This is a genomic window from Mycobacteriales bacterium, assembly GCA_035995165.1.
In the GTDB taxonomy this organism is placed as follows: Bacteria; Actinomycetota; Actinomycetes; order Mycobacteriales; family CADCTP01; genus CADCTP01.
Genome location: DASYKU010000122.1, coordinates 1 through 88,393, shown reverse-complemented (window position 1 = coordinate 88,393; position 88,393 = coordinate 1). Strand labels below are relative to the sequence as shown.

Here is an 88,393-nt window from a genome sequence, read left to right as displayed (position 1 = left end):
GGCTCGGGCTGGTCCGGGCACTGGTGCATGACCCGGCCGTGCTGCTGCTGGACGAGCCCGCGTCCGGGCTGGACCCGCGCAGCCGGGTCGAGCTGCGTGACCTGCTGCGCCGGCTGGCCGGCGAGGGCCGGGCGGTGCTGGTCTCCAGCCACATCCTGTCCGACCTGGAGGAGGTGGCGGACCGGGTGGTGTTCGTCAGCGCCGGCCGTACGGTCGGGCAGCACGCGATCGGGGACCTGCCGGCCGCGCGGGCGGCCCGGACGTACCGGCTGCGGGCGCTGGACCCGGCCGCGCTGGAACGGGCGCTGGAGGGGATCGGCGTGGGCTGGAGCGGGGCCGGGCACGCGGGTCTGGACGTCCAGGTGGTCGGCGGCGAGGAGGCCGCGGCCCGGTTCCTCGGCGAGCTGGTCGCGGCCGGGGTCCAGCTCACCGCCTTCGCGCCGCTCGGCGGATCGCTCGAAGCCACCTACCTCGACCTCGTGGAGGGTCAGCGGTGAACGGGATCCTCACGGTTGCCCGGCTGGAGTTCCGGCTGCGGATCCGGGCCGGGCGCTGGCGCTGGCTGGTCGGTGCCTGGTTCGTGGTGCTGGCGGTGGTCACCTGGCTGGTCCGCAACGCCGCCGCGCAGCCCAACGTCTTCGGCACCGACGTGCAGGCGGAGCGCACGCTCGGCGCCGTCATGTTCGGCGTCGTCGTGCTGGTCGTCCTGGCGCTGGCGCTGCTGGTCGCGCCGGCCCTGGCGGCGCAGTCCGTCAACGGCGACCGGGAGCGCGGGACGCTGGCGACCCTGCAGGTCACCCGGCTGCGGGCGAGCGAGATCGCGCTCGGCAAGCTCGTCGCCTCCTGGGGCACCGCGCTGGTGTTCCTGGCCGTGACGCTGCCGCTGGCGCTGTGGTGCTACGTCGAGGGCGGCCTGTCCGTGATCCGCGTCGCCGGCGTCTACCTGGTCACCGCGTTGCTGCTCGGGGTGGTCTGCGCGATCTCGCTCGGCCTGTCCGCGTTGCTGGCCCGCTCGACCACGTCCGGGGTGCTGGCGTACCTGACGGTGTTCGCGTTGTCGGCCGGCACCGCGATCGCCTTCGGACTGGTCACGGCCAGCACCCAGCAGGAGGTCACGGCGATCAGCCGGTCCTGCGACCCGTCCGGCCGCAACTGCATCGACGACCCGTACCGGACCACGATCGCGCGGCCGGACCGGACCTGGTGGCTGGTCGCGCCCAACCCGTTCGCGGTGCTGGCCGACTCGGCCCCGGCCGGTCCCGTGCGCCAGATCCGGCTGCCGAACGGGGACGTGATCAAGGAGCCGGCCGACGTCGACGTCCTCGGCTCCCTGTCGCGCTCGCTGCACCGGATCCGGGCGACGCCGGCCGCGCTGCAGGACGAGAACGGCACCTCGTACGGCGTGCCGCCGGGCGTCACCGGCGGGCCGGTCTGGCCGCTCGGGCTCGGGATCGACCTGGCCCTGGCCGCGGGCGCGCTCTGGATCGCCACCATCCGGCTCCGAACGCCGACCACGCGGCTGGCCCGCGGCCAGCGGATCGCCTGAGGACGCCGTTGCGGTGACCGGGTAGTCTGGCGCCGTGGCGTACGAGAGGACCCTGCTCCTTCTCTGCCGCGGCGGGGCCTTCTAGAGGCCGGCTTCCCCGTCGCGGGGTCCTCGGCTGGTCGGCCGCCGCCCGCCCCGCATCGAGGGAGCCCCAGAGCCGTGTCTTTCCGCTACGAGCCGCCCGTCCAGAACCCGTCGGGCATGCCGTTCGCGCGCTACCAACCCTTCACCCCGATCGAGCTGCCCGACCGCCGCTGGCCGGCTGCGCGGATCGAGACCGCCCCGCTGTGGTGCTCGGTCGACCTCCGCGACGGCAACCAGGCGCTGATCGACCCGATGACGCCGGCCCGCAAGCGGCGCATGTTCGAGCTGCTCGTACGGATGGGCTACAAGGAGATCGAGGTCGGCTTCCCGTCGGCCTCGCAGACCGACTTCGACTTCGTCCGCGAGATCATCGAGCAGGACCTCATCCCCGACGACGTGACGATCCAGGTGCTGACGCAGGCCCGCGAGCCGCTGATCGAGCGGACGTACGAGTCCATCGCCGGGGCTCCGCGGGCGATCGTGCACCTCTACAACTCGACCTCCGCACTGCAGCGCCGGGTGGTCTTCGGCCTGGACAAGGCCGGCATCACCGCGATCGCGACCGACGCGGCCCGGCTCTGCCTCAAGCTGGCCGAGTCCAGCGGCGACACCGAGGTCCGATTCGAGTACTCGCCCGAGTCGTACACCGGGACCGAGCTGGACTACGCGCTGGACGTCTGCGGCGCGGTCCTGGAGGTCTGGCAGCCGACCCCGTCCTGGCCGGCGATCATCAACCTGCCGGCCACCGTCGAGATGGCCACCCCGAACGTGTACGCGGACTCCATCGAGTGGATGTCGCGCAACCTGCCCCGCCGGGACGCGGTCGTGCTCTCGCTGCACCCGCACAACGACCGCGGCACCGCGGTCGCGGCGGCCGAGCTGGGCGTGCTGGCCGGCGCCGACCGGGTCGAGGGGACGCTGTTCGGCAACGGCGAGCGGACCGGCAACGTCGACCTGGTGACGCTGGGCCTGAACCTGTTCTCCCAGGGCGTCGACCCGATGATCGACTTCTCCGACATCGACGAGATCCGCCGCACCGTCGAGTACTGCAACCAGCTGCCCGTGCACGAGCGCCACCCGTACGGCGGCGACCTCGTCTACACCGCGTTCTCCGGCTCGCACCAGGACGCGATCAAGAAGGGCTTCGACGCGCTCTCCCGGGACGCCGAGGCGGCCGGTGTCCCGGTGTCCTCGTACGAGTGGGGCGTGCCCTACCTGCCGATCGACCCGAAGGACGTCGGGCGCTCGTACGAGGCGGTCATCCGGGTCAACTCGCAGTCCGGCAAGGGCGGCGTGGCGTACCTGATGAAGACCGAGCACGCGCTCGACCTGCCGCGCCGGCTGCAGATCGAGTTCTCCCAGGTGGTGCAGCGGGTCACCGACTCCGAGGGCGGCGAGGTCGACGCGGCCCAGCTGTGGTCGGTGTTCTCGGCCGAGTACCTCGCCGAGGGGCCGGTCCGGCTCGTCCGGCAGTCGTCGTCCACTGTGGACGGTGTGGTCGAGGTGACGGCGACCGTGACCGTCGACGGGGCCTCGCAGTCGATCACCGGGCGGGGGAACGGGCCGATCGCGGCGTTCACGGCCGGGCTGGCGCCGCTCGGATGGGACGTCCGGGTGCTCGACTACGCCGAGCACGCGCTCTCGGCCGGCGGGGACGCGCGGGCGGCGGCGTACCTCGAGGTCCAGATCGGCGAGCGGGTGCTCTGGGGGGTCGCGGTCGACGAGAACATCGTCACCGCCTCGCTGCACGCGGTCCTCAACGCGATCGCCCGGGTCGCCCGCAGCTGAACCGTGGCCGGGGCGGCTTCCGGCTGCGACCATGAGGAGGTGACCGGGCCGGACCTGCTCGAGTCCGGGTCCGCCCGGCCGTCCTCCCGGCCGCCCCGGCACCGGCTGGCCGGCGTCCTGGTCGTGCTCGCGCTGGTCGCGACCGGCATCGTGCTGGCCGTCCGGTCCACCCCCGGCGCGCCGGCCGCGCCGAAGCCGGTCCCGGCCGCCGCCCCGGTCACCCCGCTGCAGCCGCACTACTACGTCTACGACGTCGCGGTCGCCGCCGGGAAGGTCTACGCGCTGACCGGCTTCTGCGTGGCCCACTGCGGCTACCGGCTGCTGACCTGGGACGGCACCAGCTGGACGACCACCGGGCTGACCGTCCCGCACGAGGCCACCTCCCCCGGCCGGCTGCTGGTCACCGGCGCGCACGACCGCTACCTGGCCGTGCTCGACGGCACCGCGCCGGGCACGTACGTCAGCGTCGACGGCGGCAAGGAGTTCGGGCTGCGGCCGGGCGGGGACGGCGCCGCGGTCGCGACCGTGCCGGCCGGCCTGGTAGCGGAGCTCGGCACCGGCGGGATCGGTGTCTTCGACCCGGTCGGCGGTAGCTGGCACCCGCTGCGGCAGCAGCCGATGGCCGGTCTGCTCGCGGTCACCGGCAGCGGCGGCACGCTCTACGCGGCCGCCCGCAGCGGCACCGCGCTGGTCGTCGCGACCAGCCGGGACGCCGGCCGCAGCTGGACCCGGACGACGGTGACCAAGGCCGCGTACAAGACCCCGGAGCTGGGGTTGGTCCCGGGCGACGACGGCTCGGCGTACCTGGTCGTGACCCGGCCGCTGCCCGCGGGCGAGCCCGGCGTGGCCACGGTCTGGCACAGCGGGAAGTCCTGGACCCAGGTGATCGACTACTCCGATGCCGGCGGCGGCACCCCGAAGTACACGACCGCGGTCTCGCTGTCGGCCGGCGGCGTCCTGTTCGCCGACGGCAGCAGCGGCGGTCAGCTCGCCTACGACACCGGCCGGACGGTGAACTTCTACCTGCCGGCCGGCCGGGTCGGCGACCCGCCGCTGATCCCGACGACCCTGCGCCGGGCCGCGGACGGCACGGTCGCCGCGATCACCGCCGACGGCTGGCACCTGCTGCTGCGCCGGGACCGCGACGTCGGCTGGTCCGTGCTCCCGCTGCCGGCATGAACCCCGGGGACGTGCTCACCGGTGGCGACGACCGGCCGCCGTCCCGGTCCCGGCGCGGGCTCGTCGCCCTGGTCGTCCTCGCCCTGGCCCTCGGCGTCCCGGCACTCGTCCACTCGAACCGGGACCGCCCGGCGCCGATCACCGTGGTCGCGCCGCCGACCCGCTCGACCGTGGTCTCGGTCGCCGTCGGCACCCGCTGGGCGTACGCGCTGGTGTCCACCTGCGACGGCCGGATCGTGCACGAGTGCGACTACCGGCTGCACCGGCGCTCGTTCAGCACGCCGGGTTGGCAGGCGCTGCCGATGCACGTCACCGGCCGCACCACCACCAGCCTGGACATCTCCCTGCGGGTCACCCCGGACGACCGGGTGATCCTGGTCGACGACAGCACCGTGTACGCCTCGGCCGACGGCGGCGCCACGGTCACCACCGCGCACCTGCGGCCCGGCCGGCCGGTGGCCGTGCTGCCGCCGGGCGCCGTGCTGGCCACCGGGCTCTGCGCGAGCTGCGGCAGCACGGTGACCGTGCTGGACCCGGTCAGCGGCGAGTTGTCGGCGCTGCGGTCACAGCCGCGATTCACCGCCTTCGGCCTGCAACTGGCCGAGGCCGACGGGCCGGTGCTCTGGGCCGCACAGGTCGGCCCGCGCGGCGGCAGCACGGCCGTGAGCCCGGACGGCGGCCGGACCTGGCGGACGATCCCGCTGGCCGGCGGCATGGTGACCACCGGCGCGGTGCTGCTGACCACGGTCCCGGGCGGCGGCGCGTACCTGATCGGGCGCCGGGCGGGCACCGACCTGCCCGACGTCCGGCGGATCGACTCGCCCGCCGGGACCTGGCGCCGGCTCACCCCGCCGACCGGCCCGGTCGCCGCGTACTCGGCCGTGGCCGACGAGCGCGGGCTGCTGATCGGGGACGGCGACGGGCACGCCTGGCGGCTGATGGCGGACGGCTCGTTCCTGCAGCTGACCGCGACGCCCGGCTTCCTGGCCGGCGGTCCGGGCCGCCTCCTGCTGGGCCTGCCCACGACCCCCGGCACCGTCCTCGTCTCGTACGACGGGGGCGTGAGCTGGCGGGACGAGCGGGTCGGCTGACCGACCGCGGTGCCCCGGCGGCCTGGGGGAAGGCCTGAGGGAGCACCGCGGCCGGTGGCCCGCGGGTGGTGTGGTGGGTGTGCGGGCGCCCAGCCGGCAGAGGCACGCCGGCGTACCGGGGGCCTAGGTGGCCCGATCGGGGGCGATCGGTCCCGGTGTCCAGGGTCCCCGCCGGGAACACGGCTGAGACGGACGGGCAGTTCACGCACCTACCATCGGATCGTGGCCGACGTGCTGAGCAGTGGCGGGCCACCGCGTCCGGCGCGGCAGCGGCGCCGGTTCTCGATCGCCGCGGCCGCGGTGGTCGCGGGCGTCGCCGTGCTGCTCGCGGCCCGGTCCGCGCCCGGCCACCCGGAAACCGCGCCGACGCCCACCCCGGTACCGATCTCCCGGACGCCCGGGCCGGGCGTGGTCTCGGTCGCCGTCGGCACCCGCTGGGCGTACGCGCTGGTGGCCGAGTGCGACCCGGCCACGGTCCGGGCCTGCGGCTACCGGCTGCACCGGCGCCCGGTCGACGGGAGCGCCGGCTGGACCGCGCTGCCGCTGGTGACCGAGACCCGGACCACCGTCGGCGTCGTCCCCACCCTCGCGGTCAGCGGCGACGACGTGGTGACCGTGCTGGAGCAGTCGACCAGCGGGCGGGTCTACTCCTCGACCGACGGCGTCGGCGCCAGCCAGCACCAGCTCGCCCGCGGCCGGCCGATCGACGTCGTCCCACCGGCCGGGCTGCTGGACTCGGACGTGTGCGCGAGCTGCCACGAACGGCTGGTGGCACTGGAACCGGGGACCGGGTTGCTGCGGCCGCTGCGAAACCAGCCGTTCCCCGGGGCCGGCGTCCGCGCGTACACGATGCGCGGGAGCACGGCCTGGGCCGTCTCGACCACCCGTACGGACGTGACCAGCGCGGTCAGTCTGGACCGCGGCCGGACCTGGACGACGGTCCCGGTCCGCGGGCTGGCCCCGGACTTCGACGTGCTGCGCCTGGTCACCGGTCCGGACGGGGCCGCGTACCTGCTCTGCAGCACCACCCGCACCGACGGGAACAGCCGGCTGATCGGGGTCTGGGCGATCCGCGGGCCGACCGGCAGCTGGGCGCGGATGCCCGGGCCGGTGCCGCGCAGCGTCCGGTCCGCGCTGGTCGGCGAGCGCGGCCTCATCGTCGCCGACCCCGGCGGGACGGTCTGGCTGCTGCAGGAGGACGGGTCGTTCGCCGCGCTGCCGGACCCGGGCCCGACCCGGCCGGACCAGGTCAGCACCGGTCCCGGCGGGATCCTGGCGGCGGTGCCGCGGGGGCGGATCCCGGACCCGCTCGTGCTCACCTCGTCCGACGGCGGCGAGACCTGGCGGACCGAGCGGATCACCTGAGGGACGGGCCGACGCGCCCATCGGTCCTGCCCCGGCCGCGTCGGCCCTGCCGGCGCCTCAGCCGGGTCGGCCCTGCCCGGTCGGCCCTGCCTGGTCGGCCCTGCCCGGTCGGCCCTGTCGGCGGCCCGGATCGGGTCGGGTCGGCCCCTGCCGGCGGCCCGGATCGGGTCGGCCCTGCGGGCGGCCCGGGTCGGCTCCTGTCGGCGGCCCGGATCGGGTCAGACGTCCAGGAGCCGGCGGCCGGAGAACGCGCGGCCGAGCGTGACCTCGTCCGCATACTCCAGGTCGCCGCCGACGGGCAGGCCGCTGGCCAGCCGGGTCACCTTCAGGCCTATCGGCTTGATCAGCCGGGCCAGGTACGTCGCGGTCGCCTCGCCCTCCAGGTTGGGGTCGGTGGCCAGGATCAGCTCGGTCACCACCCCGTCCTGCAGCCGCAGCAGCAGCTCCCGCACCTTCAGATCGTCCGGGCCGATGCCCTCGATCGGGCTGATCGCGCCGCCGAGCACGTGGTAGCGACCGCGGAACTCGCGGGTCCGCTCGATCGCGACGACGTCCTTGGGCTCCTCGACAACGCAGATCACCGTGAGGTCGCGGCGGACATCCCGGCAGATCCGGCACTCCTCGGCCTCGGACACGTTGCCGCAGATCTTGCAGAACTTGACCTCGTCCTTCACCCGCTGCAGCACGGCCGCGAGCCGGCTCACGTCGGCCGGCTCGGCCGCGAGCAGGTGGAAGGCGATCCGCTGCGCGCTCTTGGGACCGATGCCCGGCAGCCGGCCGAGCTCGTCGATCAGGTCCTGGATCGCGCCCTCGTACACGAGGCCCTACATCCCCAGGCCGAGGCCACCCATGCCCTGGGTGAGCGGGCCCATCCGCTGGCCGGCGAGCTCCGCGGCGGCGCGGTTGGCATCCCGGATCGCGGCGACGACGAGGTCCTGCAGCGTCTCCACGTCCTCCGGGTCGACCACGCTCGGGTCGATGACCACGGACTTCAGCTCGTTGGAGCCGGTGACGGTCGCGGTCACCAGGCCACCGCCCGCGGTGCCGGTCACCTCCGTCTGGGCCAGCTCCTCCTGCGCGGCGAGCAGCTCCTGCTGCATCTTCTGCGCCTGCTTCATCAGCTGCTGCATGTTGGGCTGGCCACCGGGTCGCACCGCGGGTCTCCTGTGCTCGGCTGTTGGTCCTGCGAGCCTATCCGGCGGGTACGACGATCCGGGAACTGGCAGGCTGGGTCCGTGCCCGCCGTTCCGCGCCTGGTCGCTGCGGCCGGCCTCGTCCTGCTGCTGGCCGGATGCGGCTCGGCTGCGCCGCCGCTCGCGCTGTCCCCGTCGACGCCGCTCGCGGCGCCGCCACCGACGGCGTCCCTCTCTCCGGCGCCGTCCTCGGCGACGCCCACCCCCTCCGCCTTGGCGACCCGGCCGATGCCGTCGCCCGCGGCCTCCCCGTCGCCCTCGCCCTCGGCGGTGCCGCGGCCGGTCGTCGTGCTCGACCCCGGGCACAACGGCGGCAACGCGACCCACACCGCCGAGGTGACGAAGCTGGTCGACGCCGGCCGCGGGCTGCGCAAGCCCTGCAACGAGGTGGGCGCCGAGAACAACGCCGGCTACGCGGAGCACTCGTTCAACTGGGACGTCGTGGTCCGGTTGCGCGGGCTGCTCGCCGCCCACGGCATCGACGTACGCCTGACCAGGCCGAACGACACCGGTGTCGGTCCCTGCGTGGACGTCCGGGGCCGGTTCGGCAACGGACAGGAGGCGGCCGCGGTGGTGTCCGTGCACGCCGACGGCGGGCCGGCGAGCGGGTCCGGGTTCCACGTCATCGAGGAGACCGGGGCGTCAGCGGCGACCCAGCGGCTGGCCCTGGCCGTACGCGCTGCGATGCGAGCGGGCAGCGGGATGGACTACGCGACGTACATCGCCGGCGGTGATGGCCTGGACGTCCGCGGCGACCTGGGCGGGCTGAACCTCTCCACCCGGCCGTCGGTGCTGGTCGAGGCCGGCAACATGCACAACCGAGCGGACTCGGGGCTGCAGACGTCAGCGGCCGGGCGGCAGCGGATCGCGGTCGCCCTGGAACGCGGGATCCTCGCCTACCTCGGGATCTAGCTCTCCATCCGTTTCGCTCCCAGCGTCGACTGGAGGAGCGAGATCGCGGCCTCCTCGGGGTCGACCCGCTGGGCGCCGGCGCTGGGCTCGGAGGTCGGTGGGCTCGGCTCGCCGTCGCGCGGGTCCTCGTCCGGCGGCGGCGGTCCGCCCGGCTCGCCGCCCCCGGCCGCGCCACCGCCGTCGACGGTGACCGCGATCCGCCAGTCGACCCCGAGCACGTCCTTGACCGCGGCCCGTACGACCTCGGTGTTCGCCTCCTGCGCCAGCAGCCGGGACAGCGGTACCGAGGAGATCGTCAGCGTCAGCACACCGTGATCGACGGAGTGCACGGAGACGTTCATCAGCAACGCGTGAGCCGTACGGCGGCGGCGTTTGACGGAGTCGAGCACCTCGGGCCAGATCCGCCGTACGGCGGCGGCGTCGAGTTCGCCGACCGGGGTGTGTGGACGGGGTTCGGCCGCACGCTGGGCCGGAACCGCGGGCTCGCTCGGCGCGCGGCTCGCGGGTTCGCCCCAGCTGTCGGCCGCACCGGCCCGGGAATCCGTCGGCGCGCTGTGCGCGGTCTCGTCGCCGGGCCGGTCACCCGTGTCCGGCTGTCCGTCCCGCGCGCCCTGCGTGGGCCCCGCGCTCGTCCGATCGCCTCGACCAGCCGCCTGCCCGGCGCGACCGCCCGCCTGCTCGGCGCCGCCGGCCGCCTGCTCGCCGCCGCCGGCCGCCTGCTCGGCGCGGCCGGCCGCCTGCTCGGCGCGGCCGGCCGTCTGCCCGGACCGGCCGCCTGCCTGGCCAGCCGCACGGCCAGCTTGCCCGGCTCGGCCGGCCGCCTGCTCGGACCGGCCGCCGGCCTGCTCGGCTCGCCCGGCCGCCTGCTCGGACCGGCCGCCCGGCTGCTCGGCCCGGCCGCCCGCCTGCTCGGCCGAGCCGTTCGCGGCACCCGACCGCCCGGCCGCAGCGCCGGACCGCCCCGTAGCGCCGCCCGCCTGCTCGCTCGAACCGCCCCGCCCGCTCGGGCGAGGAGCGTCAGCGACCCGCGCCGGTCGCTCGTCGACCTCCGCGGACTCTCCGCTCGCCGCGAGCCGGCGCTCCATCCGCTCCATCCGCTGCAGCAACGCGGCCCCGTCACTGCTGGCCGAGGGCAGCAGCATCCGGGCCGAGACCAGCTCCAGCAGCAGCCGCGGCGACGTCGTCCCGCGCATCTCGATCAGCCCGGTGTGCACGATGTCGGCCAGCCGGGACAACGTCGCGGTGCCGAGCCGCGCGGCCTGGTCGGTCATCCGCTCGACCTGGTCGGGCGGGCAGTCGATGATCCCCTTGGTGTTCGCGTCCGGTACGGCGTCGAGCAGGACCAGGTCGCGCAGCCGCTCCAGCAGGTCGGTCGCGAACCGGCGCGGGTCGTGTCCGGCCTCGACCACCCGGTCGACGGTCTCGTACACCGCGGCCGAGTCGCCGGCCGCCAGCGCGTCGACCATCTCGTCCAGCAGCGCACCGTCGGTGACGCCGAGCAGCCCGACGGCCCGCGCGTACTGCACGCCGTCGGGTCCGGAGCCGGCGATCAGCTGGTCCAGCACGGACAACGCGTCCCGGGCCGATCCGCCGCCGGCCCGGACGACCAGCGGAAGCACGGTCGGCTCGACCGCGATCCCCTCGGCCGTGCAGATCGAGGACAGCAGCCCGCGCATCGTGCCCGGCGGGATCAACCGGAACGGGTAGTGGTGCGTCCGCGACCGGATCGTGGTCAGCACCTTGTCCGGCTCGGTCGTGGCGAAGACGAAGACCAGGAACTCCGGCGGCTCCTCGACCAGCTTGAGCAGGGCGTTGAAGCCCTGCGTGCTGACCATGTGGGCCTCGTCGACGATGTAGACCTTGTAGCGCGAGCTGACCGGCGCGAAGAACGCCCGCTCGCGCAGATCCCGGGCGTCGTCCACGCCACCGTGCGATGCCGCGTCGATCTCGATCACGTCGAGGCTGCCGGGCCCGTCCGGCGCGAGCGCGACGCACGAGTCGCAGGTCCCGCACGGATCGGGCGTCGGCCCGCGGGTCTGGCAGTTCAGCGAACGGGCCAGGATCCGGGCGCTGGAGGTCTTGCCGCAGCCGCGCGGCCCCGAGAAGAGGTAGGCGTGGTTCACCCGGCCGCTGGACAGCGCCTGCATGAGCGGCTCGGTGACGTGCTCCTGACCGACCACCTCGGCGAAGGTCGCCGGTCGGTATTTCCGGTAGAGCGCGAGAGCCACGCCGCGACTCTAGTGCTCCGGTACGACAGCCTCCGCGCCTGAGCCGAACACCCGTTCTAGCGCCCGGACTGACCGATCTGCGACGCTGGTGTGGTGATCGTCGGTGCGCTCGTCGGGCTGGGCGCTCTGCTGCTCGCCGCCGCGGTCGTGGGCGCGGCGGGGTCCTCCCGTGCGCACGCGGCGTACCGGGAGGCGTTGCGGGAGCTGCGCGACGGCGACCGGCGGCTGGAGCCGGGCGCCGGTCCGGGTCGCCGCCTCGAGGACGAGCTGCGCTGGTACGCCGACGTCGCCGCCTCCGGCCGCGACTCCGGCTGGCGTACGTCCGCCGTCGTCGTCCTCGCGCTCGGCGTCGGCTCGCTCCTGCTCGGCAGCTGGGCCCTCGCGCTCGCCCCGCCGCCGCTGAGCGTGGTCGCGGTCGCCGTCCTCGTCGCCGCAACCCTGCTGATCCTCGCGTTGGCGCTGCTGGACGGCCGGCGCTTCGAGCAGGCGCTGCGGACCGCCGCCCGTCGCTCCGCGCTCGGCAACGTCCGCCGGCTGGAGGACGCGCTGGTCGCCGTCGACGGCGAGACGGACCGGGTCCGGCGCGCGCACAAGAATTGGCTGCGTACGCGGGCCGCGTCCTATCCGCTCGCCTCCCAGCTCGCGTCCCAGCGCCGCCGGACCTTCGACCGCGCGCTGGACCGCCGGGCCCGCGCCCAGGCCGCGGTGACGCGCGCGGTGCCGGTCGAGCTGACCGGGATCGCCGTCCGCCCGCCGGACGGGTACGCCGACGGCCTGCGCGGGCTGTCCCTCCTCGTCGCCGGCGGTCCGCTCGACGACGACGCCTGGGCCGCCGCGGTCGCCGACCTGAGCCGCGCCGCGGAACGCGACGGCCCTCGCCGTACCCGCTGGCTGTCGGCTCTGGCCGCCTGCGCCGAGCTCCGCGACGACCCGCCGGCCCGCGAGTCCGCCGCCCGCTGGGCCCTGGACGCAGCCGCCCTGCCACCGCGTCCCCTGGGTGACCCGCGCACGGACCCGCTGCCGGACGCCGTCGCCGTCGAACCGGTCCGCCCGGACACCTGGGAAGGCGCCCTCCGCCGCGCCCGCGCGAACGCCGCCGGTCCGCTGTTGCTGAGCGAACTCACCCTCCGCTGGGCGTACGCGCTGGTCACGATCGACCCCGCCGCCCTCGACCCGGCCGTCCTGGCCGCCGCCGAGATCATGACCGAGACCGCGGACCCCGACGAGTACCTCCGCCGGGTCCGCCCCGGCTTCGAGTCCCTCGGCGCCACCAGCCCCCAGCTCTCCCGCCTGGTCCCGCAATGGACCGCCCCCGAGCCCTCCCCGGCTCGGGACGACGAGCCTCTCCCCGCTGCCTCGCCCACCGACCGCACCGTCGAACTCCCCGACCGCCACTGACCACCGGCGCCCGGCTGCCCGCTGTCCGCCGGCGGACCGCTGACCTGGTGGCGCGGGACCTCTGCCGATGGAATCCGTCGCAGGGGAACCGGTGGGTCACCTCGCGTCCGGCGAGACCGCTGCCGTAGCGGGCTCAGGGACCTCCACACCCGGCATGGCCCCGGCGCCGCGGGAACCGCCGACCCTGCCGGCCTCCGCGTCATTGACGCGGCCTCCGCACCACGGAGAAACCCGCTGACCTGCGGGTTCCGTACATGAAGGGACCCCCCGCACACCCGTCAGAGCTCGCTTATCCTTGCTGCCTTCCGGCCCTGGGGAGGTTCACGAGGTGGACGCCGCACGAGGGGTCTCGGGACACAGTACCCGCCCCAGCGCCCCCGTCGCCGCCCGGTAGACTGCCCGGCGGAGGATTCGCCTAGTGGCCTAGGGCGCACGCTTGGAAAGCGTGTTGGGGGAGACCCCTCAAGGGTTCGAATCCCTTATCCTCCGCCCTTTCCGACAAGGCGACAGTCGCGAACTCTCGACCGAGAATGGGTGCGGCCGACTGAGTGAGCCCATTACCTGCCGGCCACGAGCGGCGGGCGCACGCGCACGGACAGGCACGTGACGCAGCCCTCCAGCTTCTCGAATTCGGTGATCGGCACCGGCAGCACGTCGAGGTCGCGCTCGCGCAGCAGCGCGGCCGTGCGGGGAGCGGCCGCGGACATGACCACGGCGCCGTCCCCGAGGTCGACCACAGCGGTGCCATGTTCCTCGGGCACGTCCAGCAGCCGCGGGTACGGATGCGGGGTGTCGAGGGTCGGGGCGAAGGCGAGCACCGTGCCGTCGGGCAGCGCCGTGACCGCCGACTTGAGGTGCAGCACTCTCGTCACGGGCACCGGCACGACCGTCCAGCCACGCGGCTCGAGCAGGGCGGCGAGCCCGCGGATGCCCTCGGCGTTCGTCCTCGTTCCCCGACCGACGTAGACGGTACGGCCGATCTTCAGCACGTCCCCGCCGTCGAGGGTGCCGGCGGCGATGCGGGCGACCGACAAGCCCGAGCCGTCGAGGGCGCGGGCCGTGGACGCGACCTCGCCGCGCCGAGACGCTGCCCCGGGCCGGGTCAGCACGACCAGGTCGTCGAACACCACGGCGGTGTCCTCGACGAAGACGCCGTCGGGGTGCTCGTCGGCCGGCTCGATCTCGGTGACCGCCCAGCCGCGCGCAGCGAACACCGCGACGTACCCCTCCCACTGCCGCCGGGCCAGGTCGGTGTCGACCGGCGAGTGGGTGAGGTTGGTCAGCTCACCGGCAGCCAGACGTGGCGACGGCCGGCGGACCAGGACGCGAGGGCTGACGGGCACGGGCGTCACCGTATCCACGGCGCCGGACCCCGGAGCCGCGACGCCCAGGAGCGACGCGCAGGGTGGACGCATGACACGCGTCCTCATCACCGGATCCACCGCCGGCCTCGGCCTCATGGCCGGGCGCCTCCTCGCCGCGGACGGGCACGCGGTCACGGTGCACGCGCGCTCCCCCGAACGAGCCGCCGCGCTGACCACGGACGTCGTCGTCGGCGACCTCTCGACGATCGCGGGCATGCGAGCCGTCGCCGCGCAGGCCAACGAGAAGGGCCGCTACGACGCGGTCATCCACAATGCCGGCGTCGGTTACCGGGAGCCGCGGACCACGACCGCCGACGGGCTCGAGCACGTGTTCGCGATCAACGTGCTCGCGCCGTACCTGCTGACCGCGCTGATGCAACGGCCCGACCGGCTCGTCTACCTCAGCTCCGGGATGGCCCGCGGCGGCGACCCCGGCCTCGACGATCCACAGTGGACGGACCGGCGGTGGAACGGCGCCCAGGCCTACTCCGACAGCAAGCTGTACGACCTCCTGCTCGCCTTCGGCATCGCCCGCCGCTGGCCCGGCGTGCGCTCCAACGCCGTCGAGCCGGGCTGGGTCGCCACCAGGATGGGCGGCCCCGGCGCGCCCGACGACCTGGCTCAGGGCCCGGTCACCCAGGCCTGGCTCGCGGCCGGCGACGACCCGGCGACGCGGGTGACCGGCGAGCTCTTCTACCACCGACGACCGCAGCCGGCGCCGGCGGAAGCGCACGACGCCAGGTATCAGGACGCGCTCCTGGACTACTGCGCCGACCTCACCGGCACGCCGTTTCCCAGCTGACAAGGAGAGTCGTGGACGTCGGCGCAGGCGGGAAACGCGGACGGCGGGGTCACGGCCGTCAGAGTGCCCCGGACTCCACCACCGAGGACTGGGGGAAGGCCCGCTCGGCCAGTTCCCCGTCGAGGCGGCGGTAGCGGGCCAGGACGTGCCCGGCCTCGACCGTGCCCACTACCACCGCCGGCTGCCAGGTGCCGAGTACGAAGACCCACACCGGCTCTCCGGGCTGGTACGCCGACAGCGCGCCAGCATCGTCACCATCGGTCATCGGCAATCCTCGTCCAGAGGGCTCGACAGCAGTCTCGGATCAGGCACCGATGTCGTTGAGGGATACACAGAGAGTAAGAACTTCTTCCCCTCACCGTCAAGACCCCTAAACTGTGAACGTGTCGTACGCCGACGACGAGTTCGATTCGGTACGCCGGGACGGAGATCCCCGTCGCCAGGGTCGGCGTGCGACCGAGCTGTTGTCGATCTACCAGCAGCGCATGACGGAACTCGCCCGGCTGCGCCGCGAATGCATGCGGCAGCTGCAGGACGAGGGCCTCAGCTACTCGGCCGTGGCGGCGGAGTTCGGGCTGTCCAAAGGGCGGATCGGGCAGATCACGCAGTCCGCTCCGCCGGCCGAACGGGCACTCTTCGGAGTCGGTCCGGTGACCGTCGCGCTGCCGCTGCGGCCCGGCGGAAGTCGATCACTGCCCGTGATCGCGTCCGAGGACGTGCTCGCGTTCGACGGCCTGGTGCGGTACCTGCGGGAGCTGCTGCTGACCGTCGAGCAGGAGCGGATCCCGATCGACGGGGTCTGGACGCCGCGCGGCGACGTGGTCGCGATCTGCGGGCCCAAGTCCTCCCCGGTCAGCGCGACCGCGCTGGCCTACGACCCGCTGCTGGACTTCCGGCCCGAGCCCGACGGGCGCTGGGTGATCACCGACCGGACCGACGGCACCCGCTACGTCTCGCCGCTGGACGACGGCCAGCGGGACCGCGACATCGCCTACGTGGGCCGGGTTCCGGTGGCCGGCGGGACGATGCTGCTGATCGCCGGCGTGCACGCGCTCGGCTCCGTCGGCGCCGTCGACTACCTCGTCGGCCACGCGGCCGAGCTCTATCGCACGGTCGGCGACGGGATGTTCTCGATGGTCACCGCGAGCCGGCACGACGGCGAGCGGGTGCTGGAGAGCCAGGCGCTGTGTCCGGCCCGCAGGCACGACTAGCGCAGGTCCGCGTCGCCGAACGGGCGGCGGGACAGGCGTCGACCCAGGACCGCACGGTGCTGCTGGAGGACGCGGTGGCCGTGCTGGACGGTGCGTCGGCGCCGGATCCGGGGCAGCGCGACGGCGGCTGGTACGCCGACCAGCTCGCGCGGGAGCTCACCGACCGCCTGCCGGACCGGCGGCTCGACCTCACCACCGTGCTCGCGGACGCGATCGCCGCGGTCGCCAGCGCGTACCGGCTGGAGCCCGGCAGCTCGCCGTCCAGCACGGTCACGCTGCTGCGCTGGGACGAGTCGCATGTGGACGGTCTGGTGCTGGGCGACAGCCCGCTGGTGCTGTACCCGGGGCCGGAGGTGGTGGTCGACGAACGGCTCGCGACGGTGGCGCCGCGGCAGCGGGTCGCCTATCACGACCGTCTCGCGGCCGGTGGTGGGTACGACGACGGGCACAAGGACCTGCTCCGCCGACTGGTCGGCGAGCAGCGGCGGCACCGCAACCGGCCCGACGGGTACTGGATCGCCGAGGCGACGCCCGCCGCGGCCGGGCAGGCGCTGACCCGGCGCTGGCCCCGGGCCGAGGTGCACACCGCGGTCCTCGCCAGCGACGGCGTCTCCCGCGGCATCGGCCGCGCGGTCCCGGACTGGACGGCCGCGCTCGCCCTGGTCGACACGTACGGCCCGGAGGCGTTGCTCGACGCCGTCCGCGAGCCGGAGCGGGCGGACCCGGACGGGCGGACCTGGCCGCGCTCCAAGCCGTACGACGACCAGGCCCTGGTCGTCGTACGCTGGCCGGCCTGACACCCACGGAGGCGCCGGTGGACACGACCGAACTGCGTAAGGCGTACGAGAGCGTCGCGGTGGAGGCGGCGGCGGGCGGGTTCGGACCGCCACCGCCGGGCGAGTGGGACGCCGGACGGATCGTCGCCCACCTCACGCTCAACGACGGGCTGCTGGCGTCGACGACCGAGGCCGTCCTGGCCGGGCGGCCGGCGAGCTTCGACAACCGGCCGTCGCTGGACCCCGAGCCGGGGACGGTCGAGGCGTTGCGGGCCAGCGGGGCGCGGCTCTGCGACCTGATGGATCGGCTGACCGAGGAGCAGGCCGCGACCGTCGTCCCGATCCTCATCCAGGACGGGACCGAGATCGCCGTCGATCGGCCGATGCCGTGGGGCGTGCTGCTCGGGATTCAGGCGTCGTTCCACCTGCCGGCGCACGCTGACCAGCTCAGGGCGTTGCGGTAGCGGACAGGTAGTGCGGGATCAGGCCGGCCCAGCCGCCCTGGTTGCGCGCCCGCCAGTCCGGTCCGGCGGCGCCGAGACTGTCCCAGCCGCGGTGCTCGATCTCCACCAGCGTGCCGCCCGCGCGGGGCCGGAACGCGATCTCGACCTCGGTCGCGTCGGCGCGATCCCGGCGCAGGTGCCACCAGTAGACCAGCCGGTCCGGCGGCTCCCAGGCGCTGACCTCGCCCCAGTCGACCTCCTCGCCGGCCGGGGTGCGCTCGAAGATCCGCCCGCCGGGACGGCCCTCGAGCACGACCCGGGAGCCCGGTACGCCGGTCGCGGTGTGGTCGGCCGGCCACCAGCGCGAGATCTGCCGGGTCCAGACGTCGAACGCGTGCGCCGGCGCGCAGTCCACCTCGAACGCGAGCCGCAGCGGCTCGATCACCGGTCCTCCTCCGGCCGCAGGTTCTCGGCCGCCAGGGTGAATCGCGCCGCCGCATCACCCCAGACCTGGACCAGGTACGCCTGCACCGCCGCGACACCTTCGTCGTGCAGCCGGTAGATGCGCCGGGTCCCCCGAGCCTCCTCGGTGACCAGACCGGCGTCCTTGAGCAGCTTCAGGTGCCGGGAGACCGCGGGCCGGCTGATCGGCAACTCGTCGGCGATCTCCCGGACCGAGCGCTCGCCGGCGCGCAACAGCTCGACGATCGCGCGCCGCTGCGGATCGCCCAGCGACCCGAACGCCTCCCCGGCCAGCCCACCCACGTCTCAGCCCTTCTCCACCCGCTGCTTCAGCCCGGTCGCGAACTGCTCGAAGGACGGCGCGAGATTCGGCATCGAGCGCCAGATCAGCGGCAGCAACGGCCCGGTGTACTCCTCGCGCACCCGGAACTCGGTCGCGTCCCCGCGCGGCGTCAGCGTGAACGTCCGTACGCCTCGGAACAGGCCGAGCGGCATCCCGCCGGTCCACGTCATCCCGCTGTCGGACCGGAAGTCCGTGACCTTCACCGGGAACGCGCGACCGGGGCTGACGGCGGCGTGCACCGTGATCTTCTCCCCCGGCGCGATCCGCCCGTCGACCTTGTCGACGCCGGAATCCCAGGTCGGGTAGGCACCGGCGTCGACCAGCACGGCCCAGACCCGCTCCGGCGGGGCGTCGATCACGGACGTCGCCTCGTACGACTTCATCGGTCCCCCAGGTGCGGTAACAGGACGGCTACCGTAACACTCACGTTACCGACTCCTCCAGGACCCGGTGTCGTTCCGCGTCCAGCGCCGAGTGGGAGAACAGCCGCCAGGCCGCGGCCGTGAAGACGACCATCACCCCGAGCGCCAGCCAGAACGGTGCTGTGATCCCGAACGCCCGGGCCACGAACCCGCCCTGCAGCGCGCCGAGCGCGGACCCGCCGACGCTGAAGAGGTAGTTGACGCTGTTGACCCGGCCACGGAGATGATCCGGCACCACCCGCTGCCGGATCGCGATCGTCACGGCGCCCCAGATCACCGCGTGCACGCCGAAGATGCCGATCATCAGGCAGCCGACCCAGGGCGTCCGGGTCAGGGCCAGCACGAGATGCATGGTGGTCTCGATGAGCAGCCCGATCCGCAGCAGCGTGGACGCGCCGAACCGGCGTTCCAGCCGGCCGGCGGTCGCCGAGCCGATCAGCCCGCCGACCGCGCTGCAGGTCAGCAGCAGCCCGTAGCCGAGCTCGCCGAAGCCGAGCCGCTCCCGCGACCAGAGCACCAGGATCGAGAACGCGCCGAAGAACGTGATGTTCATCAGGGCCAGCGACAGCGCCAGCATCCGCAGCACGCGGTGCCGGAACAGCCAGCGGACGCCCTCGGCGATCTCGACCCGCAGGTTCTTCGGGTCCCGCTCCGGCGGCCGGCCCGCGGCCAGCGGCAGCGTCGCGATCAGCGCGCCGGCCAGCACGAAGCTCACCGCGTTCAGCCCGAACGGGATCGCCGCCGCGACCACGAACAGCCAGGCGCCCAGCGGCGGCCCGAGCAGCTGGTTGCCGACGATCTGGCTGCCGAGCAGGCGGGCGTTCGCGCCGGGCAGCCGCGCGGCCGGCACGATCGCCGGCACCAGCGCGACCGCGGCGTTGTCGGCCAGCGTCTCACCGGTGCCGAGCAGGAAGAACGCGACGTAGATGAGGCCGACGGTGATCATGCCGGTGCCGACCGCGAGCGCCAGCCCGCCGAGCACCACCGCGCGGACGACGTTCACGACAGCGATCAGGACGCGCCGGTCGAGCCGGTCGACGTACGCGCCGGAGATCAGGGAGAACAGCAGCCACGGCAGCTGCTGGGCGAACACCGCGCCCGAGATCAGCGCCGGGTTGTCCGTCAGCGAGGCGACCAGCAGCGGTCCGGCGGCGAGGGTGACGCCGTCGCCGACGTTCGAGACGGCGTTCGCGGCCCAGAGCCGGCGAAAGCCCGTCCCGTACACCCGTGTCCCTCTCAGACTGACTGAATGACCTCGAACTGCCAGACCTCGCCCGAGCTCGACGCCGGTCGGTCGGAGTTGCGGTCCTGCGCGGCCTGCGCGTGGCCCTTGCCGAAGTCGCGGGAGTTCTGCCAGGCCTCGAAGTCGGCCGCGCTGCGCCAGCGCGTGTAGACCAGGTACTTGTCGGTGCCCTCGATCGGCCGCAGCAGCTGGAACGCCTCGAATCCCTCGGCCTGGTCCACCAGCCCGGCCCGTCCGGCGAAGCGCTGCTCCAGCAGCTCGCCGTTCCCGCCCGGCACGGTCAGCGCGTTGATGACGACGTAGCTCATGCCGCCATTCTGGCCTCGACCGCGGCGGCGACCGGAGCCACGTCCTGCGTGGTGACCACCGAGTCCGTACGGAACGGGACACGGGCGAGCTTCGGCACCCCCAGCGCCCAGATCGTGCGGTCCTCCGGGCCCGGCGTGTGCAGTGGGCTGGGCTCGCCACAGTGCGGGCAGACCACGTACGCCATGTTCTCCACGCCGCCGAGCAGCGGCACCTTCGCCTGCCGGAGCACGGCGACCGCGCGGCTCGTGTCCAGGTGCGACACCTCGGACGGGGTGACGACGAGGACCGCGGAGACGTCGCCGGAGAGCGCGAGCAGGCCCTGCTGCACCTCTCCGGTGCCCGGTGGGAGATCGGCGACCAGCACGTCCAGCTCACCCCAGACGGTCTGCTTGATGAGCCGGCCGAGCATCAGCTCCGCGAACGGACCGGCCATCGTCAGGCCCTGGTTGCTGCCGAGCAGGAACCCGACCGAGGCGACCTTGAGCCCGTCCACGTCGACGGCCTCGAGCTCGGCGTTCCGCTCGCCCTTCGTCGCGGTCAACGTCACGCTGCGGGCCTTCTGATCGCGGCGAATGCCCAGCATGCGCGGCACATCCGGACCGTGCAGGTCGGCGTCGAGCAGCCCGGTCCGATGTCCGCGCCGGACCAGTTCCCGCGCCAGCGCGACCGCGACGCTCGTCTTCCCGACGCCACCCTTCCCACTCGCCACCGCGAAGACCGGAGTCATCGAGTCAGCCTAGCCACGCGCCCTCACCGCCCAGGCCTGTGCCCGGATGTCGAACGGGGCGGTGGGGAGTCGCTCCTCGCACCGCTGCCTCAGCTGCGCTCTCTCCTTCTCCCCCAGTCCCGTCACGTAGTCGCCGGCCGGCCCGACGCCGAGCGTGTACGGGTGCCACCACTGCTCGAAGGTCGCGTACCGCACGGCGACCGTGATCGCTCCCGACTCCACGTCCGTCAGCCCTGCTGCGCGGGCCAGCTCGGCCAGGTGCCCCTCCCGCGTGCCGGCGCGATCGGCCTCGCCGTCCACGGTCGGGTCGAGCTCGTGCGCCGCCGCCCAGAACGCGCTCAGCGGACCGGTCCCGCCCCCGAAGTCCCACACGGTCGCCGCGACCACGCCTCCTGGTCTGGTCACCCGTCCCATCTCGGCCAGCCCCCGCACGGGATCCGCCATGAAGTGCACGACGAGCTGGGCCAGGGCGACATCCCGCTCGCCGTCCCCGAACGGCAGCTCCTCCGCGACTCCCTGCCGGACGTCCGCCCCCGGACACCGGTTCCGGGTCGCCACGACGAACGACGCGGACGGATCCACAGCGGCCACGTCGGCCGCGCCCACCCGCTCCACGAGCCTGGCCGTCAGTGCCCCCGGCCCACACCCGACGTCGAGCGCTCGCTGCCCCGCCTGCACCCCGGCGAACTCCACGAACTGACCCGCGAGCGGCTCCGCGAACCGCCCCATGAACGCCCCGTACGCATCCCCGCCGACGTCGAACGCCACGGGCGAACCCTACGGCCGAGTCAGTGGTGCAGGTGATGCACCACGGCGTGCCCGCGACCGCGGGCGATCAGCCAGCGGTTGACCGGCACCGTGACGACGAAGGCGACCACCAGCGACGCGGCCAGGCTGGCCCAGAACAGGACGCTGCTCAGGCCGGCGTCGAGCGCGCCCGGGACCGCGACGACGAACCCGTTGTCGACGATCTCCATCGTCAGGATCGAGATCGTGTCGGCCGCCAGCGCGGTTCGGACGGCTTGCTTGACCGGCAGCCCGGCCCGCAGCAGCGGGCTCATCGTGATCGAGTAGCCGAAGACGAACGCCAGCACGATCGACAGCGCCACCGTCGCCCAGTTGCCGAGGCCGGTCGCGGTGCCGATCACCATGCCGAGCACCTCACCGATCGCACAGCCGGTCAGGCAGTGCACCGTGGCGGAGATCGCGAGCCGGGTCAGGGTCGCCATACGCGTCCGAACCCGAAGCGCCGCTCCGCTATGCCCGGCCAGGCCGGTCGGCTGCCCCGGGCCGGCTGCGTCCGACCGGTCGGCTGACCGCCATCCGTACCGCTCCGGAGCAGTTGAACCGGGCGCTGACGGCCCCCTGCCGGCTACACCCGACGGCAACGTCAGTCGTCCGACGGCGGTCACCGCTTCAGCGAGCTTGAACTCAATTTCGAGCGCCGTTGGACTGGTGCGCGTCATGGTTCGCAGCACCCGGCGCGCACCCGTCGCGCCTCGTCCGGAAGGAACTGACCATGCAGAAGAAGGAATGCGCCATGAATCAGGCCGCACCCAGCAGGCGCACGCGGCGTCGTGTGGCCCGGTCACTGGTCGCAGGATCTGCCATCGCGCTCGGTCTCGTCGCCGCAAACACCTCCATCGCACAGGCGAGCACGACCGCAGGTGACGGCGCCCAGACCTACACCGCCCAGAGCTCGATCCAGCCGCACGACGGCATCTGCCACTTTCCCCTCTGCCAGCCCTTTCAAATCACGGTATAGCGGAACCCTGATACGGCGGAGGCCCGCATCGGACACCCCGGCGGGCTCCGTCATCGGGGGATCACATCGCGGGCAGGCCCCAGAACTGAGCCCAGCGGCGGCGGAGACGACGGACACCGGGTCGCGATGCAGCGCGCGGCCCGGCGTTCGTGCTGGTCAGCCTGGCGGTGGAGGTGGGATTTGAACCCACGGAAGCTTTCACTTCACACGCTTTCGAGGCGTGCGCCCTCGGCCACTAGGCGACTCCACCGCGGGAGAGTGTACGCGACGACCGGACGCGCGCCCGCCGCGGGCGCCGCCGCCGATCCCGAGCCGCGACGGCTCAGCCAGTGCGGCCGCGCCCGCCGCGGGCGCCGCCGCCGGCCCCGGGCAGCGACGGCTCAGCGGGGTCGGTGGGCGGCGAAGAACGTGCGCAGGAGGGCGGCCGACTCGTCGGCCAGGATGCCGCGGACGACCTCGGGGCGGGAGTTGAGGCGGCGGTCGCGGACGACGTCCCAGAGGGACCCGACGGCGCCGGCCTTGGGGTCGTCGGCGCCGTAGACGAGGCGGGCGACCCGGGCCAGGACCAGGGCCCCGGCGCACATCGTGCAGGGCTCCAGCGTGACCACCAGCGTGCAGCCCGACAGGCGCCAGCTCCCGACGGAAGCCGCGGCGGCCCGCAGGGCCAGGACCTCGGCGTGCGCGGTCGGATCCGTAGAACGCTCGCGGGCGTTGGCGGCCTCGCCGAGCACGCCGCCGTCCGGGGACAGCACGACCGCCCCGACCGGCACGTCGCCGGTCTCGACGGCCGCGGCGGCGAGCCCGAGGGCCCGCCGCATCACCGGGTCGTACGGGCTCACGCGCCGCGCAGCATCTCGAGCTCGTCCAGGCACCCGGCCCGCTCGCAGACCTCGCTGATGACGTCGGCCGGCAGCGTCCGCTCGTGGGTGACCAGGGCGATCAGGTCGCGCCGGGACGTACCGAGGTCGGCGAGCAGGTCCGCGTCCCCGACCGGCTCGGAGTCCGGCGGCGGCGAGTCCTCGTCCTCGGACGAGGACGGCAGCTCGTCCTCGACGGCGCCGGCGAAGATCCCGGCCACCGGGTACGACTCGGCCGCCTGCCCGTCGGAGACGAACACCCGCGGCTCGTCGGCGCCGGCGTCGATGCGCAGGATCGCGACGTACTCGTCATCCTCCTCCACGAACAACAGCGCGGTCTCGGCCTCGCCGTCGACGTCACGGACGCGGTCCGCGACCTCGTCCACATCGGACACCCCGTCGAGGTCGAGTTCCTCGGCGGTCCAGCCGGCCGGCGTGCGGGCCAGGGCGGCAGCGAAGTACGACACGTACGGTTCCTCCGGAAATGATCAGTCAGCCGGCTGAAGCGCATCCAGGACGCGGGCGAACTCGGCACCCACCCCGATCCGGTCCGCGACCGCGGAGAGCATCTCGTCCGCCCACAGGTCGACATCATCCAGGATGAGGCCGAGCTCCCGCTCGTCCAGTCCCAGGTCGCGAAAGATGCCCAGGTCTCCGGCCGGCCACACCTCTTCCGGGTCGGCCGGTGTCTCGGCGTCGCCGTCGAGCAGGTCCAGCGCCTGCCGGGCCAGGTCCCACTCCTCGGCCGCGGTCACGTCGGACAGCAGCACCCGCAGGTCGCCCGAGGGCGCCAGCCGCAGGGCCACGAAGAACTCGTCCGCGACGTCGACCAGCGCGACCGGACCGCCCTCGTGCGGCTGCTGCCTCAGCACCGCCACGCAGTGGTCCAGATCATCCAGCACGGCGGGCGGGAGCAGGGCGCAGTCCCAGCGCCCGCCGTCGCGGTAGACCGCCACCGCGAAGCCGTCGTCCGCCACTCCGGCCTCCTTGCCGCGTGCTTCCGGTGATGGTCGCAGAACCCACCCCGCCGCGGGTAGCCCGGGATGCGGCGGTGGCTGTTCGGCGACCAGCCGGGACCGAGCTGCCTGGACGAACCGGATCAGCCGGTGCTGCTGGTGGAATCCCGGGCGGTGCTGGCCGTTCCTGCGCGACCACCTCGTCCACGTCCGACAACCGGCGCAGCACCGCGGCCGGCCCTAGGAGGGGACGAGACCGGCGCGGTGGGCGAGCGCGACGAGCTGGGCCCGATCACGGACCTCGAGCTTGGTCAGCAGGTGACTCACGTGCGTCTTCACCGTCGAGTAGCTCAGGTGCAGCGTTCCGGCGATCTCCTGGTTGGACAGTCCACTCGCGACGGCCCGGAGGATGTCCTGCTCCCGCGGGGTCAGGGCGGGCAGGGTGATCGCCGGGGCCGGGGCGCCGGCGACGTACTGGTCGATGAGGCGGCGGGTGATCGACGGGCCGAGCGGGGCGTCGCCACGGGCGACCGCGCGGACCGCGGCGAGCAGGTCGGCCGGGGTGGTGTCCTTGAGCAGGAAGCCACAGGCCCCGGCCCGCAGCGCCGCCCGTACGTCCGCGTCGGTGTCGAACGTCGTGAGCACCAGGACCCGGACGTCGCGGGTCTCGGCCGCGGTGGCCAGGTGCCGGGTCGCCTCGATGCCGTCCATGCGCGGCATCCGGATGTCCATGAGGACCACGTCCGGGTGGTGGGCCCGGACGGCGGCGAGCGCCTCGACGCCGTCGCCGGCCTCGGCCACGACGTCGATTCCGGAATCCGACGCGAGGATGAGCGCGAACCCGCTGCGGACCAGGAGCTGGTCGTCGGCGATCACGACGCTGATCACGTGAGCTCCCCGACGGGGACGGCGCGGGCGAGCGAGCCGGCCGGGAGACCGTCGAGCGGCAGCCGGGCCCGGACCCGGAACCCGCGCTCGCCGTCCGGCCCGGTGACCAACTCGCCGCCGTACACGGCGACCCGCTCGCGCATCCCCGACAACCCGCGCCCGGGAGCCGCGTCGGACGGTCCGCGCCCGTCGTCGCGAACGTCGACCTCGACCGCGGCGGCGGTCCGCCGGAGCCGCACGACCGCGCGGGCCGGGCCGGCGTGCCGCAGCGTGTTGGTCAGCGCCTCCTGCACGATCCGGTACGCGGCCAGCTCCACCCCGGGCGGCAGCCGCGGACCCGTCGGCACCGGGTCGAGGGTGACCGGCAGCCCGGCCGCGACCACGTCCGCGACCAGCGCCGGCAGGTCGGCCAGCCCGGGCTGGGTGGCCGCCCCGGCCGGCTCGGTTCCGTCCCGGATCACGGTCAGCAGCCGCCGCATCTCCTCCAGCGACGAGCGCCCGGTCTCGGCGATCCGACCGAGCGCGATGGCGGCCTCCTCGGGCCGGGATGCGAGCAGCGTCTGCGCGACGCCGGCCTGGACGACCATGACGCTCATCGCGTGCCCGAGCACGTCGTGCAGCTCGCGGGTGATCCGCAGCCGTTCCTCGGCCGCGGCCCGGGAGGCGCGCTCGCGTTCCAGCTCCAGCCGGCGGGCGGCGTCGGCGACCTGGGCCGCGTGCAGGGCCCGGCGCTTCCGCGTACCGGTGCCGAGGACCCAGCCGCAGAGCAGCAGCAGCCCGTTGACCGCCGCCCCCTCGACGCTGAGGTCGATCGGGCGGGCGAGGGCGGTCGCGACCAGACCGAGGGCGAGGACGCCGACGGCCCGGCGCGCGTCGGTCGCGGTGCCCCAGGCGGCGACCGTGTAGAAGGCGATGAGGGCGCCCAGCGGCGCCATGCCGACCGCGTAGTGGCCGACCATCAGGGCGATCAGGCCGGGGAAACAGGCGGCGAACGCGGCCAGCGGATACCGGCGGCGGACCACGAGCGGCGCGAGGGCGGCGATCGTGAACAGCACCGACCACGCGTCGGGGTCACGGTTGGCCGGGATCGATTCGACCTTGGCCAGGTGCAGCACGACCGCCACGGCCGTCACCGTCAGCGCGAGGAGCTGGTCGGGGAGCCAGCGTCTCATCGGGTACCTGCCTCGGAGAGGACCACGGGAGGTCGAGCGTAGAGCCGGGCGGCGCGGCCGGCATCGGTCTGCAGACCGACATCCGGGGTGCCGGTGATCGCGCCGATCCCGGTCCGCGGACCGACGCGGAGACCGGGCGGCGAGGGCGACGGTGACGTCGTTCATCCGCCGGTGTCAGGAGACCCGCCATGTCCCTCGCCCTCGACCGTCCACTCCGGACCGGAGTGATCCGGCGGGCCCCGCTGCTGAGCTTCTTCGTCCTAGCCTGCCTGCTGTCCTGGTGGCCCGGGGTGCTCTACGCCTTCGGCGCCTCGCCGGTCCCGGTGGCCGGCTTCGGGCCGTTCCTGGCCGCGGTCATCGTGCTCGGGGTCACCGAGGGCCGGGCCGGGATCGGGCGGCTGCTGCGGGCGATGGTGCGCTGGCGGGTGCCGGCCCGCTCGTACGCCCTCGCGATCGGGCTGCCGGTGCTCATCAGCGGCACGGCGATCGTCCTCAACCTCGCGCTCGGCGCCTCGGCCGCGGACCTGGCGACCTGGACCGCCATCCCGGTCACCCTGGTGCTGGTCCTGCTCGTACCGGGGGTGGGTGGTGCGTGGGAGGAGCCGGGCTTCCGCGGGTACGCGCTGGGCCGGATCGAGCGCCGCGTCGGCCGCCTCGCCGCGCCGCTGCTGCTCGGGGTGTTCTGGGTCGGCTGGCACCTGCCGCTGTTCCTGGCCGGGCAGATCCTCTGGACCGACGTGCTGACGATCGTCGCCGCCAGCGTCGTCACCGCGGGCGTGTTCCACAGCGCCCGGGACAGCGTGTTCATCGCGATGCTGCTGCATGCGACCAACAACGCGGTCGGCGGTGGCTACGCCAGCCCGCTCTTCGAGGGGGCCGACCTGACCCGGCTCGGGCTGCTCACCGCGGCCGGCTGGTGGGTCGCCGCGACCGTGGTCCTGGTCCACCTCCGCCGGGACGCCATCGCTCGGCGCTGACACAGCGGGCGCTGTTTACACACATGGACATTCAGCGCATAGTCCCTTCATGGGTGAGGTGCGACCGATCCCGAGGCTTGGCGGTGTCGTCCAGGACGTCCGGGGGGCCGGCCGGGCGCTGCGGGTGAGCTGGCACAACGACGACGGGCTCGTCGTGCTGTCGTTGTGGGACGGTCCCCGCTGCACCGGCACCGTACGGATCGCGGCCGCCGAGGTACCCACCCTGATCGAGGCGCTCCGCGTCGGGCTGCGGCCGCCGGTCCTCCGACCGCCGGCGGCGCCGCCGCCTCCTCCCACCGAGGCCGACCTGCGGGAGATCTGGGGTCCGCCTTCGAGCGGGCTGGACATCCTGGCCGGGCCGGACTCGGCCACCGGCTGACCCCGTACGGCACGATGGTCCGGTGCGCGTCGGCGTGGTGGGTCTGGGACTGATCGGCGGATCGGTGGCACGGCGGCTGGCGTCGCGACACGACGTCCGGGTCTGGGACACCGATCCCGGCACCCGGGAGCTCGCCACCGGCGCGGGGCTGGCCGTCGCGGCCGAGCGGGACGACGAGGTCGTGATCCTGGCCGTACCGATGGACGTGCTGCCGGCGGCGCTGGCCGCGGCGGGCGGCGCGATCGTGACCGACGTGGGGTCGGTCAAGGCGCCGGTGCTGGCCGCCGCCCGCGCCGCCGGCGTCGCCGACCGGTACGTCGGCGGGCACCCGATGACCGGCGTCGAACAGTCCGGCTTCGGCGCCGCCGACCCGGCGCTGCTGGACGACGCCGTCTGGGTGCTCTGCCTGGAGGACGACACCGACCTGGAGCGCTGGCTGACCGTCGCCGGGCTGGTGACCGCGGCCGGCTGCCGGGTGGTGCCGACGACCGCGGCCGCGCACGACGAGGCCCAGGCCCGGATCAGCGGGCTGCCGCACCTGCTCGCGTCCGCGCTGGCGGTGGCCGGCGGGGTCGGTGGTCCGCTCGCTCTGGCGCTGGGGGCGGGCTCGTTCCGGGACGGGACCCGGGTCGCCGGCAGCCGGCCCGAGTTCGTCGCCGCGCTCTGCGACGGCAACCGGGAGGCGCTGGCCGGCGTCCTGGAGGAGACGCTGGCCGGACTCACCGCTGCCCGCGACGCGATGCGGAAAGGGGACACCGTGCTCCCACTCGCCGTCGCCGGGTACGCCGCCCGCCAGGCCTGGGCCGAGGACGCCCCGGCCGCTCCGGTCGCCCTCGACCGCGCTGCTCAGACCCTGCGCGCCGACCTGCTCGCGCTCGGCGCCGCCGGGGGGACCGTGGAGTCGGTCACCGACCGTGAGGTGCACGGAACGCGACCGGACGTGTCGCCGGGTCCCCGTACGGGAAGGTTCCGCCCGTGACGTTCAACGACAACGCGAGTCTCGACACCTCCCAGGTCGGCGACCGCCGCGGGCTCGGCGGCGGCGGGCTGGCGATCGGCGGCGGCGGCCTCGGGGTCGTCGGCGTGATCATCTACATCCTGGTGCAGGTGCTCGGCGGCGGTGACCCGTCCAGCACCAGCAGCAACGGGATCCAGAGCCCGTTCCAGCCGGGGCAGACCGGGGCGGTCTCACAGCAGGACCTGTCCAGCGTCTGCAGGACCGGCGCGGACGCGAACGCGCGGGACGACTGCCGGATCGTGGCGTACACGAACAGCGTGCAGGCGTACTGGTCGAAGGCGATGGGGTCGAAGTACACGCCGGCCGAGACGATCATCTTCTCCGGCCAGGTCTCGACCGGCTGCGGAAACGCGACCACCGACGTCGGGCCGTTCTACTGCCCGGCGGACGGGAAGGCGTACTTCGACCTCGGCTTCTTCGACGAGCTGACGACCCGGTTCGGGGCCAAGGGCGGGTCGTTCGCGCAGGGCTACGTGGTCGCCCACGAGTACGGGCACCACATCCAGAACCTGCTCGGCACGTCCGACCGGGTCAGCGGCGGGACCGGGCCGGAGAGCGGGTCCGTCCGGCTCGAGCTGCAGGCCGACTGCTACGCCGGGGTCTGGGCCAAGAACGCCACCGACACCACCGGCGCGAACGGGGAGCCGCTGTTCGCCTCGATCACGCAGAACGACATCAACACCGCCCTGGACGCGGCGGCCTCGGTCGGCGACGACCGGATCCAGTCCAAGGCGCAGGGCCGGGTCACGCCCGAGTCCTTCACCCACGGCACGTCCGCCCAGCGGCAGAAGTGGTTCACCACCGGCAACCAGACCGGCAACCCCAACAACTGCGACACCTTCACCGGCAACGTCTGACCCTGCACCCACCTCGGCCGCGGCGGGAACCGCGGACCCGCCGGACATCGAGCACGCCGAGGTCGATCGGCTGCCGATCCCGGCCTGACCCTCAGCCGGGGGTGGGGCGTTGGTCGGTGATCCAGGTGTCGAGGCGGCTCCACCAGTCGAAGAGCCAGTCGACCTGGGTGTCGACGGGCTCGGCGCGCGGTAGGTCGTCCGACTGGACGTGCCACCACTTGACCTCGACGACGTCGTCCATCGGCAGCCCGCGCCAGAGGTCGGCGACCGAGGACAGGTCCTCCAGCCCCTCGTGCGCGACCAGCAGCACGTCCGCCTCCGGGGCGGCCGCCATCGCGGCCAGCGTCCCGCCGGGCCTGGGCGCCATCAGGTTGTGCATCCGCTCGGCCTTGGCCGCCTCGTCCGCGTGCCCCATGCCGCGCAGCCGCTCGATCGCGCGGGACCGGCGCCGCTCGGAGAAGTTGCCACCCTCCGGGAAGATCACCACCGCGTCGCCCGGGCCGGCGTCGGCCGCGAGCGTCGCGATCGCCGCGGTGACGTCGTCGGCGACGTCCGGGTGCGGGGTGATGAAGCGGTTCGGGAGCCGGTTGAGCAGCAGGTCCACGGTCGGGTCCAGCTGCAGCGCGTCCTTGAGCACGATCCGGGGCCGCAGGTGGGCCAGCGTGACGAGCTCCCGGACCAGCAGCACCGAGTCCCCCGGGCCCGCGTGCCGGCAGAGCACGAGCTGGGGCCGGTCGCGGCGGATCGGCCGCCCGTCGCCCGAGCCGACCACCCGCAGCCGGAACGTCCAGCGCGCGGTGCGGTAGATCCGGTCCAGGATCCAGCCGAGCAGCCGGTAGTGGGCCTGCTGCCAGCGCTCCTCGGCGAGCTTCCGGCCGAAGCCGGACCGCAGCCACATCCAGCCGAGCGCCCCGAGTGCAGCCCACTCGCAGGCGAACCAGACGATGCCGAACCAGAGCAGCCGCAGGCCGCGCCACTTCCCCGGCAGGAACGGCGAGGTCACCGCGCCGGTCAGCACCCAGATCGGCAGCGTCGCGACCAGCACCGGCAGCGCGGCGAGGGCGAGCGGGACGGTGAGGACGCGCCGGACCAGCGGCGGCGGGAGCGGCCGGCTCACGAGGCGGTCACCCCCTGATCATCCCGCGCCCCCGGCACCGCACGCCGCCCGGGCACCCGAGACGACTGCCGCCGGCCCGGACCCGGTCCCGCCGGGCGCACCCCGGGACCGGGACCGGCCGGTCTAGGCGAGCTCGACGAGGGGGAAGGCGCGGTGCCGGCGCGGCGGCACGAGGAAGTTCTGCCGCCGGGTCGCGGTGAGGAACCGCTCCAGCCCGTTGTCCAGCGGGTCGACCACGAACTGGGTCTGCAGGTTCAGCGCCGCCTGGCTGCGCCGCATCTGGTCGAAGAAGTCGGCCGTCGGCACGAACGCGGTGAACTGCAGTTTCGGCACGTTCCCGCTCTTGCCCGGCCGCACGATGATGTCCGGCACGTCCATCGTGTCGTAGCCGATGCCGTCCATCCGGATGTGCAGCGGGGTCCCGTCCGCGGCCCGGGACGACTGCTGCAGCGCCGAGACGTGCCCGATCCGGTGCACGTTGCCCGGGGTGTTCACACCCTGCGCGGCCAGCGCCGCGTCCCCGATCCCCTGGAACGTGTTGGGCAGGTACGCCGGCCCGCCGCCGTTCTCGAACGGGTCCCCGCCACCGCCGAAGGAGGGCGGCGGGTCGGACCGGAACATGTACTGCACCCGCTCCAGGTACGTCTCGTCCTCGGCCGCCCCGGCCTCGCCCACCCGCGCGTAGAACGCCTCCAGGTCGAGGATGAGATGCGAGAGGTGCTGGATCGAGCCGTTGTCGAAGTAGTCCCCGGCCCGCGCATTGGACAGCCGGGACGACGCGTTGCCGGCGAAGGTGACCGCCGCCGCCGGCCCGCTGCCGGCGGTGTGCTGGTCGGCGAACCCCATCCACATCGGGGAGTCGTCGTTGATGCGGTCGGCGTAGTAGAGCGCTTCCCGCGCGGCCAGCGTCCGGGGGTAGCCGCGCTGCGAGACCATTGCCCGGATGGTCGTCCAGGTCAGGGGCAGCTTCGGCGGCGTGACCGGCTGGCCGTTCAGCGTGCTCAGGGTCGAGCGCAGGAACTGGGACACGGCCTGCACGATGACCGGGTCGTCGCTGCGGATCGTGAACAGCACGTCGGTGCCGCCGATCTGCGGGGCGATGTCGAACTTCCGCTTCACGATCCCGGGCTGGCCCGCGTCGGTCGGCGCCGCCTTCGCCTCCTCCAGCGCGAACCGGTTGCTGTCGAAGATCAGCCGCGGGATGTGGTTGGCCGACACCGAGCCGCCGTTGAGGCCGCCGGGCAGCCGGCTGAAGTAGCTCAGGCCGTAGCTGACGAAGACGAAGACGCCGGCCGGGCTGAACTCGTACGCGCTCTCGATGGTGTCGAGCGCGTTCGCGAAGGCGGCCTGGTCGGCCGCGGTCGGCACCCGCTTGAGGTTCGCGGTCAGGAAGTGCGTGTGCACCGGCCCGAACTGGACCTGCACGCCGTCGACCGAGGTGGCCGGCGCGATGAAGGCACCGATGTCGAACTGGACGTCGGGCAGGGTCGTGGCGGCCAGGGCCGGGCGGGCCGGGATCCAGGTGAGGCCGTCGAAGAGGGCCAGCGCCGCGCCCGCCTTGAGCAGGGTGCGGCGGCTGACATCGGGGGGACGGAATTCCATGGCAGAGCTCCCGTGGGCGTCGGGCTGGAGTTCCGCGCGGGTTCGGACCCGACTGGCGGCCGGTCATCCGGTTGTCCGTGCAAATACCCCAGAGGGTAGGTAACCACCCCAGAAGTAGCCTAGGAATCAGACAGTGCAGCACCCATGCCTAAATTTGGGGGGAAGTCAGCCGGACAGGTAGGAGCGGGTCGCCGCGTACGCGCTGTCGATCCGGCGGCCGATCGCGGACCGGTCCCGGTAGCGCAGCTGGCTGCGCAGGTCGGGCGTCTTCTCCGGCGCCCCGGTCGGCAGCACGTGCACGCTCACCCCGGTCGGCAGCGCGGCCATGTCGGATGCGAACCGGTGCCGGCGGGCGACCTCGAAGGCGACCAGGCCGACCTCCCAGGGACGCTGCGGGGCCGTGAGCGGCTGCTCGATCCGGCCGACCTGCAGCACGTACAGGGTGGTGGCGCCGAGGGCCACGGCCCGGCCGACCGGGATGCTGTGCACCAGCCCGCCGTCCAGGTACGTCTGCCCGTCCACCTCCGCCGGCGGGAGCAGCCCGGGCACCGCGCAGGACGCGATCACCGCGTCGATCAGCGGCCCGCGGTGGAACCAGTGCTCGGCCGCCCGCTCCACGTTCGCCGCCACGCACTGGAACGGGACGCTCAGCTCCTCGAACGTCCGGGCGGTCAGGTGCGAGGTGAGCGCGTCCCGCAGCGGCCGGTCGGTGTGCAGGGACGTCCGGGTCCGGGCCAGGGTGGACAGCCGGCCGAACACCGAGCCGCCGAACAGGTCGCTGGAGTCGAGGTCGAGCCAGAGGTCGGCCAGCCGCCGGGCCGCGGCGGCGGACGGGTCCTCGGCCACCACGACGCCGTTGATCGCGCCGACGGACGTGCCGACGACCAGGTCCGGCACGATGCCGGCCTCCAGCAGCGCGCGCAGCATGCCGACCTCGTGCGCGCCCAGCAGCCCGCCGCCGCCGAGCACGAACGCGACCTTCCCGACCACGGCCCGAACCTAGTTCAGCGAGGTGCCGGGACCCTCCTCGGTCGGTTGCTGGGCCCGGGCCACCGACTGCTCGTCGGCGATGCGCAGGAACCCGGCGCCCTCGCGCAGGGCGGACTCCAGCTGCTCGGCGTCGTCCTCCGGCAGCGGCTCGGCCGCCGTCTCCGAGCCGCGGACGGCCGGGTCGATCTCGCCGTGCGACGGGCGGTCCACCCCGCCGGTGTCGGCCCCCTCCGGGATCGTGATCTCGTCGGCCTGCTGCTCGAGCTCGTGCGGGTTGTTCAAGTTGCTCATGGCAGCGGCCTACCCAGCCGCACCCCTAAGGTCACCAGTGGACGACGTTGCGAGGAGGCGGCCGTGGCGACAGAGGTGCGGGGCGTGGTGTCCCGGGGCAAGGGCGAGCCGGTGACGGTGGAGACCGTGCTGGTTCCGGATCCCGGCCCGGGCGAGGCCGTCGTCGACGTGCTGGCCTGCGGTGTCTGCCACACCGACCTGCACTATCGCGAGGGCGGGATCTCCGACGACTACCCGTTCCTGCTCGGCCACGAGTCGGCCGGGACGGTCTCCGCGATCGGCGAGGGCGTCACCGGCCTCGCCGTGGGGGACTACGTGATCCTCAACTGGCGCGCGGTCTGCGGCGTCTGCCGGGCCTGCGCCCGCGGCCGCCCGTGGTATTGCTTCAACACCCACAACGCCACCCAGAAGATGAGGCTGACCGACGGCACCGTGCTCAGCCCGGCGCTCGGCATCGGCTCGCTGGCGGAGAAGACGCTGGTCGCGGCCGGTCAGTGCACCAAGGTCGACCCGGAGGCACCGGCCCGGGTGGCCGGCCTGCTCGGCTGCGGCGTGATGGCGGGCATCGGCGCCGCGATCAACACCGGCGGGATCACCCGCGGCGACACGGTCGCGGTGATCGGCTGCGGCGGCGTCGGCGCGGCGGCGATCGCCGGGGCCGTGCTGGCCGGCGCGAGCACGATCGTCGCCGTCGACGTGGACGCCCGCAAGCTCGGGACGGCCCGCCATCTCGGCGCGACGCACGCGGTCAACTCCCGCGAGGAGGACCCGGTCGAGGCGATCCGCGCGGCCACCGGAGGCTTCGGCGCGGACGTGGTGATCGACGCGGTCGGGCGGCCGGAGACGTACCAGCAGGCCTTCCATGCCCGGGACCTGGCCGGCACCGTGGTGCTGGTCGGCGTACCGACGCCGGACATGCGGCTGGAGATGCCGCTGCTGGACTTCTTCAGCCACGGCGGCGCCCTCAAGTCGTCCTGGTACGGCGACTGCCTGCCCTCGCGCGACTTCCCGATGCTCATCGACCTCTACCAGCAGGGGAAGCTCGACCTGGACCGGTTCGTGTCGGCGACCATCACGATCGACGAGGTGGAGGACGCGTTCGCCGCGATGCACCGTGGCGACGTGCTGCGGTCGGTCGTCCTCTTCTGACGACTACGCGACGTAACGGACCGAACCCATACGGACAAATGCCGGGGGGAGGTACGGATACGCACGGCAGGGTCCTATGCTTCCCGGAAGCGCCTGCCGGGGGACAGGGGTAATACACCCGTCTTCTGGGGGACTCATGCACAAGCGCGCATCGGTGCTGCGCGGAATCGTGGCCGGCACGGTCGCGATCGGGCTCACGACGGGCGTCGTGGCCGTCACCACGAGGTCCGACGCGTCGCCCGCGATCGGTCACGTCGTCTCGACCAACCCGGCCGACTTCACGCCGAACATCAACGACGGCGCGGTGTTCAAGACCGCCGAGACCGGCGGCGTCCTCTACGCGGGCGGCTCGTTCACCTCGGTCACCATTCCTCCGGGCACACCCCCGCCGCCGGGGACCACGGCCGGCACCGTCAAGCGCCTGCGCATGGTCGCGTTCAGCACCGGCAACGGCCTGGTCTCCGGCACCTTCGCGCCGGTCTTCAACGGCGAGGTCTGGGCCATCGCCATCAGCGGCAACTCGCTGTACGCGGGCGGCACGTTCAGCACCGTGAACGGCATCGCCCGCCGCGGCCTGGTCAAGCTCGACCGGATCACCGGCGCGGTCGACACCCGCTTCGACGCCCGGCTCACCGGCAACGTCACCGACGCCGTGATCGCCGCCGGGCGCCTGCTCATCGCCGGCACCTCGGCCAAGAAGATGATGGGGCTGAGCCTCGCCAGCGGCGGGGACACCGGGTACATCAACGTGGCGTTCAGCGGCACCGTCGCGCCGAACGCGGGAGCGTCCCAGGTCTACCGGTTCGCGGTCAGCCCGGCCGGCAACCGGCTGGTGGCCGTCGGCAACTTCGTCGGGGTCAACGGCCTGCGGCACGCGCGGGTGGTGATGCTCAACCTGGCCGCCAACGCGACGGTGAGCACCTGGCACTACGCGCCGACCGCGCAGATGTGCGCCGACGCCGGCCTGCCGGACTACATGCGGGACGTGGACTTCTCCCCGGACAGCGCGTACTTCGTGACCGTCTCCACCGGCTTCGTGGCGAACCCGGGGCAGACCGGCCTGGCGCTCTGCGACGCGGCGGCCCGGTTCGAGACCACCAACCTCGCGCCGTCCAGGCCGACCTGGATCAACTACACCGGCGGCGACACCCTGCACTCCGTCGCCGTCACCGACCAGGCCGTGTACGTCCAGGGGCACCAGCGCTGGCTGAACAACCCGCAGGGCCGCGACTCGGCCGGCCCGGGTGCGGTCGAGCGGCCCGGCATCGGCGCCCTGAGCCCGTCCACCGGCCTGGCCCTGTCGACCTGGAACCCGACCAAGGACCGCGGCGTGGGCGGCAAGGACCTGCTGGTCACCGGTCACGGTCTGTGGGTGTCCAGTGACACCACGCACATCGGCGGCGAGGTCCACGGCCGGATCGCGCTCCTGCCGTAACACCCTCATCGGGCAACAGTTCGGGAAAGTCCTGAAGACCGAGCCTGACCTCGTCGTACGCTGCCCGCAGGAGTCCGTCGGGGGACTGCCGCACGAGAAAAGCGTTCTGGGGGATGGTCATGCACATGCGGGCAACGATGCTGCGCGGGTTCGCGATCGGGACGGTCGCGGTGAGCCTGGCCGTGGTCGGCAGCGGGACGGCGACGGCCATGCCGGCCATCGGCCGGGTCGTGTCGACCAACCCGGTCAACTACACGCCGAACATCAACCAGGGCGCGGTCTTCAAGCTGGCCGAGGTGAACGGCACGCTCTACGCGGGCGGCTCGTTCAGCACGGTCACCGCGGCGGCGGGCACCACCCCGCAGGGGACGGTCACCCGGAACAAGATCGTCGCGTTCAACGCGGCCAACGGGAACATCTCGACCACGTTCGCGCCGGTCTTCAACGGTGACGTCTGGGCGATCGTCGCCAGCGGCGCCTCGCTGATCGTCGGCGGCAACTTCAGCACCGTCAACGGCGTGGCCCGGCGCGCGCTGGTCAAGATCGACGCCACCACCGGCGCGGTCGACCCGACCTTCAACGCCAACCTGAACAACAACGTCAGCGAGGCCGCGCTGGTCAACGGCCGGCTGATCGTCTCCGGCATCTTCACCAAGCGGATCCTGGCGCTGAACCCCGCCACCGGGGCGGACACCGGCTACATCAACGTCCCGATCGCGGGCAGCGTGGCCGCCAACGCCGGCGCGGTCGAGGTCTACCGGTTCGCGGTCAACCCGGGCGGCACCCGGCTCGTCGGGGTCGGCAACTTCACCACGGTCGGCGGCGCCGCCCACTCGCGCGTGTTCATGCTGAACCTGGACGCGACAGCGGCCTCGGTGAGCACCTGGAACTACCCGCCGTCGGCGCAGATGTGCGCGGCCGCCTCGATCCCGGACTACATGCGCGACGTCGACTTCTCCCCCGACGGCTCGTACTTCGTGACGGTCTCCACCGGCTTCGTGCCGAACAACGGCCAGATCGGCATCGCGCTCTGTGACGCGGCGGCCCGGTTCGAGACCGCGACGCTGGCCCCGGTCCGGCCGACCTGGATCAACTACACCGGCGGCGACACCCTGCACTCCGTCGCCGTCTCCGACCAGGCCGTGTACGTGCAGGGCCACCAACGCTGGCTGAACAACCCGCAGGGCCGCGACTCGGCCGGCCCGGGTGCGCTCGATCGGCCCGGCATCGGCGCGATCGACCCGACCTCGGGCCTGGCCCTGCCCACGTGGAACCCGACCAAGGACCGCGGCGTGGGCGGCAGGGACCTGCTGGTCACCGCGCGCGGGCTCTGGGTCGCCAGCGACACGAATCACATCGGGCACGAGGCGCGGGAGCGGGTCGCGCTGCTGCCGTAGGGTTCGACCGGCAGGCTCTGGGCATACCATCGGGTCGAGCGAGATAGTTGACAAGGCAACTATCTCGCTACGTCCGAGAGGGATATGCACTGTGGGTCTGCCGCTCAAGATCGCCGACATCGCGCCCCGCGTCGCCACCGGCGCGTTCATCCTGAACTCCGGCCTCGGCAAACGGAACGTGGACGCCGAGCACGCCAAGAATCTGCACGGCATGGCGAGCGGGACGTACCCGTTCCTGGGCAAGCTGGAGCCGGCGCAGTTCGCGAAGCTGCTGTCGGCCGGCGAGATCACCCTCGGCGCCGCGCTGCTCGCGCCGGTGGTGCCGACCGCGCTGGCCGGGGCCGCGCTGACCGCGTTCGCCGGCGGCCTGATCGGGATGTACCTGAAGACGCCGGGCATGCGCAAGGACGGCAGCCTGGCGCCGAGCCCGCAGGGGCTCGCGATCGCCAAGGACGTCTGGATGCTCGGCATCGGGATCGGCTTCGTCGCCGACGCGATCGCCAACCGTAGGAAGTGAGGCCCGCGGGCCGGTCCCCGCGGGGACCGGCCCGCTACTTCCAGGTGTGGACGGGCTGGTTGGAGTGCATGTTGTCGATGTACTCCTGGGTCATCCGGCGCAGCACGTCCTGCCGGTCCAGGCTGGTCTCGTCGTACAACCGGTGGAAGGTGGCGGCCTGCCAGGACGCGCCGTTCCGGCCGGTCAGGCAGCGCTGCTCGATGATGCCCAGCAGCCGGTCCCGGACGGCCGGGTCGACCTCCCACCGGTCCAGGCCCTCCGCCGCCATCGGCAGCAGCCGGCGCAGCACCAGCTCGGTCACCGGCACCTGGCCGGCGCCGGGCCAGTAGACCTGCGCGTCCAGGCCGTACCGGGCGCAGGTGTGGAAGTTCTCCTCGGCCGCGGCGAACGACATCCGGCTCCACAGTGGACGGTCGTCGTCGGCCAGCGCCCGGACGACGCCGTAGTAGAAGGCGCCGTTGGCCAGGATGTCGGCCACGGTCGGGCCGGCCGGCAGCACCCGGTTCTCCACCCGCAGGTGCGGCTTGCCCCGGACCACGTCGTACACGGGGCGGTTCCAGCGGTAGATCGTGCCGTTGTGCAGCATCAGCTCGGACAGCTTCGGCACGTCGCCGCGCTCCAGCACCGCCGCCGGGTCCTCGTCCTCGACCAGCGGGAGCAGCGCCGGGAAGTAGCGCACGTTCTCCTCGAACAGGTCGAAGATCGAGTTGATCCAGCGCTCGCCGAACCAGACCCGGGGGCGGACGCCCTGGGCTTCCAGCTCGGCGCTGCGGGTGTCGGTGGCCTGCTCGAACAGCGGGATGCGGGTCTCCCGCCAGAGCTCCTTGCCCAGGAAGAACGGCGAGTTCGCGCCGAGCGCGACCTGGACGCCGGCGATGGCCTGGGCCGCGTTCCAGTAGCGCGGGAAGTTGGCCGGGCTCACCTGCAGGTGGAACTGGACGCTGGTGCAGGCGGCCTCGGGCGCGATCGTGTCCGCGGTGGTGGACAGCCGCTGCACGCCGTCGATGGTGATCTCCAGGTCCTCACCGCGGGCGGCGAAGATCTGCTCGTTGAGCAACGCGTACCGCGGGTTGGCCGACAGGCTGCTCTCCTGCAGCTGCTGCTCGGTGAGGGTGGGCAGGATGCCGACCATCACCATCCGGCTGCCGGTCGGGTTGGCCTTGTCCTCGGCGTGGTTGAGGGTGTCCCGGATGCTCTGCTCGAGCTCGGTGACCGAGTCGCCGGCCAGCGACCGCGGCTGGACGTTGATCTCGATGTTGAACTGGCCGAGCTCGGTCTGGAAGTCGGCGTGGCTGACCGCGTCGAGCACCTCGGCGTTGCGCAGCGCCGGGTCGCCGTTCTCGTCGACCAGGTTGAGCTCGATCTCGACGCCGGTCAGCGGCTTCTCGAAGTCGAACTGGGACTGCGCCAGCATCCGCTCGAAGGTGTCCAGACAGCGCCGGACCTTCTGCCGGTAGCGCGTCCGGTCCTCGCGACTGAACTGCGTCGCGGCGACGTCCCTGCCCATCAGGCCTCCCGTACGGGTCGCTGCGGCGAGTGTCCCACCCCGCTGCCTACCCCGCGGCGGTCGTGAGGAAGCGGGTCAGTTCGCGGCGGAGGGCCACGCCGAGGCGGTCGGCGCGGACGTGGAGCTCGGTGCGCAGGTCCAGCGGCAGGCCGCCGACCGTGACGACCGCCTGCAGGGCCAGGTCCTCGGCCAGCACCGCCTCCTCGAAGGCGACCTCGCGATCGACCGCCTCCGGTCCCGGCCGCAGCTCGCCGCCGATGTTGTGCAGCAGCATCTTGGTGTAGATGCGGGTGCTGTCGTCGGCCTCCGGCAGGATCAGGAACAGGATCGTCTTCACCGACCCGGCGTCGAGCTCCTCCAGCCGCAGCAGCAGCTGGAACGGGGCCCGGTAGACGTACGTGGCCCGGCGGCGCTGGCGCAGCGGCCGGATCCCGGCCACCACCCCCGGGTCCTCCGGGTTGTCGAACCACTGCTCCTGCACGCTGCGGAAGCCGGCCGGCTCGGTGACGACCTCGGCCGGCTCGACCACCCGGTCGGAGTCGGCGCCGAACGTTCCGATGTGGACGAACGGGAAGTGCGCCACGTCGAGGAAGTTGTCCGCGACGAAGCCGGCGTTCACGGTCGTCCGGGCCGGCGGCAGCCAGGCCCCGACGTACGCCTCGTCCTCCGCGTCGGGCTCGTCGAAGACCTCGGTCAGCGGCGGCTCCGGCGCCAGCCAGACCATGCCCCAGCGCTCGGTCAGCCCGGCCGGCGCGGGTTCCGCGACCAGCTCGGGACCGCGGCGCAGCGAGAAGGCCTGCCCCACGACCGTCGCCTCGTACGGGTCCGGGCCGACCTCGGTGGACAGCGCCACCGGGTGCCAGGTCCGGCGCAGCCGCGGGTCGGTGTTGCGCAGGCCGTCCGGCCCGGCGCCGTCGGCCGGCAGGTCGCTGACGCAGGCCCAGAGCCGGCCGTCGGCCTCGCGGGAGCGCGGCGCCGCGGACAGGTGCGCCCGCGGCGGGATGTTCGCCTCCTCGCCCAGCGACGGCAGCACCACGCAGGCGCCGGCGGCGTCGAACTCCCAGCCGTGGTAGGCACACCGCAGCCGGCCACCGTCCACAGTGGCCGCTGCCAGCGGCACCAGCCGGTGCGGGCAGAGCGGCGCGACCAGGCCGGCCGGGGCGTCGTCGCTGAGCCGGACCGCCACGTACGGGCGGCCGGCCACGTCGACCGGCCGGGGCACCGTCGTGACATCGGCGGAGCGCGCGACCGGGATCCACTGCTCGTCCACGCACCCAGACTAGGCAGCCCGGGCCGCGGGTGCCTCGGTCGGTCTCAGACGTGCAGCTTCGGATCCAGCTCCGGGGGCTGCGGCGGCACCTCGACACCGCGGGAGCGCAGCCCGTCCTCGATCGCGCGGATCGCGGTCTCGACCACCTTGACCCGGGCCCAGCGCTTGTTGTCGCCCTCCACCAGCGCCCAGGGCGCGTACGGCGTGTCGGTCCGGTTCAGCATCTCCTCGACCGCGGCCTCGTACGCCCCGCGCTTGTCCCGGTTGCGCCAGTCCTCGTCGGTCAGCTTCCACTGCTTGAGCGGGTCGGTCTGCCGCCGCTCGAACCGGCGCAGCTGCTCCTCCTCGGACAGGTGCAGCCAGAACTTGATCAGGATCGTGCCGTCGTCGACCAGGGTCCGCTCGAACTCGCAGATCTCCTGGTACGCCCGCCGCCACTGGTGCTCGGAGGCGAAGCCCTCGACCCGCTCCACCAGCACCCGCCCGTACCAGGACCGGTCCAGCACGGCCATGCCGCCCCAGCCCGGCAGCGTCGGCCAGAACCGCCAGAGGAAGTGGTGCCGCTTCTCGTCGTACGTGGGGGCGGCGAAGGAGGCGACGCGGACGTGCCGCGGGTCCAGCGGGGCGACCAGCCGGCGGATGCAGCCGCCCTTGCCGGCGGCGTCCCAGCCCTCGAACACGATGCACAGCGGCGGGCCGAGCCGGGGCGCGGTGCCGAGCTGGCCGCCGAGCGAGAGGCGCAGCCAGACCAGCCGGGTCTGGGCGGCGGCCAGTCGTTCCGCCTCCTCGGACCGGCCGAGTCGCAGCGTCAGGTCCAGGTCGTCCAGCCGTCCGCCCACGCGGTCACCATTCCCCGGTCGTCAGGGTGCCTTCACGTCGGCCGCCACCGTACGGACCGTGGCGCCGAGTCGGGCCCTGGTTCCGGCCGCCGGGTCGAGCAGCGCGGTGTGCAGGGCCGGTCCGCAGCCCAGCAGCGTACGGGCCCAGCGGTCCTCGGCGGTCGGCCGCAGCCGGGCGGTCAGCCGCAGCGGCCTCGACCGCAGTCGCAGCAGGTCCAGGGCCCGGTCGGCGGCCCGGGTGTTCTGCACGGTCGGGCCCTCGCGCAGGCCGGCGCCGAGCAGCCGCAGGGTCGCGCCGACCCGGCGGCGGACCGCGGCCCGCGTCTTCACCGGCGCCAGCAGGGCCGCCGGCAGCACCGCGCAGGCGCCGCCGACCAGGATCGCCAGCAGCCGCTCGCCCAGCAGGTGCAGGCCGAACGGCTCGCCGAGCAGGCCGTACAGGAGGCTGAGGGAGGCGGTCATGGCGGCGGCCCACCAGGCATAGCCGTACGGGCGCAGGGCGATCCCGGCGCCGAGCACGGCCAGGATCAGCACCGTCCCGGGCAGCGGGGCCGGCATCGCGACCGCGCCGACCGCGGTCGCCACGACCGTGCCGGCGAGCGCGCCGAGCAGGCGTTCGGTCGCGGTGACCGCGACCTCGCCCCGGGACGTGGCCCGCAGGCTGACCGTGAGCACGGTGATCACCGTCCAGGGCCAGTGGTGGCCGAACAGCTGCTGCCCGACCAGGAAGGCGAGCGCGACGGCGGTCGTGCCCTGCAGCGACAGCCGGGTCCGGACCTGGGCCCGGACCGCGCTGTCCGGCTGCACCTCCTGCACCGGCTCGTACGGCGGGAGCGTGGCGAGCGCGGCGCGGGCCTCGGTCAGCGGCTCCTCGACGTCGCGGCCCTGCTCGGCGGCGTGCTCGACGGCGAGCACGGCCAGCCGGGCCTCGGTCGCGTCCGGCGGAAGCCGGCCGTCGAGCGCGAGCCCGGCCGCGTGCACGGCCCGGACCGCGCGGGGCCTCCTTGCGGCGTGGCGGGCGGCGGTGGCGAGTGGGGCGACGGACGGCGGGTTCTCGGGCCAGAGGCGTGGGACGAGGGTGGTCCAGAGGGTGGCGACCACGCAGGCGACGGCGACCTGGATGATGCCGACCAGCGGCCGCCGGGCCAGCTCGACCTGCGGCGCGATGAACAACGCGACCAGCGGCAGCAGCAGCGCCCGGCCGACCGTGGCCCAGGCCGGCCCGAGCCGCCAGGCCATCCGCGCACCGGCGAACACGACCAGGTAGAGCAGGTCCGCGGCGACGGTCGAGTGGGCGAAGACCAGGCCGAGCCCGGCCGTGGCCAGCACCACCAGCGGCAGCCGGGCCAGCGCGGCCGGCAGCGCGGACCGGCGGTGCGCGTGCCGGGCCTGGGTCAGGCAGAGCGCGCCGCCCAGCACGAGCAGGCCGGGCTCGCCGAAGCCGACCGCGTTCAGCGCGGCCAGCGTGCCCACGGTCCCGGCCAGCGGAACGAACGCCACCCCGACGGTACGCATGTGCGTACCATACGGTACGCAGGTACGTAGTTTCTCGAGGACGTACTGTGCCGCCGTGGACCCGATCGCCGAGGCCGCCGCGCTGCGGGACGGGGTGCTGCGGCTGTCCCGCCGCCTGCAGGGCGAGCGGTCCACCTCCGGGCTCAGCCTGACCAAGATCAGCATGCTCGGGCACCTGGTCCGGCGCGGGCCGCAGTCCCCGGGCGAGCTGGCCGCCGCCGACCGGCTGCAGCCGCAGTCGGTGACCCGGGTGCTGGCCGAGCTGGAACGCGACGGCCTGGTCCAGCGGTACGCCGACCCGGCCGACCGGCGGACCCGTCGGCTGCGGATCACGGTGTCCGGGCGGGCGGCGCTGGGCGCGGACATGCGGCAGCGGGACGAGTGGTTGGCCGGGGCGCTGGCGCGGGAGCTCAGCCCGGCGGAGCGGGCGGTGCTGGCCGAGGCCGGCGACCTTCTCGCCCGCCTCGGCGACTCCCCACCCGCGAGCGCCGACCCCTGACCCGCAGGCGCCGACTCCCCACCCGCCCCGGCCTCCCCACCCGGGAGCGGCGGCTAGCGCCGGCGGGCGATGAGCTCGGTGCGGTTGGCGAGGCCGAGCTTGCCCAGGATGCTGCGGACGTGGCTCTCCACGGTCCGCTCCGAGAGCACCAGTGACTCGGCGATCTCCCGGTTCGACAGCGCCCGGACGACGAGGTCGGCGACCTCCCGCTCCCGCGCGGTGAGCGGATCGGAGTGCCGCCGGGCGGCCGCGAGCTCGCCCGCGAGCCGGCCGGCCCGGGCCAGCGGGCCCGGCATGTCCAGCCGCCGGAACTCGTCCGCGGCCTGCCGGACCAGGCCCTCCGCCTCGGCCGTCGGGCCGAGCAGCCCGGCCAGGTCGAGCCGGCCGACCGCCGCCATCGGCCGGCCCCGGACGGCCAGGTTGGCGGCGACCGCCCGGCGCAGCAGCGCGATCCCCTCCGCCGGCCGGCCCGCGGTGGCCGCCAGCAGCCCGAGCTCCCGCAGCGGCGAGCCGGAGAAGTACACCGTGGGGACACCGACCGTGCCGGGGCAGTCGGCGTACTCGACGATCCGGCCGTACAGGACCTCGGCCGTCTCCCGGTCGGCGAAGGCGATCGCCAGTTCGGCGAACTCCAGCACCGCGCCGCCCCAGCGGAAGTCCGCGACCATGCCGGCCAGCCCGGACTTCAGCTCGGCCCAGATCGCGGCGGCCTCGTCCCGGCGGCCGTGCAGGAGCAGCAGGTTGGCCTCGTTGGCCCGGATCAGCGGCATCGTCGGGAAGTTCGCCAGCGCCGTCCAGAACTCCGGCGGCAGCTCGCCCGGGTCACCCCGCAGCCGGGTCAGGTGGGACGCGTACGCCTGCGACAGCCCGACCGCGGTCGGGTCGCCGGTCGCCACCGCCACCTCGGTCGCCTGCCGGTTGAACTCCCGGGCCGCCTCGAACCGGCCCTCCAGCGTCGCCCGGGCCGCCTGCGCCCGCAGCAGGTGCCAGCGGGCCAGCGGCTGCCCGCTGCGCCCGGCCACCCGCTCCAGCAGCCCGAACGCCTCGCTCACCACGTCGAGCCGGGCCAGCTCGTAGCCGGCCCGCAGCATCCAGCCGGCCCCGGTCGCGCCGGCCAGCGGCTGGCCCAGCTCGGTCGCGCGGTCGACCGCGAGCCGGCCGAGCCGCAGCCGCTCGGGCGCGTCGGCGGCGGCGAGCAGGGTGAGCTCGCGGGCCCGGGCGGCGTCCAGCACCGCGGCCGGGTCGCCGTCCCGCTCGGCCATCCGCAGCGCCTCGATCGCCTGCTCCTCGGCCTCCTTCGGAAGGCCGCGCTCGGCCGCCATCGCGGCGGCCTGGGCCAGCAGCCGGACCCGGGTCGCGGCCGGCGGGTCCGTGTCCAGCGCCCGCGCGCAGAGCCGCCCGACCACGTCGGCCACCTCCGGGTACGTCACCCCGCGGATCACCAGCGCGGCCTCGGCCAGCAGGCCGGGCGGACCGATCGCGGCCGCCTGCTCACAGTGGGCCAGGCTGGCCGGCAGCCGGCCGGCCAGGAACTCGGCCGTGGCCTGCCGGACGAGCGCGGCCCCCAGCACCGCCGGTGCGGCCCCGGCCGCTCGCAGCGCGGTCACCGCGTCCGATCGGTGGGCGACCGCGGCGTCCAGGGCCAGCGCCTGCCCGGCCTGCTCGGCGGCCCGGGCCGAGCAGCCGGCCGCGGCGGCGTGGTCGCCGGCGGCGAGCCAGTGCGCGGCGGCCCGGCCCGGTTCCGCGTCGGTCAGCGCCCGGGCGGCCCGCTGGTGCAGGCCGCGGGCGGTCCCGGCCGGGATCGTCGCCCGGACGGCGTCCTGGAGCAGGGCGTGCGCGAAGACCAGGCCGTGGCCCCCGAGCAGGCCGGCCCGCCGGGCGGCGGCCAGCGCCGGGCCGGGGTCGGCACCGGTCACCTCGGCCAGCGTCGCGGGGCCGGCACCGTCGCCGAGCAGCGCCAGCGCCTCCACCACCGCCCGGTCGGCCTCGCTCAGCCCGGCCAGCATGCCGGCCGCCACCACCGGCAGGTCGTCCCCGGCCGCCAGCAGCAGCGGCAACCCGCCGGTCCGCCGGAACGCCTCGGTGCCGTCACCGCCGAGGTACTGCCCGACCTCGCGGGCGGTCAGCGGCGGCAGCGCGAGCGCCTCCGTACCGGGGTTGCGGCGGGTGTCGGCGATCGCGGCCGCGGTCTCACCGGCGAGCCCGTCCCGGTGGGTGCCGAGCACCAGCAGCGCGGCGTCGCCGGCGTCGGCCGCGACCCGGCGGAGCAGGGCGAGCGACTCGGCGTCGGCCCAGTGCAGATCCTCCAGGACCAGCACGACCGGGCGCTGCGCCGCCGACCGCAGCAGCGCGTCGGTGACCGTGGTCAGCGCCCGGAACCGCTCGGCCGCCACCGCGGACGGCTCCACCGCGCCGACCCCGCCCGGGAGCGTGCCCGCCAGCCCGGTGGCCGCGGCCCGGTCCAGCGCCCGCAGCGCCCGGGACCAGGCCCAGAACGGCGGCGCGCCCCGGTCGTCGGTGCACCGTCCGCGCCCGACGGCCGCGCCGCCCCCGGACCGGGACAGGGCCTCCTCGACCAGCCGGGTCTTGCCGATCCCGGCCGGTCCGGAGACGAGCAGCACGCCGCCCCGGCCGGCCTCCGCGGCGGCCAGCCGGTCCAGCAGCAGGCCCATCTCGGCGCCCCGGCCCACGAACGGGTGGCTGGCGTGCACGGGGCGAGTATCGCGGTTCCGCACCCGGTTCAGTGCCAGTACGGATTCCCCGGGACGCGGACGGCGACATCGTCGGGAGCACACCCGAGGAGAGGACTTCCGATGAAGGCCACCGTTCATCCCGTCGACGGCGTACCCGGCCCGCAGGACAACAGCTGGGTCGACGCCGTGCTCACCGCGCTGGGCGCCGAGGCGATCCCGGCCGGCGCGCTGATCGCCCGCCCGCTCGGCGTCGGGCCCGGCGCCGTGGTCGCGTTCTGGACCGACGACGCCCCGGTCGCGGGCTGCACCGCCGGACCGGTCACGGTCGGCCCGGGGGTCCCGTACGAGATCGCCTCCCACCAGGCCGGGACCTCGGCCGGGCCGGCCCGCTACCTGCAGCTGACCACGTTCGGCGGCCGCGGCGACGAGTGGTGCGCGGCATTCGACCGCTCCGGACAGGAGCGGGTCTGGCCGGCCGTGAAGGACGTGCCCGGCCTGGTCGGCGTGCTCGTCGGCGCCGCGCCCGGCGCCCGGGTGGCGGTCACGCTGGCCGACTCGGTCGAGGCCCTGGAGGCCGGCGCCGCCGCGATCCTGTCGACCGAGCTGCTGCCGTGGGAGGACCCGGCCCACCTCACCGGCCCGGAGCAGCTGGCGATCCTGCGGCTGGTGCACGCCGACGTGCCGGCCGGGGCGACCCGCTGACCCCCTCCGTCTTCCGGCGGACACCACGAGAGCCGGACGTAGGACCTCAGCTCATCCCCTCCCCCGACGCGGCCGCCTTCGATCCGGCGGAGTGTCAGGAACACCGACGACGCAAGGAGAAACGACGATGACCAGCACGACCGCGACCGAGCTGCGCGACGGCACCTGGACCGTCCCGGCCGGCACCGCCACCTTCGCCGCCCGCAACTTCGGCATCCGCACCGTCCGCGGCACCCTGGCGCTCGAGCGCGGCAGCGTCACCGTCGCCGGTGGCCGGCCGGTCGTGGCCGAGGGCACGCTGCGCTCGGCCAGCGTGAACACCGGCACGGCCAAGCGGGACGAGCACCTGTGCAGCGCGCAGTTCCTCGACATCGCCGCGCACCCGGCCGTGAGCCTGCGGGCGCTGCGGTTCGAGCCGGCCGAGGACGGCTGGACCGTGCCCGCGACGATCACCGTGGCCGGGGCCGAGGCACCGATCACGCTGCACGCGCGGCGCCTCCCGGACGACGGGCCCGGTGCCGTACGGGTCCGGATCACCGGCGAGTTCGACCGCACCACGGTCGGCATCCGCGCTCCGCGCTTCATGGTCGGGCACCGCGTCGCGGTCGAGGCGGAGCTGAGCTTCACTCAGCGGTGATCACCACGTCCGGCTCCGCGGCCTTCGGGACGAGCAGGCCGAGCAGCGCGCCGGCTTCGGCGACGACCTCGGCCCGCTCGCCCCGGGACAGCCGCGGCGCCCGGACGAGCAGCCGGCCGGCCTTGCGGTCGACCCGCCAGGTCCCGCGCAGCCGGCCGTCGACCAGCAGCGGCGACCAGTGGAACTGCTCGTCGAACAGGGCGTCCGCACCGGCCGGCACGATCCGGCTCCGGTCGGCGTGCCCGAGCAGCACGTTGTCGTACTGGGGCAGGAACCGGGCCGGGGCCGGGAGGTCCGGGTCCGGCCGGGGCGCGTCCGGCAGGTCGACCAGCTCGCGCCCGTCCTCGGCCCGGAACGTCCGCAGCGACGGCCGCAGCCGGTCCACCACCTCGGCCAGCCGGGTCAGCCCGGACCAGTTCTGCACGTCGGCCGTGGTCGCCGGGCCGAACGCGGCCAGATACCGCAGCACCAGCCGGTCCGGGGCCTCGTCGGTGCCCAGCGCCCGCTCGAAGACCGCGTGCCTGGCCCGGCCGCTGCGGCCCCAGACCCCGCGCGGTGGCAGCTGGACCAGCGGCAGCAGCGCCCGGGCGGTCTGGGCCAGCGCGATCTCCTCCCGGTCCGGCCAGCGCTCCCGCAGCAGCCGGCCCAGCTCCCCGAACGTCCGCGGCTCGGCCCCGACCAGCTCCCGCGCGGCGGCGGCCAGCTCACCGAGGTCGACCCCGGCCAGCCGGGTCCCGAACGCCGAGCGCGCCATCCGGTGCAGCGCGGGCTGAAGCACCGGCCGCAGCGCCACGCCGTCGGCCGCGGTGACCAGATGGATGGTGGAGCGCTGCAGTGCGATCCGGACGGCGGCGCCCTCGGCGACAGCCCGGGCCAGCTCCTGCGGGTCGTACGGGTCGAGCCTGGCCCACAGGCCCACGTACGGGTCCTGCGGCTCCTGGGCCTGCAGGCCGACGAGGTGCTCGACCACCTCGAGCGCGGGCCGGTCGACCCGGGTGAGCAGCAGCTGCCGCGCCAGCAACGCCCGGTTCAGGGCCCGATCGGTGAGCACGTCCCGACCCTAGGCACTGAACCGGACGGATCCTGACCGCAGTCCGCGGCCGGCGCCGTGCCATGGATGCGATGGCTCCCCACGGTTAGGGTCCGACCCATGGTGATGACGGATGTGACGCAGAACGACGCGACGGTCGCGTGGCACGTCACGGACGACACCTCGTCGACCGGTCCCGTCGCCGTCTGGCGGATCGAGACCGGGGTCGCCTTCCTCACCGGCGCGGACGTCGACCCCCGCGCGTACCGTCCCGAGTTCCACGATCGCCTGGCCGCGATCGTGAGCAGCACCGCGGTTCCGCTGAGCCCGGCGACGCCGAAGGCGCGCCCGTCCCAGCGCTTCTACACGGTGGACGCCGACGACCACGGCAGCGAGGTCATCTCGACGGCGCTCCTGCGCGCGGATCCGGCCTGGTTGGCCGAACGCTGCGGCGACGTCACGGTCGCGGGCTGGACCGTCGCGGACGTCCGGTTGGACGTCCTGGACTTCGGCGTGGCGACGGCGGTGCTCGGCTGGGTTCCGGCGGAGGAGACGCGAGCGGACATCGCGGACCTCCGGACCGCCGTGGCCGACCTGAACGAGTCGGCACCGGAGTTGACCGCCGGCGTCGCGGCCGACGTGGCCGCGGCCGTACAGGAGGCCTTCGAGGGTCAGGAGCTGTTGCTGACCCCGCACGATCCGCTTCAGGAGGCCCGCGCGAAGCAGCTTCCGCGGCCCGGCGAGATCCTCTGGGCCTGGAACCACTGCCGCGCCTCGGCGCCGGACCGCCAGCAGGCGGTCGCCGCCCGCGCGCTCGCGAGCCACCTCTGCCCCAACGACTTCGAAATCCTCCAGCACCGCGATCACACGTACGCGGCCGGCGTGTTCACGTCGGTCACCTGCTCAGCGCTCGGGTGCGAGGCGGACGGCATGACGCTGGCGCGCACGACACCGGTGCAGGACGCCTGGTGGACGCTGTTCTGGATGCTGGACCGAGTGTTGCTGGCCCTCCTCATCGACCTGGGCCGGACGACCGCCGACCTGCCCATGAGCCGGCTGGCCGCGCAGGCGGTGGCGATCCAGGACATCGCCGAACGCACCCGGCTGTACCGCAGCCGGGTGGACAGCGTGCTGGTGAGCTCCGGAGCGCGGGACATCGCCGTGTGGCAGACGCTGGCGAAGGCGTGGGATCTCGACTTCCGCATCGGCACGGTCGATCACAAGCTGGAGCTCCTGCAGGCCAGCTACCGCACCGTTGTCGCCCGGCTCAACCAGGCCCGCAACACCCGCATCACCCTGATGGTCTACCTGTTCACGGCCCTCAGCCTGGTCTCGAACGCCGTCAGCGTCGAGCAGTACTCGGAGGGGCGCATCAACGGATCCCTCACGATCCGGCTGCTCATCCTCACCCTGTGCGTGCTGGCCTCGATGGCAGCCGTCGTGCTCACGTTGCGGGTGCGCGTGCGGACGACCCCGGGGCCGTCCTGACCCCTACGGACAGGGTCCGGATCGGGACGTACGACACAGGAGGCATGATGGTGCACCTTCCGGCGAAGCCCCGGTGCGCAATGACGCGCCGACGGGAAAATGTCGGAGGTCCTTGGTAGACATGAGTCCGCCGAGTCCACCTGTCGCTCCCCACCAGAGGGCCGTGATACCCGATGATCAAGTTCGATTCGGTGGGCAAGCGGTACCCGAGCGGGACCACCGCGGTGGATGGCCTCGACCTGGTGGCGCCCTCGGGCCGGATCACCGTGCTCGTCGGCCCGTCCGGCTGCGGCAAGACGACCTCGCTGCGCATGGTCAACCGGATGGTCGAGCCGAGCTCGGGGACGGTCTGGCTGGACGACCGGGACACCGGGAAGGTCGACCCGGCCGCGCTCCGCCGCGGCATCGGGTACGTGATCCAGCAGGCCGGCCTGTTCCCGCACCGCACTATCGCCGACAACGTGGCCACCGTGCCGCTGCTGCTCGGCTGGGACAGGCGCAGGGCCCGGCAGCGGGCGCTGGAGCTGATGGAGCGGGTCGGGCTGCCGGCCGACCTCGCCCGCCGCTACCCGGCGCAGCTCTCCGGCGGCCAGCAGCAACGGGTCGGGGTGGCCCGGGCGCTGGCCGCGGACCCGCCGGTGATGCTCATGGACGAGCCGTTCAGCGCGGTCGACCCGGTCGTCCGGCATGAGCTGCAGGACGAGTTCCTCCGGCTGCAGAGTGAGATCGGCAAGACGATCCTGTTCGTCACCCACGACATCGATGAGGCGGTCAAGCTCGGCGACGAGGTCGGCGTCATGCGGGTCGGGGGGAAGCTGGCCCAGCTGGCCAGCCCGGCGACGCTGCTGGCCGAACCGGTGGACGACTTCGTGGCCGGCTTCGTCGGCCGCGACCGGGGCTACCGCTCGCTCGGCTTCCGGGCCGCCGGCGAGCTGTCGCTGACCGAGGAGCCGACGGTCCGGATCGGGACCGACGGCGGCGAGGCCGCGCGGGTGGCCCAGGACGACTGGCTGCTCGCCGTCGACGCGGACGGGCAGCCGCAGGGCTGGCTGGACGCGCGCGAGCTGCGGGCCGGCACCCCGGTCGGGCCGGACCTGCTGCACCGCGGCGGCACCACCGCCCGGGCGGACGACTCGCTGCGGGCCGCGCTGGACGCCGCGCTGTCGGCCCCGTCCGGCCGGGGCGTGATCGTGGACGGCGACGGCCGGCTGCTCGGCACGATCTCGACCGGGGACGTGGTCGCGCGCATCGAGGCCGAGCGGGAGCGCCGCCAGGCCCAGCTCGAGGACGCCACTGCCGGGGGCGGCGAGTGATCACCTACCTGCGGGATCACACCCAGGAGGTCGCCGACCGGTTCCTCACCCACGCCTGGCTGGCGCTGCTGCCGCTGGCGATCGGGCTGGCGCTGGCGATCCCGCTGGGCTGGCTGGCCAGCCGCTACCGCTGGCTCTACCCCGGGGTGATCAACCTGGCCGGGCTGCTCTACACGCTGCCCTCGGTGGCGCTGTTCGTGATCATGCCCTCGATCATCCACACCAAGATCCTGTCGCCGGTCAACGTGGTCGTGGCGCTGACGATCTACACGGTCGCGCTGCTGGTCCGGGTGATCGCGGACGCGTTGATCGCGGTCCCGGACGAGGTCCGGGCGGCCGCGGTGGCGATGGGCTTCACCGGGCTCGGCCGGTTCCTGCGGGTCGACCTGCCGATCGCGGTGCCGGTGATCGTCGCGGGGCTGCGGGTCGCCGCCGCGTCGAACGTCGGGCTGGTCTCGGTCGGCGCGCTGATCGGCGTCAACCAGCTCGGATCGCTGTTCACCGACGGGTTCACCCGGGACATCGGCAGCGTGGTGCTGCTCGGGATCATCCTGTGCGTGATCCTCGCGCTCATCCTCGACGCGATCATCGTGCTGACCGGCCGGCGGCTGACCGCCTGGCAGCGGGTGGGGGCCTGAGATGGGCGTGATCGTCGACTTCCTCGGCAACGGGGCCAACTGGTCGGGCTCGGACGGCATCCCGCTCCGGATCGTCGAGCACCTCGAGTACACGTTCGTCGCGCTGCTGTTCGTCTGCGCGATCGCCCTCCCGCTCGGCCTGTACGTGGGACACACCGGCCGCGGCTCGGTCGCGATCGCCGGCACCGCGAACGCGCTGCGCGCGCTGCCCGACTTCGGCCTGCTCGTGTACGTCGTGCTGCTGATCTCCGGCAGCCTCCCGGCAGATCTCGCCTACACGCTGCCGACGACCATCGTGCTGGTCGTCCTCGGCATCCCGGCGACCCTCTCGGCGACGTACGCGGGGATTCAGAACGTCGACCGGGCGGCGCGGGACGCGGCCAAGGGCATGGGCATGACCGGCGGCCAGGTGCTCTGGCGGGTGGAGGTGCCCAACGCGCTGCCGCTGATCATCTCCGGGATCCGCAGCTCGATGCTGCAGATCGTGGCGACCGCGACGATCGCCGCGTACGTGTCGCTCGGCGGGCTGGGCCGGTTCATCCTCGACGGCCAGTCCCAGCGGGACTACTCGCAGATGGCCGCCGGCGCCGTACTGGTCGGCGTGCTGGCCATCCTGCTCGACCTGATCAGCACCGCGATCCAGCGGCTGGTCGTCTCACCCGGCGTGACCGGCCGGTTCCGTACGTCGGCGGCGCGCCGACGGCCCGCGCTGATCGCGTCGGGTCAGGAAGGGTCCGTGGTTCCCACCAGTTAGGTAGAGAATGTGACCGGGCCCGTCGGGGGCCGCGTACCACTACAGGAGACAGTCGACATGAAACGGACCAGAGTCACCCTGGCCGCCCTCGCCTCCGTCGCGGCGCTGGCCCTGACCGCCTGCGGCGGCGGCGGCAGCGACCCGCTCAGCACCGGCGCCGCCTCCCCGGCGGCGTCCGGCACGATCGTGGTCGGCTCCGCGAACTTCCCGGAGAGCGCGCTGCTCGCCCAGATCTACGCCGGCGCTCTGCAGTCCAAGGGCGTGAAGGTGTCGACCAAGCTCAACATCGGCAGCCGGGAGACCTACATCCCCGGTCTGCAGGACGGGTCGATCGACCTGATCCCGGAGTACAGCGGCGTGCTGCTGCAGTACTTCGACAAGACCGCGGCCCAGGTCAGCTCCGCGGACGTGTACTCGGCGCTGCAGTCCAAGCTGCCGGCGAAGCTGACCGTGCTGACCCAATCGACGGCGGAGGACAAGGACTCGGTCACCGTCACCAAGGAGACCGCGGCCAAGTACAACCTCAAGTCGATCGCCGACCTCGCCGCGGTCGGCAACCAGATCACGCTGGGCGGACCGCCGGAGTGGAAGACCCGCCAGACCGGCGAGCCCGGCCTCAAGCGGATCTACGGCATCACGTTCAAGGACTTCAAGGCGCTGGACGCGGGCGGCCCGCTCACGATCAACGCGCTGAAGAACGGCAGCATCCAGGCCGGTGACGTGTTCACCACCGACCCGAACATCATCGCCAACGGCTGGCTCGCGCTGGAGGACCCGAAGAACCTGTTCGCGGCCCAGAACGTGCTGCCGCTGATCAACAAGGCCAAGGCGACGCAGACGGTCTCGGACGCGCTCAACGCGGTCTCGGCCAAGCTCACCACCGCGGTGCTGCTCGACCTCGACAAGCAGATCATCACCGACAAGAAGGACCCGTCGGTGGTGGCCAAGGCCTTCCTGACCAGCAACGGTCTCGGCTAGCCCGCACTGCCCCGGAGGCCGCCGATCCCAGCCGGGACCGGCGGCCTCCGCCGTTGTCGCCCCCGCTCCGGCCCGGCTACGTTGTGTCGCGCGTCACATACTCGATCACGAGGGAGACGACGGCATGGCTGACTACGACCCGCGAGCCGACACCGGGATCCCGACCGAACCGGTCGGCTCGCTCCCCCGGCCGTCCTCGCTGCAGGCCGCGTACGCGGACTACGACGCGGGCAAGATCGGCAAGGACCAGCTCGAGTCCGAGCAGGATGCCGCGGTCAAGGACTCCATCGAGCGGTTCGAGGCGACCGGGTCGCCGATCATCTCCGACGGCGAGCAACGCTGGTCCAGCTTCGCCACGTACCCGGTGACCGATACCCTCGGCGGTACCGGGCTGGCCGACCACCTGGCCGGGACCGGCGGGCAGTTCTTCGCGATCTTCGCCGACGGCCACAACCGGCAGCTGCCCAAGCTCACCGGCGGACCGTTCCGCTACAAGAACTTCGCCGGCGACACCCTGGCCAAGTCCATCGGGTACGCGCACAAGCCGATGAAGCAGGCGGTCATCGCGCCCTCGATGCTGCTGCTGCTCTACCCGCTGGACGAGGAGATCGACGGCTACTCGCGCCAGCAGTTCGAGGACGACCTGGTCGACGAGTGCGAGAAGGACATCCGGCACGCGTTCGAGGCCGGCGCGGTGCGGGTCTCGATGGACTTCACCGAGGGCCGGCTCGCCACCCGGGCCGACCCGCGCAACCCCTGGACCGGGCGCGGGATGCTGTCGCACTTCATCGAGCTGGACAACCGGGTCTTCGCCCGGTTCAGCGCGGAGGAGCGCCGCAACATCGGCGTGCACACCTGCCCCGGCGGCGACCGGGACTCGGTGCACAGCGCGGACGTGCCGTACAGCGACCTGCTGCCGAGCATGTTCCAGCTCGACGCCGGCTACTTCCTCATGCAGCTGGCCAGCGAGCGGGACCGGGACTCGGTCTACCAGCTGGTCGGACAGCACAGCCGGGACGACCAGATGTGCTTCATCGGCGTGATCTCGCCGGTCATGCCGCGGGCGGAGAAGCCCGAGGAGGTCCGCGACCAGCTGATCCGGGCCGCGAACTTCATCCCCAAGGAGCGGCTGGGCTCCACCGACGACTGCGGGTTCTCGCCGTTCTCGATCGACGAGAAGCCGTCGCACGGGTCGCCGGACTACGCCCGCGACGTCGCGTTCGAGAAGATCTCGAACCGGATCGAGGGCACCCGGGCGGCGGCCGAGAAGCTCGGCCTCTAACTGGTCGCGTCGCCGGGCAGCACCAGCTGCCCGGCGGCGTTCCGGCTCACCGGCTCGGCCGCGGTGACCGCCTCGACCGGGATCGGCCCGTACACGTGCGGGAAGCCGTCCTCGACCCGGATCTGGGCCGGGATCCTCGCCGGGTCGATGCGCAGTAGCACGAGGTCCTCGGCGTCCGCGTAGAACGCCTCCGCCACCCCGGCCAGCTGCTCCGGCCGGGAGGTGTGCACGAATCCCACCTCGGCCAGGCTCAACCCCCGCGTCGACCGCTCGTACCGGCCCGTCGGCCGCGCCGCCTCCCACTCCGCCCGGTCGGCCAGGTGCCACAACTCGCCCATACCGGCCACGCTAGCGGCCGCGGGCGACGATCTCGGCCGCGATGTCGCGGAGCTTGCGGTTGCTGTGCTGGCTGGCCACCCGCAGCCGGTCGAACGCCTCGGCCTCGGTGATCCGCTCGGTGCCCACGAGGATGCCGATCGCCGCGCCGATGACCGGGTTCGAGGCGACCGCCTGCCGCAGCTGGACGGCCTGTTCGTGCTCGGCCGCGCGGGCCAGCGCGGCCCCCGCATGGGTCGCGTACGCCGCCGCGAGCGTCCTCGTCCGCGGCCCGAACGCCCCGGCCGGCCCGGCGTAGAGGGTCAGCGCGCCGAGCGTCTCGCCGCCGAGCACCAGCGGGCAGGACAGCACGCTGTGCGCGCCGGCCCGGACCGCGGCGGCCGGGAAGTCGCGCCAGCGCGGGCCGGGGAGCCCGGCCAGGTCCGCCACCGGCTCGGCCGGGACCGCCGCGAGCGCGTCGAGCGTGGGGCCGGCGCCCGCGCCGTACTGCAGGCCGTCGAGCCGGCGGGCCAGGCCGTCGGTCGCGGCCGCCGTGATCAGCCCCGGCAGCGTGACGCTGGCGCGCTCGGCCGCGGGCACTGCCCGCAGCGCCAGCCGGGCGATCCGGTCCAGCGTCTCGGGCATGGTCCGGACCTTGTGCAGCTCCTTGGCCAGCTCGGTCAGGTCGACCAGGACCGGAGCCGGGTCGCGCCGCAGCGAGTGCCGCAGCGCCGAGGCGGCGGCCACGGTGGCCCGCACCGCCCGCCGGCTCTCCGGTGCGTCCCGCCGCCCGATCGCGGCGCGGTCCTCGCCGCGGCCACGCTCCTCCGGCGCGTCGCCCCGCCTCTCGTCGGGCAGCACACCGTCGCTCACGCGGGAATTTTCCCTCTTCGGAACCGATTCCGCACGGTCTCCGGGCAAGGCATCACAGCGCCGACACGCCTGGTCACCGGCCGGGGTGCTGCATCTCACCGTCTCCGACGGGCTACTGGCCCAGCAGAGCGTTGACCCGGTGGCGCAGTGCTCCGACGCTGACACCATGACGAACGATCTGTACCTGACGTGAGCCTGCTCCACGACCGGGTCGTGCTGGTCAGCGGCGGTACGCAGGGGGTCGGCGCGGCCGTCGCGGCCGCAGCCGTGCGCGAGGGTGCCCGGGTGGTGATCACCGGGCGCCGGGAGTCACTCGGGGCGGCGGTGGCCGACCGGCTGGGCGCCACGTACGTCCCCTGCGACGTGACCGACGTGGCGCAGGTCCGGGCCGCCGTCGCGACCACCGTGGCCGCCAACGGCCGGCTCGACTGCCTGGTCAACGCCGCCGGGCTGGTCACCCGGGGAACGCTGCTGGAGACCACGCCGGAGCTGTTCGACGCGCACCTGGCGGTGAACCTGCGCGGCCCGTTCTTCCTCATGCAGGCGGCCGTGGCGGACATGGTCCGCCGCGCCGCGCCGGGCTCGATCGTCAACGTGATCTCGGCGTCGGAGCTCGGCGGGCAGCCGTACCTGGCCGCGTACGTGGCGGCCAAGGCGGGGCTGGCCGGGCTGACCCGCAACGCCGCGTACGCGCACCGGTTCGACCGGATCCGGATCAACGGCCTGGACATCGGCTGGACCGAGACCGAGGGCGAGGCGGCGGTGCAGCGGGCCGCCCACGGCGCGTCCGGCGACTGGGCCGCGAAGGCCGCGGCCGAGCTGCCGATGGGCCGCCTCGGCCAGCCGGACGAGATCGCCGAGATGGTCGTCTTCCTGCTGTCGGACCGCAGCGGGGTCGTGACAGGCTCCGTCCTGGACTGGGACCAGACCGTGCCCGGCGCTCACGACTGAACCGATTGAACGGAGGCGCCGGATGGCCGGACGGGTGGCGTTGGTGACCGGGGGTGGGCGCGGGATCGGGCGGGCGATCAGCCGGCGGCTGGCCGCGGACGGGTGCACGGTCGCGGTCAACTACCGGCGGGACCGCGAGGCGGCCGAGGCCACCGCGGCCGGGATCGGCGGCCGCGCGTACCAGGCCGACGTCGCCGACCGGGACGAGTGCGCGGCGCTGGCCGCGGCCGTGGTCGCCGACTTCGGGCAGGTCGACGTGCTGGTCTGCAACGCCGGGATCGCGTCCCGCGGCAACACCGTCGTCGACACCGACCCGGCCGAGCTGGAGCGGGTCCTGCGGACCCTGGCGTACGGGCCGTACTGGCTCTGTCAGGCGCTGGTGCCGCAGATGCGGGCGCTCGAGCGCGGCGACGTCGTGCTGATCTCCAGCGTGAACGCGGCGCACGCGATGCCGGGCGGGTCGCCGTACATGATGGGGAAGCTGGCGCTGGAGGGGCTGGCCGCGACGCTCGCGCTGGAGGAGCTGCGGCACGGCATCCACACCAACGTCGTCGCGCCCGGGCTGGTCGTGACCGACATGGGCGACCGGCTGGCCCGCGCGGTCGCCGGGGTCGAGGCGGCGGCCGCACTGGATCCGCGGTTCCCGTACGGCCGGGTGTGCCGGCCCGAGGACGTCGCCGACGTGGTCGGCTTCCTGGTCTCGGACGCGGCCTCGTACGTCAACGGCCAGCGGATCTCCGTCGACGGCGGCCGCCCGACGATCTCGGGCTAGTGCTCCCGCTCGGCCATCTTCGCCAGCCACCGGTTGTACGCCGCCAGCGCGGCATCGTCGTCGTCCAGGTCGGCCGACTCCGGCTGGCCGGTCCGCTCGGCCATCGTCGACATCCGGGCCCGCTCGGTCCAGCCCGGCTGGAGGGCCGCCGGCGCCCGGCCGTGCAGCCAGACCAGCCCCACCACGAGCATGAGCAGCGCCATCAGGCCGGTGCCGCCGATCCACATGGTGGTGCCGGCCGCGACCGTGTCCGAGGCCGCCGACAGCGCCCAGTCCGGCCGGGCGTGCAGGTGGCCGGCGTCGCCGAGGCCGCCCTCGACGGTGCCGGTCTGCAGCAGCACCACGCCGACCACCGTGTCCACCGGCGTGACCAGGGCGAGCAGCGCCATCCGGGCGCCGCCGGACAGCTGCCAGGGTCCGGGCCGGCGACCGAAGACGAGCTGGAACAGCAGCATCCCGGCGACGAGGTAGGCCAGCTCCTCCAGCACGTGCACGTTCTGGTCGGCCATCGCCCGGTCCATGATCCCGGTGAGGTGCACGCCGATGACCGCGACCGCGTACACCCCGGCGGCGAACGCGGGCGAGGTCAGCCAGCCGACCACCGGCCGGTTGAGGAACGCCTGCCAGGCCGCCGAGCCGCGGGCCGGCAGCGCGTCCGAGACCAGCTGCAGCGGCGAGCCGATCGCCAGCAGCACCGGCGCGACCATGATGAGCAGCAGGTGCTCGATCATGTGCATCCACTCCAGCACCTGCCCGTACGGCTCGATGCCGCTGCAGGTGGCCACCACGACGACCAAGAGACCGCCGAGGAACGCCGCGGTCCGGCCGATCGGCCAGCCCCGGACCCGGGCGGCCCCGATCAGGTATGCCACCGCCGCCAGGCCCACCGCGACGAGCACGCCGGGGCGGCCCTGCGCCTGCCCGGCCAGCTGCCCGAGCTCGAGCGGAGGGAGGTTCACAACCCCACGGTCGCACGCGAACCCCGGACGGTTCCCGCCCGGGGTGGTCCGTCCGGGTCCGGGTACTAGTCTCCCGCCGATGAACGGCCAGGGTTGGGCTCAGGTGGGCGAGCTGGCGCTCGCGTTCGCGTTGTCGGCGGTCATCGGCCTCGAACGGCAGCTGCGGCAGAAGTCGGCCGGGCTGCGCACGCACACGATCGTCGGGCTCGGCTCGGCGCTGTTCCTGCTCGTCAGCAAGTACGGCTTCCAGGACGTCGTGGTCCCCGGCCAGGTGGTGTTCGACCCGTCCCGGGTCGCGGCCCAGATCGTGTCCGGGCTCGGGTTCATCGGCGCCGGGCTGATCTTCGTCCAGCGCGGCGCGGTCCGCGGGCTGACGACCGCCGCCACGATCTGGCTCACCGCCGCCATCGGCACCGCGGCCGCCGCCGGCCTGCCGCTGCTGGCGCTGCTGTGCACGGCCGGGCACTTCGGCGTGCTCTACGGCCTGACCCCGCTGGCCCAGCGGCTGTCCGGACGGCAACCCGCCACCGCGGCGCTGTCCTGCACGTACGTCGACGGCCGGGGTGTCCTGCGGGACGTCCTGGCCACCTGTACGAACGCGGGCTGGGCCGTGACCCGGGTCGAGACGGCCCCGGCCGGCACCTCCGTCGGCCCGGGCGGCGAGTCCGGCCCGCCGCTGGTCCGGGTGGGGCTGGAGCTGCGCGGCACCGGGCCGAACACCGCGCTGCTGGCCGAGCTGAACGACGTCGACGGAGTGGTCGAGGTCCGGACCGAGGACACCGAGGACTACTAGTCCGCCCTACCCGGCACGCCGGACCTCGGCCGGCCCGGGCACGATCTCGAAGGCCAGCGTCATCCGGGTCAGCTCCAGCAGCCGGACCACGACCGGGCTGGGATCCCGCAGCACCAGCACGGCGTGCCGGGAGAACAGCCGGCGGCGGACCGCGGCCAGCGTGGTCAGCGCGTGCGCGTCGAGGAAGGTCGCACCGGACAGGTCGACCTCGACCCGGCTCGGCCGCCGCGCCACCACCGTGTCCAGCACGGCCCGCAGCAGCGGCGCGGTCGCGATGTCCACCTCACCCTGCACGACCACGATCTCGGTCGTGCCCTCGCGGTGGGTGTCGACGACGAACTGCGGCGCTGCGGGGGCGGCGGGGGTCACCGTGTCAGCCTCCTCGGGGAGCGGTAACTGACCAGACCACGATCTCCCGGACAGCCGGGCTCCGGACCGTATTCGCCTGACGGTTGCCTGACAACGAGTCAGGGCGTCGCCGGGGCCGGTCTGAGCACGCTGGAAGAGGTCGGGGTCGGCCGGTCCGTCGCGGTCGGCCGCTCGGTCGCCGACGGCGTGGCGGTCGGAGCAGCCGGCGGCGACCGCAGGATCTCCGGCTCCCCCTGCGCCTTCACCCCGCACCCGGCCAGCGCCGCACCGACCAGCACGGCCACCAGCGCCCGCTTGCGCGCGGGGGCGCCGGTCAAGGGAGCCCGCCCAGCTCCAGCACGAACCGGGCTCCACCGCCGGGCCGGTCGGTCACCGCGACCGTGCCCGAGTGCAGCCGTACGTGCTGGGCGACGAGGGCGAGCCCGAGCCCGCTGCCGGTGTCGTCGACGTGCCGGTCGCGGTCCGAGACCCGGGCGAACCGCTCGAAGATCCGGTCCCGCTCCACCACCGGTACGCCCGGTCCGGCGTCGTCGACCTCCAGCCGGGCCCGCCCGTCGACCCGGCAGACCGCGATCCGGACCAGCCCGCGCCCGTGCCGTTCGGCGTTGTCGACCAGGTTCGACACGACCTGCTCCAGCCGGCGCCGGTCGCCCAGCACCGGCACCGGGCCGGCCGCCTCGACCGGCACCGGCGAGGACCGGGCGACCACGTTCGCGACCAGCTCGCCCAGGTCCAGCCGCTCGGCCGAGAGCCGGAACGCACCCTGGTCGATGCGGGAGATCTCCAGCAGGTCGCCGACCAGCCGGCGGAACCGGCGCAGGTCGGTGTCGAGCAGGTCGATCGCGTGCCGGGCGGCCGGCGAGACCTCGTCCCGGCGCCGGACCAGCACCTCCATCGCGGCGGCCATCGTGGTCACCGGCGAGCGCAGCTCGTGGCTGACGTCGGAGGCGAACCGGGCGTCCCGGGCCACCCGCGCCTCCAGGTCGCCGGCGGTCTCGTTGAACGCCGCGGCCAGCGGGCCGAGGTCCTTGTCGTCGCGGATCGGCAGCCGGGTGGACAGGTCGCCGTGCGCGATCCTGGCCGCGGCCGCGGTCAGGTCGGTCAGCGGCCGCAACGCCCGCCGGCTGGCCCACCAGCCGGTCGAGGCGCCGAGCAGCGCGGTCGCCAGCACCCCGCCGAGCAGCATCAGGCTGATGAACCGGAAGGCCCGGTCCAGGTCCCGCAACGGGAACACCTCGACGTACGCGACCCCGGTCCGGGGCAGCGTCATCGCCACCGCGACCACCGGGGTGCCGGCGACCCGCAGCCGCTGCCGGGCGGTGTCGCCGCGGGCGGCCGCGGCCAGCAGCGCGGCCGGCATGTCCTGCGGGCCGATGTTGTCCGAGACCGTGCCGCCGGAGATCCAGCCGTCCGGCTGCCGGACGAAGATCGCCGCCTCCGGCGAGGAGGCCAGACCGGTGAGCAGGGCCGCCAGGTCGGTCGCGTTGCGGGCCAGGGCGCCGTCGACGAGGCGGGCGTTGAGGATGGCCTGCCGGTCCACGCTCTGCTCGCGCTGCTGCATCATGTAGCCGGTCGTGAGGTTCCAGGTCACCACGGCGACGATCACCGACACCGCGACCGACCCGAGCGTGAACGCGGCGATGACCCGGTTGCGGACCGGGATCCGGCCCAGCTCCCGGCCGACGCCCCGCATCCGGGCGCCACCCCTCACGACGCGACCCCGCGTCCGCTCACGACGCGACCCGGTAGCCGACGCCGCGCACGGTGAGCACCAGCGTCGGCGTGCTCGGGTCGTCCTCGACCTTGCGGCGCAGCCGCCGTACGTGCACGTCGAGCAGCCGGGTGTCGCCGAAGTAGTCGTAGCCCCAGACCCGTTCCAGCAGCTGCTCGCGGGTGACCACGCTGCCCGCGGCCGCGGCCAGTTCAGTGAGCAACCGCAGCTCGGTCAGGGTCAGGTGCACGTCCTCGCCCCGGCGCAACGCCACCCCGCGGTCGGGATGGATGCGCACGTCCCCGGCCGCGAGCACGGCCGGCTCCGGCGGGCGGGCCCGGCGCAGCAGGGCCCGGATCCGGGCCGCCAGCTCGCTGGCCACCACCGGCTTGGTCACGTAGTCGTCGGCGCCGGCCTCCAGGCCGCGGATCACGTCGTCCGAGCCCGAGCGCGCGGTGATCATGATGATCGGCAGGTCGCCCTGGGTCCGTACGGTCCGGCAGACGGCGAAGCCGTCCATCCCCGGCAGCATCAGGTCCAGCAGCACGACGTCGAACCGGTCGGACCGGATCAGCCCCAGCGCGGACTCCCCCGAGCCGGCCTCGACGACCTCGTACCCCTGGTCGGTCAGGCCGAGCACGAGCGCGCCCCGGATGCGCGGGTCGTCCTCGACGAGGAGCAGGCGGTCGGCCACCCGCCCATCCTGCCCCCGGCGGGGTGGGATCGGCGTTCACTCACAGCAACTGGATGCGATCCCCGGGAACGGGAGACTGTGCTCATGGAGCTCGGCCTGGTCGTCCACCCGCGCAAGCCCGTCGCCGGCTCGGTCCGGGTGATCACCGACTTCGCCGCCCGGTACGGCGTGACCGTGGTCGCCCGGCAGGCCGACGCCGACCGGGTCGGCCCCGGCGTGACGCTGGTGCCGGCCGACGGGTTCGCCGAGCGGGTCGAGGCGGTGGTCGCGCTGGGCGGCGACGGCACCATGCTCGGCGCGATGCGGCTGGTGGTCGGGCGGCCGACCCCGGTGCTCGGCGTCAACCACGGCAACGTCGGCTTCCTGGTCGAGATCACCCCGGACGAGCTGCCGGACGCGCTGGACCGGCTGGTCGCCGACCGCTTCACGCTGGAGCCGCACAGCTGTCTCGACCTGGGGCTGGGCGACGCCGACGTCGCGTTCAACGACGTGGTGGTGACCGCGGCGCAGCCCTGGACGTCGGTCAGCCTGGACCTGCTCGTCAACGACTCCGCACACGGCTACTACCGCGGCGACGGGGTGATCGCGTGCACGCCGACGGGATCCACGGCCTACAACTACGCGGCCGGCGGTCCGGTCGTCTCGCCGTCGGCGCCCTCGATCACGCTGACCCCGGTCGCCCCGATGGCCGGCGTGAGCCGGCCGGTCGTGCTCGGCGGCTCGGACGTGGTGACGTTGCGCGGCGGCGACGAGGAGCTGCGGTACGTCGTGGACGGCGCCGTCACCGGCACGCTCGCCCCGCACGCGGAGCTGACCCTGCGGCTGCGACCGGACGCGGTCAACGTGGTCCGCCTCGACGCCGACTCGCACGCCCGCCGCAGCCGGGTCAAGCTCAGCCTGCTGGACCTGCCGCTCAAGCCGGACCAGCTGCTGGAGCTGATCCCGAGCCGGCTGCGCGACCAGCTCCGGACCGCCCGGGACCCCGGCCTGGCCGACGACCACCGCGCGGTCGAATGATCGGGATCGACGTGCCGCTGGTCCGGGCGCTGGTGGCGGCGCAGTTCCCGCAGTGGGCCGATCTGGAGGTCCGGCCGGTCGGGATGAGCGGCTGGGACAACCGCACGTTCCGGCTCGGGCCGTCGATGACGGTCCGCCTCCCCAGCGCGGCCGGGTACGTCCCCGCGGTGGAGAAGGAGCAGCGCTGGCTGCCGTACCTCGCTCCGCGGCTGCCGCTGCCGATCCCGGTCCCGCTCGGGCTCGGCCGGCCCGGGTCCGGCTACCCGTTCCCGTGGTCGGTGTACGGCTGGCTCGACGGTGACCCCACCACGCCGGACCGGATCGACGACCCGGTCGGCTTCGCCCGCGCGCTGGCCGGCTTCCTGGTCACGCTGCGCGGGATCGACGCGAACGGCGGCCCGATCGCGGGCGAGCACAGCTTCTGGCGCGGCGGCCCGCTCGCCTCGTACGACGAGGAGACGCGGCGGGCGATCGTGACGCTGGGCGTCGGCGACACCGCCACCGCGATGTGGGCGGAGGCGCTCGGGTCGGCCTGGACCCGGCCGCCGGTGTGGTTCCACGGGGACATCGCCCCCGGCAACCTGCTGCTCCGGGACGGCCGGCTGGCCGCCGTGATCGACTTCGGCACGTCCGGGGTCGGCGATCCGGCCTGCGACCTGGTCATCGCCTGGACCCTGCTGTCCGGTCCGGCCCGGGACGCGTACCGCGAGGCCGTCGGCCTGGACGAGGACACCTGGGCCCGGGCCCGCGGCTGGGCCCTCTGGAAGGCCCTGATCACCGCCGACTCCCGGGTCCTGGCGATTCTCGGCGTTCAGCGGTAGGCGTCCGCCGCGGCCTGGATCTCCGCCACGAACGCGGCCCACCCGGCCTCGTCCCGCTCGTTCCCGCCCCGCCCGTCGAGCGTCTCCCGCAGGATGTCCGCGTGCCCGGCGTGCTGCGCGGTCTCCGCCACCACCCGGCAGAGCAGGTGCCCGAACGTCGTGTGCCGCCTCTCCGGCGCCCACCACTCCACGACCGCCGGGTGGTCCAGCGGCAGTTCCTCGATCGCCCGGTCCGCGTACGCCCAGACCTCCCGGTAGAGCGCCACGATCCCGTCCCGGGACTGCCCGGCCGCGGCCCACATGTCGCCGCCCGCCCAGACCGAACCGTCGTCGTACCAGGGCAGGGAGACCGGCATCGGCCGGCCGGCGCACGCACCGAGGTAGCCGGCCTCGATCCCGGCCAGGTGCTTGACCAGGCCGAGCAGGTTGGTGCCGGTCGGCGTGAGCGGCCTCCGGGCGTCGTACTCGCTCAGGCCGTCGAGGGCGCGCAGCAGCGAGTCTCGGGACTGCTGCAGGTAGTGCCGCAGGTCGCTGCCGATCATGGCGCGGACCCTAGCGACACCCTCCGACAGAACAGGTGAGGCCGGCTGCCGGCGCGCCCCGGGCCCGGGGCGCACACGTCCTGGACGGCCGCCTGGCGGCGGGGCTGCCGCATCCGCGACCGGAGGCTCCCGGCCCCACCGCGGCCGGCCGCAGCAGCCCGGCCGCCTCCGGTGACAGCGTCCGCAGCCGCCGACACCGTCCACAAGCGACACTGGAAGATCCTCGGTGCCTCGGCCAGCACCCCGAGGAACGATCTGGTCGGCCTCGTCGGCCTTGCCGACCCCGACCCCGACCCGCCACCCGGTCCGCGACGCCGGCTCGGCCGCCGCGCGAAACAGGGCGGCCTTCGCGGTGATCAGCACGATCGCACCCTGACCGGTCCGGACGACCTGACGCAGCACCGAGACGACCGCGGCCAACTCCTCCGACCGCCGCCGCAGCACGACTCCGCTCATCCCCGCCCTTCGACCCCGCCCCGGCAACGGTGACCGGACCGCCGTCCCGTCCACCGCCCTCACCTCGGCGCCCGGCGACGGCCGGGATCCGGACGAGGAGATCTGGCCCGGAGTCGGTATTCACTCGACCGGGTGTCTCAGTGCTGTCAACATTGACTCTGTGCGCAGAGACGATCACAAGCTCCCGACCGGGACCGTTGTGTTCGTCTTCACCGACATCGAGGGCTCGACCCGGCTGCTGCGAACGCTCGGCGACTCGTACGCCGGGGTGCTGGAGCGGCATCGCGCCCTCCTCCGGGAGGCCTGGCTCGAGTACGGCGGCCACGAGGTCGACTGCTTCGGCGACTCGTTCTTCATCGCTTTCTGGTCGGTGGCCGACGCGGTGGCGGCCTGCACCGCTGCCCAGCGCGCGCTGGCCGCCGAGCCCTGGCCGGCAGGCGCGGACGTCCGGGTCCGGATGGGCGTGCACGCCGGGCTGGCCAGCCCGCTCGGGTCCCGGTATGTCGCGGTCGCCGTCCACCAGGCCGCCCGGATCGCCGACGTGGCCCACGGCGGGCAGGTCGTGCTGTCCCAGCAGGCGGTCGACGATCTCGGCGCCGCCGGCCCGATCCCGCTGGGCAGCTTCCGGATCCGGAACTTCGACCGGCCGGTCCGGCTCTTCGAGCTGCCGCACCCGGGCCGGTTCCCGGCCGTCCGGGCGCTGCCGGCCGACGGGCACAACCTCGCCGTTCCGGCCACCGCGCTGATCGACCGGAACCGCGAGGTGGCCGAGCTCGAGACCGCGCTGGCCGAGAACCGGCTGGTCACCGTGCTCGGCACCGGTGGCGTCGGAAAGACGCGCCTGGCCACCGAGGTGAGCATCCGGCTCGCGGCCGGACTGGGCGACGGCGCCTGGCTGGCCGACTGCGCCCCGCTGGAGGAGCCGGCCATGCTGCCCGGGCTCGTCGCCGCCGCACTCGGCATCCCCGGCGGCCCGACGGTCGGATCGCGAGACGTGGCGGCCGCGTTGCGGACCCGGCAGCTGCTGTTGGTGCTCGACAGCTGCGAACGGCACGTCGCCGCGGTGTCCGACCTCGTCGTGACCGTGCTGGCCGAGTGCCCTCAGGTGCGAATCCTCTGCACCAGCCGGGAGCCGCTGCATCTTCCGGAGGAGTCGCTGCGACGGCTGCACCCGCTGTCGACCGCGCAGGGAGCCGGATCCGGTGCCGCCCGCCTGTTCGTCGAGCGGGCCCGCGCGGTCCGGCCCGGCTTCCGCCCCGAGGGCGCCGTCGCCACCGTGGTGGCCGCACTCTGCCGCCGGCTGGACGGGCTGCCGCTGGCACTGGAGATCGCGGCCGCCCGGATGACCGTCCTCGAACCGGACGAGATCCTGGCGGGGCTGGACCGGCAGTCCCGGATGCTGCGGACCTCCGACCGCACCCGGCCGCCCCGGCACCGGGGGCTGGAAACCCTGCTGGACTGGAGCGTACGGATGCTGAGCGCGGCCGAGGCGGCCGCGTTCCGACGGCTGGCGCTGCTCGCGGCCGGCTTCGACCTCGACACCGCGGTGGCCGCGGTCGCCGCCGACGACGTCGACCGGGACCTCGTGCCGGAGCTGGTGTGGTCGCTGGTGGACAAGTCGCTGCTGCTCGCGGATCCCGCCGCCGGTGGAACCCGGTACCGGTCGATGGAGACCGTCCGGGCGTACGCGGGCGAGCTGCTGGCCGAGCACGGCGAGACCCTGGCCTGTGCCGCCCGGCTCGCCCGTCACTACGTCGACCGCTTCGGGGGCGTGCACACCGGGCGGCCCTGGGTGCACGCGGTCTCGGCCGAGCTGGACAACCTGCGCGCGGTGGTCTGGGCCGCTACCGGCGGGACGGAGGACGTACAGGAACGGGCCCAGCAGGTCGCCGCGACGATCGCCCGGCACCACGACGCCGTCCAGTCCTTCCACGCCGGGATCGGCGAGGTGGGCCGGCTCGCCGCCGCGCTGCCGGCGCGGACCTCGGCCCGGGTCGGGCTGCTGAGTCTGCTCGGCCTGTTGTACGTCCGGTCCGGGGACCTCGCGGCGGCGGAGACCGAAGCGCGGGAGGCCGCGGAGTTGCGGGCCGAGACCGGCGCGCCCGACTGGGACGAGGTCGGGGTGGAGAAGGTCCTCGGCGAGGTCGCGATCCGGCGCGGCGAGGCCGGGCGCTCGGTCGCGATCGCCGAGACCGCTCTGCGGGGCCGGCTCACTGCGCGGGGGCGGGCCCGGATGAGCAACCTGCTCGGCCTCGCCCTCGCCACCGAGGGCGCGGACGAGCAGGCCGAACGGGCGTTCCAGGACGAGCTGCGGGCCGCGTCCGAGCTGGACGACGAGCTGCTGCTGGTCCAGGCCCACGGCAACCTGGCCGAGATGGCGCTGCGGCTCGGCACGCCGGTGGTCGCGGCCCGGCATCAGCGGGCCTGTCTGGAGCTGGCCGCCGCGCTCGGCCAGACCGGCATGGTCGCGTTCAGCCTGCTGGCCACCGCCCGGCTGGCCGCCGATGCCGACGGTGACTGGGAGACCGCGATCCGGCTCACCGCCAAGGCCGAGCAGCTGTTGTCGGAGAGCGGGATGACGCCGTACGACGCCGACGTCCGCCTCGCCGAGGACGTCCTGGTCGCGGCCCGGACCCGGCTCGGGCCGGCCGGCTACGCGACCCAACTGGTGGCCGGGCGGTCGCTGACCATCGAGGCCGCGATCGCCGCCGCCGCGGAGCAGCTCCTCCGCGATACCCGGGTGCCGGCCGGCACCCGGAACTGACCGTCCGAAGTGGAGCCACGCCGATGTCGGATCCTGTGGAGCCTCCCGAACCGTCCGTGCTGAGGCCGTTCCAGACGTGGGAGGACCGTGTCGCCTACTCGACCGACGGCCACTTCGCCTACGTCCCGCACCGCATCCTCGTCCGCGACGCCGTACCCGGCAGCGAGACCCTCACGCGCCTGAACAATTTCGTCGACGACGAGCTGATCGGGCTCGACACGGCGAGCGCCGTCGAGGAGGCCGTCGGCTACGGCGTCATCGAGGTCACCTCGGACACCGACATACCGGAGTTGGTCGACGCGCTGATCGCCGCGGACTTCGACGCCCAGCCCGACCATGTCCTGTTCGCCGACGCGCTTCCGGCCAGCCGCCTCTACGGGGACTCCCTGTCGGGTGACCCGCTCTGGGGCAACGGTCTCGCGGGAGACCCGCTCTGGGGTAACCCGCTCGCCGGGAATCCCCTGTGGGGCAATCCCTATCTCGAGGGGCTCCTGCACGGGAACCTCTTCGCAGAGTTGGTGGCGTTGGACTACCCGCTGCCCACGCCGTCGCTCGCCGGACCGCACGGGCGTGAGTACGCGCGATCGGGCCGGGGCCGCAGCGGCGCCCGCCCGGTCGACTACCACTGGGACGGTCAGCTCAAGAACCGCGTCGGCGGCAACGCGGTTGTGACCATCCTGGACGTTCCGCTGCCCTCCGGTCCGTTGCCGCAGATCCTCGACAACACGATGGCGCCACTCCCCGGGCTGGGCGTTGCCGGTGTTCCGGCGCCGGGCGACCCGGACCGGGACGTCGACGGCTTCCTCGACCGGGTGGCCGGGCATGGCCTGTTCATCGCCGGGGTCGTCGCGCAGACGTATCCGGCCTGCCAGGCGAGGGTCATCGACGCGATGAGCAATCTCGGTGACGTCCCGGAATCGGAGGTGGCGAAACAGATCTCGGCGCTCGCCGGCGAGACCGAGATCCTGAGCCTGTCCTTCAGCGGCTACGCGATGCACCACATGGGCTGCCTGGCCAAGGCAGTCCGCCGCTTCCAGCACGGACCACGACGAAGCGAGCACCCGCGGCTGACCGGCGGTGGGGTCGTCGTCTGCTCGGCCGGCAACGACGGTTCCTGGGTCGCGCCCTATCCCGCGGCCCTACCCCGGGTGATCAGCGTGGCCGCCCTGGGGCCTGACGGGCCGGCGCCCTTCACCAACCGCGGCCCCTGGGTCCGGGCCTGCGCGGCCGGCGTCGACGTGGAGAGCACGTTCTTCAACTGGGCCAACGGGACGGAGCCGCGGAATCCGGTCGAGGATCCGGACCTGTTCACCGGGCGGGCGAGGTGGAGCGGTACGTCGTTCGCGACCCCACTGGTGGCGGCGCGACTGGCCAAGCTGGTGGTGAACGAGGGGCTCGCGCCGAAGGAGGCGGTGCCGGTGCTGCTCTCCGCGCCGGGGCTGGCCGGGCTGCCCTGGCTGGGGACGATCGTCACGGCCTGAGCGGGAGCCCGGCCCGCCGGGCCAGCCCGTCGGCGTCGGTGACCCGGAGCCGGCCACGCTCGACGACGATCAGCCCGGCTGCCTCGGCCGACCGCAGGATATGGTTCGCGGTCGGCCGGGTCGTGCCGGACATCTCCGCGACGATCTCCTGGGTGAGGGGGATGGGCGCCCCGGACGCCCGTCCCCCGTAGATGTCGGCCAGCTCCAGCAGCCGCCGCAGCACCCGCTTCTCCACCGGCAGGTAGAGCGCCTCCAGCAGCCGCGAGTCCTGCCGACGGACGTAGCCGGCGAGCAGGTCGACGAGGAACCGGTCGACCTGCGGGTACGTCCGGCGCAGCCGGGCGAAGTCGTCCCGGACCAGCACCCGTGTCTCCACCGGATCCAGCGCCGTCGCCGTGGCGGAGCGTTCCAGCCCGTCGGTCAGCAGCGACATCTCCCCGAACGTCGCCCCGGGCCCGAGCACGGCCAGGATCGCGATGTCGCCCATCGGCGTGGTCGTGGCGATGCTGATGTGCCCGGAGACCAGCAGGTGCAGGCCGTTGGCCGGGTCGCCGGCGTGGAAGAGCACCTCGTTGCGCCGGAAACGCCGGCTCCGGGTCGCGCGCAGCACGCCGCGACGCAGGTCCTCGTCCGTACCGGCGAGGAAGGGGAACTCCACCGCCCCAGTCTGACCGCCCAGGCACCTCGCGAACAGCACGGAAGTGTCCGCGCGAGCACACTCCGTGCGTCACCCGCCGCACGGTCCGGAAGCCGGATCGGCCGCAGGCTCCGGGCATGCTTCAGACCACCCTGCGCGCTCGCCGCCACGGCTCGGCCCTCGCCGCGGTGCTGCTGACGCTGCTGACCGTTGTTGCCGGTGCGGGCAGCGCCTCGGCGGCACCGTCCAGTGTGGACGCTGATGCTCATCTGTTCCTGGATCCGGACACCTCGACGATCGTCGTCGGTGCGGTCCGCCACTACCGCGCTTACCTGGTCGTCGGGGACCGACCGGGACCGGAGGTCACGCCCTCGACCACGTTCGACATCGAGTCGCCGGGCGGCTGCGTGGTCGCTGCCTGCACGGCCGACAAGGCCGGCGCCTACCACGTCGCCGCGCATGCCCCGGATCCGCGCGGGACCGGGAAACAGCTGACCGGTGAGGCGAGCCTCGAGGTCACCGACCAGCGCCCGGCCGCAATCGTCCTCGACCCGCCCCGGGCCGGCGTCGCCATCCGGGCGGTGCAGACCTACCGGGTCCTCGCGGTCCCGGACGCGTCCGCCAAGGCCGTCGACCTCGGCGACGTCACCGCCGCTGCCGGCGAGCTGCGCATCCATCCCGGCGGGTCGTGTCGCGAGGCCGACTGCTCCGCTGACCTCCCGGGCGAGTACACGGTCACCGCAGCCGTCGATCGCTGGGATCTGACCGCCGAGCCGGTCACGCTGGAGGTCGTCGACACGCCGATCGCCGGCCTGCGGCTCGGGCCCGACGACGCCCGCGTGGTCGCCGGTACGCGGCAGCCGTACACGGTCATCGGACTGGATGCGGACGGCGGCGAGCTCGGCGACGTGACCGGGTTGGTCCAGCTCCGGCCCGAAGCCCTGTGCAATGCCGACGGTTGCCTGTCGATGGTGCCCGGCAGGTACCCGATCACGGCCGAGCTGCCCGGCGACCCGCCCCTGATCGTGAGCAAGCCGGTGACGCTCACCGTGGTGGCCGGCGATCCGGCCTCGATCACGCTCAGCCCGGAGTTCGTGAGCGTGGGGATCGGCGTCGAGGTCGAGTACCAGGTCCAGGGCTTCGACCGGGATGAGCGTCCGCTGGGCGATCTCACCAACGCGGAGGTCTCGATCGACGGCGGCACGGTGTGCCCGCGGCGGGTCTGCTCGCGGCGCGAGGCCGGCGACTACACCGTCACGGCCTCCCTGCCCGGGACGACAGTGACGCCGGCGACCGCACAGCTGCACGTCTATCCGGATCCGATCGAGTCGATCGAGATCAGCCCGGACGACGCGACGATCCAGCTCGGGGCGACCCAGCCGTACACAGCCATGGGCTACGGCCCGCAACGCCGACCGCTCGGCGAGATGACCGCGAAGACCGAGTTCACGATGGAGCCGCCCGGGCCGTGTGAGGACGCGCGCTGCACGCCGCAAGAGCCCGGGGATCACCAGGTCATCGGACGGCTGGCCGGGACCGAGAGCACGGATTCGGTCACCCTGCACGTGCTGGCGCCGCCGGAGGACCCGTCCGATCCCGGCGGGACGACCTCCCCACCGACGCCGCCCACCCCGACCCCGTCCACGACGACGCCACCCACCACACACCCGTCAACCACACGTCGGAGCGCGACCCCGACGCCTGCACCCACCGCACACTCGACAACGCCTCCCACGACACCCCCCACCACACCCCCGACGCCGTCTCTCACCACGCCTCCGACCACGCCTTCCACCACACCTCCGACCACGCCCCCGACCACATCCCCGACGCCGCCGCCGTTCCCGCTACCGCCGAGCCCGCCGCCGGTGCCGGGTCTGCAACCCGGTCCACGACCGCCCGCCGAGCCGACCGTCGAACGTATCGAGCTGACGCCGTCCTCGGTGACGGTCGGCGTCGGTGCGGGACAGCGCTTCACCGTGCACGCCTACGACCGCACCGGTACGGACCTCGGCGACGTCACCGCGAGGACCGTGTTCTCGATGGCCCCGGACGGTTCCTGCCCCGCGGCCCTCTGCTCGACGGTCCGCGGCGGCCCGCACGAGGTCGTCGCGGTCCATGCCGGCCGGCGCGCACAGTCGCATGTGGACGTTCGACCCCGGGCGGAGATCGCCGCGCTGGTGCTCGACCCCGGTGAGGCGACCATCTCGGTCGGCGCCGAGCAGGCGTACGAGGTCCGGGCCGTCGACGCTCACAATGCCGACCTCGGCGACGTGACCGACCAGGTCGCGCTCTCGGTCGGCGCTCCCGGCCGGTGCGACGACCGCTGCAGCGCCGACCGGCCGGCCGATCTCCAGGTCGCCGCGACGCTGTCCGGCGTCAACGGCCGGTCGACCCTGCACGTCGTGCCCGAGGAGCCGACCGCGCTGATGGTGGACCCGGCCGCTCCCGCGGTCGCCGCCGGCACACGGCAGCCGTTCCAGGTCCGTGGCCTGGACGCGAACGGCAACGACCTCGGCGACGTGACCGTGCGGGCGACGTTCACGCTGCGACCGGAGAACAGCGGCACCTGCACCGACGCGGTCTGCGTGGCCCGGATCCCGGGCGACCACACCGTCTCCGTGAGCCTGGCCCGCCGGCAGGGCGCCCCGCTCGTCGCGACCGTGCCTTTCCGGGTGGTCGCAGCCGACCCGGCGGCGAGCCGGCTGCCGTGGCTGCTCATCGTCGTCGGCGCGGGCCTGCTGCTGGCCGGCGGCACGACCCTGGTCCGCATCCCGAGCCCGCCCGGTCACCCGGATCTCCGGACGCCGGCCGGGGAGCCGATCCGGATCGCCGGCCGCCCGGCCGCGACCGAGGCGGAGGTCGGCTCGACCGGCCCCGCCGACTGGACCGTACGGATCCGGCCGCAGCCGGACCCGGCGCCGACGTTCGGAGAGGAGCCCTTCGATGGCCGCGACAGCCGTTGACGAGCGGTTCACCGCATGGTCGTTCCTGTACGGCGACAACCGCGACGCGATCACCGACCTCGCCGGCGCGATCGACGAGCACGGCGTCCTCGGCCCGGCCGGCGGCGCCGCCCGCGAACTGGCCCGCTCCAGCGGCGGTGCCGTCCGGGCCGAGCTCGCCCGCTCCGTCCAGGGCCTGCTCGACCTCGACCTGGGTCAGCTGCTGCTGACCGGCTGGCGCAAGTGGACGGTGCTCACCGCGGCCGCCCGCCGCACTCGCGACCAGCCCGGCACGTCCGAGGTCGTCAGCCTGGCCGAGCACACGGTGACCGTGCGCCAGCAGCCCTCGGTCGACCTGCTGGTCCGGGAGATGCGGCTGGCCACCCTGCACGTCGAGCTGACGGTCGAGTTCACCGTCCGCGGGCTGGCCGCGACCGTACGCGGCGGCCGGCTGGTCGCGCTCACCGGCGGATCGTGCACGGTCAAGGCCACCCTCGCTCTGGAGGAGCGGAAGGTGGCCGAGCGGAAGGGTGAGATCCGTCCTCCCCTGCTGGTGCACGTCGGCGCCGGAATCCCCCTGCTCCGCGCGTCCGACGGCAGCCCCGCTGAGCCACCGCCGACCAAGACCGACCCGGCACCGCAACCCGAACCGGCAGCGGAGACCGGGCCAGTCGTACAGGTCGAGCCGGCGCCGCCAGTCGAGCCGGCGGTACGGATCGAGCCGGCCGCGGCGCTCGATGCGGGCCTGGTGATCCACCTCCCGCCGCGGCGGCGGGGGATCAGTCGATCGCCTCGATGATGCGGATCTCGCGGTCGACGCCGCCGTCGAGCGCGCGCAACGCTTCCTGGTAGGCAGCGCTGTGGTACGCCGCCACCGCCTCGTCCACGCTGCCGAACTCGATCAGCGTGGTCCGCTCGGTCGTCCCGCGCTCGAACGCCGCCGCCGGCACGCCCCGGGCCAGGAACCGGCCACCGGCCGCCTCCATCGCCGGCCCGGCCAGCGCGACGTACGCGTCCAGCTTGGCCTGGTCGTGGATCGCGATGACCATGTTGATCCAGTACGCCTTCGCCACGATCTCCTCCTCATAGCCCGCACAGCTCACCCGCGGCAGCCGCGGATACCTCACCAGCTCCGGCCGGGTGCAGCGCACATACACCGTCCCCCGCCGCGTCTCATTCCACCGCGCGAACCGGCACGACCCACACAACCCCGGCTCGACCGACACGCCCCGACCGTACGACCCGGCATTCGGCGTTCCTCCAGCCGGCACCCGGCATGGCGACCGCCGTGCGGCGGAACGCGTCGACTTCTGAGCGGCCGGCTCGGCCCTCGGTTCAGCCGGAGGCGGGTTCGGCCTTGGCGGGGCGGGCGAGCACGCCGGCCTCGCGCAGCTGGTCGATGCTCACCGGGGTCGGGGCGCCCGTCAGCGGATCCCCACCGGAGGCCGTCTTCGGGAAGGCGATCACCTCGCGGATCGAGTCCACGCCGGCCAGCAGCGCGCAGAGCCGGTCCCAGCCGAGCGCGATGCCGCCGTGCGGCGGCGGCCCGTACTGGAAGGCCTCCAGCAGGAAGCCGAACTTCCCCTCGGCCTCGTCCTTGCTCAACCCGATCCGGTCGAAGACGCGCTGCTGCAGGTCGGCCCGGTGGATACGGATCGACCCGCCGCCGAGCTCGACGCCGTTGACGACGATGTCGTACGCCTGGGCCAGCGCGTGCTCCGGCTCGGTGTCGAAGCGATCGGCCCACTCCGGGGAGGGTGCGGTGAACGGGTGGTGCACGGCGGTCCAGCCGGTCTGCCGGCCGTCGTCGTCGCGTACCGGCTCGAACATGGGGAAATCGACCACCCAGACGAACTCCCAGCGCGACTCGTCGATGAGCCCGCACCGGCGGCCGATCTCCTGCCGGGTCGCGCCGAGCAGCGCCCGCGCGTCGGCCGGCTCACCCGCGGCGAAGAACACCGCGTCGCCGTTGCCCGCCCCGGCCGCCTCGGCCAGCCCGGCGAGATGCTCGGGCGAGAGGTTGCGCACGATCGGCCCGCGCGCCTCGCCGGTCTCCGCGTCGAAGGCCGCGTACGCCAGCCCGCGGGCGCCGCGGGAACGCGCCCATTCCTGCCAGGCGTCGAACTCCCGCCGCGACTGGGACGCACCGCCCGGCATCACGACGGCGCCGACGTACGGCGCCTGGAAGACCCGGAACTCGGTGCCGGCGAAGTAGCCGGTCAGCTCGGTCAGCTCGACGCCGAAGCGCAGGTCCGGCCGGTCCGAGCCGTACCGGGCCAGCGCCTCTCCGTACGGCATCCGCCGCACCGGCCGGGGCAGGTCGAAGCCGGCCAGCTCGGACCAGATCCGCGCCACCACCTCTTCGGTGAGCTCGACGATGTCCTCGACGTCCACGAACGACATCTCGACGTCGAGCTGCGTGAACTCCGGCTGCCGGTCGGCGCGCAGGTCCTCGTCCCGGAAACAGCGGGCGAGCTGGTAGTAGCGCTCCATGCCCGCGACCATGAGCAGCTGCTTGAACAGCTGCGGGGACTGGGGCAGCGCGTACCAGTTGCCGGGCTGCAGCCGCACCGGGACCAGGAAGTCGCGCGCCCCCTCCGGCGTCGACCGGGTCAGGTCCGGCGTCTCCACCTCGACGAACCGGCGATCCGCGAGCACCTCCCGGGCGAGCCGGCTGGCTTCCGAGCGCATCCGCAGCGCCGCCGACGGCCCCGACCGGCGCAGGTCGAGATAGCGCCACTTGAGCCGCGCCTCCTCGCCGACCTCGCCGGCGCCCCCGCGCGCGTCGTCGATCGGGAACGGCAGCGGCGCCGCCTCGCTGAGCACCTCGAGCCGGGTCGCGGTCACCTCGACCTCGCCGGTCGGCAGCTCCGGATTGGTGTTGCCCTCCGGCCGCCGCCCCACCGTGCCGGTGATCGCGACACAGAACTCGGCCCGCAGCTGGTGCGCCACGGCCGCCATCTCGCCCTCGCGGAAGACGACCTGCGCCACCCCGGACGCGTCCCGGAGATCGACGAAGATCACCCCGCCGTGGTCCCGCCGCCGGGCCACCCACCCGGCCAACGTGACAGTCTCCCCGGCCATCCCGGCCCGAAGCGTCCCCGCCTCATGCGTGCGGATCACGGCTGCATCTCCTCAGTACGGCGCGCAAGCACCGCTCCACCCTACGGTCCGAGCCCATTTCCGGCGGGGCTGGGGGAGTATGACGCGGTGTCCATCGGTCCTCGTCGCCGCAGGACGGTGCTGCTGGCACCGTTCCTCGCCGGTTTGGTGGCGTGCGGCGCGAACACCACGACAGGACGCGGGAGCCCGGACCCGGCCCAACTCCCGGCCCAGGCCTCCGGCCTCCCCGTACCGGGCGAGACCGCCCCGTCGGCTGCGCCCTCGCCCTCCGTGGTCCCCACCACGAAGCCGCCGGCCGCCCGCCCGTGCCCGGTCGCCGCGACCCTCCCGGATGGCCGGAACGCGGTGCTCGTCGCCGGCTACGAGACGAAGCGCTTCCGCGTCTACTACTGCCGCACCACCACCGGCGCGCTCTACTACCACGGCGCCAGCAAGGCCGCCGCCACCCAGACGGTCACCATCCCGGCCACCCCGATCCCCGGCGGCTACGAAGCGCACCGCACGGTCGACGGCCACACCTTCGTCTACCGGGTAGCCGCCAACACTCTCACCGTCCTGCGAGACGGCAGGACAATCCTCACCGACCCGGTCCTGCACCACCTCTTCACCCGGTCCGGCGACCTGAACCACCTCGGCCGGATCGGCCTGGTCATCGGGCCGGCAACTGCCCCCTGAGCCGGCGCAGCGCGGCCGCGGGCGCCCCGGCCCGGGACCAGGCGTCGACCAGCGCACCGAAGACGGGGGCCACGTCCAGCACGCAGACCCGGGCCCGCGGCGCGACCGCGGTGACCCGGGTGCCGATCCGGTCCAGCACCGCGCCGTCGCCGGCCTGCAGGGTGCCGCCGCCCAGGACCACCTCGACGTCGGTCCGGGCCAGGCGCAGCCGCCGGATCAGCGTGGTCGCCATCACCGCGACCTCATCCGCGAACCCGGCCACGATCCCGGCCGCGACCCCGTCGGACCCGGCCGCGGCGAACACGGCCGGGGCGAGCAGGTGCAGGTCGTCGTACCGGAGGGCGCCGGAGTGCACGGCCACCGCGATCTCCCGCGGTCGCCGCATCCCCAGCCTCACCGGCAGCGTGGCGGTCAGCGCGGTCGCCGGTCCCCGCCCGTCCCAGGCCCGCATCGCGGCGGCCAGCCCCTGCACGCCGATGCTGATCCCGCCGCCGGTGTCGCCGCTGTAGTCGCCGAGCGCCAGGAAGCCGGCGGTACGCCCGGACGGGTGCACGCCGACCGCGTTGATGCCGGCGCCGGACACCACCGCGACGCCCCAGGGCCGCGACGCCCCGGCCCGCAGCACCGCCAGCGTGTCGTTGCACACCACGGTCTCCGCGGCCAGCCCCATCCGCTCCAGCTCGCGCCGGGCGATCCGGAGCTCGACCGGGAGGTCGACGTTGGCCAGGTAGTACGCCGCGCAGCGGGCCTGGCCGGCGCCGGCGTCCCGCAGCGTGTCCGCGACCAGCGCGGCCAGCTGCTCGCGCCAGGCCGCCGGGTCGGCCAGCGGCGACACCACCCCGGCACCGCGCCGGCGGGCCAGGACGCGCCCCGAGGTGGACGCGGCCACCACGTCCGTCTTGGAGTTGCCCCCGTCGATGCCGAGGACGACGTCAGGCAAGGGAGAACCTCGGCAGGAGAGCGCGGTTCGCCTCCAGCAGCGCGTCCAGCAGCGGCACCGCGACGTCCCACTGCCGGACCAGCGGGTTGGCCAGCAACGCCCGCAGCGCCACCGCCCGGTCGCCGGTCCGGGCCGCCTCGATGGTGAGGACCTCGTACGCGGTCACCGCCTGGACGAGGCCGAGCAGCTCCGGCGCCAGCGGTGGGACCGCCACCGGGTGGGCGCCGTCCTGGTCGACGGTCGCGGGCACCTCGACCACCGCCTCGTCGGGCAGGCCGGCGATCGTGCCGTCGTTCCGTACGTCCACGTAGTGGTGGGCGCCGTCGCCGGTCAGCAGCGACGTCACCAGGGCCGCGGCCGCCTCGCTGTAGTACGCGCCGCCGCGTTGCTCCAGCAGCGCAGGCTTGGTGTCGAGCGCCGGGTCGGCGTACATCCGCAGCAGCGTGCGCTCGATCTCCAGCACCTCCTCCGCCCGCTGCGGGCCGGTGGCCTGGGCCCGGACCGCGCGGTCGGTGCAGTAGAAGTAGTGCAGGTAGTACGACGGGATCGCGCCCAGGGTGCGCAGCAGCTCGGCCGGGATCTCGGTCTCGGCGGCCAGGTCCGCGGCAGCGGCGCCGGCCAGCAGCTCGGGCAGTCGGTCCACCCCGTCCACCAGCACCCGGCGGATCCAGGACAGGTGGTTGAGGCCGGCGTGGTCGAGCCGGATCCGGTCCGGCTCGACGCCGAAACGTGCGGCCAGCCGGCGCTGGAAGCCGATGGCGACGTTGCAGAGGCCGACCGCCCGGTGCCCGGCGTCGAGCAGCGCGCGGGTGACGATGCCGACGGGATTGGTGAAGTCGACGATCCACGCCCCCGCCCGCGCCCGCTCCGCCACCAGCTCGGCGATGTCGAGCACGACCGGGACGGTCCGCAGCGCCTTGGCGAACCCGCCCGGCCCGGTCGTCTCCTGGCCCAGCAGTCCGAACCGGCCCGGCAGCGTCTCGTCCACCAGCCGGGTGCGCTGGCCGCCCACCCGCAGCTGGACCAGCACCGCGGCGGCACCGTCCACAGCGGACTCGAGCGAGGTCGTGGTGCGGAGCCCGCCGACGCCGTGCCGGTCCAGGATCCGGCGGGCCAGGCCGCCGACGACGTCGAGCCGGTCCGCCGCCACGTCGTGCAGCACCAGCTCGTCCACCGGCAGGACCGCCGCCCGGCGGGCGAACCCCTCGATCAGCTCGGGCGTGTACGTACTCCCGCCCCCGACCACCGCGATCTTCACCCCGGCCCCGCTTCCACCGATGACGCCGGTGACGCCGGTGACGCCATCGCCACGTGGCAGGCGGCCTGGTGCGCGGGCCCGAGCTCCCGCGGCCGCGGCGTCACCCGGCCGCACTCCTCGACCGCCAGCGGGCACCGTTGCCGGAACCGGCAGCCCGGCCGCGGGTCGATCACCTGCGGCGGCTCCCCCCGGTCGGTCTCCGCGCCGACGTCCAGCGGCGCCCGCGGATCGGGCACCGCCGACAGCAACAGCTGCGTGTACGGGTGTTTCGGGTCGGCGAGCACCGTCTCGGTAGGCCCGGACTCGACCACGTGGCCGGCGTACATCACGATCAGCCGGTCGGACACGTAGCGGGCGCTGGCGATGTCGTGGGTGATGTAGAGGAACGAGACGCCCTCCCGCTCCCGCAGCCCCGCCATCAGGTTCAGCAGTCCTATCCGGATGGACACGTCCAACATGGACACCGGCTCGTCGGCGAGGATCAGCTTCGGCCGGTAGGCCAGGGCCTGCGCGAAGCCGATCCGCTGCCGCTGCCCGCCGGACAGCTCGTACGGGTAGCGGTCCAGGACCGTCGCCGCCGGGGTGAGCCCGACCGCGTCGACCACCCGCTCGGCCTCGGCCGCGCGCTGGGCCCGGTCGAGCTCGGGCCGGTGCAGGATCAGGCCGCGCAGGATCCCGTGCGACACCCGGTACGCCGGGTTGAGCGAGCTGAACGGGTCCTGGAACACCATCGGCACGTCGCCGCGGTAGGCCAGGGTCTGCCGCCGGGTCTTCATCGCCGCCAGCGACGTGCCCTGGTAGCGGATCTCCCCCGCGGTCGGCCGGTGCACCTTCGCCAGCAGCCGCGCGATCGTGCTCTTGCCGCTGCCGCTCTCGCCGACCAGGGCGACGATCTCCCGCGGTTCGATGGCCAGGTCCACCTCGTCGACCGCGTGCAGCCGCCGCCGCGACAGCGCGCCACCGACCTTGAAGTGCTTGGTCAGCCCGGTGGCCTCGATCAGCGGCGCGGTCACGGACCGGCCTCCGGTCCATTGTGGACCAGCGCGCGGCCCGGCGCGTGCAGCAGGCACCGGGCCCGGGCCGCGCCCACCGGATACAGCTTCGGCTCGATCCGCTCGCAGTCGGCGAACGCGACCGGGCAGCGGGGCTGGAACCGGCACCCCGGCGGCGGCTGGGCCAGGTCCGGCGGGCTGCCGGGGATGCCGGTCAGCGGCACCCGCGGACCCCGGATCGACGGGAACGCGTCCAGCAGCCCCCGGCTGTACGGGTGGGCCGGGGTGTCGAAGACCGTCCGGGTCGGACCGGACTCCACCACCTCGCCCGCGTACATCACCAGCAGCCGGTCGGAGAAGTGGCTGACCAGCGACATGTCGTGGGTGACGAAGACGACCGCGAAACCCAGCCGTTGCTGGAGTTCCTTGATCTGGACCATGAGCGAGCGCTGGGCGACGACGTCCAGGGCGGAGGTCGGCTCGTCCATGATGACCAGGTCCGGCGTGAACAGCAGCGCCATCGCGATCATCGCCCGCTGCCGCATGCCGCCGGAGAGCTGGTGCGGGTAGCTGCCGAGGTGGACCGGGTCGATGCCGACCAGCCGGAGCACCTCGACCGAGCGCTCGGTGACCTGCCGGGCCGGCAGGTCCGAGTGCGCCGTGAGCGCGTCCTCGAACTGGGCGCCGATCGAGGTGACCGGGTTCAGCGCGTTCATCGCGCTCTGCATGACGACCGAGTAGTCCCGCCAGCGCAGCGCCCGCAGCTGCCGGTCGGTCATGGTGACCAGGTTCTGCCCGCGGAAGACGACGCTGCCGGCGGTGATCGCCGCCGGCGGGCTCAGCAGCTGGGCGATGGCGAACAGCAGGGTGGACTTGCCGCACCCGGACTCGCCGACGACGCCGACGAACTCGCCCTCGGCCACGTCGAGAGCCACGTCCAGGACCGCGGCGACCGGGCCCCGGGCGGTGGCGTACTCGACCCGGAGATCGCGGACCTCAAGCACGGGTACGGCGGGCACGCTGCCTCCTCACCGGACGCAGGGCCGGGTTGCTGATCTCGTCGAAGGCGTAGTTCAGCAGGGCGAAGGACGCGCCGAGCAGGGCGACGCAGAGGCCGGGGGCGATCGACCACTGCGGCAGGCCGGTCTGCAGCGCCTGCTGGCTCTGGGCCCAGTAGAGCATCGTGCCCCAGCTGATCGAGTTGGGGTCGCCGAGCCCGAGGAACTGCAGCCCGGCCGCGGTCAGCACGGAGTAGAGCGCGGCGCCGAGGAAGTTCGCGACGATCAGCGACGTCATCGTCGGCAGCACCTCGACCACGATGATGTACGACCGCCGCTCGCCCCGGACCCGGGCCGCCTCCAGGAAGTCCCGGTTGCGCAGCGACAGCGTCTGCGCCCGCAGCTGGTTCGCCCCGTACGACCAGCCGGTGACGACCAGCACGATCAGGACGACCAGCAGCGTGCCCTTCCCGGCGTACGTGGCCAGGATGATGATCAGCGGGAACGTCGGGATGACCAGGAACACGTTGGTCACCAGCGACAGCACCTCGTCCGCCACCCCGCCGAGGTAGGCCGCCGACACCCCGACCAGTACGGACAGGACGGTCGCGAAGAAGCCGGCCACCAGGGCGATCACGAGCGACTGCCGGGTGCCGTAGACGAGCTGGGCGAAGATGTCCTGGCCGAGCGTGGTGGTGCCGAGCAGGTGCTGCCGGGACGAGCCCAGACCCGGCGCGAACGCCAGCTCGTTCGGGTCCCGGACCGAGGTGAACAGCTGCGGAACCGCGGCCAGCACCGCGAAGACCGCGAAGATCGCCAGCCCCAGCATCGCCTTGCGGCTGCCCCGCAGCGCGGCCCAGATGCCACTGCCGCGGCGCCGGGTCGGCGCCCGTGGGCCGGTCGGCGTGCTGGTGTCCAGCAGCAGCGCGGTCATCGGCGGCTATCCCTTCGCCCGGGCCCGCGGGTCGAGCCACGCCGTCGCGAAGTCGCAGACCAGTACGGACACCAGCACGGCCACGGTGAACAACATGAACAACGCCTGCATGAGCGGGTAGTCGGTGTTCTGCACGGCGTTGTAGAGCAGGTAGCCGAGCCCGGGGTAGTTGAAGACGTACTCGACCAGGATCGCGCCGGAGATCACGAAGCCCAGCGACATCGCGAAGCCGGACAGGTTGGGCAGCATCGCGTTGCGGGCCGCGTACGTGGTCATGATCCGCCGGTTGGACAGGCCCTTGGCCCGTCCCATCCGGACGTAGTCCTCGGCCAGCGTGGTGATCATGTTGTTCCGCATGGTCAGGATCCAGCCGCCGATCGAGGTGATGAGGATCGTGGCCGCCGGCAGCACCGCGTGGGCGAGCACGTTGGCCGCGAACCCGGGCGTCAGCGACGGCTGCAGCCCGCTGTCGTAGTTGAAGTCGCTGGGCAGCAGCCCGCCCGTCCACACCGAGAAGGTCAGGATGAGCAGCAGCCCGACCCAGAAGTACGGCAGGGCCGAGGTGACGACGAAGACCGGCGGCAGCAGGGAGTCGAGCCGGCCGCCGCGCCGCCACCCGGCGACGACGCCGATCAGGGAGCCGAGGGCGAAGGCCAGGACCGTGGTGATCCCGACCAGCCCGAGCGTCCACGGCAGCGCCTGACCGACCACCTTGGTCACCGGCTCGCCGAGGGTGGCGCCGATGGAGATGCCCCACCGCCCGGTGACCATGTTCCGCAGGTAGTCCAGGTACTGCACGAAGAGGTTCTCGTCCGGCTTGAACCCGTACGAGGTGAGCATCTGCTCCAGCGCCGCCGGCGACAGCCTGTTGTGCGTACGGTCGCGCAGCGCCTGCAGCGGGCTGCCCGGCATGAAGCGGGGGATGAAGAAGTTCAGCGTGAGCGCCGCCCACAGGGTGAGCACGAAGAACCCCAGCCGCCGCAGGACGTACCGCACGAGGCCCCGCCTACTTCTGCGCGGACTTCGAGTAGAGGTGCAGCAGGAGCTGCTCCACGTCCGGGACGTTGAACGCGGCCGGCTGCGCGTACGGGTCGCTCTCCGTCGGCCAGCCCGCGATGTCCGCGGTGTTGTACTGGAACCAGTTGACCGACTCGGTGGTCGGGATGATCGGGATGTCCCGCAGCATCGCCGCGCCGACCTTCTTCACGATGTCGACCTGGCCGGCGTCGTCCGCCGCCGGGTACTGGTCGAACAGCGCGTCGACCTCGGGATCGAGGTAGCGGCCGTAGTTGAAGCTGGCCGGCTTGCCGATGGGGGCGGAGTTCTTCGAGTAGAGCATCTGCCGCAGCTCGTAGTACGGCGTCGGGCCACCGGCCTGGCCGTAGTAGGCGAGGTCGAAGTCGCCGTTGTAGAGCCGGTCGTCGAAGGTCTGCTGGGCCAGGTCGGAGACGGTGAGGTCGATGCCGACGGGCTTCAGCTGCTGCTTGACCACCGCCAGCGAGGCGTCCCAGTCGGTGTAGCCGGTGATCGTGATGATCGTCAGCTTCAGCGGGTTGGCCTCGGTGTAGCCGAGACCGGCGAGCAGGCCCTTGGCCTTGTCCGGGTTCGGCTTGTCGTAGCCGGCCGCCGCGACCGCGGCCCGGTCGTAGTACTTCTGGAACGTCGGCACCACGATCCCGGTCTGGTTGGCGGCCGGCTGCTGCCCGCCCTCCCCGATGAGCGCGATCCGCTGCCGGTCGATCGCCAGCGCGATCGCCTGCCGTACCGCGAGCTTGCTGGTGGCCGGGCGGGACGGATCCAGGTTGGGCACGATCCCGACGTTGGTCACCGGCGGCGACCAGGTGTGGTTCTCCTTGGACTTGTTCAGGTAGAGCGCCGCGATGTTCGGGATGAACTGGCTGCCCCACTGGGCCTTCCCCCCGGCGAGGTCGAGGTTCGCCGGGCCATTGTCGAGGTAGGCCGGATACTGCAGCTTGCTCAGGTACGGCTTGCCCGGCTGCCAGTAGCCCGGGTTCGCGACGTACTGGATGTTGTTGGCCGAGCAGGGGTCCACTGTGTACGGTCCCGTGCCCACCGGCTTCGGGTCGGCCCAGGTGTCCGGGTGCTCCGCGGCCGGGCCGGTCGAGAAGACGTGCTTGGGCACGATGCCGACCTGGTTGGCGAAGTTGAAGAAGTACGGCCCGGCGGCCTGACCGAAGGTCAGGGTGACCTTGTCGCCGGCGGCGGTGACGCTCTTCAGTCCGGCACCGGTCCACAGCGAGTAGAGATCCGTCGAGGGGACCCGCTTCATGACGTCGAAGGTGTAGGCGACGTCCTCGGCCGTGAAAGGCTGACCGTCGCTCCACTTCACGCCGCTGCGGACGGTGAAGACGATCGACTTCTTGTCCGCCGCCCACTGGTACGAGGACGCCAGCATCGGCGTCTCCTTCTGGTCCTGCAGCAGGTTGACGTACACCAGCGGCTCGTAGACGAAGCCGAGCGCGACCGAGTTCACCGCGGGGTTGAACGGGTTGAACTGGCAGGTCCAGGTCTGGCCCTGGACGTTGGCGATGGTGAGCGAGCCGCCCTGCTGGTGGCTGGCCTTGTCGGTGCTGCCGGCCTCCTTGGTCCCGGACCCCGTGCCGTTGTCGGTGGTGGTGGTGGTCGTCGACCCGCTGCAGCCGGCCGCGAGCAGGCTCGCCGACACGGCGACCGCAGCCGCGATCATGGTGCGCCTCATCCTGACAGTCCCTTCTCCAGCTGGGTCGTCCCGAGCACATCGCGGGCCGCGGCCGTGCCGAGCGCGAGCGCGCCCATCAACGGCGCGTCGTACGGGAAACGGGCGCGGACCAGCTCCGGCGGGTACGGAACCGCGGCGTCGAGCGCCGCCCGCAGCCCGCCGACGAGCTGGTCCCAGGCCCGCACCATCCCGCCGCCGACCACGATCCGGACCGGGTCGATCGCGATCGCGAGGTTGGCCAGGTGGTACGCCAGCTCCCGGACGAAGTCGGCCAGCAGCCGGGCGATCCCCCGGTCCTGGGCCGCGCCGGCGAACACCGCCGCCGCGCCGGCCAGGTCGGGCCGGAGTCGGGAAGCCCGCCGCAGCAGGGCTTTGCCGCTCACCGCGTCCTCCAGCGGGACACGGGCGGTCACCGGCAGCCCGACGTCCGGCCACCCCCGCAGGTTGTAGCCGATCTCCCCGGCGGCGCCGTGCCGGCCGGCCAGCACCGCGCCGTTGGCGACGATCGCGACCGCCAGCCCGGTGCCGAGGTTGACGTAGATCCCGGGATCGCAGCCGGCCAGCGCGCCCCACTCCAGCTCGGCCCGGGCGGCGGCCTTGACGTCGGTCGCCAGCCTGACCTCGGCCCCGTCGAACGCCTGCCGCAGCTCGGCGCCGAGCCGGATGTCGCCCCAGCCCGGAATGGCCGGGGCGAGGTGGACACCGTCGTCGGACGGGATGCCCAGCGTCGACGCGCCGACCGCGACCAGCCGGTGGCCGGACGCCGCCGTGGCCAGTAACCGGCGGCCGGCCTCGATCCCGCGCTCCAGGCTGGCGAGGGCGCCCGCCTCCGGCCGGGTCTCGATCGTCCCGGACCCCAGCCGCGTCCCGGCGGCGTCACACACCGCCGTGGCGATCTTGGTGCCACCGAAGTCGAATCCCAGCACGGCCGGCGGAGGCATCTGCGACCTCCCGTCCCTGGACGACCTGGTTGTTAGGAAACTAGACTTCCAATTAACCGGGGCGCAAGACCCTGGCTGCCGACCGCTCGTGCCGGCCTGCATCCGTGGAGGTCCGGACGTGACGGTGGCCATCGGGGGTGGCTCGCCCGCGGGCCCGCAGCTGATGCGGGCGATGAACGAGAAGCTCCTGCTCGACCACCTCCGGCACGGGGGCGAGGCGTCCCGGGCCGACCTGGCGCGGATGTCCCGGCTGTCCAAGCCGACGGTGTCGCTGACTCTCGCCAACCTCGAACGGGCCGGGCTGGTCCGCACCACCGGCGTACGTACGGGAGTGCCGGGCCCGGCCGCCCTGCTCTACCAGGTCCGGCCCGAGGCCGGGTTCGTGCTCGCCCTCGACGCCGGCAGCGAGTTCCTCCGCGGCGCCATCGGCGACCTGTCCGGATCGGTCCGGACCCGCTCGGCCCTGCGATCCTCGGCCTCCCGGGGCCAGGACCGGGTCCGGGAGCTGCGGCAGCTGGCCACGTCACTGCTCGCCGACGCCGGCGTACGGGCCGGCGACGTCACCCAGACCGTGCTCGGCAGTCCCGGCGTGTACGACCCGAGCCGGGACGCGCTCGGCCTGGCCGGCTCGCTGCCGGGCTGGGACGAGCCGGCGGTGCTGGCCTCGCTGCGCGCGGCGTTCGGCCCGTCGCTCATGCTGGAGAACGACGTGAACGCCGCGGCGCTGGCCGAGCGGACCCACGGCCACGGCCAGGGCGTCGACAACTTCGCGTTCATCTCGGTCGGCACCGGCATCGGGATGGGGCTGGTGCTCGGTGGCCGGCTGCACCGCGGCGCACATGGCGCGGCCGGCGAGATCGGCTTCCTGCCGTTCGACAGCGGCCACCGCAGCGACGCCCGGGACGCCCGCCGGCGCGGACGGCTGGAGGCGGCGGCGTCCGCGGCCGGCATCGTCCGGGCCGCGCGCCGGCTCGGGATGCGCGGGTCGGTCACCGCCCACCGCGTCTTCGCCGCCGCCGGCGACGGGGACGAGCGCGCCGTGACGGTCGTGGCCGAGGAGGCCGCGCTGGTCGCCAAGGCCGTCGGCGCGGTCATCGCGGTCGCGGACCCGGAGCTGATCGTGCTCGGCGGTGGCGTCGGCCAGGCCGCCGGGTTCCTCGACGCGGTCGCCGCCGAGGTGGCCCGCTTCGCGCCCGTACGGCCGGAGCTGCGGGTGAGCGCGCTCGGCACCCACGCCGTCGTCGACGGCTGCCTTGCCGCCGGCCTCGACCGCGCCTGGGAGACGGTCATGACGACGCTGCTCACCGCCTGAGCCTGGGCAGACTGCCCTCCCCCGGGCGTCGTCCTGCTGGCCGGCCCGGGCGCATCCGGTAGCGACCGCGGACTCGCTCCGGACCGCACACAGGGCTGTGACCTGGCGGTCAGGGCCCTGCGGTCTGTCTCAACCTGACGCGCGCTCGGCAGGACTCGAACCTGCAACCAGCCAGCCGGGCTGCTATGCAGGCGCTGGCGCGGCTGCGGGGCAGGCAAATGCGGACCTGGGCCGCTTCCTCGCCGGCGTCCGGGAGACGCTCCGGCCCCTCCAATGCAGGACAGAGCCGGCCGCGGTCGAAGTCCCAGTGTCCGCGATGCCGGCCAGCCGTTGGGTCGGCGGCGCGGCGGTCGGCCTCGGGAGCGCTGTCAGCCCCGGCCGGCGCGGGCGGCGAGATGGCCGGCGAGGAAGTCGGTCATCCGCAGGGCGAAGGCATGACGGGCCATCGGCTGGCAGTGGTGGCTGGCGCCGTCGGCCCGGGTGAACCGGGCCAGGACCTTGGGGCCGGGCAGGGCGTCGTAGAGCTGCTGCGGCTGGCCGGGGAAGAAGGCCTCGTCCTCGGGATCGGCGACCAGCAGCGGCGTGGTGATCCGGTCCACGACGTCGGCCATCCGGTACCGGTTGACCTCGGTGTAGAGCTCGAACGGGGTGCTGTGCCCGTACGGCTTGGCCCGGAACGCGAACCGCCGCGCCACCGCCGGGTCGGCCTGGGCCATGCCGGTGTCCATGAGCCGGTCGAAGGTCTCGGCATCGCCGGACTCGAAGACCGTGCGCAGCGGCGCGGGCAGGTTGTCCGTCCACGTCAGGCTGACGTCCCAGACGCCGCCGTCGGCGGCGGCCGCGACGAACCGGTGCTCGAAGGCGAGCGCGCGGGGCAGCCAGTAGCCGCCCTGGCTGACCCCGTACGCCAGCAGCCCGGCAGCGTCCACATCGGACCGCTCGACCAGGGTGTCGACGACCGGGGTGAGCGCGGCCTCCCAGTCGGGCCGGAACGGGACGTCGC

At 73.9% G+C, this 88,393-nt stretch carries 89 protein-coding genes, 2 tRNA genes and 1 other RNA gene; 42 read left to right on the top strand and 50 right to left on the bottom strand.

The annotated features are described in order from the left end of the window. The 6 genes from VGP36_20810 to VGP36_20785 all read left to right on the top strand — a co-directional run. On the top strand, positions 1–497 hold a 497-nt coding region (locus tag VGP36_20810), incomplete at its 5' end, for an AAA family ATPase (GenBank protein HEV7657151.1). After that, the gene (locus VGP36_20805; GenBank protein ID HEV7657150.1) at positions 494–1,546 is read left to right on the top strand and encodes an ABC transporter permease subunit; all 1,053 of its coding nucleotides are present in this window, start codon (positions 494–496) and stop codon (positions 1,544–1,546) included. The genes VGP36_20810 and VGP36_20805, both read left to right, overlap by 4 nt. 159 nt (positions 1,547–1,705) lie before the next feature. Next, positions 1,706–3,418, top strand: a complete 1,713-nt coding sequence (gene leuA / locus VGP36_20800) for a 2-isopropylmalate synthase (GenBank protein HEV7657149.1) — start codon at positions 1,706–1,708, stop codon at positions 3,416–3,418. A 39-nt stretch (positions 3,419–3,457) separates the two neighbouring features. After that, positions 3,458–4,597: a hypothetical protein gene (locus VGP36_20795; protein HEV7657148.1), complete on the top strand. Its 1,140-nt coding sequence runs from the start codon at positions 3,458–3,460 to the stop codon at positions 4,595–4,597. Next, positions 4,594–5,688, top strand: a complete 1,095-nt coding sequence (locus VGP36_20790; GenBank protein HEV7657147.1) for a hypothetical protein — start codon at positions 4,594–4,596, stop codon at positions 5,686–5,688. The genes VGP36_20795 and VGP36_20790 overlap by 4 nt, the downstream gene beginning before the upstream one ends. 222 nt (positions 5,689–5,910) lie before the next feature. Continuing rightward, a complete protein-coding gene (locus VGP36_20785; protein ID HEV7657146.1) occupies positions 5,911–7,053 on the top strand; it encodes a hypothetical protein in 1,143 nt (380 codons plus the stop codon). A gap of 218 nt (positions 7,054–7,271) precedes the next feature. On the opposite strand, the gene recR is transcribed toward VGP36_20785, so the two are convergent. Together recR and VGP36_20775 are read right to left on the bottom strand one after the other, a co-directional pair. Continuing rightward, on the bottom strand, positions 7,272–7,871 hold the full coding sequence (recR, locus tag VGP36_20780) for a recombination mediator RecR (GenBank protein ID HEV7657145.1): 600 nt from the start codon (positions 7,869–7,871) through the stop codon (positions 7,272–7,274). A 6-nt stretch (positions 7,872–7,877) separates the two neighbouring features. After that, the gene (locus VGP36_20775) at positions 7,878–8,207 is read right to left on the bottom strand and encodes a YbaB/EbfC family nucleoid-associated protein (GenBank protein HEV7657144.1); all 330 of its coding nucleotides are present in this window, start codon (positions 8,205–8,207) and stop codon (positions 7,878–7,880) included. A gap of 81 nt (positions 8,208–8,288) precedes the next feature. On the opposite strand from VGP36_20775, the gene VGP36_20770 reads away from it, so the two are divergent. After that, a complete protein-coding gene (locus tag VGP36_20770) occupies positions 8,289–9,158 on the top strand; it encodes an N-acetylmuramoyl-L-alanine amidase (GenBank protein ID HEV7657143.1) in 870 nt (289 codons plus the stop codon). On the opposite strand, the gene VGP36_20765 is transcribed toward VGP36_20770, so the two are convergent. Then, positions 9,155–11,386 (bottom strand): DNA polymerase III subunit gamma and tau, encoded by a 2,232-nt coding sequence (locus VGP36_20765; protein ID HEV7657142.1) that lies wholly within the window; start codon positions 11,384–11,386, stop codon positions 9,155–9,157. The two genes, VGP36_20770 and VGP36_20765, sit on opposite strands and share 4 nt — an antisense overlap. A gap of 93 nt (positions 11,387–11,479) precedes the next feature. Here VGP36_20765 and VGP36_20760 point away from each other — a divergent pair, with 93 nt between their 5' ends. Further along, a complete protein-coding gene (locus VGP36_20760; GenBank protein HEV7657141.1) occupies positions 11,480–12,784 on the top strand; it encodes a hypothetical protein in 1,305 nt (434 codons plus the stop codon). Between the two features lie 255 nt (positions 12,785–13,039). Here the strand turns inward: VGP36_20760 and ffs are convergent. After that, positions 13,040–13,136, bottom strand: an RNA gene (gene ffs, locus VGP36_20755) — signal recognition particle sRNA small type. A 52-nt stretch (positions 13,137–13,188) separates the two neighbouring features. Between ffs and VGP36_20750 the strand changes: the two genes are divergently transcribed. Next, positions 13,189–13,273, top strand: a tRNA-Ser gene (locus VGP36_20750). Between the two features lie 68 nt (positions 13,274–13,341). On the opposite strand, the gene VGP36_20745 is transcribed toward VGP36_20750, so the two are convergent. Next, complete coding sequence (locus VGP36_20745) at positions 13,342–14,127, bottom strand: N(G),N(G)-dimethylarginine dimethylaminohydrolase (protein ID HEV7657140.1); 786 nt, start codon at positions 14,125–14,127, stop codon at positions 13,342–13,344. A 70-nt stretch (positions 14,128–14,197) separates the two neighbouring features. On the opposite strand from VGP36_20745, the gene VGP36_20740 reads away from it, so the two are divergent. After that, positions 14,198–14,950 (top strand): SDR family NAD(P)-dependent oxidoreductase, encoded by a 753-nt coding sequence (locus tag VGP36_20740; GenBank protein HEV7657139.1) that lies wholly within the window; start codon positions 14,198–14,200, stop codon positions 14,948–14,950. 58 nt (positions 14,951–15,008) lie between these two features. Here the strand turns inward: VGP36_20740 and VGP36_20735 are convergent, their stop codons facing one another. Continuing rightward, positions 15,009–15,215: a hypothetical protein gene (locus tag VGP36_20735; protein ID HEV7657138.1), complete on the bottom strand. Its 207-nt coding sequence runs from the start codon at positions 15,213–15,215 to the stop codon at positions 15,009–15,011. A 220-nt stretch (positions 15,216–15,435) separates the two neighbouring features. On the opposite strand from VGP36_20735, the gene VGP36_20730 reads away from it, so the two are divergent. Genes VGP36_20730 through VGP36_20720 form a run of 3 tightly spaced genes read left to right on the top strand, consistent with a single transcriptional unit; the run spans position 15,436 to position 17,401 of the window. Further along, positions 15,436–16,161 carry a hypothetical protein gene (locus VGP36_20730; protein ID HEV7657137.1) on the top strand — a complete coding sequence of 242 codons (726 nt, stop codon included), beginning with the start codon at positions 15,436–15,438 and terminating at the stop codon, positions 16,159–16,161. Positions 16,162–16,217: 56 nt separating this feature from the next. Next, positions 16,218–16,958 carry a hypothetical protein gene (locus VGP36_20725; GenBank protein HEV7657136.1) on the top strand — a complete coding sequence of 247 codons (741 nt, stop codon included), beginning with the start codon at positions 16,218–16,220 and terminating at the stop codon, positions 16,956–16,958. A gap of 17 nt (positions 16,959–16,975) precedes the next feature. Continuing rightward, complete coding sequence (locus VGP36_20720; protein HEV7657135.1) at positions 16,976–17,401, top strand: hypothetical protein; 426 nt, start codon at positions 16,976–16,978, stop codon at positions 17,399–17,401. Here VGP36_20720 and VGP36_20715 read toward each other — a convergent pair. Genes VGP36_20715 through VGP36_20680 form a run of 8 tightly spaced genes read right to left on the bottom strand, consistent with a single transcriptional unit; the run spans position 17,385 to position 22,115 of the window. After that, a complete protein-coding gene (locus tag VGP36_20715) occupies positions 17,385–17,825 on the bottom strand; it encodes an SRPBCC domain-containing protein (GenBank protein ID HEV7657134.1) in 441 nt (146 codons plus the stop codon). The two genes, VGP36_20720 and VGP36_20715, sit on opposite strands and share 17 nt — an antisense overlap. Then, complete coding sequence (locus VGP36_20710) at positions 17,822–18,145, bottom strand: metalloregulator ArsR/SmtB family transcription factor (GenBank protein HEV7657133.1); 324 nt, start codon at positions 18,143–18,145, stop codon at positions 17,822–17,824. The genes VGP36_20715 and VGP36_20710 overlap by 4 nt, the downstream gene beginning before the upstream one ends. 3 nt (positions 18,146–18,148) lie before the next feature. Further along, entirely contained in the window at positions 18,149–18,568 is a 420-nt protein-coding gene (locus tag VGP36_20705; GenBank protein ID HEV7657132.1) for an SRPBCC domain-containing protein, read from the bottom strand. A gap of 40 nt (positions 18,569–18,608) precedes the next feature. Next, on the bottom strand, positions 18,609–19,832 hold the full coding sequence (locus tag VGP36_20700; GenBank protein ID HEV7657131.1) for an MFS transporter: 1,224 nt from the start codon (positions 19,830–19,832) through the stop codon (positions 18,609–18,611). A gap of 11 nt (positions 19,833–19,843) precedes the next feature. Beyond that, positions 19,844–20,158 carry an antibiotic biosynthesis monooxygenase gene (locus VGP36_20695; protein HEV7657130.1) on the bottom strand — a complete coding sequence of 105 codons (315 nt, stop codon included), beginning with the start codon at positions 20,156–20,158 and terminating at the stop codon, positions 19,844–19,846. Beyond that, the gene (locus VGP36_20690) at positions 20,155–20,886 is read right to left on the bottom strand and encodes a P-loop NTPase (protein HEV7657129.1); all 732 of its coding nucleotides are present in this window, start codon (positions 20,884–20,886) and stop codon (positions 20,155–20,157) included. The genes VGP36_20695 and VGP36_20690 overlap by 4 nt, the downstream gene beginning before the upstream one ends. Positions 20,887–20,895: 9 nt before the next feature. Then, entirely contained in the window at positions 20,896–21,654 is a 759-nt protein-coding gene (locus VGP36_20685) for a methyltransferase domain-containing protein (GenBank protein ID HEV7657128.1), read from the bottom strand. Between the two features lie 20 nt (positions 21,655–21,674). Next, a complete protein-coding gene (locus VGP36_20680; protein ID HEV7657127.1) occupies positions 21,675–22,115 on the bottom strand; it encodes a DUF4396 domain-containing protein in 441 nt (146 codons plus the stop codon). Positions 22,116–22,405: 290 nt separating this feature from the next. Between VGP36_20680 and VGP36_20675 the strand changes: the two genes are divergently transcribed. Continuing rightward, positions 22,406–22,651, top strand: a complete 246-nt coding sequence (locus VGP36_20675) for a hypothetical protein (GenBank protein ID HEV7657126.1) — start codon at positions 22,406–22,408, stop codon at positions 22,649–22,651. Positions 22,652–22,813: 162 nt separating this feature from the next. Here VGP36_20675 and VGP36_20670 read toward each other — a convergent pair. The 6 genes from VGP36_20670 to VGP36_20645 all read right to left on the bottom strand — a co-directional run bounded on the left by VGP36_20670 (position 22,814) and on the right by VGP36_20645 (position 26,524). After that, positions 22,814–22,901, bottom strand: a tRNA-Ser gene (locus VGP36_20670). Positions 22,902–23,031: 130 nt separating this feature from the next. After that, a complete protein-coding gene (gene tadA / locus VGP36_20665) occupies positions 23,032–23,469 on the bottom strand; it encodes a tRNA adenosine(34) deaminase TadA (protein HEV7657125.1) in 438 nt (145 codons plus the stop codon). Positions 23,470–23,486: 17 nt separating this feature from the next. Beyond that, positions 23,487–23,975 carry a tRNA adenosine deaminase-associated protein gene (locus tag VGP36_20660; GenBank protein HEV7657124.1) on the bottom strand — a complete coding sequence of 163 codons (489 nt, stop codon included), beginning with the start codon at positions 23,973–23,975 and terminating at the stop codon, positions 23,487–23,489. Positions 23,976–23,996: 21 nt separating this feature from the next. Continuing rightward, entirely contained in the window at positions 23,997–24,485 is a 489-nt protein-coding gene (locus VGP36_20655; GenBank protein HEV7657123.1) for a tRNA adenosine deaminase-associated protein, read from the bottom strand. A gap of 219 nt (positions 24,486–24,704) precedes the next feature. Next, on the bottom strand, positions 24,705–25,352 hold the full coding sequence (locus VGP36_20650; protein HEV7657122.1) for a response regulator transcription factor: 648 nt from the start codon (positions 25,350–25,352) through the stop codon (positions 24,705–24,707). After that, positions 25,349–26,524, bottom strand: coding sequence for a sensor histidine kinase (locus VGP36_20645; GenBank protein HEV7657121.1), 1,176 nt, complete (start codon positions 26,522–26,524; stop codon positions 25,349–25,351). The genes VGP36_20650 and VGP36_20645 overlap by 4 nt, the downstream gene beginning before the upstream one ends. 188 nt (positions 26,525–26,712) lie before the next feature. Between VGP36_20645 and VGP36_20640 the strand changes: the two genes are divergently transcribed. Genes VGP36_20640 through VGP36_20625 form a run of 4 tightly spaced genes read left to right on the top strand, consistent with a single transcriptional unit; the run spans position 26,713 to position 29,755 of the window. Continuing rightward, positions 26,713–27,501: a CPBP family intramembrane glutamic endopeptidase gene (locus tag VGP36_20640; GenBank protein HEV7657120.1), complete on the top strand. Its 789-nt coding sequence runs from the start codon at positions 26,713–26,715 to the stop codon at positions 27,499–27,501. A gap of 49 nt (positions 27,502–27,550) precedes the next feature. Continuing rightward, positions 27,551–27,880, top strand: a complete 330-nt coding sequence (locus VGP36_20635) for a hypothetical protein (protein HEV7657119.1) — start codon at positions 27,551–27,553, stop codon at positions 27,878–27,880. Between the two features lie 22 nt (positions 27,881–27,902). Further along, the gene (locus VGP36_20630; GenBank protein HEV7657118.1) at positions 27,903–28,859 is read left to right on the top strand and encodes a prephenate dehydrogenase/arogenate dehydrogenase family protein; all 957 of its coding nucleotides are present in this window, start codon (positions 27,903–27,905) and stop codon (positions 28,857–28,859) included. Further along, positions 28,856–29,755 carry a neutral zinc metallopeptidase gene (locus VGP36_20625; protein ID HEV7657117.1) on the top strand — a complete coding sequence of 300 codons (900 nt, stop codon included), beginning with the start codon at positions 28,856–28,858 and terminating at the stop codon, positions 29,753–29,755. Before VGP36_20630 ends, VGP36_20625 begins: the two co-directional genes overlap by 4 nt. Positions 29,756–29,846: 91 nt before the next feature. Here the strand turns inward: VGP36_20625 and VGP36_20620 are convergent, their stop codons facing one another. The 4 genes from VGP36_20620 to VGP36_20605 all read right to left on the bottom strand — a co-directional run bounded on the left by VGP36_20620 (position 29,847) and on the right by VGP36_20605 (position 33,755). After that, positions 29,847–30,872, bottom strand: a complete 1,026-nt coding sequence (locus VGP36_20620; protein HEV7657116.1) for a 1-acyl-sn-glycerol-3-phosphate acyltransferase — start codon at positions 30,870–30,872, stop codon at positions 29,847–29,849. 123 nt (positions 30,873–30,995) lie between these two features. Continuing rightward, positions 30,996–32,474: a hypothetical protein gene (locus tag VGP36_20615; GenBank protein HEV7657115.1), complete on the bottom strand. Its 1,479-nt coding sequence runs from the start codon at positions 32,472–32,474 to the stop codon at positions 30,996–30,998. A gap of 165 nt (positions 32,475–32,639) precedes the next feature. Next, positions 32,640–33,464 carry a patatin-like phospholipase family protein gene (locus VGP36_20610; GenBank protein ID HEV7657114.1) on the bottom strand — a complete coding sequence of 275 codons (825 nt, stop codon included), beginning with the start codon at positions 33,462–33,464 and terminating at the stop codon, positions 32,640–32,642. Between the two features lie 9 nt (positions 33,465–33,473). Next, complete coding sequence (locus VGP36_20605) at positions 33,474–33,755, bottom strand: hypothetical protein (GenBank protein HEV7657113.1); 282 nt, start codon at positions 33,753–33,755, stop codon at positions 33,474–33,476. A 63-nt stretch (positions 33,756–33,818) separates the two neighbouring features. Here VGP36_20605 and VGP36_20600 point away from each other — a divergent pair, with 63 nt between their 5' ends. From VGP36_20600 to VGP36_20585, 4 genes are all read left to right on the top strand, one after another. Continuing rightward, complete coding sequence (locus tag VGP36_20600; protein HEV7657112.1) at positions 33,819–34,904, top strand: S-(hydroxymethyl)mycothiol dehydrogenase; 1,086 nt, start codon at positions 33,819–33,821, stop codon at positions 34,902–34,904. A gap of 136 nt (positions 34,905–35,040) precedes the next feature. Beyond that, positions 35,041–36,339 carry a hypothetical protein gene (locus VGP36_20595; protein ID HEV7657111.1) on the top strand — a complete coding sequence of 433 codons (1,299 nt, stop codon included), beginning with the start codon at positions 35,041–35,043 and terminating at the stop codon, positions 36,337–36,339. A 125-nt stretch (positions 36,340–36,464) separates the two neighbouring features. Next, positions 36,465–37,736 carry a hypothetical protein gene (locus tag VGP36_20590; protein HEV7657110.1) on the top strand — a complete coding sequence of 424 codons (1,272 nt, stop codon included), beginning with the start codon at positions 36,465–36,467 and terminating at the stop codon, positions 37,734–37,736. A 91-nt stretch (positions 37,737–37,827) separates the two neighbouring features. Next, positions 37,828–38,253: a hypothetical protein gene (locus VGP36_20585; protein ID HEV7657109.1), complete on the top strand. Its 426-nt coding sequence runs from the start codon at positions 37,828–37,830 to the stop codon at positions 38,251–38,253. Positions 38,254–38,287: 34 nt separating this feature from the next. Here the strand turns inward: VGP36_20585 and VGP36_20580 are convergent, their stop codons facing one another. Genes VGP36_20580 through VGP36_20565 form a run of 4 tightly spaced genes read right to left on the bottom strand, consistent with a single transcriptional unit; the run spans position 38,288 to position 43,384 of the window. Next, positions 38,288–39,760: a glutamate-cysteine ligase family protein gene (locus tag VGP36_20580; protein ID HEV7657108.1), complete on the bottom strand. Its 1,473-nt coding sequence runs from the start codon at positions 39,758–39,760 to the stop codon at positions 38,288–38,290. A gap of 46 nt (positions 39,761–39,806) precedes the next feature. After that, the gene (locus VGP36_20575) at positions 39,807–41,030 is read right to left on the bottom strand and encodes a Rieske 2Fe-2S domain-containing protein (GenBank protein ID HEV7657107.1); all 1,224 of its coding nucleotides are present in this window, start codon (positions 41,028–41,030) and stop codon (positions 39,807–39,809) included. Positions 41,031–41,074: 44 nt separating this feature from the next. Next, positions 41,075–41,869, bottom strand: a complete 795-nt coding sequence (locus tag VGP36_20570) for a UDP-galactose-lipid carrier transferase (GenBank protein HEV7657106.1) — start codon at positions 41,867–41,869, stop codon at positions 41,075–41,077. Positions 41,870–41,890: 21 nt separating this feature from the next. Then, entirely contained in the window at positions 41,891–43,384 is a 1,494-nt protein-coding gene (locus tag VGP36_20565) for an FUSC family protein (protein HEV7657105.1), read from the bottom strand. Positions 43,385–43,439: 55 nt separating this feature from the next. Between VGP36_20565 and VGP36_20560 the strand changes: the two genes are divergently transcribed. Next, positions 43,440–43,883: a MarR family transcriptional regulator gene (locus tag VGP36_20560; protein HEV7657104.1), complete on the top strand. Its 444-nt coding sequence runs from the start codon at positions 43,440–43,442 to the stop codon at positions 43,881–43,883. 53 nt (positions 43,884–43,936) lie between these two features. Here VGP36_20560 and VGP36_20555 read toward each other — a convergent pair whose 3' ends face one another. Beyond that, positions 43,937–46,594 (bottom strand): AAA family ATPase, encoded by a 2,658-nt coding sequence (locus tag VGP36_20555; GenBank protein ID HEV7657103.1) that lies wholly within the window; start codon positions 46,592–46,594, stop codon positions 43,937–43,939. 102 nt (positions 46,595–46,696) lie between these two features. Here VGP36_20555 and VGP36_20550 point away from each other — a divergent pair, with 102 nt between their 5' ends. Together VGP36_20550 and VGP36_20545 are read left to right on the top strand one after the other, a co-directional pair. Continuing rightward, positions 46,697–47,278 carry a hypothetical protein gene (locus VGP36_20550; GenBank protein ID HEV7657102.1) on the top strand — a complete coding sequence of 194 codons (582 nt, stop codon included), beginning with the start codon at positions 46,697–46,699 and terminating at the stop codon, positions 47,276–47,278. 127 nt (positions 47,279–47,405) lie between these two features. Beyond that, a complete protein-coding gene (locus VGP36_20545; GenBank protein ID HEV7657101.1) occupies positions 47,406–47,915 on the top strand; it encodes a YceI family protein in 510 nt (169 codons plus the stop codon). On the opposite strand, the gene VGP36_20540 is transcribed toward VGP36_20545, so the two are convergent. After that, the gene (locus VGP36_20540; protein ID HEV7657100.1) at positions 47,902–48,966 is read right to left on the bottom strand and encodes a winged helix DNA-binding domain-containing protein; all 1,065 of its coding nucleotides are present in this window, start codon (positions 48,964–48,966) and stop codon (positions 47,902–47,904) included. The two genes, VGP36_20545 and VGP36_20540, sit on opposite strands and share 14 nt — an antisense overlap. A gap of 99 nt (positions 48,967–49,065) precedes the next feature. On the opposite strand from VGP36_20540, the gene VGP36_20535 reads away from it, so the two are divergent. The 6 genes from VGP36_20535 (at position 49,066) to VGP36_20510 (ending at position 55,398) form a co-directional block, all read left to right on the top strand. Continuing rightward, on the top strand, positions 49,066–50,433 hold the full coding sequence (locus tag VGP36_20535; protein HEV7657099.1) for a hypothetical protein: 1,368 nt from the start codon (positions 49,066–49,068) through the stop codon (positions 50,431–50,433). A gap of 173 nt (positions 50,434–50,606) precedes the next feature. Beyond that, the gene (locus tag VGP36_20530; GenBank protein HEV7657098.1) at positions 50,607–51,746 is read left to right on the top strand and encodes an ABC transporter ATP-binding protein; all 1,140 of its coding nucleotides are present in this window, start codon (positions 50,607–50,609) and stop codon (positions 51,744–51,746) included. Then, positions 51,743–52,384 carry an ABC transporter permease gene (locus VGP36_20525; GenBank protein HEV7657097.1) on the top strand — a complete coding sequence of 214 codons (642 nt, stop codon included), beginning with the start codon at positions 51,743–51,745 and terminating at the stop codon, positions 52,382–52,384. The genes VGP36_20530 and VGP36_20525 overlap by 4 nt, the downstream gene beginning before the upstream one ends. Before the next feature lies 1 nt (position 52,385). Next, complete coding sequence (locus VGP36_20520) at positions 52,386–53,138, top strand: ABC transporter permease (GenBank protein ID HEV7657096.1); 753 nt, start codon at positions 52,386–52,388, stop codon at positions 53,136–53,138. 57 nt (positions 53,139–53,195) lie between these two features. Then, complete coding sequence (locus VGP36_20515) at positions 53,196–54,116, top strand: ABC transporter substrate-binding protein (GenBank protein ID HEV7657095.1); 921 nt, start codon at positions 53,196–53,198, stop codon at positions 54,114–54,116. A 124-nt stretch (positions 54,117–54,240) separates the two neighbouring features. Beyond that, positions 54,241–55,398 carry a 5-methyltetrahydropteroyltriglutamate--homocysteine methyltransferase gene (locus VGP36_20510; GenBank protein ID HEV7657094.1) on the top strand — a complete coding sequence of 386 codons (1,158 nt, stop codon included), beginning with the start codon at positions 54,241–54,243 and terminating at the stop codon, positions 55,396–55,398. Here VGP36_20510 and VGP36_20505 read toward each other — a convergent pair. Continuing rightward, the gene (locus VGP36_20505) at positions 55,395–55,736 is read right to left on the bottom strand and encodes a DUF952 domain-containing protein (protein HEV7657093.1); all 342 of its coding nucleotides are present in this window, start codon (positions 55,734–55,736) and stop codon (positions 55,395–55,397) included. The genes VGP36_20510 and VGP36_20505 overlap by 4 nt on opposite strands. A gap of 10 nt (positions 55,737–55,746) precedes the next feature. Then, positions 55,747–56,586 carry a GAF and ANTAR domain-containing protein gene (locus VGP36_20500; protein HEV7657092.1) on the bottom strand — a complete coding sequence of 280 codons (840 nt, stop codon included), beginning with the start codon at positions 56,584–56,586 and terminating at the stop codon, positions 55,747–55,749. Positions 56,587–56,775: 189 nt separating this feature from the next. Between VGP36_20500 and VGP36_20495 the strand changes: the two genes are divergently transcribed. Together VGP36_20495 and VGP36_20490 are read left to right on the top strand one after the other, a co-directional pair. Further along, positions 56,776–57,537, top strand: coding sequence for an SDR family oxidoreductase (locus tag VGP36_20495; GenBank protein ID HEV7657091.1), 762 nt, complete (start codon positions 56,776–56,778; stop codon positions 57,535–57,537). A gap of 22 nt (positions 57,538–57,559) precedes the next feature. After that, entirely contained in the window at positions 57,560–58,309 is a 750-nt protein-coding gene (locus VGP36_20490; protein HEV7657090.1) for an SDR family oxidoreductase, read from the top strand. Here the strand turns inward: VGP36_20490 and VGP36_20485 are convergent. Beyond that, entirely contained in the window at positions 58,306–59,268 is a 963-nt protein-coding gene (locus VGP36_20485; protein HEV7657089.1) for a cytochrome c oxidase assembly protein, read from the bottom strand. The genes VGP36_20490 and VGP36_20485 overlap by 4 nt on opposite strands. Positions 59,269–59,347: 79 nt before the next feature. Between VGP36_20485 and VGP36_20480 the strand changes: the two genes are divergently transcribed. Further along, on the top strand, positions 59,348–60,061 hold the full coding sequence (locus VGP36_20480; protein HEV7657088.1) for an MgtC/SapB family protein: 714 nt from the start codon (positions 59,348–59,350) through the stop codon (positions 60,059–60,061). Between the two features lie 6 nt (positions 60,062–60,067). On the opposite strand, the gene VGP36_20475 is transcribed toward VGP36_20480, so the two are convergent. The 4 genes from VGP36_20475 to VGP36_20460 all read right to left on the bottom strand — a co-directional run bounded on the left by VGP36_20475 (position 60,068) and on the right by VGP36_20460 (position 62,835). Then, positions 60,068–60,430 (bottom strand): STAS domain-containing protein, encoded by a 363-nt coding sequence (locus tag VGP36_20475; protein HEV7657087.1) that lies wholly within the window; start codon positions 60,428–60,430, stop codon positions 60,068–60,070. 98 nt (positions 60,431–60,528) lie between these two features. After that, positions 60,529–60,747 (bottom strand): hypothetical protein, encoded by a 219-nt coding sequence (locus tag VGP36_20470; GenBank protein ID HEV7657086.1) that lies wholly within the window; start codon positions 60,745–60,747, stop codon positions 60,529–60,531. After that, positions 60,744–62,141: a HAMP domain-containing sensor histidine kinase gene (locus VGP36_20465; protein HEV7657085.1), complete on the bottom strand. Its 1,398-nt coding sequence runs from the start codon at positions 62,139–62,141 to the stop codon at positions 60,744–60,746. The genes VGP36_20470 and VGP36_20465 overlap by 4 nt, the downstream gene beginning before the upstream one ends. A 19-nt stretch (positions 62,142–62,160) precedes the next feature. Further along, entirely contained in the window at positions 62,161–62,835 is a 675-nt protein-coding gene (locus tag VGP36_20460) for a response regulator transcription factor (GenBank protein HEV7657084.1), read from the bottom strand. Between the two features lie 84 nt (positions 62,836–62,919). On the opposite strand from VGP36_20460, the gene VGP36_20455 reads away from it, so the two are divergent. Both VGP36_20455 and VGP36_20450 read left to right on the top strand, forming a co-directional pair. Continuing rightward, positions 62,920–63,852: an NAD(+)/NADH kinase gene (locus VGP36_20455; protein HEV7657083.1), complete on the top strand. Its 933-nt coding sequence runs from the start codon at positions 62,920–62,922 to the stop codon at positions 63,850–63,852. Next, positions 63,849–64,673: an aminoglycoside phosphotransferase family protein gene (locus tag VGP36_20450; GenBank protein HEV7657082.1), complete on the top strand. Its 825-nt coding sequence runs from the start codon at positions 63,849–63,851 to the stop codon at positions 64,671–64,673. Before VGP36_20455 ends, VGP36_20450 begins: the two co-directional genes overlap by 4 nt. Here the strand turns inward: VGP36_20450 and VGP36_20445 are convergent. Beyond that, the gene (locus VGP36_20445; GenBank protein ID HEV7657081.1) at positions 64,664–65,215 is read right to left on the bottom strand and encodes a DinB family protein; all 552 of its coding nucleotides are present in this window, start codon (positions 65,213–65,215) and stop codon (positions 64,664–64,666) included. The two genes, VGP36_20450 and VGP36_20445, sit on opposite strands and share 10 nt — an antisense overlap. 616 nt (positions 65,216–65,831) lie before the next feature. On the opposite strand from VGP36_20445, the gene VGP36_20440 reads away from it, so the two are divergent. Together VGP36_20440 and VGP36_20435 are read left to right on the top strand one after the other, a co-directional pair. Further along, positions 65,832–68,435, top strand: a complete 2,604-nt coding sequence (locus VGP36_20440) for an adenylate/guanylate cyclase domain-containing protein (protein ID HEV7657080.1) — start codon at positions 65,832–65,834, stop codon at positions 68,433–68,435. Between the two features lie 56 nt (positions 68,436–68,491). Further along, positions 68,492–69,916, top strand: coding sequence for a S8/S53 family peptidase (locus VGP36_20435; protein ID HEV7657079.1), 1,425 nt, complete (start codon positions 68,492–68,494; stop codon positions 69,914–69,916). On the opposite strand, the gene VGP36_20430 is transcribed toward VGP36_20435, so the two are convergent. Next, positions 69,906–70,574: a Crp/Fnr family transcriptional regulator gene (locus VGP36_20430; protein ID HEV7657078.1), complete on the bottom strand. Its 669-nt coding sequence runs from the start codon at positions 70,572–70,574 to the stop codon at positions 69,906–69,908. The genes VGP36_20435 and VGP36_20430 overlap by 11 nt on opposite strands. Before the next feature lie 116 nt (positions 70,575–70,690). Between VGP36_20430 and VGP36_20425 the strand changes: the two genes are divergently transcribed. Then, positions 70,691–73,519, top strand: a complete 2,829-nt coding sequence (locus VGP36_20425; GenBank protein ID HEV7657077.1) for a hypothetical protein — start codon at positions 70,691–70,693, stop codon at positions 73,517–73,519. Then, on the top strand, positions 73,500–74,297 hold the full coding sequence (locus tag VGP36_20420) for a hypothetical protein (GenBank protein ID HEV7657076.1): 798 nt from the start codon (positions 73,500–73,502) through the stop codon (positions 74,295–74,297). Before VGP36_20425 ends, VGP36_20420 begins: the two co-directional genes overlap by 20 nt. Here the strand turns inward: VGP36_20420 and VGP36_20415 are convergent. Then, positions 74,278–74,649, bottom strand: a complete 372-nt coding sequence (locus VGP36_20415) for a DUF1330 domain-containing protein (protein ID HEV7657075.1) — start codon at positions 74,647–74,649, stop codon at positions 74,278–74,280. The two genes, VGP36_20420 and VGP36_20415, sit on opposite strands and share 20 nt — an antisense overlap. Positions 74,650–74,833: 184 nt before the next feature. After that, positions 74,834–76,621 (bottom strand): aspartate--tRNA ligase, encoded by a 1,788-nt coding sequence (gene aspS, locus VGP36_20410; GenBank protein ID HEV7657074.1) that lies wholly within the window; start codon positions 76,619–76,621, stop codon positions 74,834–74,836. Between the two features lie 87 nt (positions 76,622–76,708). On the opposite strand from aspS, the gene VGP36_20405 reads away from it, so the two are divergent. Continuing rightward, a complete protein-coding gene (locus VGP36_20405; GenBank protein ID HEV7657073.1) occupies positions 76,709–77,296 on the top strand; it encodes a hypothetical protein in 588 nt (195 codons plus the stop codon). On the opposite strand, the gene VGP36_20400 is transcribed toward VGP36_20405, so the two are convergent. From VGP36_20400 to VGP36_20365, 8 genes are read right to left on the bottom strand one after another with little or no spacing between them, the layout of a single operon-like run. Next, positions 77,271–78,236 carry a BadF/BadG/BcrA/BcrD ATPase family protein gene (locus VGP36_20400; GenBank protein HEV7657072.1) on the bottom strand — a complete coding sequence of 322 codons (966 nt, stop codon included), beginning with the start codon at positions 78,234–78,236 and terminating at the stop codon, positions 77,271–77,273. The two genes, VGP36_20405 and VGP36_20400, sit on opposite strands and share 26 nt — an antisense overlap. After that, positions 78,229–79,494: a 6-phospho-beta-glucosidase gene (locus VGP36_20395; protein HEV7657071.1), complete on the bottom strand. Its 1,266-nt coding sequence runs from the start codon at positions 79,492–79,494 to the stop codon at positions 78,229–78,231. The genes VGP36_20400 and VGP36_20395 overlap by 8 nt, the downstream gene beginning before the upstream one ends. Next, the gene (locus tag VGP36_20390) at positions 79,491–80,507 is read right to left on the bottom strand and encodes an ABC transporter ATP-binding protein (protein HEV7657070.1); all 1,017 of its coding nucleotides are present in this window, start codon (positions 80,505–80,507) and stop codon (positions 79,491–79,493) included. The genes VGP36_20395 and VGP36_20390 overlap by 4 nt, the downstream gene beginning before the upstream one ends. Continuing rightward, the gene (locus tag VGP36_20385) at positions 80,504–81,505 is read right to left on the bottom strand and encodes an ABC transporter ATP-binding protein (GenBank protein ID HEV7657069.1); all 1,002 of its coding nucleotides are present in this window, start codon (positions 81,503–81,505) and stop codon (positions 80,504–80,506) included. Before VGP36_20385 ends, VGP36_20390 begins: the two co-directional genes overlap by 4 nt. Continuing rightward, positions 81,483–82,418 (bottom strand): ABC transporter permease, encoded by a 936-nt coding sequence (locus VGP36_20380; GenBank protein ID HEV7657068.1) that lies wholly within the window; start codon positions 82,416–82,418, stop codon positions 81,483–81,485. Before VGP36_20380 ends, VGP36_20385 begins: the two co-directional genes overlap by 23 nt. Positions 82,419–82,424: 6 nt before the next feature. Then, positions 82,425–83,414 (bottom strand): ABC transporter permease, encoded by a 990-nt coding sequence (locus VGP36_20375; GenBank protein HEV7657067.1) that lies wholly within the window; start codon positions 83,412–83,414, stop codon positions 82,425–82,427. 10 nt (positions 83,415–83,424) lie between these two features. Next, positions 83,425–85,137: an ABC transporter substrate-binding protein gene (locus tag VGP36_20370; protein ID HEV7657066.1), complete on the bottom strand. Its 1,713-nt coding sequence runs from the start codon at positions 85,135–85,137 to the stop codon at positions 83,425–83,427. After that, positions 85,134–86,078: an ROK family protein gene (locus VGP36_20365; GenBank protein HEV7657065.1), complete on the bottom strand. Its 945-nt coding sequence runs from the start codon at positions 86,076–86,078 to the stop codon at positions 85,134–85,136. Before VGP36_20365 ends, VGP36_20370 begins: the two co-directional genes overlap by 4 nt. Before the next feature lie 118 nt (positions 86,079–86,196). Between VGP36_20365 and VGP36_20360 the strand changes: the two genes are divergently transcribed. After that, on the top strand, positions 86,197–87,390 hold the full coding sequence (locus tag VGP36_20360; GenBank protein ID HEV7657064.1) for an ROK family protein: 1,194 nt from the start codon (positions 86,197–86,199) through the stop codon (positions 87,388–87,390). 368 nt (positions 87,391–87,758) lie between these two features. Here VGP36_20360 and VGP36_20355 read toward each other — a convergent pair. Next, the coding region (locus VGP36_20355; GenBank protein ID HEV7657063.1) for a prolyl oligopeptidase family serine peptidase at positions 87,759–88,393 on the bottom strand (635 nt) is incomplete at its 5' end.

Excerpts from the sequence above, each read along its gene's own strand:
- VGP36_20565 (HEV7657105.1), bottom strand. The coding sequence starts at position 43,384 with ATGCGTACCGTCGGGGTGGCGTTCGTTCCGCTGGCCGGGACCGTGGGC.
- VGP36_20790 (HEV7657147.1), top strand. The coding sequence starts at position 4,594 with ATGAACCCCGGGGACGTGCTCACCGGTGGCGACGACCGGCCGCCGTCC.
- VGP36_20510 (HEV7657094.1), top strand. The coding sequence starts at position 54,241 with ATGGCTGACTACGACCCGCGAGCCGACACCGGGATCCCGACCGAACCG.
- VGP36_20580 (HEV7657108.1), bottom strand. The coding sequence starts at position 39,760 with ATGGGCAGGGACGTCGCCGCGACGCAGTTCAGTCGCGAGGACCGGACG.
- VGP36_20635 (HEV7657119.1), top strand. The coding sequence starts at position 27,551 with ATGGGTGAGGTGCGACCGATCCCGAGGCTTGGCGGTGTCGTCCAGGAC.
- VGP36_20740 (HEV7657139.1), top strand. The coding sequence starts at position 14,198 with ATGACACGCGTCCTCATCACCGGATCCACCGCCGGCCTCGGCCTCATG.
- VGP36_20690 (HEV7657129.1), bottom strand. The coding sequence starts at position 20,886 with ATGACTCCGGTCTTCGCGGTGGCGAGTGGGAAGGGTGGCGTCGGGAAG.
- VGP36_20490 (HEV7657090.1), top strand. The coding sequence starts at position 57,560 with ATGGCCGGACGGGTGGCGTTGGTGACCGGGGGTGGGCGCGGGATCGGG.
- VGP36_20550 (HEV7657102.1), top strand. The coding sequence starts at position 46,697 with ATGAAGGCCACCGTTCATCCCGTCGACGGCGTACCCGGCCCGCAGGAC.
- VGP36_20450 (HEV7657082.1), top strand. The coding sequence starts at position 63,849 with ATGATCGGGATCGACGTGCCGCTGGTCCGGGCGCTGGTGGCGGCGCAG.
- VGP36_20515 (HEV7657095.1), top strand. The coding sequence starts at position 53,196 with ATGAAACGGACCAGAGTCACCCTGGCCGCCCTCGCCTCCGTCGCGGCG.
- VGP36_20370 (HEV7657066.1), bottom strand. The coding sequence starts at position 85,137 with ATGAGGCGCACCATGATCGCGGCTGCGGTCGCCGTGTCGGCGAGCCTG.
- VGP36_20545 (HEV7657101.1), top strand. The coding sequence starts at position 47,406 with ATGACCAGCACGACCGCGACCGAGCTGCGCGACGGCACCTGGACCGTC.
- VGP36_20380 (HEV7657068.1), bottom strand. The coding sequence starts at position 82,418 with ATGACCGCGCTGCTGCTGGACACCAGCACGCCGACCGGCCCACGGGCG.
- VGP36_20535 (HEV7657099.1), top strand. The coding sequence starts at position 49,066 with ATGGTGATGACGGATGTGACGCAGAACGACGCGACGGTCGCGTGGCAC.
- tadA (HEV7657125.1), bottom strand. The coding sequence starts at position 23,469 with ATGCGGCGGGCCCTCGGGCTCGCCGCCGCGGCCGTCGAGACCGGCGAC.
- VGP36_20695 (HEV7657130.1), bottom strand. The coding sequence starts at position 20,158 with ATGAGCTACGTCGTCATCAACGCGCTGACCGTGCCGGGCGGGAACGGC.
- VGP36_20680 (HEV7657127.1), bottom strand. The coding sequence starts at position 22,115 with ATGGCGACCCTGACCCGGCTCGCGATCTCCGCCACGGTGCACTGCCTG.
- VGP36_20480 (HEV7657088.1), top strand. The coding sequence starts at position 59,348 with ATGAACGGCCAGGGTTGGGCTCAGGTGGGCGAGCTGGCGCTCGCGTTC.
- VGP36_20420 (HEV7657076.1), top strand. The coding sequence starts at position 73,500 with ATGGCCGCGACAGCCGTTGACGAGCGGTTCACCGCATGGTCGTTCCTG.
- VGP36_20590 (HEV7657110.1), top strand. The coding sequence starts at position 36,465 with ATGCGGGCAACGATGCTGCGCGGGTTCGCGATCGGGACGGTCGCGGTG.
- VGP36_20505 (HEV7657093.1), bottom strand. The coding sequence starts at position 55,736 with ATGGGCGAGTTGTGGCACCTGGCCGACCGGGCGGAGTGGGAGGCGGCG.
- VGP36_20615 (HEV7657115.1), bottom strand. The coding sequence starts at position 32,474 with ATGGAATTCCGTCCCCCCGATGTCAGCCGCCGCACCCTGCTCAAGGCG.
- VGP36_20365 (HEV7657065.1), bottom strand. The coding sequence starts at position 86,078 with ATGCCTCCGCCGGCCGTGCTGGGATTCGACTTCGGTGGCACCAAGATC.
- VGP36_20425 (HEV7657077.1), top strand. The coding sequence starts at position 70,691 with ATGCTTCAGACCACCCTGCGCGCTCGCCGCCACGGCTCGGCCCTCGCC.
- VGP36_20705 (HEV7657132.1), bottom strand. The coding sequence starts at position 18,568 with ATGAAGTCGTACGAGGCGACGTCCGTGATCGACGCCCCGCCGGAGCGG.
- VGP36_20520 (HEV7657096.1), top strand. The coding sequence starts at position 52,386 with ATGGGCGTGATCGTCGACTTCCTCGGCAACGGGGCCAACTGGTCGGGC.
- VGP36_20455 (HEV7657083.1), top strand. The coding sequence starts at position 62,920 with ATGGAGCTCGGCCTGGTCGTCCACCCGCGCAAGCCCGTCGCCGGCTCG.
- VGP36_20530 (HEV7657098.1), top strand. The coding sequence starts at position 50,607 with ATGATCAAGTTCGATTCGGTGGGCAAGCGGTACCCGAGCGGGACCACC.
- VGP36_20730 (HEV7657137.1), top strand. The coding sequence starts at position 15,436 with ATGACGGAACTCGCCCGGCTGCGCCGCGAATGCATGCGGCAGCTGCAG.
- VGP36_20675 (HEV7657126.1), top strand. The coding sequence starts at position 22,406 with ATGCAGAAGAAGGAATGCGCCATGAATCAGGCCGCACCCAGCAGGCGC.
- VGP36_20645 (HEV7657121.1), bottom strand. The coding sequence starts at position 26,524 with ATGAGACGCTGGCTCCCCGACCAGCTCCTCGCGCTGACGGTGACGGCC.
- VGP36_20595 (HEV7657111.1), top strand. The coding sequence starts at position 35,041 with ATGCACAAGCGCGCATCGGTGCTGCGCGGAATCGTGGCCGGCACGGTC.
- VGP36_20735 (HEV7657138.1), bottom strand. The coding sequence starts at position 15,215 with ATGACCGATGGTGACGATGCTGGCGCGCTGTCGGCGTACCAGCCCGGA.
- VGP36_20445 (HEV7657081.1), bottom strand. The coding sequence starts at position 65,215 with ATGATCGGCAGCGACCTGCGGCACTACCTGCAGCAGTCCCGAGACTCG.
- VGP36_20605 (HEV7657113.1), bottom strand. The coding sequence starts at position 33,755 with ATGAGCAACTTGAACAACCCGCACGAGCTCGAGCAGCAGGCCGACGAG.
- VGP36_20640 (HEV7657120.1), top strand. The coding sequence starts at position 26,713 with ATGTCCCTCGCCCTCGACCGTCCACTCCGGACCGGAGTGATCCGGCGG.